Below are 114,023 nucleotides of genomic sequence, written 5' to 3'. Positions count from 1 at the left end.
ATTTTGCAAGCCCATACTCAAACCTAACTGGGTATAGGGTTGAATGGTCAAATTGGTGGAATCAAATAAGCGGGTGGCGGTGAAGTTGATGCCACTAGCTGGGGGGCCAATGCTGACTTTTTTACCCTCTAGATCTCTTAGGGTATTCACATTTTGATTTTTGCGGCCAACGATGTGGGCATATTCTTCAGTCAGAATGGCCACGGCAGCTACATCCCCTGCTTTCATGGCTTCGCTGGCCACGTCGAGTTGCACCATGGCAAAATCCACTTCCCCGTCCAATAGCCGTTGTAAATTTTGTTGGGAACCCTGGGAATCCTTGTTGTCCACCACAACAAGGTCAACGGTGGCCGCTGATTCCTGGATTTGTTGGCCAATGCGAACATAGGCGCTGAGCCCATTGCCAGTGGACAGGGTCACGGTGGCGGGTTTCCTGGTAGTGCAACCGACAAACACCAAGGGAAAAAGGGCAATCACAACCACAGCCCAGGGCAGTCGATTTTGGAGTAATTTCTGTAGGGAAAGATTATTTGCCAATGGGGACAGATTAAAAAAGTTCAAAACTGGATTGGGTATAAAAGCTATTGGCCCATGGGGGAAAGGGAAAATTCGGCTATCTCCAACCAGTCCTTAAAATTTATTGGAATTTAACTGATTATTTTAAGGATGGAATCCCTTGAAGATGGGCCGACCTCACCCCACTATGGTAATGGTTGCAAGAGGATTAGCCATTGTTCCAGGAATCAAGCTGATTTCCATGCCTTCTTTGGCGATCGCCGTGGCGGGAAATTGTTGTTTAGCTCGGTCCCATATGACATCCAACATTGAATCATCATGGCCAGGATCGTGGTGGAAGAGGATTAATTGTCTTACCCTGGCAGCCTGGGCCACCTTCACCGCTTCTTGCCAGGTGGAATGGCCCCAACCGACCTTGCTCATCTGGCGATCATAATATTCTTCGTCGGTATAGGTGGCATCAATGATCAACACATCTGCATTTTGGGCTAAAGCCAATACATTGTCATCCAGGCGATCGGGAAAATGTTCTGTATCAGTGATAAAAGCCACTGTAATGCCTTGCCAAGTTACCCGATAACCCATGGCTTCCCCTGGGTGATTTAAAGGCCGGGTCTGCAACTCAATGTTACCAATCACAACATCTTCCCCCACCTCCAAATCGTAAAAGGCCACAATGCCCTGCATCGTTTGCAACGGCACAGGAAAATTGGGGTGCAACATTTGCTCATGGAGCCGTTGTTCAATGGTTGTACCATCGGGGGTCGGTACACCATAAACTCGAAAAAAGTTACCGGGCCGGAAAGCAGGGGTAAAAAATGGAAATCCTTGGATATGGTCCCAGTGACTATGGGTAAAGAAAATATCGGCCGACACGCTCTCCTGGCTTGAGAGACTATCCCCCAACATCTTGATGCCGGTGCCTGCGTCAAAAATCAGTCGTTCCCTTCCGATCGCCATTTCCACGCAGGTGGTGTTGCCCCCATAGCGCACTGTGGTTGGCCCTGGACAAGGGATACTACCCCGTACTCCCCAAAATTTGATCTTGAATGTCATTGGATTGTCACTTCCTCTGGTTCCCCAGCAATGATGGCGGTAACTTCAACTAGACCCAGGCCAAGGGAGTGGCGAGGAAAGGCCTTCAGCGGGGATTGGTTAGCGATGTTCTTCTTGTACTTCCTTGATATTGTTTAATTCATTGACGTGGCCCAACTGGTCACGGACATCGTCGATAACCAAATTAAGTTGGGCAATTTTGTCTTCCAGGCGACGGCGAGCCAACTCAATATTTTCCTCACTATCGAGATTTCCTACCCCCTCAGTGTCTAATTTTTCCCGGTCGGGGCTTTGGGTAGCAGCTCGATTGGCCAGGACAGAACCCAAAATTCCCCCCACTACGCCACCAATGACCGTACCTAATAAAAATCCTCCGGCGAAGTTATCTTTTTGAGCCATGACTTTACTCCTGTTGTTAACGTTTGGGGGTGAATTTGTAATTATTTGATCACTAGTTTAATGGTGTTATCAAGTACCAAAGCAACGATCGCCTGCATCCCCTAGGCCGGGCACAATGTAACCCCGGTCATTGAGTTGTTCGTCAATCATGGCGGTGTAGATGGTCAAATTGGGATGGGCATTACTTAATTTTTGCAGGGCAGTGGGGGCGGCCACCACGGAGACCAAACGGATTAAATTGGCATCAATGTCCCGGGCCATCAGCAAATCCAAAGCAGCCATGATGGTATTACCCGTAGCCAACATGGGATCTAGCAACAAAAGATGGGTACCGGGGGCAAACCGCTCCGGCAACTTGTTCAGATACAGACTAGGTTCCAGGGTAGTTTCATTGCGCACTAAACCCAGATGGTAAATTTTTGCCAGGGGCAACAACCCCTGGGCCCCTTCCACCAGAGCCAACCCCGCCCGCAAAATGGGCACAATGACAAAGGGCGTTTGGGGGTCAATAAGACTGGCCTTGGCGATCGCCAGGGGAGTTTTCACTTCCGTATCCACCGTCGGCAACCAATAACGAGCGGCCTCATAGGTCAACCAACGTCCCAATTCCCCCATGGCAGTTTTAAACAAAACCGGCGGCGTGTTTTCATCCCTAGCTACCCCCAACCAATGCTTAATTAGAGGATGCTCCGGCACATAAACACGTAATTGAGAAGCCATGGGAAAACTTAAAAGTTAATATCTAAAATTTAATTTTGTTAATCTTGGCCGTTGGGGAACCGAAAAATGGGCTAAAAGTTAGGACGTGGTCTCACCGTCGGTAACAATTCACCGCGGAACTCCACTGTAGCTCAGATCGGGTTACCGGAAGTTGGGGCATTGGGAAGGGAAAGGTTTTCTGCCATACTTTGGGCAGGGATTTCCCCCAAGTTCAACGACAGACAGGCAAGCATTATGAGCAAACAACCATCCTTTGACGGCTGGCAGTCCATTGTGGGGGGGCTGATCGCCGCCTTGCTAGTCCTGCTGAGTTTTAACTCCTTTGTGGTGATTAACCCTGGTCAAGCCGGTGTGTTGAGTGTGTTGGGTAAAGCCCAGGACGGAGCCCTACTAGAAGGCATTCATTTCAAACCGCCCCTGGTATCGTCGGTGGATATTTACGATGTGACGGTGCAAAAATTTGAAGTGCCGGCCCAAAGCTCCACTAAGGATTTGCAAGATTTGTCTGCCAGCTTTGCCATTAATTTCCGCCTCGATCCCACCGAGGTCGTTACCATTCGCCGCACCCAAGGCACGTTACAAAATATTGTCGCCAAGATTATTGCTCCCCAAACCCAGGAATCTTTTAAAATTGCCGCCGCGCGACGCACAGTGGAAGAAGCCATCACCAAACGGAGCGAGTTGAAGGAAGACTTTGATAACGCCCTTAATTCCCGCCTGGAGAAATACGGCATCATTGTTCTGGACACCAGTGTGGTGGATTTAGCCTTCTCCCCCGAATTTGCCAAGGCGGTGGAGGAAAAACAAATTGCTGAGCAGAGAGCCCAGCGGGCAGTGTATGTGGCCCAGGAAGCGGAACAACAGGCCCAGGCGGACATCAACCGAGCCAAGGGGAAGGCAGAAGCCCAACGGTTACTGGCGGAAACTTTAAAAGCTCAGGGGGGGGAATTAGTCCTACAAAAAGAGGCGATCGAAGCTTGGCGGGAAGGGGGGGCTCCCATGCCCAAGGTTTTGGTGATGGGGGGAGAAGGCAAGGGGTCTGCGGTTCCCTTTATGTTTAACCTAACTGACCTGGCTAACTAGCGGCAGCGGGGAAGTTATAGGTCCCAGGGCTCCTGCCTGACCTTTAGGTCCATTCTTATAATCGGATTAATCGGATAACGCCATCTTTTCCACCGAGGTTCCCCATGGCAGGTAACGAGAATATTGCCGAACCCCAGCCGGTCTATACGGGCACCATTCTTTATCCTTCCCCCAGTCCCTATGCTTTGGCCATTACTCCTCTGGTCCAGCTCAAGAAAATTTTCCAATCCCTCTACACCAGTTTATTAAAAATGATGTGGCAGGAGTTGTGGGCGGGGGAGGTGCAAAACAATGAAGCTTTCAATCTCATCCTTTTTTTGATTTTTCTGCTTCTTTGTTGGTTAACGTTTAGCTTCCGTACCGCTAGCCAATGGTTGTTTACTTTATTCTTTCTTTTCTGGTTTATTGACAACTCCATTACCCATCGAAATTTTCAGGAAGGCCATTACATTCGTCGGGTTTACCTCCGTCGCCATGGGACAGAAAATTTACATTGGCAACTGCAACTATCCCACAGTGCTCCCCTCTCGATGGAGTTTAATCCAGGACAGGTAAGGGCCATTGGGGTGCGGCGACGGGAAATTAGGGGGGGAGCCTTTCAGGACAAATTGGCGACGGTGTGGCAGGGACAACTGCTTTTATACGATGGGTCTGATTGGATTTTTGAGGAAGATCAAAACCTCGACCCGGTGCTAGAGGCGATCGCCGTGATTCAAGAACTGCTCGGGGAACCGGTGCCGGTGGCTTTTGAAGCTAGCCATGGGTTGGGAGCCTATGCCCTTAATAGGATTACACCCCAGGAGGAAGCAAAGCTGTTACAACAAGGACAAGGGGTGGGGGTGAAAAGAACAGAGCGTAAATGGCAGATTTTTTCCCGTTGGCGCTGGGGGGATTCTTGGCTATTAATTCAACAGATTTTTCGAGAGTCGGGTTTCCTCTTATTTGTGATATTGATGATGGGATTTATGGTGCAATTGGGGGCTATTTTGGATGGTTTTAGACGGGCATTTGCTGGGGAGATGGTTTACGTTGAAATACCGGATAATTTCGGTTTAATGCTGCCCTGGCAGGATTGGCGCATTGGTCTGCCCCTATTGCTGGCGATCGCCATTATGATTTACCGGGGCTGGCGTCTGAGTCGGGTTAAGCACTGTGCTGTGGATCAACATTTTGTGCGGGCCAGTTTGGACCATCAACCCCTGGGTAAACTACCTACCGAGGCGGTGGAAACAGTATTGACAGTGGGACAGGACAAACCAGAAATTTTGGTCTTAACCGCCAGCCGTAGTCTAATCATTCCCTCTTTCCAACGGCTAGAAGAAGCCCTGGTGTACACCTGTGTCCTTACCAAGGCGATCGACGCATTCACCCTAGGCAAACACCAAGCAGAAGTTACTGAAACTACCACACATCCAAAGGAATTTGGGGGCGAACCTTGAGTCGCACCAGTACACCGGTCAAATTGTCATGGCCATTGTATTCATTGGCCGCCTCCATTAATTTTCTCAGGCCCCGGTCTACGTCTTGGCTGGAGCTAACATAGGGCAGCAGTAGTTCTTGCCAGTGTTCTTCGACAAAATCATTGTCGGAAATCCCATCAGAACAGAGCAGAATCAGACAATCTTCTTCAATTTCAAAAATTGCTACGTCCGGTTGGAGATAACTACTGCTATGGGGTCCCAAGGCCTGGGTCAACTGATAGGCATCGGGGCGAGCATAGGCCAATGTCGGATCCAGCCCGTTAAGAATGGCCTGTTGGCCCACCTCATGGTCCACCGTCAACTGCTCTAAACCATTTTTGCGGGTGACTCGGTAAATACGACTGTCCCCCACGTGGGCGATCGCCATGGTGGTGTCTTTAACTAGCATCATCACCAGCGTAGTACCCATGCGGCCACTGCCGGAACTAGCATTACTTTGATTAACTTCGTAAATTTTTTGGTTAGCTAGATTAATCCCTTCAGTGATGGTATTTTTGTCCGGCAACCTATTGGCCATGACAATTTGGAAATACTCCAGCAGGGTCTTGACCCCCATCTGACTGGCCACCTCCCCTGCCGCATGGCCCCCCATACCGTCACAGACCACATAAACCCCCTGGGCCTTGATGGTCTTGCCATGGTTATTACGATGGGTTTCCACACTTGTGGTGATACCGAAAAAATCTTCATTATGCTGTCGGTGCCCACCCCGGTCAGTGTAGCCCGCATCCACCAGGCTAATTAACTGCATAGGTAATACCGCTGTGGGGACATCGTCCACCTCTTCCGAGTCAAACACATTGACATCAGGCATGGTAACAGGATTAATGCTGGGAGCAACTTCCTCGCTTTTGAAAGCACTTTCTCCACTTTCTATCGCCGCAAAAACATCATCAGGAATTTGCTCAAAATCCACTTCATGGATAATGAAATTTTCCCCTTCCTCCTCCACCGTAATCACTAAATCTTCGATGTCCGCAAACAAATCATCTACATCTTGATACTCGCCCTGGGCCGCTCTTTGCAGTATGGCCAACAAGTCCTCCCCTGCCGAGGGTACCGGACTAAAATAACCATGTAACAGAGAGCCAAATTCCTCTAGGGAAACTGGCGTTCCGCCATTGGCATAAATTTGTTCTAGGGCGATGTTTTGGTCTTCATCAACTAGCAGATTTTGCCCCATCAACAGCCCTTTACCGCAGCCAGCCGAGGAAAGTTGCTGCCAGAGTTGGAAAAGTTGATTGATCCAAAAAACCATTTCCAATCCCGGCAGAGAGTCCCCTTCGTCCCGCAGCACATCTGCTAACACATCCCATTCGGAACGGTCCTCCATCAAGACAAAACCATAATCTCCGTCACACCAGGCATCGTAGACTTCGGGGATTTTGGGCATCAACACCGGAAAGCGAAAGTAGGGAATGATCGCCTTGGGTAAATTCAAGCTTGACCAAGTGTCATTGGCCATAATTTCCCCATCGGACATTTGGGGTAACCTGGTTAACAAGTCTCCCTGCTGGGACAACAACACTTTTAGTACAGAAGGCTGTAAAGGTTGGCAGTCCACCACCCTGCTTTTGAGCACGATTTGTTCCCCTTCCCCCACTTCATCCACCACAAATGGGTTTTCTTCCACGGGAGTGAGGAGTTGGTAGCGTTGACCCACATCAATGAAGTTTTCATAAAGCCTGATCCCTTGGGGATCAAAACTCTGTTCCGGTTTCCCATCCGGGCCCACCGCCACTGGCACCGTGACCAACACTGTTAATATCTGACCGGCGATCGCCCCGCAATGGGGACAATGGGCTTCTCCGTACTGCACCATTTCTCCGCACTGATTACAGGGATGCTCCTTCAGGGACGCCCCACACTTTTGGCAATCAGTGTTGCGATTAGGATTTTCGGCGGAGCACTGGAGACAGATCAGCATAATTTAGGCGAGACGCAATGGATTGAGATAACTGGGACAAACAACCACCAGTTTTTCCGGAAAAGATCCCACTTTGCCGCTAAAACAACAATTAAGCTGAGTTGGGGGAAAAACCGTGACTATGGGCGAGGAGGAGGAATTTTTAGGGAGACGCTAATTTTCCAACACCATCCCCTTCATGGTAAATACCTTAGCTTAAAAATTAGACACTACCTCAACTAACTCTACTTTTGTGGGTATTACCTCACTTTTAAAGGTTTAACCAGTTTTTTCTCCCCCCGCTGTTGGTGATACGGCTGGTTGAAATACAATCAAGAGAGTAGCGCTTTCTACAAAGCTTATATTGAAGGCACTTGAGACGTTTACATTGCACTATTTTTAGTCGAATTAGTCATATCGTTGCCCCAATGCCTTATCCAGGATAAGTACACCACTGTGCCCGTCTGATGCTCTAGTGACAATCCATTTAAGAACTAAAATATCGTCGTTCCGGAAATAGGGTTAAGAGTAACTGATTAATGTAAACCTGACCCACTACGGGAGGCTTTTCTTGTACTTCTTCTGAAACTAATGGCGCAGTGGTGACCACCGTCGGAGCAGTTGGCGTCGATTCCCCAGGGGATCGATTTGAGGAAATCTGTTCTGCGGCCTCGGCGGTTGATGGCCTTGATTGCCTGGCAATGGATTCTTTTGCTTGATCTGACGGGGAATCTGTCCCCTTTGCAGGGGGCTCGTTGTCCCAGGGGGAAGGAATAGGGGCAATGGGGTTTGCGGTTGAAGGGGATTTTTTTTCAGTAACGCTGTCAGTTGTTGGAGAACTAGCCCCTACCGTCTGGACATCGGCAACCCGATTCATTAATAAGGAGCCGGGAGGAATTAGGACCTGGGCATCAATATCCTGCTGAAAAACGGTACTCCGGGAACCGAGACAAGCTGTTGCCCCAATGGTCACTGGCCCGATTACTAGACAGCCAGGGGCGATCGCCGTCTGCTCCTGAATTTTCACGTCACCGGCATGGGCGCTAATCACACTGCCTAAACCAATGCAGACTCCGGCTTCAATGGTAATTTGACAATCCGGAGCCGCTTCTAAAATAACCCCCGGAGCAATGACCGCTGTTTCGTGAATGATCACGTTACCACTCACAAAATATTCAGAAAGACTAACACTGTGAACGGGCGGTAACTGCATGGCAAAATCCGGGGGGCTGGTCAACTAGTAATTACTAGGGACGCTGAATAATGGTTTCCAACACCCGCCGTTTAGCCGTGGGATCTATGCCTAGTAAGCGGACATATTCGCCGTTATGGTCTGCCAAACAACCTTCTAGGGCCCGCAACACTTCCGACTCGTGGGTACTGGTGATAGGGGCACAACTCTGCCAGGATTTGGCTTTAAAGCGACGTTTATCCGTGTGTTCGGTGCCAATTTTGTAACCCTGGGCCAGGAGGGAACGCACCTGGGTAACCACGCTGTTATCTAGGCGCACGGCAGAATTACTGTAACCACCACCATTGCCACTGCCAAAGCCATTGCTGGAGGCACTACTGGATGTACTAGCACTAGACGAAGACGGCGATCGCCCAGCAACAACGTTGTCCCCTGGACGTTGAATAATCTGTTCTAACACCCGTCGCTTACCAACCCGGTCAATACCAATAATCCGCACATACTCCCCGGCATGATCTGCTAGGCAAGCTTCCAATTTGGCTAAAACTTCAGCTTCCCGGCCACCATCAATGGTGGGACAAGTATCCCAGGATTTGGCCTTAAAGCGACGTTTATCTGTGTGTTCGGTACCAATGCTATGGCCGTTGGCGAGTAATCCCCGCACCGTTGCTATCACTTCTGGGGTTAAACCACCAGCACTAGAGCCCCCGGCGGAGCTCACAGGGGCAGACTTATAGCCAACGGAACTGCTGGAACTAGAAGGTTTACCATTGCCATTACCATTGGGACGGTGTACAACAATTTCTGCCACCCGCCGCTTACCGGCTGGATCAATACCGATAATGCGCACATACTCATTGGTGTGGTCGGCCAGGAAACGATTTAATTCCTGCAAAGCTTCCCCTTCCCGATGACTACCAATGGTGCCTCCAGTTAACCAAGAGCCGGTTTTGAAGCGACGGGCACTGGCATATTCCAAGCCGATTTTATAACCCTGATGCAACAGGGCCCGCAACTGGTTAGCACTATCCCCAGCTAAGTTACCTGTTTGGTGGGCCACCGCACTCCGGCCGCTACCGCCACTGCTTAGGGCTTTGGTGGTGGTGGTACCCCGACTAGGAGAACCGGGAACATCACCGGGGCGTTGAATAATCACTTCCACTACCCGGCGTTTAGCCCCCTGGTCAATGCCAATGAGGCGGACATATTCCCCCGCAAACTCCTGGAGCCAACCTTCCACCGTGGCAATAACCTGGTCGGGACGGAAACCATCGGCGGTGCCACAGCTCTGCCAAGATTTGGTTTTGAAACGTCGTTCGTTGGCGTGTTCCGCCCCGATACCATAGCCCTGGGCCAGGAGGGAGCGGATCTGGTTGGTAATGTCAGAATTAATACTCATGTTGTCTATGGAATTTATATAGGGGGTTTCAGTAACGGGGGTAACGGCGGGGAGGGACTCCGGCAACACACACACGGTTGGATCAGTTCCCTGGGTTGGAGAAGCACTTTGTCCGTGCATGGCCGCAATCTGCTGGACAAAATGGCGATCGCCAGCTTGCACATCCGGTAAACTATCCGCCTGGTGTTGCTGGGTAATCATGGCACCGGAGGGCACCAATTTGTTGGGGGGAATTTCCACATCCTGAACTAGGGAATGCATCATCACCACCGCCCCATCCCCCACCCGTGCATTGAGCACAGTGGAACGGAAACCAATGAAGCAATTAGCGCCGAGGTAAACTGGGCCGTGGACCAAAGCCAAATGGGCCACACAGGTGCCCGGCCCAATCCAAACAGAATATTCCTGGTCATCATCCCCCAGCACCCGACCAGTTTCTAAGCCATGGATCACCACTCCATGTTGGATCAGCACATTACCGCCAATCCAAAAGGGCGTGCCCTCGTCCGCTCGAATGGAGCTCCCAGGGGCAACACTGACCCCGGGCTGAATGCGCACATCCCCCACCACATTGGCAAACGAATGCACGTAGGCCGTCGGGTCAATCTGGGGGTCTGCTAAATGTTTGGACCAAGGCCTGGAAGCCAAGGCGGTGCGAGATCCCATGCAATAGTTCCTCCTAGATACAGCCAACAACCAGCCCAGGGACTTTGCCAGCACTGCATCGGGTTCAAATATGTCCCAAGCAAAATCCTAGTTCCTCCACTGGATAGGAAGGATAGGAAAAAAGGGGGGAGCGTTATCTCCCATCATCCCTCTTGTTGTAGAGGGAGCCACTAGCCACATTAACTGTGTCGATGATGCCCACCACCATGGCATCCAAAGGGCGATCGCCATTGCCCCGTTCCTTACGGGCGGCACTACCCCGGGCCACCAGCACCCATTCATTTAAGCCTGCACCTACCACATCCCCCGCCACTTCATAGCGTTCCAGGGGTTGACCTTTGGTGTCGAGGAACTGAACTAAAAGCAGCTTGACGCCGGTTAAGTTCGGTGTCTTCGATGTACTGACCACGGTCCCCAAAACTTTGGCAAGTTGCATGGCTTAATTGGGCTCAAAATTTATAGGGAAAATTAACGGCGGATGATGGAAGGATTAACGATTTCCCGGAACTGTTCCACCGCCTCGGTGTAGCGAATGGGTAGCACATACTCCAGGTTTTCGTGGGGACGGGCAATAATGTGGTTAGACAAAACTTCACCACCGTTTACCCGACGGATGTTTTCAATGCCAGCGGTCACTGAGGCCTGTACCTCGGACACGTCACCCCGCACAATCACGGTGACTCGGCCGCTACCAATTTTTTCGTAGCCCACCAGGGTAACCCGGGCGGCTTTAACCATGGAGTCGGCGGCCTCCACAACGGCGGGAAACCCAAGGGTTTCGATCATCCCAACTGCAATTGACATAGGTTTAAGTTACTCCCAGGGAATATCAAATCAAAAAATCAAAACTACGCTGATCAGCGTCCATTGCCCAGGCTCGGCAGTCCTGGCTATTCTGTGTAGTTGACTACCGATCGCCAAACAAAGGGGAATTAATATGTCCGAAATTGTTCAACTTCTTCGGTATAGCGAATGGGGAGGACGTATTCCAGGTTTTCGTGGGGACGGGCAATGATGTGGGTAGAAAGCACTTCGCCACCGTTGACTCGGTTAGCGGCTTCGATACCAGCGGAAACAGAAGCTTGTACTTCGGAAACATCCCCCCGCACAATCACCGTGACCCGACCGCTACCAATTTTTTCGTAGCCCACCAGGGTGACCCGAGCGGCTTTAACCATGGAGTCGGCTGCTTCTACAACAGCGGGGAAGCCACGGGTTTCGATCATTCCAACTGCAATGGACATGGGGGATAGTCTCCTAGAATCGTGAAAGTGCGGGTAAAAGTTAGCAGGCGAGTTCGACTGTGGTCAGGGGCAGAGCCGGATCTGGCCATTCCCACCAAGGGATCAAAACCCAGAACCCGATTGATTGCCTAACAGTCCACAGTAACAGCTTTGGTGAACGGAAAAATCAAGAGAATTCAGAATAGGTTTTAGCAACCCAAGATAAACCCCCGACACAAAAAGTATCGGCTCTTGACAGCTTTTCCTGCTGTTGAAGTTGAATTTAGGAGGATAAATAAAAAATTTACGGAAATTTGATTATCTACCCTATGAAAAGCATAGGAAACCTTGGGCCCTTTGACAACATAAGGGATTATGATAATTTTTAATTCGACTATTCAGCATTACTAATCAAAAATCAGGGGGCAATCGCCGCTTTTGATACACATTTGGATAGTTAATTAACCGATGGCTATGGCCACCTAGGGGAGGTCTGTTTCCCCCATTAAGTAAAGGTCACAGGCTTTGGCTGCCCCCCGACCTTCGTTGAAAGCCCAGACCACCAAACTTTGGCCCCGGCGACAGTCCCCCGCCGCAAATACCCCGGGAATACTGGTTTCATACTGACCGTATTCAGCTTTAATATTGCCCCGGGCATCTTTATCCAATTTCATTGCATCCAGCAGTTGACTTTCTGGTCCCACAAACCCCATGGCTAGCAAGACTAATTGAGCTGGTCTGACCTGTTCCGTGCCAGCCACTTGCTGGGGAATAAATCGTCCCTGCCCATCCTTTTCCCAACGGACATCGACGGTATGGACTGCTTTGACCCGCCCCTGGTCATCCCCTTCAATTTTGGTGGCAGTGGTGAGGTAACTGCGGGGATCATGGCCATAGACGGCGGCGGCTTCTTCCTGGCCGTAGTCCATTTTGTAAACCTTGGGCCATTCTGGCCAGGGGTTGTTGGCGGCCCGTTCCTCCGGGGGTTTGGGCATAATTTCCAATTGCACTAGGCTTCTGCAACCGTGGCGGAGGGAAGTACCCACACAGTCGGTGCCGGTGTCCCCTCCACCGATAATTACCACGTCTTTATCCTTGGCACTAATGAAATTCGGGCCGGGAGTTTTATCTAAAATTGCCTTAGTGTTGGCGGTCAAAAATTCCATGGCGAAGTGGATGCCTTCCAGTTCCCGACCGGCGATCGCCAAATCCCTGGGCTTAGTGGCACCGGTACAGAGCACCACCGCGTCGTAGTCCTTGAGTAGGGTTTCCGGGGGTAAATCCTTGCCAATTTCCGTATTGCAAACAAAGGTGACTCCCTCTGCTTCCAGCACGTTTAAGCGGCGTAGCACCACTTCTTCCTTATCCAGCTTCATATTGGGAATGCCGTACATAAGCAAACCGCCGGGGCGGTCTTCCCGTTCATAAACCGTTACCCAATGACCGGCTTTGTTTAACTGGGCGGCGGCGGCTAAACCAGCGGGGCCAGAACCAACTACGGCTACTTTTTTCCCCGTGCGTTTTGCGGGCGGTTCCGGCGTTACCCAACCTTCCTGCCAACCCTTTTCGATGATGGAATATTCAATATTTTTGATGGTCACCGGAGGATTATTGATGCCCAACACACAGGAGCCTTCGCAGGGAGCGGGACAAACCCGGCCAGTAAATTCAGGAAAGTTATTAGTCTTGTGAAGCCGATCTAAAGCTTCCCGCCACAGCCCCCGATAGACTAGGTCATTAAATTCCGGGATGAGGTTATTGATTGGGCAACCACTGGCCATGCCACTGATCAAACTACCGGTGTGACAAAAGGGCGTGCCGCAATCCATGCAACGGGCTCCCTGGGTTTCCACCTGCTTATCGGGCATGGTCACATGGAATTCGTCCCAATTCCTCAGGCGATCGCCGGGGCTTAACTCTTGGGGAATTTCGCGGGTATATTCCAGAAAACCAGTGGGTTTGCCCATGCTCGTAGTTACCTCTTGTGGTGGGGGCGATCGCCGTAAATAAGGGATGTAAGCCTAGTTTAAAGCAGTTCCCAACCAATGGAGGGTAACTTTTATTGAGATTTGCTGGCCATGTTGCTTTTTGTTACAAACTTCCCCTCTGCCATTGGTACAAGTTACCAACAAAAATCCCTGGTGGGGCCATGGCCAAGCCCCGAACAACAATGATATTTTGGAATATGGGGCATTCAGACGGTCAAAGGTCGAAGTATTTTTAGCAAAAAATCAGCAATCAAACCATGGTCAATCCCATTGTGGTGGCGGCTAAACAGGGTCAATGGCAACTAGTGCAAGAATATTTATTCGCTGCCGCTTCAGACCAGGTTAACCAAAGGGACGAAAGGGGGCTGACGGTTTTGATGTACGCAGTAGCATCCCTGGAAATGACCACCGTCAAACAATTGCTACAAGCGGGGGCTGACCCCAATCGCTCCCGGCCGCCCCATGGCATTACCCCCCTAATGTTGCTAGCGGGATTACAGTCCAACCCTAATAACCCTGAAAAAAATCCGGTTCAACAGGCGATCGCCGCAATGTTGATGGAATTTGGTGCCGAGGTGAATCAAGGTAATGATGACGGCACAACGGCGTTGATGATGGCGGCCTATCGCAATAATTTACCTCTGGTGGAAACTTTACTAGCTGGAGGAGCCAGAGCCAAAATCCAAGACCAGCAGGGGACAACCGCCCTGGAATGGGCCATTAAACAGCAAAATTTGTCCATGGTTCGGAAGCTAATAGAGCACCACGCTCCGTTGGACCTCAGCGATGGGGATGGTAATTTACCCTTGACCCTGGCAATAAAAACAGGCGATCGAGTAATTGTTGACTATTTACTCCAAGCCGGTGCTCCCTGGGATCAGAATGGTTGGTTCACAGCGGTGGAGGAAGGAAACGTTGATCAGGTGAAAGCTTTCATCCAGGGCGGTTATCCCCTTACCCAGGCTGGGGATGGCGGCGATACAGCCTTACACATTGCTTGTTTAGAAGGTTACCAATCCATGGTGACCATTCTGTTAGAAAAGGGCCCCAAAGATATGGTCAATGCCGTCAATCAAGCGGGGGACACGGCCTTACATTTGGCGATCGCCCAGGGACATGTGGAGATTGTGACCCAACTACTCAATGCCGGCGCCGACGGTAATTTTTCCAGCAATGGGGAACCGCCCCTCCTAACAGCCCTCACTGCCACCCATGGGAATGCCCAGACCCAAGCGGTCATGGTTAACGCCTTGGGCCGGGCAGGGGTTGACCTGGACCAAACCCTATGGGAAGGAAAAACCCCCTTAATGCTGGCAGCCATGGCAAATCTCGCTGCGGTGATTACCACCATCGCCAATTATTCTGTCCAAGTTAACCGTGGTGATCCCAACGGATCTACTGCCCTGATGTGGGCTTGCCATCGGGGCCACGGGGCGGCGGTAGAAGCCCTGCTGACTAATTTCCCCGCTTTAGACCTTAATCTCAAAAACCAGGGGGGCCAGACCGCCCTTGATTTAGCACGATTGAATCATCATGGGGCCATTGTGGCCTTGTTGGAATCCTATATTTCCCGCAGCGCTTGATTATTGGTTAGTAAATTTATTCGATCTTAATTTCTCTTTTCCCACCATGGTTAATTCCCTACCGTCTCCTCCCCAACCTTTGCCCGATCGCCTGCTGGGGGAAAGTTGGCAATTTGTCGCTCTCCCAGCCCAGGATATTTGGCCCTATTTTGGCGATCGCCCCATGCGTTATCAAGCCATGCCAGAGCATTTGTCCCCTCTCCGGCTTGGTTTAGCCGCAGATTTACCCATCCCCGGTGTGGTTATTTACGGTGGTCGCCAATGTCGTTTCATCGGTGAATGGTTGGCGGAACAACAACCCAAAAGCCTGGTTTACATTGCCGAAGATCCCCAACAATCGGGGGGATTGGTGCTTCATACCCAAAACGGCGATCGATGGGTCATGGTCACCTTTAAGGATGGGGAAATGGCCACCGCAGCGGGGGTGTTCAGTCAGCGACAACAAAAAGCCAAGGGTTTACATTTTCTCTGGCTCCAACCGGATAATTCGGGGGTGACTACCACGGGGGTCTGGTTATTGCAAAAGTAATAGAACATTAGCATTTCCATTTTCAATTAAGCTCAAAGAACCTAGAAACTAGACCATGAATTTCTGAGTTTGGGACATGGTCGGGGCGATCGCCCGATGGGCATCCCTTAAGATTGTGATGAACCCTAGACAGTTGACAAAGACAATGAATATTCAGTTTCTCGGTAACATTACAACGGCCATACTGCTAGCAGTAGTGCTACAGATTACCCTTTGGCCCTCAGCGGCCCAGGCCTGCACCAGAATTTTGTGGAATAACAATAAATTAGCTGTGGTGGTCGGCCGAACAATGGACTGGCCGGAATCCACCGAGCCCGAGTTGATGGTTTTTCCCCAGGGCATCAAAAGAAATGGAGGCATGTTGGGGGACATGTTAGTGGTTAAAGACAACCCAGCCCAATGGACTTCCAAATATGGCAGTGTAGTCACCACGGTTTATGGCATGGGTACGGTGGACGGCTTGAATGAAAAAGGACTGGGCATGCATATGCTTTACTTAACAGCGACGGATTTTGGCCCCCGCAATCCCAAGAAAGCCGGGGTACAGGCGGGACTGTGGGGACAATATTTACTGGACAATGCCGCCACTGTGAAGGAAGCCCTTGCGTTGATGAATGAGATTCAGCCGGTAATGGTTGCCCTGGATGATATGAAGGCAACGGTGCATTTAGCCATTGAAGATGCCAGTGGAGATTCGGCCATTCTGGAATACGTGGAGGGTAAGCTGGTTGTCCACCACGGCCCAGAGTATCGGGTGATGACGAACGATCCCACCTACGATCAACAATTGAAATTCTTGGAAACTTGGGATTTTACCAATGCCACCCGCCAAACTCCCTTGCCTGGCAATGTGGATCCCAAAGATCGTTTTGTTCGGGCTAGCTATTACCAGATGATGTTGCCGGAACCGAAAACTGAACAGGAAGCCATTGCTGGTATTTTGGCGATCGCCCGCAATACTTCTGTTCCTTTTGGTGCCCCCAATAATATTCCTGGTTCTCTGTATAACACGGAATATCGCACCGCCATTGACCTAACGAATCGTCGTTACTTTTTTGAGTTAACCACTAGCCCCAATGTCATTTGGGTCAACCTTGATCAACTTAATCTTGCCCCTGGTGCACCAGTGTTAAGTCTTGATCCTGATAATTTGGATCTGTCGGGAAATGTTACCGATAAATTTACTAAAGTGCTAAAAAGTCCATTTTAGAAATTTGCCTAAAAATGCCCAATAACCTCCCAAGTTTTGGGAGAAATGAGATCAAATTTTCCCAGTATTGCCCAACATCTGGTTGACTAATTAAGCCGGGCCAGCAAAAAATTTCGTTAACCAATCCTTTAAAATCCAGGTGGCTCGGCAATCATCTTCGTTATAGCGCAAAATTAATTCCAAAAATTGGCGATCGCCAGTGGTTAACCAATTGTCATACCAACAGACCGACTGATCACCGCTGGCCTGGGCATCCCGCCATTGAAAACCTAACCAACTCGCTAGGGACTTGAGGGAATAACTTTCCACCGGGCAGATCACATGGTTGACCACATAATGATGTAAATCAAAACATTGTTCGAGGATTTTTTCCCGTACTTTTGGGGGCGTTCCATAAAGTTTTCCTAATCTCTTGATTGTTTCCCTTTCATACTCAGAAAAGTGATAAATGGGAGCATTAGGATAGGTCTGGATTAACTGGACAAATTCCTGCCAAATTAAGCCTTCTTCTTCGGGATCTTTGGCCATAAAACCATAGAATTTTTCCGTTTTTTGCCCATGGTCAACCACCACTACCCCCAGCAGATAATCCAAATTTCGTTCCGGTTCCGCTTCAATGTCGAAATATAATTCCACTGGCGATCGGGGTAGGGGATAAACTTTTTTCTCCTTCGCCATGGCCCGTTTTTCCACTAAAGCCAAGGCCTGTTGTTGTAATTGTTCGGCGATCGCCGTGCCCATTAATTCGGCCACTTGCTGGGTTTGCAGTCGGGCGAGGGAATCAATGGTCAAAACCCCCACCATTTGTAATGATTCGTAGCGGCTGGGGGTAACACCGGGTACCAAGGAAAGATGTTGTTGCTCCTGGGCAATGGCGTAGCAATGGTCATACCAGTGGCAGAGATTACATCGTTGGCGAGAAATAAATACCTCTGGTTCCCGCTGATGAATTAGGGTTTGCACACAGTCGGCTAGGGTTTGGTGAAAACGGGGCAACCATTCCAACAAATCCACCGAGTAAGAATTACCCCGCCGCAAAATAATTTCTACCCAACGGGGCAATGGTCCTTGATGTACCGCCAACAACTGGGCATAGAAGGCGGCTAGAATTTTGTACTCCGGTTTTGGCCGACGACCCAATTGGATACTCACTGGCCGATATTGCCATGGCCCCCAACGGGATTCACCAGGAACTTTAACCAATAAATGGGGATGGCCCAACAGTTCCAGCATTGGTAAATGGCCGTTGTTGTCGGTGTGCAAATTGACCGGCAAACTGTGGTAAAGACAACCCCGATAGATGCAATCTACCCCCTGGGCCATTAGGGTTTTGGTTTCCTGGGCCCGTTCTTGGCCAAGATAGGTGGGGGTTTCCGGTTCCCGATAATGGGGAAATTGTTCCTCCAGAACTTCCTGGATATGTCTTTGACTTTCTTGACGCAGCTTAAGCAAAAAGTCCCGCTCCGGGCGGCGCTCCTCACTGGAGCCGTGGGTGTTGAGATAGGCCCGGCGTTGACAACGCTTATAATCCAGCAAAAGAGAGTCGGTGACTAACATATCGCCCCAACGACCACTAGCTGGCAATTATTTCGGTTTACTGTGCCCCCATGGTTACTATTCTGTCGGGGAAATTCGCTGAGATCATCCACAAAGTTCACAAATCAAAAATTTTGCCTTAGTCAACCCCCATTATTCTACGAAAATGATTAATTTATTGCCGACATGACGCCCTCTTACTGCCACCAATGGGGATGGGCTGACAGAAAAAGTACATAGCTCGGAATGGCAAATTAACTATATCCAGTTGGAACGGGGTTAATTCCAGGCAGAGATTTTGAACTGTCCATGGTCTGATATGTAGCTAATCCGGGTACAACACAATCAGGTAATTAGATCTATGGGAATCTCACTGTCGAGAAAGGTGGCGATCGCCCTTGGACTGTTTGCGAGCTGTGTCAAAAATTTTGTGTTAGTGAACGAACCCTACGTTAAGACTTGCAAGAAACTTTTGGTATTGGCTCAAAAGCCTATTTGCAGACCGACAAACTCCATAGAGCTAGACGATAATTAAACTTAGCTGCCCCGGGGCAAACCACCGTTACGGCGATCGCCTTCACAGATGTGTCAGGATTCAATCAACAGTTAACGGATCAAATGTCGGCATTTTGCCAAGTTGCTTCCCCGGTGAACGAAAAAGGGACAAAATTCGCTCCCAATCAACCAGCCCATCGGGATTACACAGCGGCAGCCATGGTCCGTACTCTTAATTGCTTAGCCGAAGGAGCTAAGTAAGAAAATTAACCTATCTAGAATTTTATGTTGAAAAATATTTTTGCCCTGACAATTTTTGGGGGAATTTTTGGGGCTTTTCCCGTCCTTTCCCAAACGCCAATTCCCCAAACCGAAGCTCCGGCGAGAACCACAGATCAGTTAGTTGATCAAGTTTGTGGTTTTATCCAGTCCCAAAAGACTTTTAGTGTAGATATGGCCATTACCTATGATGAATTATTGGAGATAGGTAGTAAAGTTCAATACAGCGCTAACCAAGCACTATTAGTGGCAAAACCGAACCGTTTACGCTCCGATTATGTCGGGGATGAACGGGTAACAAATTTTTACTACGATGGTAGGAATTTTACCCTCCAGGCTCCCAATTTAGGATTTTATAACACTAAACCGGCACCGGATACATTGGATGGTGTGTTAGATCAAATTGATAGCAAATACGGCATCACTCTGCCCATGTCTAACTTGTTTGCCAGTGATCCCTGTGAAGATTTAAAAGCAGAAACCGAAAGTAGTTTCTTTGTGGGTAATAATTTAGTGGGTAATGAAGAAACCTATCAAATTTTGCTTCAGGGGGAAAATAGGGACTTTCAGATATGGATTAGTCAGGGGGAGCAACCTGTGTTAAAAAAGGCAATCATCACCTATAAAGACTTGCCCGGAGAGCCCCAATATACAGTGGTATTTTCCAATTGGAATTTCCAGCCAGAATTACCTAGCAGTGCTTTTACTTTCACCCCAGCTAAAGACGATGTAATGGTGGAATTTATTCCCCTAGATAAACTGAATTTGCCGTCAGAAAATTAGTGATTTTAAGACTGGATCATTTCCGGTCATATCCTTTAAAACTATGGGCCCAACTATGAAATCTTTAGTGCGTCAAACTGCCTGTTTATTTTCCATTCTCATTTTAGGATTGACCCTTTTACCCATGGATTCGGCCTTGGCTAGGGGAGGCCGAGGGGGAGGTAGTCGAGGGGGCGGCGGCGGTGCTTCTCCCCGGATGAGTTCCGGTGGTGCCAATCGGAGCGGTGGGGGAATGCAAAATCGGGGCAGTTTTAACAGTAGCAGTCGTTCCCAAAGTCGGAGTTCAGGGCAGGCTAACCGCCAAAGTAACCGTCAAGCCGGCAGTCAAAGTCGTCAGGACAACCGGCAAGGAAATCAACAAAACCGTCAGAGTAACCGTCAAACGGGGAGCCAGAATCGTCAGGATAACCGTCAGGGGAACCAGCAAAATCGGCAAGATCAAAGAACTCAAAGGACGGATACCCGTCAGGGAGAACGCTCTAACCGCACTGATACCCGACAACAAGGAGCAACCGATCGCCAAAATAATCGCCAAAACTTTGTGGACAACAATAATAATTGGTACAACGGCGGTGGCTGGTATGGGGGCGGTTACGGAGTGCCACCGGGATGGGGCTGGGTCGGCTTCACCACTGGGCTCGTTTTAGGAACGGCGATCGCCACTCCTCCTCCCTATTACGACACCGTCTATGTCGGTTCTTCGTCCTATATGTATTCCGATGGGGTTTATCTCCAACCCAGTGGGGATGAATATGTGATAGTTGCACCACCAGTGGGAGCGACAGTTAATTATTTACCCGATGGTTGTACTTCTGTGAGCTTAAATGGGGGATATTATTTCGATTGCGGTGGTATTTACTATCAACCATTTTTTGAAAATGGCATAGCAGTTTATCAAGTCGTGCAACTCTAATTATTAATTAGCCTAGAAAGTATTACAAATTTTATTCCTGTTATGACTGTCCTGTGATTAAACAAATATTTCCCATTTTCCAGTGGTTACCAAATTATCATCCTAGTTGGCTGAAAGCTGATGTGGTGGCGGGTTTAACCCTTGCGGCCTATGCCATTCCCGTGGCCCTAGCCTATGGATCTTTAGCGGGATTGCCCTCTGAGGTGGGATTGTATTGTTATATGTTGGGGGCCGTTGGCTACGCTTTTTTCGGTACTTCCCGTCAATTAGCGTTGGGACCCACGTCTGCTATTTCCATTCTTGTCGGGGTGAGTTTAGCCCCCCTGGCTAACGACGATGCTGGGCGTTATTTGATTTTGGCATCTTCCACTGCGATTTTGGTAGCAATAATTTGCCTGCTAGCTTGGTTACTCAAGTTATCCCAGATTGTTAATTTTATTTCCGAACCAATCTTGACCGGTTTTAAAGCGGGGGCGGCATTACAAATTGCATCTACCCAATTACCCAAATTATTTGGTGTGCCGTCTGGGGGAAGTAACTTTTTTAGTCGTATTTGGGATTTATTCCACCATTGGCAGGAAATTCAGCCTGCAACTTTACTGGTGGGAGGTTTGGCTCTGGTTTTGCTCGTTATGGGCGATCGCCTTTGGCCATCCAAACCTATTTCCCTGATGGTAGTGATTTTGGCCATTGTTGTTATGGGAATCACAAATTTACTCGAACAGGGGGTGAAAGTGGTGGGGGAAATTCCCCAGGGTTTACCTAGTTTTGGGATGCCCCATTGGAGTTTTAGTGACCTTGATAGCCTATTGCCCCTCGCCCTAGCTTGTTTTTTACTGTCCTATATCGAAGGTATTTCCACCGCCCGTAGTTTTGCCATCAAACATCACTATCGCATTAATCCAGAACAGGAATTGTTGGCGATCGGGGCGGCTAATCTGGCGGCGGGTTTAGGGCAAGGTTATCCCATTGCCGGGGGACTTTCTCAATCGGCAGTAAATGAAAAAGCAGGGGCAAAAACACCCTTAGCAATCATTATTACTGCCTGTATTATTGCCATAGTCTTGCTGTTTTTTACCGGTCTTTTCAGCAATTTACCAGAGGCAATCCTGGGATCGGTAGTTTTAGTGGCGGTAAAAGGGTTAATTAATATTCCTGAGTTACAACATCTCAAAAAAATTGCCCCTCTGGAATTTAAGGTTTCCCTTATTGCTCTGTTCGGGGTACTTTGCTTTGGGGTGCTACAGGGGGTTTTATTAGCGGCGATCGCCTCCATTTTGTTCTTGATCCATATTATTTCTTATCCTAGTAGCGCAGTTTTAGGAAGAATTCCTGGCTCTGACCAATTTAGCGACCTTGAACGTCATCCGGAAAATTTAGTCATTTCTGGGGTATTGATTTATCGAATCAATGGACCAATTTTATATTTCAATATTAATAACATCGAAAGTGATTTATTTAACCACCTTGCTCAACAGCAAGAGCCAGTAGAGTTAGTGATTTTTGAAATGGGAACCTCCCCTGGTATTGATACTCCTGCTGCTCGTTGGTTTAAAACCTTATCGCAAAGCCTTAATCAACAGGGCATAACTTTAAAATTAGTAAATGCTAGCGGGTTCGTGCGGGATCGTTTGCGGGCAGAAGGGTTAGAAGGTGAAGTAGGAACTTTCCGACGTTTAGACACCGTTGATTCCCTGATTTCTGAGTTTAATTGCCAACGATATTCAGATTTACCCCATACCGAAAATGACTGAAGAGTGACATTTTATTTTTACTTGGTAAATATAATTTATTCACATTTGAAATTCACCAATTTATCTATCCTGTAAATACGAAGTGAGACAACTATTGTTGCATTTTCTCCAAAATAGCGACAGAGGTGGGGGACTGACGGGTAAAGTAATTAAAAATTAATAGCTTAAACAGTGAATCCAAAAATACAGGCACTGTGGCAATAAAAATATAAACGGCGTGGCGATTTTCCGGTAGTCCAAAATGGCTTGTCAAGTTTTCCAATACCACTTCCCAACCATGGGCCGAATGAAAGCCAACAAACATATCTGTTAATAAAATAAAAATGAATACCTTGGTAATATCATTTAAAGCTAAAAAAGACTGACTTAAATATTGCTGAGTGATAATGGATTTACCACGAAATACTATGATCAAAACCACAAAAGCTACTAATCCAGCAATATCAGCGAGGAGATTCACTATGCCCTGTTGACTGTTAGTGGCAGCCTGGCGGATTAATTCTTCAGCTTTCTTCTTTAGTTCTTGATGAATTTTTTCCTGGTTGAGAGGTTGATTTTCTGATAGAAGCTGTTTGATTTCTAAAGTTTCTTTATAGCGAGCAAATTCTTCAAAATAGTGTTCAATGGTCTCCTCTTGATAGTGAATTTTTTCCCAGGCAACTATATCTACTCGGAAGTGTTGTACCAAGGGGGCAAAAACTAAGTTTTTAGTCAGTATTTGAACTGTCAAAGGAATGAAAATAAGAACTATTAAAAAACGAGTGGCAATGCGTCTTTGAAGTCTGAGATTACGGAGATTTTGTAAAATTTTCTGTTCATCCTGTGCGGATAAATCCCGTTGAATATTAAAGAAGTTACTACGTTTTGGTGAGATATTGTTAATTTCAGCAGAAGATTGGGAGTCAACTTCTACTAAATCTTCAGAAAAACGATATTTGGCAATAATCTTTTCAATGGCATCCAGTTTGACAATAATTTCAGCTTCTGTTATTTGAAAATCCTCACTATTGTTCAATAAATTAGTTGCGTTAAAGCGAGCTAGATTAAACTTAATTTTTAATAATTCCCGCTCTAAAGTAGATTTGAAATAGTTGTAGGTATTAACGCCTCTTTGACTGTCAGGGGCGATTTTGCCCCCGTCAAAATAGGTTTTCTCAATGGATTCGATCGCCTGGGCACTAACTTGGGCGTTATCCAAAGCGGCGATCGCCTGGCGGACTAACCAGTGGTGGAATCGATGGTTGGGGGAACCGAGTTTTTTGTCAGGTAACATGGTGGTAGGCTCTGGGCAAAATCAAGGGGAAAGGGAGCTTACAAATCAACGGAAGGTCCACCTCAATATTCCATAACAATCCGAAAAAAGTTGCACAAGTCCAGGCCCACCGGGGATGATGTTAACTTGTTGCTCAAATCTGTTCCCCGTCGGTACTGTTAACTCTCCATGACCACCCTGACCCCCTTTATTCCCCTCAATTTCCCCATCACGGCGATCGTCGGCCAAGAGGCAATCAAGCTGGCTTTACTCCTAGGGGCGATCGATCCTGGCTTGGGGGGCATTGTTATTGCCGGACGGCGGGGCACAGCCAAATCGGTCATGGCTAGGGCAATTCACACTTTGCTCCCTCCCATTGAAATCATTAAGGGCAACCGTTACCAATGCGATCCAAAAAATCCCGGCAGTTGGGATGATGACACCCTAGAAAAATTTGCCGATGTTCCCCTGGATCAATTGGAAACCCAGGTAATTCCCGCTCCCTTTATTCAAATTCCCCTGGGGGTCACGGAGGATCGCCTGTTGGGATCGGTGGATGTGGAAAAATCCGTTAAGCAAGGGGAAGCGGTGTTTCAGCCGGGATTACTGGCCCAGGCCCATCGGGGGGTGCTGTACATTGACGAGTTGAATTTACTGGATGACCAGATTGCCAATCAGTTGCTAACGGTGTTAACGGAAGGCAAAAACCAGATTGAGCGGGAAGGCATGAGTTTTCAGCATCCCTGCCAGCCTTTATTAATTGCCACCTATAACCCCGAAGAAGGGCCGTTGCGTCGCCATTTATTGGACCGCATTGCGATCGCCTTGAGTGCGGACGGTATTTTGGGGCTGGATCAACGGGTAGCGGCGGTGGATCAGGTGCTAGCCTATGCCGATTCTCCCATTAGTTTTATTGACCAGTACGACGCCGAATTGGACGACCTAAAAACCACCATCATTCTGGCTCGGGAATGGCTCAAGGAAGTGAGTTTAACCCCGGAACAGGTGAGTTATCTGGTGGAAGAAGCAATCCGGGGCGGCCTCCAGGGCCATCGGGGAGAATTGTTTGCCATGCGGGTAGCGAAGGCGATCGCCGCTTTGGATGGCCGTAGTGATGTGCAGGCTGATGATCTGCGGCAAGCAGTGGAATTGGTGATTGTGCCCCGTAGCGTGTTGATGGACAATCCCCCGCCTCCGGAACAGGCTCCCCCCCCGCCGCCCCCTCCCCAAAATCAGGATGAAGGGAAAGACGAGCAAGAGGATCAACAGGATGACAAGGAAGACGACAAAGATAATGAACCGGAAGCGGAACAGGATCCCCCCAGCATTCCGGAAGAATTCATTTTTGATCCTGAAGGAGTAAGCCTTGATCCCTCGGTGCTGTATTTTGCCCAGATGGCCCAGAAACAAGGTAAATCCGGCAGTCGTTCCGTAATTTTTTCCGATGACCGGGGCCGTTACCTCAAACCGATTTTGCCCAAAGGAAAAGTCCGCCGCATTGCTGTGGATGCCACGTTGCGGGCCGCTTCCCCCTACCAAAAATCCCGTCGTTTACGCCATCCCGATCGCCAGGTAATTGTGGAGCAGGGAGATATTCGGGGTAAAAAGTTAGTGCGGAAAGCCGGGGCATTAATTGTGTTTTTGGTGGATGCGTCGGGTTCCATGGCGTTGAATCGTATGCAGGCCGCCAAAGGGGCGGTGATGCAATTGCTCACAGAAGCCTACGAAAATCGAGATCAGGTTTCCCTTATTCCCTTCCAGGGAGAAAATGCCGAGGTACTATTGCCCCCCACCCGTTCCATTGCCATGGCCAAAAAACGGCTGGAAACTTTGCCCTGTGGCGGTGGTTCTCCCCTTTCCCACGGCTTGATGCAAGCGGTCAATGTGGGTATGAATGCTAAACGATCCGGGGATATTGGGCAGGTAGTAATTGTGGCCATTACCGATGGTCGGGGTAATATTCCCTTGGCCCGTTCCCTGGGCGATGAAATTCCCGAAGGAGAAAAGCCTGATATCAAAGCGGAATTGTTAGAAATTGCCGCCAAGATTCGCGGTTTAGGGATGCAATTGTTGGTGATCAACACCGAGAAAAAATTTGTTTCCACTGGCTTCGGTAAAGAATTGGCCCAAAAAGCCGGGGGCAAATATTATCAACTCCCCAAAGCCACTGACCAAGGTATTGCCTCCATGGCCCGCCAGGCGATCGCCGACATGCAATAGAATAAACTGACAAAATGTGCATTAAGTAACATCCCCTTTAGCTCGAAGGTTCAAGGTTGCCTCCACACAACTCAATCATCGATGAAAGATGAAATTAAACAAGTTAATGATGTCGCCAAGCAATTTAAGATGTCAAAAGTCCAACGCAAGGAATTTGGCCGATTTTTGGAAAAAAAGAAACAGGAAGGAAAGGGAGGAACAAAAAATGGACGGGGAGATTTTACTTACCCAGAATTAGAACAACAAGCCAAAGAGTTTCTAAAATCATGAATATTTCTTTTATTTCTTCGACAAATACATCCCCTCAAAAACTTGATCAACGTTATTTAAATAAGCTAATTAATTTGCAGATAAATGGTAAAATTTGCTGGCAAGCTCATCTAGGTTATGGGCAAGAATTATGTCTAGAAATTGGTCAAAAAATTCCCTACTCTTCTCCTAGGCTTCAAGGCGAATCCAAAGGTGAATGGCAGTTTGGGACTAGAGCCTCAGACTGGTCTATTATAACTGCCGGCAAAAGGCCCTGTTTCTTTGTCAAATCATCAGAAGATGAATCAATAATTAGGAGTAAGATAGAAAAACTTAATAATCAGGTCGTTAAAGGCATTAGAATTATCAACTATTCCCCAGGTTATTGCTACTGTTTTAATTTAGGTCATTATGATCTTTTGATTCCCGACCAAAATAATGATGATGGTTTATCTTTATGGGAATTGTTTATACCCGAGCCCGATCGCCTTGTGTTGGAGGTATTTCCCCATCTGAGATTTCAACTACATTCCCAAGATGAAAGTGCCTGAAAGTTCGGTGATCGCCTACGTATGAAAATTTTAATCACAAATTATTTTCAACTTATTAATTTTGGTTTAATTCACCACAGCCAAATGGGTTAATTCCTCACTAGCTAAACCGCTGATGGTACCCCCTAAATTTAAAACTTCTGTCAAAAAGGCGATCGCCTCCGGGGTGATAATTTCTCCGGGAACAAGGACGGGAATACCGGGGGGATAGGGGCAAAGCAGACCAGCACTAATTTTCCCAATCGCTTCATTAACGGTTACCGATTTTTGGGCAGCATGGGCCGCTCGGCGGGGAGTCATAGCCAGAATAGTACCGGGTAAGACGGGTAAAGTTAGGTGAAAAGGTTGTTGAGGATTCGTAGGTGCTAACTGGGTTAAAGCTTCCAATAAATGTCCTAAATCCTGGGCTTGATTGCCAATACTAACGATAAAACTTAACTGCCTTAGGGTGGGCAATTCCGCTGTAATTTGAAACTTTTCCCGTAACAAATCATCTACCTCAAATCCTGACATTCCCCAGGCAGTGACATCGACGGTAATGCGGGTGGGATCGAGGATTAAAGCTCCGGGCAAAGGTTTGGTAATTTCTAATAAAGTTAACCCAGGAATTTGACTTAATTGTTGTCGATAATGGAGGGTAAAATTCAATAATTCCGCCATCTTTTCTCTGCCGCCATTGGCCATTTGGTGCCGCGCATCATCGAGGGAAGCCAATAAAACATAATTGGGACTAGTGGATTGAATTAATTGCAAACATTGACTAATTCTTGGGGGATTAATTAAGTTTCCTTGGCCATGGATCATGGCACATTGACTCAAAGCTCCCAGCATTTTATGGGTGGATTGGATGACAATATCCGCCCCTAATTCTAAAGCCGGTCTGGGTAAGGATGGATGGAAAGCAAAATGGGCACCGTGGGCTTCATCAACAATGACAGGTAGGTTAACTCTATGACTTAATTTAATTAATTTTTGTAAGTCCCCCACAACACCGTGGTAGGTAGGATTGAGCAAAAATACTGCTTTTGCATCGTCATGTTCTTGCAATGCTTTACTTAAAGTTTCCTCCGTCACCCCCAAAGCCAAATCCCAATCGGGGTTAACCTCCGGTTCCAAAAATATTGGCACTGCCCCAGCATGGATAATGCCGGCGATCGCCGCTTGGTGAACATTCCGAGGCAAGAGAATTTTATCCCCATCCCCACAGGTGGCCAAAATTGCGGCCACAATACCGGCGGTGGAACCGTTAACAGAAAACCAAGTGTGTTCTGCCCCCCATAAATCCGCGGCTAACTCCTGAGCTTTGGCGATCGCCCCGGTGGGAGCAAAGAGATTATCTAATTCCGGCAATTCCGGCAGATCAGCTTGGAAGAGGTTTGGCCCCAACCATTGTTTAAAACTAGGGGAAATACCCTGACCCCTTTTATGGCCCGGCGCATAAAAAGGCGTATCCGGTTGTTGAGCTAGGGCTTTTAACGCATTGACCAGGGGCAAATCTTGTTGATTGAGGTTGACCATTACAAATCAGGAAATACCGTTTTTACCGCCCCTTGCACCAATTTTCCGGCTTGAACATTGACTCCTTTCGCCAACGGCAAATCATTTTCCCAAGCCTGTTCCCCCAGATTGGCCAATTTCAACACATAGCGCAATGTACTATTATTCAACGCTTGGGTTGCTGTCCAGGGAGTGGCTCCTGGCATATTGGGAATGCCCACATGAACTACTTCTGCTTCGATGTAACTGGGTTGACTATGAGAAGTTACCCGCAAAGTCTCCACACAGCCCCCTTGGTCGATCGCCACATCCATAATCACCGCCCCTGGCAACATTTGCTCCACTTCCTGGCGGGAAACCAACACTGGGGCCCGCTTGCCTGTGATCAATACTGCGCCGATGAGCAAATCTGTATGGGGCAACAGGTCTTCGATTTGGCTGGCATTGCTGTAGCGCAGATCCACCCGGGAACCGAACAGTTCTCCCAATTGGTTTAAACGGTCTACATTGATGTCTAGGATGGTCACCATGGCCCCCAGTCCGATCGCCATTTTGGCCGCCTCTGTACCGACTACGCCACCGCCGAGGATAGTTACTTGTCCGGCCTTGACTCCGGGTACGCCTCCCAACAGAACTCCCCGGCCTCCCTGTTGTTTTTCCAAATAATGGGCACCCATCTGCACCGCCAATCGTCCGGCAATGCGGCTCATGGGGGCCAACAATGGCAATTGACCATCAGCCAATTCCACCGTTTCATAGGCGATCGCCGTAATGCCAGATTTAATTAGAGCTTCGGTGAGGGTACGTTCCGCTGCCAAATGGAGATAAGTGAACAACAACTTAGGCAAAGTTAAATATTCATACTCTTCAGGGAGAGGCTCTTTCACTTTCACCACCAATTCCCTGTTCCAAGCCTCTTTGGCAGTGGCAACTAACTCAGCTCCCGCCTTTGCGTAGGCTCCATCGGGGAAGCCAGACCCGACTCCGGCCCCTTCTTCCACAAATACTTGATGGCCCTGGCTCAGCAATGCCCGTACACTACTGGGGGTCAGCCCCACCCGAAATTCCTGGTCTTTAATTTCCTTGGGAACACCAATTTCCATACCAATCTCTGCAAGGGGGATACTATGCCGACACCCCTATTAAATCAAACATTTCCACCGATGCCATGGACTAGAACCCCAACTATGGATTGGTCATCAATTCCCTTAAAATAGTAAGTCCGCTTAGATCAACAAAATCCAAAATTATTGAGAGGTTTGCCTTGCTAACATTGGGGGTCAACATCGATCACGTAGCCACCATTCGCCAAGCCCGCCAAACGGTGGAGCCAGACCCGATCGCCGCCGCTGTGTTGGCCGAACTGGCCGGGGCGGATGGTATTACAGCCCATTTACGGGAAGACCGTCGCCACATTCAAGAGCGGGACGTGGAAATATTGCGAAAAACGGTGCGCACCCACTTAAACCTGGAGATGGCCGCCACCAAGGAAATGGTGGAAATTGCCCTCAACCTTAAACCGGATTACGTCACCCTGGTACCGGAACGGCGGGAAGAAGTGACCACGGAAGGGGGTTTGGATGTGGCTGGGAACTTGAACTATTTGCTGGGAGTAGTTGAGCAGTTACAATCCCGACATATTCCCGTTAGTCTTTTCATCGACCCGGATGTGGCCCAACTGAAAGCCTCTGCCCAAACCGGAGCAAAATTCATTGAATTACATACGGGCAAATATGCCAATGCCCCCACCGCTGACGACCAAGCTAGGGAATTGGGGTCCCTGGCGATCGCCTGTGACATTGCTCTAGAACTGGGGCTAAGGATCAACGCTGGCCATGGGTTGACCTATTGGAATGTGCGCCCAGTGGCGGAATTACCGGGCATGGAAGAGTTAAACATCGGCCACAGCATCATGAGCCGGGCCATTCTGGTGGGCATGGAAAGGGCCGTGCGGGAAATGAAATTAGCCATGTTGGGGCTGCCATTTTAGCGCCGAGCCCATGGTAGGGTGGAAAGTTGGGCATTGACGACCCCACCCATCGACATAGTCAATCAGTATTTATTTTTTATAAAACGTAAAACAAACTATATGGCTACCTATTATTATGCTTTGGCAAGTCAAAAATTTCTCTTGGAAGAGGAACCCTTTGAAGAGGTGCTGAAAGAACGGCGACGGGATTATGGTGAAAAAAATAAGGAAATTGACTTTTGGCAGGTGATCCAACCGGCCTTTCTTAATGCCCCAGAATTAGCCGAAGCTAAAGCTAAAGCTCCCGAAAAAAATGTAGCCATTGTTTCCACCAATAAGTCTTTTATTGTTTGGGTAAAACTCCGGTTGGAATATGTCTTAACTGGAGAATTTGAAGCTCCCTCCGATGCCATTCCTGACCCCCTTGCATCCCTGGATTAGGTTCAATAACCATGGCGATCGGGCAAAACTTTTCTCCCCATAGCTAAGGTCAATCGCCCTACTCGTATTCCAGTAAACTCCAAAACTGATTACTGCCGGGGAACTGGGCCGCTACGGTCACATTGTCAAAGCGGATAATTTCTGAGCCGGTGAAAACGTCCCCTGTGCGGTCTAGGGGAATTAACTCTTGCCGTTGCTCATCAACTAAGACCACTTTTTCCGCCCCCGGCACTTGAAGTTGGAAATAGCTGGCTTGATTTTGGGGCAAATTTCTTCCCAATGGGGAAATTAACCGCACCTGCTTTTCGCTGAAGGTACCATAGGTGCTGGGAAATGCTTGTCCTGCTCCCTGGGCCTTCACATCGTAGGCGATCGCCTGGTAATAGGTATCTTCCTGGGAATTTTTACTGAGAATTAATAACTGATATTCTCCCGGTTGGGGAAAGGCGGCATTGACTGTCACCTGGCTCTGCTGACTTTGGCTGAGGGTATATTGCTTATCTAAGGGTTGACCGTTGTTATCCATTAACTGGGCCACCACCTGCACATCGTTACCCGTGCGGAGAATCACTTCTAAATCCCCACCAGCGACGATGTCATTTTTGGGATGACTAACCAACGCTATTTGATCCCGGAAAAATCTGGGGGTCAACGCGGGTAACTGATCAAACGTTTGGCGATCGTAGGGTTGGGGCAATAACTGCCATTGGCTTTCCCTAGGAAAATGGCTGACAATTAGCTGTTCCGGCGCTGTAGCAAAATAGGTAGGGTTAAATTTAGCCTCGAACTTGCCATCACTGACAATGCCTGCTCCCCAGGTGGTATCGAGTAAATACCATTGACCGTCTATTTTTACCCCGTTCCAAGCGTGGTTAACGTCCGGATCATCCCCCACAATCACGTCTCCCCCTTTGGCAAAACCTTCAATAATGACCACATCTAGCCCCAATTCCTTCGCTAAAGCCTGATACAAATTGGAGTAGCCAGAGCAGATGGTTTCCCCCCGAGCAAGCACTGTTTCCGGCCGGAGATCATCTATGTTGCGGGTTTCCGCCATGGGCACGTCATAGGCAATATTTTGGGTAATCCAGCTATAGGCTAAACGGGCTTCTTCCCAGTCATTACTGGCCAAGGGGCGGATTAAATCCGCTAATTCCTTAACCGAGGTACCCTGGTAGTTGATAGTACGAGCCAAATTATCTAATCTTTCCCCTCCATCCACAGAAAAGCTTTTAGTGTTACCGGCAATGGGATTATCCACCCGTTGAGTTACCACAAGGGTTTTGGGGTTAATGCCCTGGGGCAAATTGTCGGCGATCGCCCCTAGGTTAACGGGTGGCAAATTTTTGGAACCACCACTGGGGCTGAAATACCAAATCCCTGCCCCGATCAAACCCACCAGCATCAGGGCGGGGAAAAAGCCGCCGTTAGCTTTCGGTGACTTTTTAGTCATCCTTCGTCGGGTTGACCGAGGTTGGGGACGGTAAGAACTCACGGTGTAATGAGCGTTGATTAACGCTGAAAAATTGAAGTTGACAAAACCAAGAAAAAACCTAAGCGCCGACAAACTTGAGGGAAACACCGTTCATGCAATAGCGTTTACCGGTGGGCTGGGGACCATCATCAAAAACGTGACCTAAATGGCCGCCACAACGGGCGCAATGAACTTCAGTGCGAGTCATGAAAAAGGATTTATCGACAGTGTAAGCCACAGCATTTTCCAAGGGAGCATAGAAACTAGGCCAGCCGGTGCCGGAATTAAACTTGGTTTCGGAAGAAAATAAGGGAAGCTCGCAACCAGCACATTCGTAAGTACCTAAATCATAGTTTTTGTCCAGGGGGCTAGTACCAGCTCTTTCCGTGCCATGTTTGCGGAGTACTTTATAGGCCTCTGGACTTAGTTGCTGTTGCCATTCTGCATCGGTTTTGGTGACTTCAAAAACTTCGTTTGTTTTAGGCATGATTTGAGGTTCTAGTTCGGATTTAAGTTGGGGTTGGGATTGGTTGGTTGAATTTACATATTGAGCCAGCCAGAAAGCTCCCAAGGAGGCGGTGCCCACTTCTAAAAGGTAACGTCTTTTCATGGTTAAAGTTTGGATGGGTGAGGTACGGGAAACTTAACTGGTGGGATTACGAAGTTGGGCCGTTTGTACGGTTAGGCTTAAACGGCGATCGCCCCGGAGTAGGTCGAGTTTGAGAGCTTTGTTCAAACCGGCTTGTTCTACTATGCGCTGTAGGCGGGCACCATCGCTAATGGGAGTACCGTCCACCGCCACAATGACATCTCCCCGACGGATACCGGCCCTTTCAGCGGGGGTTCCGGGCAAGACCCGCATCACCAAAATGCCATCCACTTCAGGAATGATAAAGGGAGAATTGGGATTGCGATTATTCTGCTGGGCTTGGTCCACCGTGATATTCATCATTTGCACCCCAATGTAGGGATGGGGCACTGTTCCCCCCGCAGCGAGGGTATTTTGAATTGCCTTGGCCTGATCTATCGGAATGGCAAAACCAATGCCAGTGGCATCGGCTCGGATGGCGGTGTTAATGCCAATCACTTCTCCCCGGGCATTGAGCAACGGGCCACCGGAATTGCCGGGGTTAATGGCGGCATCGGTTTGAATAAATTCCACCCGCTTATCGGGGATACCGGCCTGGGCGGCGGATCTTCCCAATGTGCTAATAATTCCTAGGGTAACTGTATTATCTAACCCCACCGGATTACCCACGGCGATCGCCCAATCTCCCACCTGCAGATTACTGGAAGTGCCAAGGGGAGCCACTGGTAGGGCAGAACCCTGGGGCTCAATTTTCACCACAGCCAAATCTGTCACTTCATCGGTGCCCCGCACCTGGCCGTCGAAAGTACGGCCATCCCGGAGAGTCACCACCACTTTACTGGCACCATCTACCACATGGGCGTTGGTGAGAATAATGCCACTGTTGTCGATAATGAAGCCACTACCCTGGCCGGCAATGCGTCTTTCCCGGGGAGGTACGGGGAAGGATCTACCAAAAAATTCCTGGAAGAATGGGTCGTCCAAAATGGGGTCAGTGCGACGGGTTACCACTGTCTCCGTATCGATGCGCACCACCGCTGGCCCAGAACGGGATACGGCCGCCGCCACAAAGCTTTCTGAGGTCAAGGGTACCGATGCCTGGGCGGTAATCACAGGAGCCGGGGGCAAATCGTCCGCCGCCGCCACTGCATGGGGTAAATTGGCGATACCAAAAGCCGTGCCCACTGCAAAAGCCAATAAGTAACCGCCGATGCGGCGTAACCAAGTGGGATATTTCATCGTCTCCAAATACGCATTAGCAAGGATTTACAGAAATTTTCACTTTTGCCATTCTAACAGGGACGATTTTACCTAAGAATCCGTTTTCAAAGCTTTTCCACGCCACTGACTTGTGGGCAATAGACTAGCCCAAGCAAACTTGGGGGCCGGAGTGGGAGTTGCCGAACGGTTTCTTGGGATGGATTGACTCAACCCCGGGTGGGCTTGAGTTTGCTGCGCCCCAGGCTAGTTTTTCTTGAGTTTATCCCCCGTGATAGGCTGATGGGGGGAGGAATCAGCCAGTCTGGCAACCTGCTACGATCGCCTCCTACTAAACCGCCCTATTTACCTTTGCACGACTGCATTACCGCCATGGCAGAACCCATTTCCCTATTGTTAGTTGATGATGAACCCGGTGTACGGGAATCCGTGCAGGCGTTCCTAGAAGATAGTGGTGATTTTAAGGTGGATTTAGCGGCCAATGCCACGGAAGCTTGGGATTATCTTCAGCACCATTTGCCGGCTTTGGTCATTTCCGACATTATGATGCCCCAGGTGGACGGTTATCAGTTTTTGCAAAAGCTCCGGGAGGATGCCCGCTTCCAGTCGTTGCCGGTGGTGTTTCTCACGGCCCGGGGGATGACTGGCGATCGCATTCAAGGTTATCAAACTGGCTGTGACGCTTTTTTATCCAAGCCCTTTGACCCCGATGAATTGGAGGCGATCGTCCGTAATTTATTAGCTCGTCAACAGGCCAGTAGCGATGCGGGCAGTGAATCGGCTAAGTTACAGGAAATTTACCAGGAAATCCGGGCTTTAAAGGAGCAAATTGGCCAACCCAGCGGTATCCACACCACTCCGTCGCCGATCAAGCTGGATTTTACCCCCAGGGAACAGAGCGTTTTAGATTTGGTTTCCCAGGGCTTAATGAACAAAGAAATTGCGGCCCAGTTGAAGACCAGTGTCCGCAACGTGGAAAAGTATGTCAGTCGTTTATTTACCAAAACTGGGACTAATAGCCGCACTGAATTAGTTCGTTTTGCCCTGCAACACGGCTTAACAGAATAACTATGACAAGTTCGCAGCAATTATTTGGTTGAGCCAGTCTTTTTTGATTTTTCCCAAGGTACTATGTCTGAAAATTTTGCAGTTGCTACGCCGGTGCGGGTCGGAATTGTCGGTACTGGTTATGCGGCCCAACGTCGGGCGGAAGTTTTCCGGGGCGATCGCCGTAGTCAATTGGTTAGTTTTTGGGGCAATAGTGAAGCCAATACAGCTAAATTTGCCGATACTTTTGGAGTTAGACCCCAGCAATCTTGGCAGGCATTAATTAATGATCCAGAGATAGATTTAGTGCTCATTGCCACCATTAACCAACTCCATGGGGCGATCGCCGAGGCGGCATTGCAAGCCGGTAAACATGTGGTGTTGGAATATCCTTTAGCGTTAACCTATGCCATGGGCAAAAAACTACAACAGTTAGCCCGGGAAAAAGGTAAATTACTGCATGTGGAACATATTGAACTATTGGGGGGAGTACACCAAGCCATTCGCCAGAACCTAGGCAAAATTGGTGAGGTTTTTTACGCCCGCTATAGCACCATCATGGGACAAAATCCCGCTCCCCAACGTTGGACCTATCACCATCAGCAATTTGGCTTTCCTTTAGTGGCGGCCTTGTCCCGCATCAGTCGGTTTACGGATTTATTCGGTACAGTACAGCAGGTGGATGCCCAATGTCGTTTTTGGGATCAGCCTAATCCGGAATATTTTCGGGCTTGTTTAGCCACCGCCTATCTCCAGTTTAATAATGGTCTTAAAGCGGAGGTTATCTATGGCAAAGGGGAAGTTTTTCACCAGAATGAACGGATTTTTACCCTCCATGGCGATCGAGGCACCTTAATTTTTGTCGGGGAAACAGGTAGGTTAATTCAGGGACAAACGGAAACTGAAATTACCGTTGGTAGTCGTCGAGGACTGTTCAGACAAGACACGGAAGCAGTGTTGGATTATCTAACCACTGGTAAGCCCCTTTATGTGGATTTAGAAGCTAGTTTATATGCTTTAGAAGTGGCGGATCTCTGTGCCCAAGCTTGTGGATATAAGGTTGAAAATTAGCGGAAATATCGGCAGTTAGCCAAACAAAAATTGGCAGATATAAACTGCTGAAAAAATCCCCACTACATCGGCCGTCAGCCCGGCCAGAAGGGCATAGCGAATTTTTTTAATGCCCACTGAACCAAAATAAACCGCCAGTACGTAAAATGTGGTTTCCGTAGAACCAAACATGGTGGCCGCAGTTTTCGCAATCAAGGAATCGGGGCCATGTTGTTCTACCAAGTCAGCAAACAAACCAAAGGAACCACTGCCGGAAAGGGGACGCATTAGGGCCAACAGTAAGTTCTCCGGCGGAAAATTGACCAAACTCAACACTGGGCTAAGCACCGTCAGCAATAAATCCAGCATGCCAGAAGCCCGAAACATGGCGATCGCCACTAGCATAGCCACTAGGAAAGGAATAATCCTCACGGCAATGGTGAAACCTTCCTGGGCTCCGTCCACAAAAACTTCGTAAACTTTAACTTTTTTGACCACCAGGCCATAAAAGGGAATGCCACAGAGCAAAAAGGGAATAACATATTTTGCTCCAGCATTAAAAATATCAGCGACGGATTCGAGCATTATTTTTCTATATCCTGGGGGAAGTAAAAAGCACTAACAATTAGTTCTTATAGTTTTTATATTTATCAAACAAGTTAATTAAATTCTTCTTCTGGTTCCACCGTAGCAGGCAAAGCAAATATCTTAAGTCGGGCTAAAAGTTTAGCTGCAATAATGGCTGTTGCCGTGGAACAAGTAGTAGCCAAAATTGTTGAGAAAAAAATGTCATTGGCCGCCGTCCCCATTAAACCCACCACCGTAGCAGGCAAAATTAATTGCACACTGGAAGTATTAATAGCTAAAAACATACACATGGCATCGGTGGCGATACTTTTATTGGGATTGATTTCCTCCAACTCCTGCATCGCTTTTAAGCCCAAAGGGGTGGCCGCATTACCTAGTCCCAAAATATTGGCGGACATATTCAACACAATGGAACCGATCGCCGGATGCTCTGGGGGCACATCGGGAAAGAGTTTGATAGTGATGGGTTTAACCAGCTTGGCAATTAATTCCACCAAGCCGGCCGCTTCAGCAATTTTCATCATGCCCAACCACAGGGCCATAATGCCAATCAAACCAATGGAAAGTTCCACCGCTGTCCCGGCACTTTCAATGGCGGCCTCCGTCACTGCTTCAATTTTGCCCGTCACCGTCCCGGCTATCACCGATAGCAAAATAATTGCAAACCAAATGTAGTTGAGCATAACCCCTAGGGTAAACTTCCCCATCCCAGACGGGGAAAGCACGAGCCTTGTTTCAATCGGGGTTACGCCAAGGCACTCCCAAATGCCCCAAACCTATGGGCTTGTCCCTAGTCTGTGTGGTAAATGCGCCGTCCGTAAAGCTCCGTAATGAAACTCAAATGCCCCGATAGCCAATCGTTGAGTTGGTCGGGATGGTAACGCCAACCCCAGTTGCCCGCCGCAGTGCCCGGTAAGTTCATGCGACAGTCACTACCCAAACCGAGGATGTCCTGGAGGGGAAAAATTGCTAGGGCCGCCACCGAACTGGACGCTAGGCGAATTAAGCTCCAATGGATACCTTCGTTGCACACACAGCCGAGGTAATTGATCACCTTTTGCTGATCATCCTCTGACCGTTCCTGAAACCAGCCCACGGTGGTGTCGTTGTCGTGGGTGCCGGTATAAACCACCGCGTTGCCATTGCTGTAGTTGAAGGGCAGAAAGGGATTACCCCGGTCGGAGTCAAAGGCGAAATGGAGCACTTTCATGCCGGGAAAGTTAAATTCATCCCGTAGCGCTTCCACTTCCGGAGTAATTACCCCCAAATCTTCGGCCACAATGGGTAAATTATCACCCAGGGCTTTCCCTAGGGCTTGGAAAAATTCCTTGCCGGGGGCTGGATACCATTCGCCATTTTCAGCAGTTTTTTCCCCTTGGGGCACTCCCCAATAGGACTCGAAGCCCCGGAAATGGTCAATGCGGACAATGTCTAGATATTGCAGATTGGCTTTAAAACGCTTAATCCACCAGGCAAAGCCCGTAGCTTTGAGGGTTTCCCAGTCGTACACAGGATTACCCCAGAGTTGCCCTGTGGCACTGAAATAGTCCGGTGGTACCCCGGCCATCATGGCCGCTTCTCCGGTTTCCGGATCAAGGCAAAAGTTCTCTGGATTGGCCCAAACGTCAGCGCTATCGTGGGCAACGTAGATGGGTAGGTCCCCAAAAATGGCTATGTGCCGTTGGTTAGCGTAGGCTTTGACTTCCTGCCATTGGCGAAAACCAAGAAATTGCAAAAATTGATGGTATAAAACTTCCGTTTTCAGGCGATCGCCCCAGATTTTCAGGGCTTCCGGTTCCCGCCAGGCAATGTCCTTGTCCCATTGATGCCAACCGGCTCCATTGTGGGCTTCTTTGATGGCCATGAACAGGGCGTAATCTGCTAGCCAATCACTTTGGGCTTGGCAAAATTCTGCAAATTCCTGCTCAATTGCTAGCTCTATGTTGGTACGGAACTGGGCAAAGGCCTGTTTTAAAACTTGGGATTTGTAGGCGATCGCCTGGTCATAATCCACCCTGGGGTTAGTAAATGGGGGGGCTTGGTCTAATAAACTCGGTGGCAAAAATCCTTCTTCAGCTAGGCGATCAAGGCTAATCAACCAAGGATTAATTGCTAGGGCAGAATAGCAAAGGTAAGGGGAATTGCCGAATCCGGTGGGGCCCAACGGCAATATTTGCCATACACTCTGGTCTGCGTCCGCCAAAAAATCGATGAACTGAAAAGCACCGTCCCCCAAGTCCCCAATGCCGAAACGACTGGGCAAGGAGGTGGGATGGAGCAGAATACCGCTACAGCGTTTATCTAACATGCAAGCCTAGGAAGGAAAATCTCTTTCCAGATTTAACATATCCAACGGGCCAAGAAATGACTTTACTGGTTTTGGCGGCGCTACTGTCAAGATGTGCCTATAAACCCATGGGATCACAGCGAATTTCCACCTGAAAGCCATCCGGGTCATAAAAATAAATTCCCCGGCCCGTCGGCCTGGTCACGGGGCCCGATGCAATGGTCACTCCATGGGCTTCCAACACGGCGATCGCCTGGTCAAACTGTTCCGGGGCAATGTCAAACGCCAAATGATCGGTGCGAGTGAAGGATTGGTGGGGATCTACTGCCGGGGGAGATAAATTCGGTGTGGCAAACAGATCAATTACGGTGCCATCGGGGGTGATGAAATTGCTGACCTTTCCCTCTTCCACCATGGTTTTGAGGGTAAGGGGAATTTCTTCTCCCGCCAATGGTTTCAACCCCAAAATATGGCCGTAAAAGTGGCAGGATTTTTCCATATCTTTAACGTTCAAAGCAATGTGGTGCACACGCCGTAAACTACCCATAGGTAAACCAGAAGAAAGGGTCATGGTGAGAGAAAGGGCTCAACGATCAACACTGTCCCTGTTTTAATGGTTGATGGGCGGTTCTGCCAAATTTTTGTCGCCAACTTCCACTTCTCTTCTGCCTTTGTCTCAATCATTTCCACCCAATTTATCTACTCCGTCCCAGCCTGACCAAACCATTGGGGAGTTAGGAGAACAAGCTCTGTTGGCCCAACTACAAAAATTTTCCCCGGCGGAGATAACGGGGGACGATGCCGCTGTGTTCGATTTACCCAACTCGGACTCCCTGGTAATCAGCACGGATATGTTGGTGGAAAATGTCCATTTTAGTGACCAAACCACCTCCGCTTTTGACGTGGGTTGGCGGGGAGCAGCGGCCAATTTATCGGATTTAGCAGCCATGGGGGCCACACCGACGGGTATTACTGTGGCTTTGGCTTTGCCTCCCTCCACTCCGTTGGCTTGGATTTTAGACGTTTACAAAGGTTTGACGGCTTGTTTAGAGCCTTGGCGGACTCCAATTCTGGGGGGGGATGTTTCCCGATCGCCGCTTAAAACTATTAGCATTACGGTTTTGGGTCAAGTGCCCCAGGGTAAAGCCTTGTATCGTCACCAAGCCAAAGTGGGGGATTGGATTATTGCCACCGGCGACCATGGAACGTCTAGAGCTGGCCTGGAATGTTTACTTCATCCGCACAAGACTGAGCATTTACCACCAGAACAAAAACTAATTTGGCAACGGGCCCATCAACGGCCCCAACCCCGCTTAGATTTAGTGCCCTCCCTTCTTAGCTTGGAAACGAGCATTGGCGCCATGGACAGCAGTGACGGCCTCGCTGATGCTGTATTGCAAATTTGTCGGGCTAGTCAGATGGGAGCGGAGTTATGGGCGGAAAAACTCCCCATCCCCCAGGGGTTGACCGATTGGGTCGGTCTGGAAACTGCCAGGGAATGGACTCTCTATGGCGGTGAAGATTTTGAATTAATCCTCGCGATTCCCCCTTTGGAAGCACAAAAATGGCTCATGGCGATCGCCTCTTTGGATTTATCCCCCAACCGTTCTCCTCGAGTCATTGGTCAAATCACCAATGGGACTGAGGTGTTATTAGTGCTGGAGGAGGAAAGGGTAGAAAAATTATCTCTACAGCGGGGATTTCAGCATTTTTAGTTTTGATAACATCTTTCGCTGCTAGATGCAAAAAAAGTTTAGTAAATTTCTACGAATCAGAGAAACTGATCTTGAAGAAGTGGTATTTTTTCAGACTTAGGCCAAAAAGTGTGAAGATAAATTACAATACTTATGGTATTTAAGTATTATTAAAAGCTTTTATGGATCAGCGTTATAACCGCTTTACACGTATCAGGTTGATTCGGAATGGGTTCTAGCCCGATAGAGAGATAAATATTAGCCCCCAGACTTGTTTTACTAAGTATTATTTAAATATCTACCAAAGGGATGATGGCAGAAGAATTTTGGTATATAATGCCGCCATGATCCAATTACCAAAATCCTCCCATGGTTAGAGCTATACGTCCTCCCATTGTGCCTACCCTAAAAAAGACTTGGTGGCAAAAAGGGGTTTTTAGTGCGGAAAATGGATTCGGTCGTTGGTTTCAACGGGTTTTCGGTCGTTACTTCCAGGGAAAAGAGTTAGTTTCGGAGAGTTCTTTGTTTCTCCATCAGCGGGCCATGGAGGAGGCGGGGATTTTGGGTCGGAATGCGGAAGCCCTCGACAACGAAAAATTTGGCAAGAAAGAATTCTTAGTATTAGTTCGACTCCGTTACATCCTGGCCAAAAATATCGGTGAATATAAGGGACTTAATAATAGTGTAGAACTACTTCAGGCGGCGATCGACGCCAAGGACAGCTTCATTACCATAGACCAAGCAGAACATCGTTTCCGGGGAAGCAAGCAACAGGAACTGTATCGTTTTACCGACGATCTGCTTAAACGTTTTGAAAACACCAAGCAATTTCGCCAAGAGGTTAATGAGCGCTTCTCCGAGGCAATCCCTAATATCCAAACAGAGGAAGGACGGGTGGCAATGGAGAGCTATGCTACCCATTTGAATCGACTATCAGAGAAACCTTTGGGTCTGAAACTTCTGTCTCTGTTCAAAGCTTATCATTTGGGAGATTATTCGATTCTTCGTCAAATTTCTGATTTAGTGCAGGGTCTGAACAAAAGTGATTTGCATGAATATGAAACTCTTGTGCCGCTGGTGAAAAAAAATTATTCAGTTTTTGAAAAATTGGGACAAATCATTAGCTTGCCCAGTGAAAAAAGTGAACCGGATACCTTTGCCAAAATGACTCAAATATTAGCCCTGAATTATAAATATCGCCTTTCCTTTGGACAATTTGAAGACTTGTTGGGCATGATGAAACGTTGGTATCGACCCTATCAAACCATTATCAACATCCGTGAAACCCATCCACCTCAGCAGTATCGACAACCAGACCAATTTCAGGATTTGATTGCTGGTGAAAAAGTTTATTTAAAGTATAGAAACTGGCTAACGGATAAAAAATCTGGCATGGTATTTTTAGATTTTGAAGACGAAGATTGATTGATTTTTTCGTTTTTTAATTATTCCCTTGCTAATATTATTATGAACTTTTATATTGCTCAAGCTAAGCCTTCGCCTTCTCCCGAAACTGAGACAGATGAATCATTTTGGGACAGAATCAAGTCTTTACTCAACTTTGCCCAAAACAAGCCTGCAGATAAGATTAATCAACAGTTACAAGACCGCTACCATGGCATTATTCCCCCAGAAGAATTACAAGATAAAATCACTGCTGGAGAAAGGGAGGCATTGGCACAACAACTAAGTGAAGGCGGGGAAATGAATTTGGATGCCATCCGAACCGAAGGGTCAGGGGCAGAACTAGATGCTAAACTTAACCAGATTGTCGCCATTGGTGGGGAAAATTTAGACGGAAGTGGTAGTGGTACTTTAAATTTCAGTAGTCCCTATGTTTTTGGCGGTGGATTAGTCGGCTTGCTGGTGTTGGTATGGTGCCTGCAATCTCTGAATACTTGGTCAAATTTACGGGAAAAATTGATGGGGGAAGAGGGAGTCTATTATCAAATTTTAGAAAAGTTTGGCAAAGCTAAACCTAAGGTTTCTGAAAGTGATTTATTTCTCTATAACAAAGCTTTGGTGGAGTTAGAAAAGCAGGCTAAAAAAGCTATCAGTATTGACAACGACAAATTTAGCAGTAATGAATTTCTTGTTTTTGCTAAAATCCGCTATTCATTCAACAATGATGTAGGGGATTACCAAGGCTTAAAAACTTACTTACAAACTTTACAATCCGCTATTAAAGCTCAGGCTAGCTATTTAATTTTGGGGCAGGTGGAAAGCAGTTGTAGGGGAACGAAACAGCAACAGTTTTATGATTTTTGCCATCAATTACTCCATGATGATCTATCTGGGCAAGAACTGCGGCTTCAAGTCAAAGAAAAGCTTGAAGAAGTACTCAGTGTTGCTAAAACTGATGTAGGAAAAGCTAACTTAGAAAAGTATGCAGATGAAATTGGGAGGCTAGCAGATGATCCCCAGGCGATCGCCATTATGAATCGGTTTAAGGGAGAGCAAGAGGACGATTACGCCACAATGAAAAAGGTGGTAGATATTATCGGTTGTTTCAATCAGGAAGAAGTTAGTGATCGTCGTATTGTTATGCACACGACCATGGAACATTACGACGATTTTGAACACCTAGCAGACATTATTGACTTGCCAGAAGGAAAGCGGAGTCCTGATACCTATTCTCGTCTGTTACAGTATCTAGCCCTAGAACAGCGTCACCAATGGTCTTTTCTGCAATTTCAAAATTTGGTGGAGGTTTTACGACAATGGCACAAGCCCTTCCGGGCAATTGTCAATATTCGTCAAAAATACCCTGGGACAGAATTCCGTCGACCAGCAATTTTTAAGGAACCCATTGCCGGTTTAACTTTGTACGAAAAGCATCGCAATGCCTTGATGGATAATAAGACCGGCCACAGTTTTATTGCTTTTGAAGATGAAGGGGATGACTCAGAAGATTTGACCGCAATCCCCATAGCGCCAATTCCTTCTTAGAATGTGTTTGGAAAGTTTTATTCTGCCCCCTAAATTCCCCAATAATGGGGGACTTGCACTCAGTTTCCCCCCAAATTTGGGGGCCAGGGGGGCTTTTCAAACAGGCTCTTAGGCCATTAGGCGATCGCCCGGTTGCGTCCTTGGGATTTAGCACTGTATAAAGCCTGATCTGCTTCACTAATAATTCTTTCAATGGTGTCTTCCGGCATGGGAATTATACTACTAACACCAATGCTAATAGTCACATATTTACTGACTGAAGAACCTTCATGGGGAATGGCCAAAGCGGCGATCGCCTGGAGCATATTTTCCGCCATGGCTAAAGCATCTTGCCGATTTGTATTAGGTAAAACTATGACAAATTCCTCGCCGCCGTAACGGGCTACTAAATCAGTAATGCGTTTAGCAATATCCACCAAAGTATTGGCTACTTTTTGCAAACAATCATCCCCCTTTTGGTGACCATAGAGATCATTATAAGCTTTGAAATAATCAATATCGACCAAAATCAAAGACAATGGTTTTTGTTCCCGGCAATGTCTTTGCCATTCCTGGGCTAAATACTCATCAAAGCGACGGCGGTTAGCAATGTGAGTTAAACCATCAATATTGGCTAATAGTTGCAACTGCTGATTTGCCGCTTGTAATTCCAATTCCATCCTTTTTCGATCAGTAATATCTCGCACCGTGACAGCAAAACCATCCCCTAATTTAACTGCTACAAAATGATACCAATCAGAATTAGCAATGGGAAAATAAATATCTTGGGTTAAAAAAGTACCCGTCTCGACCAAATTAACAAACTGGTCAAAAAGTTGGGGATCTAGGCGTTGTAAAAAACGCTTCAGTAATACCCGACCAATTAAATCTTCCCGACTCCGATTAAAAGCTTTGGAAAGAATGGGATTAATTACTAAACAACGAAAATCTTCAATATCTCCCGTTTGGGGATTACGCACCGCTTGCATGGCCGCAATGCCATCTAAAGCAGAATTTAAAACACTGGAAAGTAGGGCCCTCGATTGGTAGAGGACTTCTTCTGCTTCCCGGCGTTTTCTTACTTCTCTTTTGAGGGCAATCCGTTGCCTTTGAATGGTAAACTGACCCTCTATGCGAGCCACCACTTCTTCAATTTGAAAAGGTTTGGTGATGTAGTCTACTCCACCACATTCAAAAGCTTTAACCTTATCAAAAGTATCCCCTAGGGCACTAATAAAAATGATGGGGATATCCTGTAATTCTTCTTCTTTTTTAATCATTTCACAGACTTGATACCCGTCCATATCTGGCATTTTAATATCAAGTAAAATCAAGTCTGGACGTTTGACTTGTAAGGTTCTAAGGGCCATTTTGCCACTGGTAACACTCCGCACCGTGTAGCCCAAATTTATTAGTAAATCACTCAACAATTGTAGGTTGTTGGGTAGGTCATCTACCAACAGGATATTTCCTTTTTTTTCATCGGTATTTTCCATAATAATTACTATGATAGCGGCTCAATTAAATCAAGAATTTTTTCAAATTCAAATCTACGTACTAATTTAGTTAGATTTTGCTCCAATTCTGACTCTGAAGCTGGAATTTCTGCTATCAATTTCATTACCTGCTCAGTGTCAGCTTCTAAAAGATAATGGGATAACTGAGTCAACCAATCCTGGGACATAATTAGAAAACTTTCTGGCTTCAGTGCGGTGTCTTCATGATTATCGTTCTTGTTTGGGGCTGACTCATAAACATATGTTACTCCTAAATGTTTGGTCAAGGAGTCAAAAATGGTGTTCTCCCGGAATGGCTTACGGAGAAAATCATCGCATCCCGCCGACAGTACGATCGCCTTTTCTTCCTCTAGCACACTGGCCGTTAGGGCCACCACCGCCGTTGCATTGCCTTTGACCTGACCCTTAATGTATTTAGTTGCTTCATAGCCGTCCATCACGGGCATTCTCATGTCCATAAAGATTAAATGGGGCTCCCAGCTTTCCCACAGGGCGATCGCCTCCTGGCCGTTACTAGCTTCTTCGATCTCAAAACCAAAGGGAGCGAGGAGTTTAATTAGTAATTGACGATTCACACTTTTATCATCCACCACCAGAATTTTATAGACAGGTTGTCCTGGGGTGAGGGCAAGAACTTTTTTCGCAGAGTTGGGTTCCCGACTCAAAGTTATTTCCCCCAAATCAACTAAAATCGAAAAGCTAAAGGTGGTCCCCTGGTCAACCACACTACTAACGTTAATATCTCCCCCCATTAACTTAATAAACTGACGGGTAATTGCGAGGCCTAATCCGGTGCCTTCCTGGGCATTACGACCAGATTCTGTTTGGGAAAAAGCTTCAAATAAGTGACTCAACTCCACTTCACTAATTCCTTTACCCGTATCTTTAATTGTGAAGTCTAACCAATATTTATTTTTAGGCTCCGTTGATGTTTCTGGGTTAATCACTTCCTGTTGTTCTGCATTTCTAAAGTTGCTAGTTAGGACTACTTCTCCCTCCGTTGTAAATTTAATCGCGTTACTGAGAAGATTTAGCAAAATTTGTCTGAGCTTAATTTCATCGCCGTAAACGTATCTCGGTAAATCATGATCTCGAATAAAAATCAGCTCGATACCTTCATTGGCCGCCTTGAGATGCAACATATCTTCTAAATCATCCAGAAGAAGATAAAGATCAAAATTATGGCGATTTAAATGGGTTTTACCAGCTTCAATCTTAGAAAAATCAAGAATATTATTGATTAAATTTAATAAATATTCCCCGCTACGTTGAATAATGCCAGCATTTTCATACTGCTCCATTGGTAGATTTTTGGTACGCAGCATCAGCTGGGAAAAACCAATAATAGCATTGAGAGGAGAGCGCAGTTCATGGCTCATATTAGCCACAAATGTGCTTTTAGCCTTAGCCTCACTTTCAGCTATTTCTTTTGCCCTCACTAGGTCAACCTGTTTTTGTAAGGATTCATTGTATTCTATGAGAATTTTTTCCCTTTGAGCTCTTTCTAATTCCCTTTGTTGATAGAGTTCCTGGAGCTTTTGATTTTGTTCTATTAATATCTGATTGGTCGTAAACAATTGATTTTTCGATCTTTCATTTTCACTGAGGACGGCATTTAAAACTAGGGTTGTCATACTGATGCAAGCTAAAATTGATTGCAATAATAAAAGTTGATCTTTGATAGCTGCTTTTTCTTGGTCTAGGGCAAGAATTAACACCAACAGGGCAGAAACTACAATTGTCAACAGAGAAGATCCAACTTCAGTGAAGCGAAAGGCTGACCAAAGTAAAAAAGGAATCAGTAGATACTCAATGGGATAACCGTTGGCAATAATTTTAACAATTAATAAAATAAAAAAAATAATGCTAGCCGCTTCGAGCCATTGTTCTTGTAGTAGTTTAATAAATACTTTAAAATTATGATTACAAGCAATGATAAAGGGAGTAACAATCAAGAGGGCAAAAGCATCACTCAACAACCAAGTATAGGCAATTTCAGAATATAAGCCGAAAGAAATTTTCTCAAATAAATATAATAAAAATGGACAAATGATTGCAGCGGGAAGACGACTACCAAAGCAAACAAAAACAATAAATCTAATAATATTCTTAATTTTAGAAAATAGATAATTATTGGCTGTAAGAATGTCACTAAGATAGACTGAAAAAAGATTGACTAAACTGACTACCCCAGTGATCGCCACCGTTAGTATGAAATTAGCAGCACTTTCCAAACCGTGGAGAGCCATAATTTCTCCCAGTAATAATCCCCCAACCATACCCGGCCAGACTTGGTAACCCCAAATAGATAAAAAGCCTACAGCCATACCCGTAGGAATCCAAATGGGCGATGAAGCGGTGCCCGCATAGGTAATAAATAATTGGGAAATATAGATAGTTCCATAGATGGCGATCGCCACTATAATTTGCCTTTGCCAAGACACTGATCGAAAATCAGCCAAACCTTTGAAAACATGGTTATTGATTTGCATTTTATCTTCTATTTTTTATAGAAAAAATACTTAAATCACGGTCTGAGATGACAATAAATTATCCTAATTTTCCAGAGAGACTCTAAACAATTTAAATAAACTTAAGCTTAGTTTTGATTTCAATTTGACAACAGAAGGAGATTGTAAACCCCTCTTTTTGCCCAGAAGCGGGCTTTGGCATTGGCTCCCCACCCTAATGAGTTGGTTCAATGGTTTTACCCATGGCAAATCGACGTAAATTTTCTCCCCCTATGGTAACGGTTTCTTCCGCTATGACCACAAAGCCCCTGGACTCGAAAAAGGGCCGGGCTACCATACTTGCTTTAGTCTCAAGTTCCCTTACCCCGTCAGCGATGGCCAACTGCTCTACTGCTTGCATCAATATGGTGGCAATGCCCAGGCGGGTAAAGGCTGGATGGACAAAAAGCAGGTCCACCAATCCAGCGCCATTGTAGCCAATAAAGCCAATGATGGTTTCTCCTTGCTCAGCCACCAACACCACCATGGATTCCAGGCGATCGCCCCACCGCTGTAAGTCTGGTTCGGATGGGGCCCAAGCACTTAGTTGGGCTGGGGAATAATATTTAATACCTAACTGATGGACAGCTTCAGTGAAAATTTGAATGATATTGTTTAAATCCGAGGGACGATATGGGCGTAGATGGATGGTGTTCACTTTGGCTACCTTGGGACGAAAGTTGCCAATCTTTGGCTGAGAAATATTTTGCAATGTAAAGTTAAAAAGCAGAGGGGGTCAGCACCATGGTTAAAATTTCCGATATCTTGGTCGTTTTAATTGCTTTCCTTGGAACTTGCTTGTAATGTAACCAGTTTTAATACACTCCCTTGGTTTTCACCATTGCCAATGCAGAGATTTGGAGGGTTAAACCAAGTCCCCTAGGGTCTGGGAACAGGACTTTGCATTTGAATCGGACAGTGCAAAATGATTTGGGACTGGGCAAGGCGATATAATGGCCCCCTTGGGTATGAGCTGATGACCCACCCTGTTCCTGGGAAATGCCCAAGCGCGAGTATTTCTCCCTCCCTTGTCCACTGTCAACGTTTACCATGGCCTACTACTGGTTTAAAGCCTTCCACTTGATTGGCATTGTTGTTTGGTTTGCTGGATTATTTTATTTAGTGCGTCTTTTTGTCTATCACGCCGAGGCAGACCAGGAGCCGGAACCAGCTAAAACTATCCTCAAAAAACAGTATGAGTTGATGGAAAAGCGGCTTTACAACATCATCACTACCCCCGGCATGGTAGTTACGGTGGCTATGGCGATCGGTCTCATTTTCACAGAACCCGAAATTCTCAAATCCGGCTGGCTCCACATCAAACTCACCTTTGTGGCGTTACTGTTGCTTTACCATTTCTATTGTGGTCGGGTGATGAAAAAGCTAGCCCAGGGGGAATCCCAATGGAGTGGGCAACAGTTCCGGGCTTTAAATGAGGCACCGACTATTTTGCTCGTGGTGATTGTCCTACTGGCGGTGTTTAAGAATAATTTGCCCCTGGATGCGACCACTTGGTTAATTGTAGCTTTGGTTATTGCCATGGCTGCTTCGATTCAACTCTACGCTAAAAAACGTCGCCGGGACCAAGCACTATTAACGGAACAGCAAAAAGCGGCTTCTGCTCAGAATTAGCTGCTAACGTTGCTGACATGGTGACTGCAACTACCTACAACCAAGAGAAGTTGAGTTTAAGCTAGGCTTCATGCTTACTCCCTAACTCTGTCGCCACTTTAATCTGTTACCTATACTCTTACATAAATATTTTCCATCACCCACTGATGTCCCATACTCTGACTAAGCTCGATCTACCCACCTTACAAACGGAGCTGGAAAATGCCACCGCCCAACAGATCATTACCTGGGCGGCCCAAACCTTTGGCCCTGGCTTGGTGATGAGTACTAGTTTTGGCATTCAGGCGGCGGTGATGCTCCATTTAGTGACTAGCATTGTGCCCAATATTCCTGTTATCTGGATTGACACGGGCTATTTACCGCTGGAAACCTATCAATTTGCGGATCAGTTGACCGGACGGCTACAGCTAAATTTAAAGGTTTACCAATCTCCCCTCAGCCCAGCTCGCATGGAAGCTCTGTACGGCAAGCTCTGGCAACAAAAAGACGTGGAATCCCTCAACCGTTATGATCAAATCCGCAAAGTTGAACCGATGCAGAGGGCATTAAAAGAACTAGAGGCGATCGCCTGGTTGACGGGGTTAAGGAGGGATCAAACTCGGCACCGCCAGAATTTGAAACCAGTGGATCTCCAGGGTAATCAGTATAAAGTTCTCCCCATTTTGGACTGGAATTCTAAGATGGTTTACGAATATCTCACCGCCCACGATTTACCCTACCATCCGTTTTTTGACCAGGGTTACGTCTCTGTGGGGGATTGGCATTCTAGCCGGCCCCTGATGGCCCACGATGAAGATGAAAGGGATACCCGTTTCCACGGCCTCAAACAGGAATGTGGTTTACATTTACCCCTGTCCCCGGAAGCTGGCCAGAGTTTGGATTCCAGTGCTTTGTAGGGCAGTCAATGGCACTCGAAAGCTCTACTAACCTGTTGCCTGGAGAGAGGCTTAATTTTTGCTCAATGCTTCCGATAAACATTCAGCGGCCTGTTCTACCAAGGGAATGGTTTGTTGATACACCATGCGGGTAGGTCCCAAAATGCTCACACTTCCCATGGGAATCTCTTGTTGGCGATAAATGGCGGACACCAACGTGCAAGGATGCATGGATTCCAGCGGGTTTTCTGCGCCAATGCGGATGGTCACCACTGGGCGGGTTTTAGGCATAGTTTCCCCGGTTAGCAAATTCATTTCCTGACCCAAGTTAGCCAGATTATCTCCATAGTTATCGGGGTCGAACAGCAGGGAAAATAATTTATCCTGTTCCTGTTCTAACAAAGACAACAGCATTTGTACCTGTTCCAACTGGGAAAACTCTGGTTGTTGGATTACCTTAGAAACCCCATGAACCACTAAGGGGCCCGCCATGCGCCGTTGCAGGAGGGGCTTGATTTGTTGTTGTAAGCCTTTGAGAAAATCGGCATAGATACTAAATTTTTGGTCTAGCTCTTGCCAATTTAAATGGCTCAACTCAGAAAGGTTTTTTCCCCGCAATTGGGCATTGAGAAAGTTGGAGAAAATTGCCAATTCCTGTTCCAATTCTCCCTCTTCCTTTGCTTCCATGGCAGCGGGTAAATCTAGGGTAGCGGAATGGGTGTGATAGCTGTCGGTCACCAGAATAATTAATATCTGATGGGACGGTAACAGCATTAACTGTAAATGCCGCAATTGCACCGTTTCCGTTTGGGGAAAAGTAATCAGGGCGATATAACCGCTCAAGCCTGCCAAAATTTGCCCCATTCTCTGGATCAGGGCTTCAAAATGCCAATTATCACCATTAATTTCGTTTTCCAGTCGTTGTTTAACCGTGCGGCTCTGGCGATCGCTCCAGGTCAAAAGATTATCAACATAAATGCGGTAACCGGAATCGGAGGGAACCCGCCCGGCGGAGACATGGGGTTGGTAGAGTAAACCCGCTTTTTCTAGTTGGCCGAGGGCATTGCGAATGGTGGCGGAACTGACAGCAAATTGATATTCCTGGGCCAGGGTATGGGAGCCCACAGGCTCGGCGGTGGCGATGTAGTGCTGGACGGTGGCGCGGAGAATTTGCTGATGGCGATCGTTTAAGCGGAGGGGCTTCACCATTGTTTCCTAAATTGCGGGCTAAAGACTAGATGTTAAAACGGTTGTTGTCGGGATAGATAAATTGGGTTCAGAGTTAAAAGTCTATAAAGGATTCTTAAAAAAATTAGATTATAAAATAATTACCCAGGATTTGCTTGGGCCGTTGCTGGTGTGCCCTGGATTATATCCCATCAATTAAAAGTGAAAGTTAAGCAAGCGGAGAGGGTGGGATTCGAACCCACGTTGAGTTTCCCCAAACCCGATTTCAAGTCGGGCGCATTCGACCACTCTGCCACCTCTCCAGGGGGTCAAAGATTAGTTAATCATCTTACCATGGCCGTCCTAGGGACATTGCCCGGTCAATTTTGTTCGGCACTGCATTGGGGTTTAAGCAGTCCTGGAATAGTGGCCAGTAATTCTCCGGCGATCGCCAGAGGATCTTGGTCTGCCTGCAGGGGAAACCGGAGATCCGCCTGGGCGTAGAGGGGTTGCCGTTGGGCCAATAAATTTCCTAACCGTTCTTCCAGATTTTCCACCTGGAGCAGGGGTCTTGCTTCATCTCCCTGGAGCCTGGCCAAAAGTAATTCCAGGGAACCATCAAGCCAAATGACCAGGCCATGGTGTAGATAACTCCAATTTTGTCGTCGGAGCACCACTCCGCCCCCGGTGGCAATGACGCTTCTGGTTTGGGCCGCCAGATGTCCCAACACTTCCGTCTCCAAATCCCGAAAAGTATCTTCCCCATCCTCCGCAAAAATGTCGGCGATCGCCTTGCCAGCCACCCGCTCAATCAACACATCCGCATCGAAAAAACGGTACCCCAACTGTTCTGCCAACAACGGCCCGACGGTGGATTTACCACTGCCCATCATGCCGATCAGAAACAGGTTAACGCCTTGTAATTGTTCTTTGATTAGATCCTGGGCCATGGCAAAAGTTACAGAGGTTGAAAAATAGTGAACAGTAATTGGATGTCAGTCCGAAGCCAATTTGCCCCCTAGGGTTCGGCAACGCATCGGCGTTCCCTAGCTTAAATTATCTTGATGTCCAAAGAAGGCTCGCTTTCGGGAATCACCATTACCATTGGAGGGAAAGACGTTGAACTTGTTTAATCGCCATTATGGGTAAGAATCTCCTCGAACAACTGCGCCAATTTACAGTGGTGGTGGCCGACACCGGCGACATCCAAGCCATTGAAACCTTTACCCCCAGGGATTCCACCACTAATCCTTCTTTGATTACGGCGGCGGCCCAGATGCCCCAGTACCAGGAAATTGTGGACAGCACCCTGCTCAAAGCTAAGGACGAAGCTGGGGAAAATGCATCTATTAAAGACATTGTCCGATTGGCCTTTGACCGTTTGGCGGTGGCTTTTGGCCTCAAAATTCTGCAAATTATCCCCGGCCGGGTTTCTACGGAAGTTGATGCCCGCCTTTCCTACGACACGGAAGCCACCATTGCCAAAGCTCGCTACCTAATTGGGGAATATGCCAAAGCTGGCATTGATAAAAAACGCATTCTGATCAAAATTGCTTCCACTTGGGAGGGTATTAAGGCTGCAGAAGTATTGGAACAAGAAGGTATTCACTGTAACCTTACTCTACTATTCGGTCTCCACCAGGCGATCGCCTGTGCCGAAGCCAAAGTCACCCTAATTTCCCCCTTTGTGGGACGCATTTTGGATTGGTACAAAAAAAGTACTGGCAAGGAATATGACAGCCACGAAGACCCAGGGGTACAGTCTGTTACAACCATTTACAACTACTACAAACGCTTTGGTTACAAAACTGAAGTGATGGGAGCCAGCTTCCGTAACATTGGCGAAATCATCGAACTGGCCGGCTGTGACCTGTTGACCATTTCCCCCCAACTGTTGGATCAACTGCGGAACACCGAAGGGGATTTACCTCGCAAACTCGACCCCGCCACGGTGCCCCAGGACATTGAAAAAATTGTTATGGACAAGGCCACCTTCGACAAAATGCATGCCGAAGATCCGATGGCCTCGGAAAAACTGGCCGAAGGCATTGCCGGTTTCACCAAGGCTCTGGAGGTGTTGGAACATTTATTGGAAGAAAGGTTAAAAGTTCTCGATGGCCAAGAGCACATCAAACATGGGGCAGAGGAAATTTTCCATGCCTATGATCTAGATGGGGACGGTTTTATTACCAGGGAGGAATGGGCCGGCACCGATGTGGTTTTTGATGCCCTAGACCGGGACCATGATGGCAAAATCACCGCCGCTGAAATGTCCGCTGGGTTGGGAGCCGCTTTCCGTTTAGCCTCTGTTGGTTAGGTGTTCTCAGGGCCCAGCCCTTAAAAGTATTGGGGAAAACCATCCCCTCTTTTGCTGTCCTCAACGGGGCTTTTTGCCATGGCCGCCGTTGTAGTTTCTCCCCAGTTAATCACAGCACCATTATTTTGCTGAGTTGCCCTCAGTTTGGGGGCGAGGGAGGGCACAGATTCCGCTAAACTGGGGGGGATTGCAATGTTTCTTTACTTAACCACTATTTAAGCAATATGACGATTGAAATAGGTCAAAAAGTTAAGGTTTACCGTCTGCGGGACCGGGTTTCCCCCGATGTGGTGGGTAAACTAGGTAAAGTCGGTGTTGTTAAGGATTTTAAAATGACCGATGGCAGTGGCATTGGAGCGGTGGTTTCCTTTGATGACCGCACCGCCACCTGGTTTTTTGAGGATGAGCTCAAAGCGATTTAATAACTGGTTTTGCTCTCCCCCATTGGTTTTGACTACTTTTCCCGATCGCCGTTGAAGTGTTTTTACGGTTTGATTCGGGAATCTTTATTATTTTTGCTGGATTCTAGGAAATTGCTGTGGCGTTAGTTCTGACTTTTTTAGGGAAAGGCGGTGTTGGCCGCACCACGGTGGCGATCGCCGCGGCTAAAAAACTGGCCCAAGCGGGTCAGAGGGTACTGGTGCTGGGGCAGGATCCTAGTTTGGCCTGGCAATGGGGCATAACTCTGTCGGAAACGGCCCAGGGGGTGGAGGCGAACGTTGATGGTTTACTACTTAGTTCCACCCATCTGCTGGAAAGAGGCTGGGAAAAGCTCAAGGAAGTGGAAGCCCAGTATCTGCGATCGCCGGCGCTGAAAAATATCTATGGGGAAGAATTAGGAGTTCTGCCGGGCATGGACGAAGTGTTGGTGCTCAATGCCCTGCGGGAATACGAACTCAGTGGTCGCTATGACGTGCTGATTTACGACGGCCCCGGTAACCTCTCCACTCTGAGAATGTTGGGCATTCCCGAAATTGCCAGTTGGTATTGGCGGCGTTTCCAGAAAGTATTGGCGGATTCGGAAGTGGTGCAGACCCTTTCCCCCTTTGTGCAACCCGTGGCCAGTGCGGTGCTGAGTGTGAACTGGAGTCCAGACCAAATGCTCAACCATCCCGATGGCCCCCAAAATTTATTGCAACAAGGTAAAGCGGCGATCGCCGACCCCAATCGGTTTGCCGCCTATTTGGTTACTAGCACTGATTCCCTGGCGCAAAAAGCAGCCCAGAGCTATTGGGGTGGGGCCCAGCAAGTCGGAGTAACAGTAAAGGGCGTGATTCAAACTCCCTTGGGTAATGGCAGTTTAGATGCAAATTTATTTGATCCGTTGCTCATTGCGGCTCTACCAAGTTACAACCAAGGTAACTGGCAACCCCTGATGGATGCGCTCCCTAATCCCCAGGCCATGGGGTCGGCTCCCCGACCATTGGAAATTGACGTTAACGCCCGCCAGGTGAAGGTATTTTTGCCCGGTTTTGATAAACGTCAGGTGAAATTAACCCAGTCCGGGCCGGAGTTAACCATTGAAGCGGGGGATCAGCGGCGCAACATTGACTTACCGGGGAATCTACGGGGTAAGGGAGTGACGGGAGCCAAATTCCAAGGAGGATATTTAATTGTTAGTTTTTAGTGTTAACTTGACCCAATCCCTGCGTCGGCGTGGTTTTTGGTTCACCCTGGCCCTGGTGGGGTTGGCGATCGCCGTGGGTAGCTTTCTCATCAGTCCTTTTTCCAAGGTTATTCCCGACCCAGTGGTGGACATTAACCCGGTCTCTACAACGGCAAGGGGCACCGAAAAAGCCGTTTTTGCCGGGGGCTGTTTTTGGGGACTGGAGGCCATGTTTGAGGAAGTGCGGGGTGTTAAGGATGTGCAAACCGGCTACAGCGGCGGCACTGAAGCCACGGCCAACTATGCCAGGGTGAGTGGTGGCGGCACGGACCATGCGGAATCCATTGAAATTGTTTATGACCCCGCCCAGGTAAGTTACGGCGAACTGCTGAAAATTTTCTTTTCCGTCGGCCATGACCCCACCCAAGTTAACCGCCAGGGCGTAGACCAGGGTCGTCAATATCGTTCGGCCATTTTTGCCACCACTCCTGAGCAAAAGCAGGTGGCCCAAGCTTACATTGACCAACTAGAGGAAAGTCAGGCCTTTGACCAGGCGATCGCCACGGAGGTGAATGACTTTGATGCCTTTTATCCAGCGGAGGATTATCACCAGGATTTTGTCCAACGGAATCCGGCCCATCCCTATGTGTTGGTCCATGATTTGCCCAAACTCCGAAAATTTCGTCAGCAGTATAGCGATAAATTAAAAGCCCAAAGTTAGGGGTTAGTAAACCTTGTTTAAATCAAGACTTACTTTTGTCTAGTTATAAGCAGTCTAGGACGATCACCATGGTCGTCCAGCAAGGGCTTAACAAGGCCCTAAATGACTGTCAATCCACTCTCAGCCCCTCCTTTAATAGGCAAGAAAATTGGCAAAAGCGACCTTCAGAAGGACAAAAATAGTGGGCTTTGGCTAACTACCAGAGAAATTACTGAACAAAATCAATGACCGATATTCAAAAACAGTTACAAGAAGAACTAGCCCCCATGGATTGGGGCACCATTATTCCCCACGCCAAACGGGATGCGGTGATTGTGGTGGATAGTAGTTTAGATTTGCTCTCCGTTGGTCTGGCGATCGCCAAGGATGAAGTTAACCAAGTCAACCATTGGATTAGCGAATTATTGATCCATAAGCCCACGGAGAAGGAATTGACCGATTGGAACGATGATCCAGAACGGGAATTTCAAACCCTGATTGTGCAACCCTATGTGTTAGTACAACCCGGTTGAATTGAGGGTCTTTAACTACAGGTCTTAAAAAGTACAGCCTAAGCATCAATGGCCCGGATTTGGGTCAGGATAGCTTCCGCTTTTTGGGCCATGTCCTTTTTCTCTTGGGCGTTGAATAATTCGGCGGCCTTGGTTAAATCGGCGATCGCCTTGGGTTCATCTCCCAGACGATATTGGGTTAACCCTCGATTGAAATAGGCTTCAGCGGAGTCGGGATCCAACTGAATGCTTTGGTTATAATCCGCTAAGGCTTGTTGGTCTTGCTTGAGACGATTATGGGTCAACGCCCGGTTGTAATAGGCATTGGCATGTTGGGCATTAATGCGAATGGCATCGTTATAGTCGGCGATCGCCGTAGTTTCATTGCCTAATTGGGACTGGGAGTTACCCCGATAAACATAAAAGTCCGCATAGTTGGGATTAATTTCGATGGCATTGCTGCAATCTTGAATGGCTTTGTCGTACTGACTCAGTAAAAAATAAGCATAACAACGGTTACCCAGGGCATAGGCAAATTCAGGATTTAAACTAATGGCCTGGTTGTAGTCCGTAATGGCCGCCTGGTATTGCCCCAAAACGTGCTTGGCATAGCCCCGGTTGTAATAGGCATCGGCGTCCTGGTCATTGAGTTTGATGGATTCGGTAAAATCGGCGATCGCCCCGGAGAAATTTTGCGCCGCTAGTTTGTCCACCCCATCGTTGTACCATTGCACCGCTGACTTAGTTTGGGCCAACACGGGCAAGCTCAAGCCCCAGGCAAAGGTTAAAGCCATGACGGTGAAGCGTTGGGGCCAGGGAAAAGGATGGGGGGATGCCATAGAATTTTTCAAAATTAACATCAGGTCAATGGGCGGAGGTGGGTAGTTGGCCTAGATTAGGGCAATCTACTTGCCATGGGCAATGGAATTCGTTTGGAATGAATGAAATTAAACTCCCTTAGTTGATGAACCATGGTAACAAGCTGGGAATTACCAATGGATCCCCCCTCAGCCAGGCAATTAACAGGGCCAAGGCCAAACAGCCCCCCAGGGTTAAACCCAACAGAGCCAGCGCAAAAAACTCCCCCGCCGACAAAGGGCGATCACTAGCATCCAAATAGGCGGAATTTCTTCCCAAGCTTGTTGATGCGGCCGAATTTTGCCCTTGGAGGGGATCCGGCGGTACCTGAATCACATTCCAACGGGAATAGCCAATTTGCAAGTCGTACACAGAACGGCGATCAGGATTGCTCAATACAGCATAAGCCTCATTCAAGCGCTGAAATTTGACCGTGGCAATGTCTGGGGTTAATAGGGTAGTGTCTGGATGGTAGCGCTTGCTTAATTCCCGGTAGGCTCGACGGATGGCCACCGGGGAAGCGGCGGGGTGTAGTTCCAAAACACCGTAATAACTGTCGGCAAAAGGAGAAGGGGCCACTCCCGGTCGGGGTCGAGATTGGGTGGAATGGGGATTAGAAGACACGGGAAAGTTTACATTGGGAAAGACTTTGCCCTATTTTAGACTGAGTTTTTTCCACGATGATTATGTCTGTGTGTTTGCCATGGCTGGCCCGTTGTCGCCGCTTTCTCATAGTTTCCCTTGCTTTTGCTATGTTACTGCTGGGAATCTGGGGCACTCTGCCCTTTTCCCTGTCCGATCACGGTACGGCGATCGCCGCTTTGGAAGATGACCGTTACGATGGCAATATTTTTGTTGTATATGCCGGCAATGGTTCCCTGGTGCCGCCCCGCTTAAACCTAAGAGAATCCTTTGAACGCAAATTGCCGGTTATTTTGGTTTATTACCTCGATGACAGTAAAGATTGCAAACAGTATGCTTTCATCGTTTCCCGTATGCAGGAATTTTACGGTCGGGTTGCTAGCATTATTCCCGTTTCCGTTGACAGCATTCCCGACCAAAAGCGTTTCCGTCGCGATGAGCCTGGCTATTACTACAGCGGTGGGGTACCCCAGACGGTAATTCTAGACAAAAGCGGCAAAAAAATCTTCGACGCCCAGGGAGCACTTAAGTTTGAAGTAGTGGATGATGTTCTCCGGGATTTATTTGATTTATTGCCCCGTTCCGAGTCCATGGAACTGAAACAGCGTACCTATAACGAATTCAATAGTGAATTAGTCGATTAACTCATTCTTTCCGACAACAAAAAAACGGATAAGCCCAGTAAAGTTAGTTGGGTTTATCCGCTTTAAGGTCAATTTGTTACCGGAAATTTAGGGGAAAAAGTCTAGGGGTCATGGTCGTCCGGGCCGAAGTCAAAATCGTCTAGGGAAGTTGAGATTACAGCATCGGCACCGGGGGAGCTGGTGTCACTCAACAAGGCATCCAAGTCATCTAACTCGCCACTTCCACTGGAGGGGGCTTCTCCGAGCATGTCCGCTAAACCGGGAAAAAGATCATCATCCTCGTGTAACTCAGCTTGGTTTGCATTGCCTTCATCGGTTTGCAGTAGGGCCAGCAAATCGTTGTCAGAGGAATTGGGATCTTCATCTAAAATATTGATGAAAGGATCTCCCCCATGGGTTTCCGGGTTGAGCTCCAGCAGGTCAGGAAAATCACCACTGCCCTCCCCTAATGTCTCCATGCCGACAAAACCGGCGCTGATGGGTTCTTCATTGGAAAACTCCGGTAGGAACTCATCCTCATTCTGTCCGGGAAAAAGCTCCGTCTCTTCTGTTTGCAATTCCAAAAGAAAGTCGAGGTCATCGGCTTCAGCGTCCCCATCCCCCGGCAAAATCTCTTCAGTGGTTAGCTCAGGGGCTGGAGTATCTGTGCCCAGACTTGCCAGTAGATCTTCAGACAGATTCAAGTCATCACCGGAGTCGGATGTGAAGGAAAGATCGTCACCAAGGTCTTCCAATTCTCCCAGAGTCTCAGTTTCCGCCGGGGTTTCGCTGAATAAAGGGAGTTCAGGGGCTGACTGTTCTTCGGTTAACTCGGCTAAAAATTGATCACTACTTTGTTCCGTTTCCGCCGCTTCTGGTGTTTCCACACTGGATAGCTCTGCTAGTTGTTGTCCTGGGTTGGTGATGCCCTCATCATTGATATCAGGCAATTCCGTTGCCAAGTCCATGGGCTCAAAATTTTCTTCCCCACCACCAAAGTCCATATCTGGTAGGGAGGCTTCTGGGGGGGCATCAACCCAGTTTTCCAAATCAGCTTCCGCCTCTACCTCGGTGGTTTCAGTGGGGGGAGCATCAAAGGGGGAAAACGTTTCTTCCTCCACCATGGGTTCCCCTACTGGCCCCTGGTAGTCTAAAGGTTCGGTTTCCAGTTCTGCTGTGGGAGGAGCATCAACCCAATTCTCTTCCTGTTCTGGAGTAATTTCCGCTATTTCAGGCGTTTCTTCCGTGACAGTGGCCTCCATGAATTCTGCTACGGGTTCGGCCGCCGGAATAAATTCTTCCCCTGGGACTTCGGTAAATTCGGCGATCGCCGGAGGAGCAACATCGGCATCAAAGGATTCCTCCTCGGCTAACGGTTCTTCCTGCTCTTCTACCGAGGGTTGGGCTTGCTGAAGCGATTCAATTTCAGCCTGGTATTGGTTCTGGAGGGCTTGGACTCTGGCTTGGTGTTCCTGCTCCATGGCCAACAACTGAGCTTGCAGGGCGGCAACTTCATCACTCTGGTCGAGGGGCCGTTGTTCTTCTGCCGGCCCACTTTCCCTGAGGGACTGGAGCTCATCTTCCAAAGCTGTTTTTTCTGCCGTCAACTGGGCCAGGGCCGCCGCTTGGGCTGTTTGAAGCTCGTCTAACTGGTTACGATGGCTGGACTCCAGAGATTCCAATCTAGCTTGGAGGGCTTGGGTTTCGGCTTTTTGGGCTTCCAACTGAAATTGGAGAGTTTCGGTATCTTCACTGGCACTTTTGGCACGGCCCAGTTTGCTTTTGGTGCTATCCAACTTTTTCTGAAGTTTGGTAACCAGGGTGAAATAGGTGCCGGCAAAACCAACGACTAGCCCAATGATTACCGCCAACACCAAAGATAAAGTTTCCATGTAATGTCTCCAAAGTGACAGTTAAGTTAGAAAATACCCATTCCGACCAAGGAGCTCAGCAGTAACGGGTTGTTAGTCTGGTTGACCAACGGGAAAAATCAGTCTTTGTTGAGCTGAGCTAAAAGACTCAATTCACTGTAACAGTGTGTAACTAAATTGAATGAGCAAGATTAGCTTAAATGATAGGGAATTTTGGGAAAGCGATGCTCCTAAGTCAAAATTTCTTAAGAATTACCGCCGCAAGCCACGAAAAATTTGTCGGTATTTTACCCACAAACGTTGCCAAACCTATTAGATTTGCATTACTTCAACTTGCTTTAATGGGAGCTTTGACTTTCTGCAAAGGCGGCATATACCCCTTGAACGTTATACCAATTGAGGAAAATTCGGGCAATTTCTAGGGCTAGTTGGGGGCGATCATGGTCAATGAGCCATTGGAGGAGTGGGGCCATTGTTTTTTCATTCAAGCGTCCCCCTAAGGAGAGTAATCCCCATAGAAACCAATGGAGCCGAGTCATTTGAATCATCAGCCGCACTTCCCAGGTGGGATGTTTTTGGTAAAATAAAACCCCCATACGCCCCCGTTGTATTTCCTGGTCGATTAATTTGGGGATTTGTTGCAAACTGAAGGGAGGATGCCAATGATAGCCCACTGCCCGGGGGCATTTAACGAGTTTTAGACCTAAATTTTTCAGTCTGACTCCCAATTCCAAATCTTCCCAGCCATACAGTTGAAAGCCAGTGTCAAATAAGCCTGCTTCTAGTAACCATTGCTTGGCGATCGCCACGTTGCCAGTGGCAAAGAAGGCGGCGGAATAATCAGTGAGTTTGTAGGGTTCCGATTGGGGAGAGTCAAAGTTACAGGTATTGACCACGGCCCCATAGGTAAAAACCCGGTCTGAATTGTATTGTTTTTGGCCCCGTTGTAAACCTTCGGCATGGGCTTGGAGAAAAATGTCCGTCACCACCAAATCACTGTCAATAAAAATGATGGTGTCCCCGGCGGCTTCCTTAACCCCAAGATTCCGGGCGGCAGCGGGCCCCTGGTGGTCCTGTTCCCAGGTTCGGACATGGGGAAATCCCTGGCAATGTCCATCTAGCCAGGCTAGGGTGCCATCGGTGGAGCCGTCATCCACCACCACAATTTCGTAGCCTGAAATTAAGGTTTCGTCAAAGGTTTGTTGTTCCAGGGCCCGTAGGCATTTTTCCAGGATCGGCAGACGATTATAGGTGGGAATGACAACACTGAAAAACATAAATAAACCCAGGCATTTTCAAGGGACCTTCCAGCTTAACTTAGCCTAGGCGGTCAATAATTCCTGAGCTGTGTTGGCCACCTGTTCCACCTGATCCTGAGCCAACTGTTGCAGTAGGCTTTGGCGATCGGGATGTTCTAGATGACCCACCGCCAGGGCTAAACGATAGCGCACTTGCCAGTCTTCGTCTTGTACTAAGGAGGCAAGCAGAGGTAGGGCTTCCGGGTTGCCCAATTCTCCCAACGCACTGATGGCCGCCGTTCTAATCAAGCTATTCTCAGAATCAAGGGCGATTTTCAGCAGGTCGAAGCCCCGGCGATCGCCCATTTCCCCCAGGGTGGCCACAATGCTCATCTGCAAGAGCCATTCAGGAGTTTCTTCGTAGGCTTTTTGCAAGTCAGGGTAGGCGGCGGTTAATTTTAGCCCCCCAATCACGTCGGCGGCCACCGATTGCACATCAATTTCCGGATCGTTAAACAGCCGATCGCGCAGGAGTTGCAATGATTGTTCCAAATCGGCTTTACCCACCGGATCCAGTTGACTAACAGCGGCATAGCGGATGCGGGGATTGGCATCGTTAACCAAAGGTTTCAGCAGGGGAAAAGCTTCGGCCGGCTCCAGGGCCCGCAATTGATTCAAGCCCCGGACTTTATCACTAAAATTATCCGAACCCAGTAATGCTTTGATGGCGGTGAGGGAATCACTCATAACAAGATTGGAAAAATCAACTAAGGGCTAGGGTTAGGAATTAAGACGGGCTGGACCAGCCTGGTGGATGGAAATGCTGGAGGTCTGCCAATTGTAGGACTTTTGTGGGGTAGCTGCCAAAAATTTTAAGCACTTCTGTGTATTGTTTGAGCTTTTCTAGGGCTTCCTGGAGTCTGGGTTCCGTTTGGCTGGCTTCTAAATCCATAAAAAAAACATATTCCCCCAAAGACCTTTTGGTGGGGCGGGATTCAATGCGACTCAGGTTAATATTCCTCTGGGCCAGGAGTTGCAGGGGAGCTACTAGGGCTCCGGGCACATTGCGGGGAACACTAAAGGCAAGGGTGGTATGGCTTCCAGCAAGATAACCCTCTGAACTGATCGCCCAGAAGCGAGTGCAATTGTCAGGATAATCTTGAATGTCCGTTTGTAGTACAGAAAGATCGAATAGGGTGGCGGCCCTAGGAGAGGCGATCGCCGCCGCTGTGGGGTCATCACCAATAATCTGAATCGCTTCAGTGGTGGAATTGGCCGGCACCAAACTTACCTGGGGAAGATGAGCCCCCAACCATTTCTGGCATTGCCCCAGGGCTTGGGGATGGGACACAACCTTGGTTAAATCCGCCAAAAGTTTTCCCCGGCTGAGCAAAACATGGGTAATGGGCAGCACTAATTCCTGTTGTATTTTTAAATTTTCCGCCGCCCAAAGGCAGTCCAGGGTAATGGCAATGCCTCCTTCCGTCGAATTCTCCACCGGCACGATCGCCACATCCACCAAGCGTTGGGCCGCCGCCTCCAGGGTTTTGCCAATGCTGGGACAGGGAAAAAACTCCACCGCCTGCCCAGTGCGCTCCTGATGCTGTTCCCCATAAACCAGGGCGACGGTTTCCGTGTTGGTTCCCCTTGGCCCCAAATGTGCAACGACCAATGGCGGCATAAATTCTCCCCAGGAAAGCTGGTACAGAAAATGTTATCATTTTGCAGTGGAATTAGGTTGCGCCGAAGTAGCTCAGTGGTAGAGTAGCTGATTCGTAATCAGTTGGCCGTGGGTTCAAATCCCATCTTCGGCTTTGTTTTTTCAGTCCGCCTACACAATTTTCCCTAAATTTGCTCCAGTCTTTTTAGAACAGATAAAAAGTCTAAGCAATTAGGCCTATACTTACTCTAATGTCGGGTGCTATACCACAAGGCCCTCGACGAATTGACACACTGAAGCGTCGGGAAATTTTAGGCTGTGGGGGCAGTGCAATTATGGCCAGACAGGATTACTGGGCTCCGATTCATCGTCATGAACTGGTTCGCTGGATTAAGGGCAGTGGCAGTGCGAGTTTTTGGCAGAATCCCCTCCTACATAATATTCTTTTAAATCTTCTGGTAGCTCTGTTTTATGTTGTAGGAATTAGGCTGAGCGACCAGTTAGTTAGCACTCTATTGCCGGGAAGAATTTCCCCTGTTTGGTTTCCTTCTGCCCTCACCTTTGGTGTGTTTTTTCACTTTGGTCATTGGGTTACCCCCGGCATTATTCTTGGCTCAGTGTTGGGTTTAGTTTCAGTACTTTCTACCTTTGATCCGCCCCCTAGTATTGCTCAATTTCTGGTCTTGGAAACAGCTTTTGCCTTTGCCAATACTCTTCAGCCCTTTATAGGGGATCTCTGGCTAAAAAATAAACTGATATCAGTTGCCCAAAAGGAATCTGTGACCATTATCAAAGACAGTGACAGCATACAAGAACCGTTGGCTATCCTCAATCCATTCCAAAGGGTTTCCACCACCCTTGCGTTTGTTCAGGGGGCCATAATTGGTCCGTTTTTGTCTGCGGTTATTGGTGTTACCACTTTACTTTTAATGGGCATTATTGCTCGGGAAAACTTTTTCTATTCCTGGATAACTTGGTGGTCCAATAGTGTGCTGGCAATTATTGTCTTCACACCAGTGTTAATTAATATTCGATTTTATCATTTTCGTCGTCATCATTTTTTCAACACTAAGCTAGTTATCTCCCTTGTTTTAACTTTTTTGGTTTGGTTTCTATCGTTTTATCATTCCTTCCCCGTCGCCTACATGTTTTTGCCACTAATTCTATTTGTGGTCTTTCATTTTGGTGACTTCTTTGCCAGTATTTTTGTTGCTTTCTTTGCTTTTTTTGCTATTTTTGCCACTGCCCAAGGCCAAGGTTTATTCAACCAAGATTCCGGCAATAACTCGATTATATTTCTCCAACTGTTTACGGCGGTCATTTCCATGACAGCATTGTTTTTCTCCGCTATTATTCAAGAAAAGAAAATTGCCCAACAATCCCTCTCCCGGGCAGTAAAAAATTTAGAAAATGAAGTGCAGAAAAGAACTGACAAGTTGGCTGCTGCTAACAAATCCTTGGAATTGGCCAATATTGAACTTAATAAATTAGCCCACATTGACGGTCTAACCCGTATCCCTAACCGTCGTTATTTTGAGCAACAATTTGCTGAAGAATGGCAGATTTTCCTGGGGAGGGGCAAGAGTCTAACGGTGATGATGGTGGATGTGGACCATTTCAAGCTCTATAACGACCATTATGGCCACAGTCAGGGAGACATTTGCCTCGCGGAGATTGCCCAAATATTGCAATGCTGTATCCGTCAACCAGGATCTGATTTTGTCGCCCGTTACGGAGGGGAAGAGTTTGTCTTAGTCTTGCCGGAGGTAGACCAGTTCGGGGCGATCGCCATTGCCCAAAGAATTAAAACTGCCCTACAAACCAGAAATATTTCCCACCACGCAGTTGATCTGGCCGGCAATGTCACCTGTAGCATTGGCATCGCTGTAGCCCATTCTAGATTTGCCAGTAGCAAGGAAACCTTGCTCAAACAAGCAGACCAAGCTTTGTATTGTGCAAAGCAGGCAGGCAGGAATCAATATTTTCTTTTCGACCATGCTGAGGAGTGAACCAACATCATTCACCGCCCCAGTTAGGCATTGGGCGGATTACCTATTTTGTTTGGGAAAGACACTTCAAGAACCACACATCCTTCCTCTGTTTTAAAAGGCCCATGAATTTCGCCGGGGGGTCTGCTAGCATAGTGGCCGGTTTCTAACCACATCTCAAAGGCTTAATCATATAGGCGACCGCTCACGATAAATACCTCTTCGGGATAGTCATGACTTTTGCTTCCCAACGGTGTTGTGTCGGCCTTGGGAAAAAAGCGGGTTAAACGGGTATATTCACCTGTTTCACCATCGATACTCAGTGTTATTTCTTTGGCCATGCCTTCAAGACCTTCGATGGGATGCCACTCGTTTTGATTGTTTGAAGTTAACGGGTTCCAGTAAGTGACGGTTGATTTAGCCATTTTCATGATTCTTTATCTACAATACTTTTGCTAAAAATCATCACAATTTGCCATAGCGCCAGCCGTCGATGATATCAATCAACTCATTGGACCAAGCATTGGGGTTACGGTCTTGGTAAATGCTCCAGATGGATTGATAGTACCAAAGAATGCCGGATTTACCCCGATTAAACTTTTGCCAAATTTCATCTCCATGGCGACGTAAATCAATGGCGATGGTGCGGGCATTGTGGAGGTTATCTGCCAAGGAAATTTTCAGCACCGCTAGGGAAGCCTGACGCATTTTTTCCAAATGTTCTTGCTTTCGTTGTTCCCAGGGAGGCTTGGGTGTGGTGGTACTGTCTGAACAGTCTCGGACTAAAGCCGCCACCGTTCGGCCAAATTGATTTTCGATCATGGCCAGGGTTTCCATGCCCCCTTGGTCTTCCACTGCATCATGGAGCAAAGCGGCGATCGCCTCATCTTCACTGCCTCCCATTTCCAATACCAGGGCTGTCACCCCCAACAAATGACTGATGTAGGGCACCCGGGAACCTTTGCGGCATTGTTCGGCGTGTAGTTGGTTGGCCAATACCAGAGCATCACCAAAGCGGGCAGTGAGAGGAGTAGGATTTGATCGATTCATGGAAATTACTAATGCCAATCTTGCTAATCCAGGTAAAGATCCGCTGTAGCTAACTCAAACAAAGGGAAGAGGAAGGTGGAAATTAGGTAATTACCTGCTTAAACTTCCTCAGGATTTATTTTAGTCCAATTTTATTTAAATTCGCGTTGAGATGTTCATAGAGGGTAGTGCGTTGTTGATAGGGGCGACCAGTGGAGATGATGGCATTCTGCAGTTGGGTGGCGGTCAGACAGGTTCCCCCTTTAGCCCCGGCCATGGTGGTGATGTGTTCTTCCATCAGGGTTCCGCCCAAATCATTACAGCCCCATTCCAAAGCGGTGGTGGCTCCCGTCAGCCCCAGTTTGACCCAGCTTGGTTGGTGATTGACAATCCATTTTCCTAGATACAAACGGGCAATCGCCATAATTTGTAGGGCTTGATCTAAATCCGGCTGGTCTCTGCCGACCCTTTTCCTCAGGCTAGGGGGCGCTTTTTCCCCCACAAAGGGCAGGAGGATAAATTCAGTAATACTGGCGGCATAACCTTGGGCTAGACTTGTTTGTTGCCTTTGGCGTAGGCGATCGAGGTGGGTAATAATCTCCTCTGGGGTTTCAACGTGCCCTGCCATGAGGGTACTGGTGGTGGGTAAACCGTGGCGATGGGCTAAACCGATGATCTCCAACCAAGTCTGACTATCGATTTTTTCCGGGCAAATAATACGCCTTACCCGGTCCACCAATACTTCTGCTGCCGTGCCGGGTAAGGAATCCAACCCAGAGAATTTGAGGGCCATTAACACTTCTCCATAGGTCAAACCATCCTGGCGGGCGATAAATTGAATTTCCTGGGGAGAAAAGCCGTGGAGATGGAGCTGGGGAAATTGTCCCTTGATGGTTTCGACTAAGTTGACGTAATAGGCCAAGCTGGAACCATTAATTTTTGCCTGGGGATTTAACCCCCCCTGGAGACAAATTTCCGTTGCTCCCTGGGCCACTGCGCCCTTAGTTTTGTTGAAAATTTCCGAGTCGGTTAACCAGTAGGCTCCCGTTTGTCCGTCATCCCGACGAAAAGCGCAAAAATTACAATGTTGCTCGCAAATATTGGTGAAATTAATGTTGCGATTGACCACATAGGTGACCGTTTCCCCTACCAATTTCCGCCGTAGGCGATCGCCGTATTGCCGGATCACCTCCCAACCTCCGGGATCATCACATTGCAAGAGTAGCAAACCCTGCTCAGGAGTCAAATCTTCCAGGGCCAGGGCTTGGGCGGCCAGTTCTTCAATCAGGGTAAGGTTGACGGTAGATAGCACCATTGGCCTGGGTTAGGGAAGGAAAGATGGGCGGTCTTCCACAGTGTAACCTCAGTTTTGCCCGATGCCTTTTTTCAAATTGGCGATCGCCTGGTTGGGCTCAACTTCAAGCCATTTTCTAAACAAGCCCTAACAATTTTCGTGGAGAATGAGACGATTTCCCGCTGGATCATAAAGATAAATTTCTCGCCCGTGGCTGGCATAGGTAATGTTGTTTTCAGCGATAGGGAGATGGAACTTACCAATGCTGGCGATCGCCGTGGGTAAATCAGCCACTTCTAAACAAAGGCTAAAGCCACTACGGTCAGAACAGGAAAATTCCTGGGCATGGTCTGGGTGGGGGGAAAAAATTGCCAATACCATCCCTGGCAACTGAAATTCACCATAACGTCCGGGGGAGTAGGGCTGGGGTTCTTGTTCCAGAAGAGATTGATAAAAAGCCACCACTTCAGCAAAATTAACAGCACCAATGGTGAGAAAAGCTTTTTTGCAGAAAACCATGGCGCTGTGCCCCATTGCTAACTTTAGGAGTACGGTTAACTTTGACCGGGTTGCCTCCTCAGAAAATGGCCGGGGCAAAGCAGTCTGACCCCAGCCTAGCGCCATCTCTGGGTTAAAATCCTCTCAGGTCAAGTAATGTTAAGATTGGCCAGAAAAAATGTGGTGCCAATTAGTAACTCGGTTTTGTTTGACCCTAGCTGGCGATCGCCTAGGTGGCCGTAGCTGACTAGTTTTTCCCCTGTAATTGCAGATGAATAAGACCTTTAACCTCCCTATTGCCCGCTATTTCCAGTCTGGTCTGCCACTGCAACGGTTGCCCCTTCAGTTTTGGGCGATTTTTCTGATTTTGATGTCGGGGGGAATCGGTCTGGCTTCCACCAATTGGTTGTTGGTTTTGCCCAAAAGTCCCCAATGTAACCGGGTGTTTTGGCCGGTGGCTTCGGCGTCCATGCGGCTTTACTGTGCCCAGTTATCGGCGGAAGAAAAAACCGTTGATGGGCTGTTGCGGGCCATTAATCTTTTGGCAGCCTTGCCCAAGGATCATCCCCTGGCGGTGGAGGTGAACCGTAATATTGAAGCCTGGGCCACGGATTTATTGGATTTGGCCGAGGATTTTTTCCAAAAAGGACTACTGGAAGAGGCGATCGCCGCAGCGGAGAAAATTCCCGACCATGTGCAGGCCTACGACTTGGTGGAGGAAAGGATTGCCGCTTGGCGGGGCCTTTGGCAGGAAGGGGAAACCATCTATGGCGAAGTGGAAAATGATCTACGCAATTCCCGTTGGAATAGTGCCTTTCGCAATGCGGTGCGTTTGTTGAATCTGGATAACACCTTTTGGGCTACCACCAAATACGACCAAGCTATCCGCAATATTCAAATTGCCCAGGAGGAAAGTAGTAAATTAGACAATGCCTATCGCATTCTGCGCCGGGGAGGTACGGATAATTGGCTCAAGGCGATCGAAGATGCGGCCAAAATTCCCAAAGATAGCTACGCCTACCAAGAAGCGCAGAAATTAATCGCCCAAGCGGTGGATAAATTAACCGGCTCCATTGAAACCATGATTGAGGGTCAAGATTGGCAAACTTTGAACAGTACCCTGAGTCGTTTGCCGGAATCTTACTTTCCCGCCCAAGATTTAAATGATTGGCAAATTCTCGCCACAGCCGGTTTGGAAGCTCAAATGGGCACAGTGGAAGGTTTAGGATTGGCCATTACCACCGCAGAAAAGTTGACGGATAGTAGTCGCCCCTACTATGCCCTCGCCCAGGAACTGGTTAAGGATTGGCGTCAGGAAGAAACTGCTCTACAACAGTTGGCCCAGGCCCGCAACACCGCTGAAATTGGGACCGTCAGCGCCCTCAACCAGGCGATCGCCCAAGCCAAATTAATTACCCCGGATAACCCCCGTCATCAAGAAGCGGCCCGGGACATTGCCAACTGGACAGAGCGCATCCAAATTGATGAAGACCGGCCGATTTTGCGGCAGGCAAGGGAATTGGCTAATGGGGGCAATCTAGAACAGGCTATTCAGCAAGCGGAACGGATTGGCAGGGGCCGAGCTTTATATTCCGAAGCCCGCCAAAGCATTAATCAATGGCAGGCCACCATCCAGCGTCGCATTGACCAACCCATCCTCGACCAGGCGATCGCCTTGGCCAATGCCCAAAATTATGAAGCGGCCATTAGTACCGCCCGTCAAATAGAAGGAAACCGGGCCCTGTCCGGGGAAGCCCGTCTGCAAATTAGCCGTTGGCAAGCAGAAATTAACGCCCAAAACAACCTGAGGAGGGCCCAGGAATTGGCATCTTCCCGAACCGTGGATTCCCTTGGCCAGGCGGTGCAACTGATTCGCCAAGTCCCCCGTAGTAGCGATGTTGGTGGTCAAAGGTTGCAGTTGGTCAACAATTGGAGCTATCAAATTTTATCCCTAGCCCAGGAACAAGCCCAGTCTGGTAACTACCAGCAGGCTATCCGTGCCCTCCAGCAAATTCCGGCTGAAAGCGCCGCCTATAACAGTGCCCAAAGCTTTTTGCAGGAATGGCGCAGTTTTAACCAACCTTCCCCGGTTCCCCTTACCCCCGTCGCTCCCCCTGCCCCTAGGGTTGAGTCTCCTTTGTCGACGGAATCAGAATTGCCTCCCCTGGAGAGTCCGCAAAATTAACCCCTGATAGGACTGTCTTAGCCCTATTTTGGGACGACCGACCAGGAAGATCTCCCCCTTGTGATAGCTTGGTAAGGCTTTGGCAATCATTGCTTTCCCTAAGCAGTTGCTCTGCTGTCCCCAAACATTAACCAGATTAAAGATTAGCCCTATGGTTGAGCTTGCGCCTTCCCCTGAAGCCATTACCGCCGCGCTGGAAATTCCCGCTGACATTAACTTTGCACTGCCCGATCCTGCGGACGAAGAGATCCAAGAGCACGAGTTTCAGCAACAGTTGGAGGATTTTTGGCAACTGTGTGAGCGCTTTGATCTGCAAACGGAAATCTGGCGGGGTCGCATTCTCCGGGCGGTGCGGGACCGAGAAAAAATTGGTGGTGAAGGTCGGGGCACTGGCTTTTTAAATTGGCTCAAGCAACGGGAAATTTCCAAAGCCCAGGCCTATGCCCTCATTCAGCTGGCCAATAGTGCCGATACTTTAATCACTGAAGGACAATTAGACCCCAATTCCATCAACAATTTCAGCAAACGGGCCTTTGTGGAAACCGCTAAGGCTGATCCGGAGGTGCAAAAGTTAGTCAGTGATGCGGCCCATAACGGCGATCGCATTACCCGACGGGAAGTGAAGCAGTTGGCCGATGAGTGGACTGCCATGAGCTCGGAACTCTTGCCCGATGTGCTCAAGGAAAAAGCCACCGATGGCACCGTCTCCCCCCGACACTTAGCCCCCCTGGTGAAGGAACTAGAAAAAGTACCAGAAACCCATTTGCAAGCCCTCCAGGAAGAGGCGATCGCCTCCCCCGATGTGGACACGGTTAAATATCTCACCACTTCCGCCCGTAATTTGTCTAAATATTTGGATGCGGCGGCCAAGGTGCAAACCCTGAAAGCTTTTCCGCTGGATATGGAACTGGCTTTACAGGAAGCCCTACGGTTGGATTGCCTCAACACTGCGGCGGATTTGCTCAAACAGGCCACCCAACTAGAACAATCCGTAGGTAAACTGTTCACCACCTGGAAGCGTTTAGCGACTTTGTCCGATCGCCTCTATGTGGACACCGGAGCTAGTACCCCCAACCTGCGTTCCCTGTTGACGGCTATTGAAAGTCTCACCCAGGAAGTGATTGAAGTGCCCCTGGATGAGGATGGCAACAACACAGTGCGTTTAAAAATTACTTGTTCAGACGGTCTAGCAACCACAGGGACGACAACAAACCAGTGAAGTGGGCAATGATGGTGTTGATGTTGGCCTGAATAGCGAGGAGATCCGTAGACTGAACAAAGCGGTTGGGGTCAGCGGCGGAGGCAAAGGTTCCCGGTGGTACACTGAGGGCTTTCCCCAACACAATGCCACTCATGGCCGCTCCCCCAATGATGGCGGTACCCATGCCCACTAAGTTGATGATTAAGCCAATACGAATCAGTTTGAGAATATCGGCCCGGCGGGGATGCTTAGTGGCCTCCGAGTCCTTGAGGTTACGCCCTAAGCGACGGTAGCGAGTGGAAAAGAAAATGCCAAACCCCAACAGGACAATGGAAATAAAGGCTGAAAGGATGCCCGCTTCAATACCTGTAGTGCGGTTGGGGCCACTTAGACTAAAACCAGCAAACAAAAACGTGACTACGGAAAAGGCTCCCAAAACAATCTGCACCCAAAAGCCGATATTGCCCCAGGTGGTCAAGTCTACGGAGGCCCGCAAGGCGGCCTGGGGAATGGGATTGGCCAATTCGGTGTTGCGTCGGTTCATGGTGGGGGCATAGGCGTTGACTTGTAAGTATTTTAGCCGTTATCCGGCGTGATCGTAGTCCAGACTGACGGTGCCGGGGAGGATTATTTCCCGTCGTTGACCAATCAGCACCACCAATTCTCCCTGGGCGGTGACGGATTCAATTATGCCAACTCCCTGGGTTAGGCTAATTTCCCGGCCCCGATGGGCAAATAATTGGAGATAATCTACCAAAATGCCTGCAATGCCTTCTCTTTGGTAACGATGCCAACCAAGGGTGAGCCCCGCCAGGGTAATTTCAGCTAAATCCGTCAGACTGTTGATACTCTGGATTGATTCCGCTTCACAAAAGGGCCCTAGGGCAATGCCAGTGGCTGGTACTGGGTTAGTCCAGTTAATGCCCACCCCAATGATGGCGGCGGTGATTCTGTTCCCATTGATTTTGCTTTCGGTTTTAATGCCAGCTAATTTTTTCCCCTTCAATAACAGGTCATTGGGCCATTTAACTTGCACTGGAATACCGTGCTGAATCAGCGCGTGGGCAATGCCCCAGGCACTCCATAGAACTAGATGGGGACCATAACTGATTGGTAAATCAGTGGCTAACCACAGAGATAGGTACAATCCCCCCGGAGGAGACTGCCAAGTCCGACCCCATTGCCCCCGGCCAGCGGTTTGTTCCCTGGCGATCGCCACTAGGGGCGGGTGATAACCCTGATGTCGTAAATCCCAGAGTATTTGGTTGGTGGAGTCGGTACAGGCAGGGGCAATGACCTTTAACCCAGAGAGGATATCCGGGCGGGCCAGGGATATAGGTTGGCCATGGTCTTCCTGCCAAGCTTGATCGAGCCAATCCCCGTTCCCAGGGTCACTGATTTCCGCCATGGGAATTTTGCCCTGACCCTAGGGCACCACCAGCACTGGGCAGGGGGAAAGATTAATTACCCTAGCAGTGACACTTTCCGCCACTCCTTCGGTGGTGAGACCCAAACCCCGACAGCCCATCACGATTAGGTCAGCATTCACCTCATCGGCCACGTCACAGATGGTGAAAGAAGCCATGCCTTCCCGTTCAATGGTTTTGGTGGCAATGCCCTGTTGGGAAAAAACCGCCTGGGCCGCCTCCAGTAATTTAGCCACCGCTTCCGGGGAATCCATGCCATGGGCTTCGTGGTCTTGGCCGGGGGGATTTTTTTCCACCACTGACAGCAGAATTAACTGGCTTTGGTGGATTTTGACTAAATCCGCCACCATCTGGGCCGCATCCCTTGCTTCTCGGCTCCGGTCTAGGGGAAATAAAATGGTTTTGAACATAATGACACCTCCGCTACTCTTACCAATAGCGCGATTAGGCGATCGCCAGCAATTGATCGACATCAAATTTTACAGGCATTGTTTGATCGGTTCACCAACTTTTGGCAAATCAAACTAATTCTGTACCTATTTTTCCGCCACTAAAACCCCCATTAAACCAGCGGCGATGGGATAGTGGACAGCTTTGGCAAACCCGACTTCTAGGGCAAATTGTACTTGTTTAGGGCCAGTGGGAAAGCGGTCCAAACTGGGTTGCAGATAGGCGTACTCTTCAGTTAACCGCCATTGTTTGGCCATGGGCACCACCACATTAGCCAGGTACCAACGCTGAAAGTTGGCCGCCAGAGCATTACCTGGCTGGTGAAAATCCAGGATGGCCACTTTCTTACCCGGTTTGAGCACCCGTTGCAACTCCGTCAGCGCTTGGGGAATATTGCCCACATTCCGGAGGCCGTAACCCATAGTAGCTCCGTCAAATTCATTGTCAGAGAAGGGTAATGCCAGGGCATCTCCTTGCAGCCATTGCATGGGCAAATGGGCATATTTACTTTTATGTTTCCCAGCGGCGATCGCCAATAATTCTGCACAAAAATCTAGTCCAACAACTTTTCCCCTAGTGCCCACCACTTTTGCCCCCTGGAAAGCCAAATCCCCACTGCCACAACACACGTCCAACAGGCGATCGCCAGGTGATACGCCGCTCCACTTCACCGCCATGGCCTTCCAAATATGGTGCTGGCCAAAACTCAAAAATGTGTTGAGGTCATCATACTGGGGCGCAATGCGGGCAAAAATTTGCTGTACGCTCTCCTGAGTCGGTTGGGTTAATAGGGAATTACTCATCCAATTTCCAGATTGGTCAAGTTTCTTTTTAACTCGCCATGGTACTGATGTAAAGTTGGGGCTAATTTAAGGGCGAAGTACCGATTGTTCCAAAACCTCCCTGATGTACTTTTGGTAATTCATTCCTTGAGCGCTAGCGGTATTTTTAACCGCAGTCAAAAGCTCCGATGACAAGCGCAGGGTAATACTTTTGTCCTTAGGGGCAAACTCAAAAGTTGTCTTGGTAAAGTTCTCTGGGACTAAATAGTCTGTCAAATCCTGCTCCAAAAGATCTTCTGCTTCTTGATCACTGTTCATTTTTGGTAAAGGCTTGTTCATATTTTTGTACTTCTCCTTGATGCATATAACGGGCACTGATAGGGCGCAATAGAGTGTTTTCATCCTGAATACGTAAGGTAAAGACGACAAACATGGGCCTGCCAGAATCAGAATAACCAACAGCGAGAAACCTTTCTTCTTGGAGAGAGTGTTTAACATCTGGCGCAATCCAAACTTGATTTTTGAAAAACGCTTCAATGTCAGCTTTGGTCAATCCGTGTTTCTGGCATTTTTGTTCGTTGCCTTCATCCCACTCAAACCCATCAATTTTTGGATTCATGCCCCCAGTTTAACAAATGTATGTACAATTGGCAATACTTTATTGATTTTCTCTCCACTCATGCAAGCATGAAGATAACCAAATAGAAGAACCTAGGGTCTGTTATAGAAATTCTCCTTACTAGTGGAGTGATTTTCAGTTCCGCAATGGGATAAAAATTTCGTAACAGCCAATGCAATCAGAGCCTCCAGAAAGGATTATGATCTGCTCCGTGCCGTTTTTTCAATGACAATTTGCTATGTACGAAAAACTTCAGCCCCCCAGCGTTGGGTCAAAAATCACCTTTGTTGCAGGTAAGCCCGTAGTACCCAACGATCCGATTATTCCCTACATCCGGGGGGACGGCACCGGGGTTGATATTTGGCCCGCTACGGAATTAGTCATCAATGCAGCGATCGCCAAGGCCTATGGCGGCGAGAGGAAAATCAACTGGTTCAAAGTCTATGCCGGGGACGAAGCCTGTGAATTGTACGGCACTTATCAGTATTTACCGGAAGACACTTTAACAGCGATTAAGGAGTATGGGGTAGCCATCAAAGGGCCTCTCACAACCCCGGTGGGCGGTGGTATCCGTTCCCTAAACGTGGCCCTGAGACAAATTTTTGACCTCTACACCTGTGTGCGGCCCTGTCGTTACTATCCCGGTACTCCGTCTCCCCACAAAACCCCGGAAAAATTAGACATTATCGTTTATCGGGAAAATACGGAAGATATTTACCTAGGCATTGAATGGGCGGAAGGTACGGAAGGGGCGAAAAAGTTAATCGCTTACCTTAACGATGAACTGATTCCCACAACTCCAGCTTTGGGCAAAAAACAAATTCGCCTCGACTCTGGCATTGGTATTAAACCGATTAGTAAGACTGGTTCCCAACGGTTGGTGCGGCGGGCTATTCTCCATGCATTGCGCTTGCCGAAAGCAAAACAGATGGTGACGTTGGTCCATAAGGGCAACATTATGAAGTTCACCGAAGGGGCGTTTCGGGATTGGGGTTACGAGTTGGCTACGACGGAATTTCGGGCGGAATGCGTTACGGAACGGGAATCTTGGATTTTGGGCAATAAGGAAAGTAATCCGGACTTAACCATTGAGGCCAACGCCCACATGATTGACCCCGGTTATGACACTTTGACCGAAGAAAAACAAGCGGTCATTAAACAAGAAGTGGAGCAGGTTTTAAATTCCATTTGGGAATCCCATGGTAATGGCCAGTGGAAAGAAAAAGTCATGGTCAATGACCGCATTGCCGATAGTATTTTCCAACAGATCCAAACCCGCCCCGATGAGTATTCCATTCTGGCGACCATGAATTTGAACGGGGATTACCTTTCCGATGCCGCCGCCGCTGTGGTGGGAGGTTTGGGCATGGGCCCCGGAGCTAACATTGGGGATAGTGCAGCCATTTTTGAAGCCACCCACGGCACTGCCCCCAAACATGCTGGTTTAGACCGGATCAACCCCGGCTCTGTGATCCTTTCCGGCGTAATGATGCTGGAATTTATGGGCTGGCAGGAGGCCGCTGATCTGATTAAAAAAGGTATCGGAGCGGCGATCGCCAATCGGGAAGTTACCTACGATTTAGCCCGGTTAATGGAACCGAAGGTGGATAAACCCCTAAAATGCTCCGAGTTTGCCCAGGCGATCGTCAGTCATTTCGATGATTAATTTTCAATCAATAACCCACCATGATTGCTCACTCCCCATCTGCCCCATTTCCCAAACTTAGCCCAGAGGAATATTTGCAATGGGAAGAACGGCAGAGGGAGAAGCACGAATATTTTGATGGGCAGATCTATGCCATGGGGGGCGGCAGTAAAAACCACAGTGTCATTAGTGTCCGCCTATCGACTTTATTTTGTAATCATCTTGATGGCGGTGATTGCGAAATAGGTAATTCAGATTTAAAAATTCAGATTGTCAACACCCAAAACTACACCTGTCCCGATGTCAGCGTCACCTGTGATCCAAGGGATCGGAAGTCAACACAATTTATTACCTATCCCTGCCTGGTTGTGGAGGTTTTATCCCCCAGTACCGAAGCCTATGACCGGGGTGGCAAATTTCGGCTCTATGCCCATAATCCCATGTTGCAGGACTATCTTTTGGTCAGCTCCACCAGTGTGGAAATTGATCTCTATCACAAAAATGATGACGGTGATTGGTTAATCCTCAATTATCAGGCCAGTGATCGCCTGGAACTGAAAAGCATTGGTTTGAGCTTTGCCGTAGATGTCATTTACCGCGGTTTAGCCTTTTAAAATCCTAAAGGCGATCGCCATAGATCCACCAAAGGACGTGCTAACCGATAACCGTATCAAATTTTAGTTGTTTTGGTTAGCAACAAACCGATTAACCAGTTCAACATCAATATCTAACTCCTTGGCAATTTCGGCGATTGTCAACCCCAATTTTTTCAACAAAGGTATAGTTTCTAGTTTTGCCTCCAGCCTTCCTTCTAATTTGCCTTTAAGTAAGCCTCTTTGTTCCCCTTCCTGTAGAATTTCCTGATAAACAGCGGATTCCTTCATAATTTCACTCCTTAGAATTGTCTTGATCAGCTCAGGGGTCAGCAGAATTCCTCCAAAAACAGAGGTTGCCGCCATGAGATTTGCCTTAACTCGATTATCTTCAATCTGTTCCAATGCAGTCGCCACTTCCCTCAATTTTAATGTAGGGTCAGAGGTCTGCGTCAATACCGCTAGGGGCAATAGCCCTGGGCTTTGGAGGAATATCTCCGAGGGGTGCTCCCAGAGCCGGATCGCTTGGTAACGGTGCACAGTCTCTCCCAACTGAAAACTATCCTGATAAACCAAGTCATTGTTACTACGTTTCAGGTAGATGACAAATTGGTGCATCGTCTTCTGGGGGAAACGGCGATAAACCCTTACCCGATAGTCCAACATCCGAAAGCCCATGGTGGGGTCAGGCTCCGTTTGGAATTCCAGATGCAACACCAAGTCTTCCGATTGCTCCAAAATCAGAGAGTCAGCCCGAATTGGCTCCAAAGATAGTTCCGTCGGACTCAGCTTAGTCAATTTAATGGGTCGTCCCAGTAACCAGGCGGCATAGTCTTCGGAAAAGGATTCAGCGAGGAATTTGCAGAGATTGTCAAACATAGCCGAATTCTACTGGTAATCTCCTAGAGATCCGCCAGGCGATCGCCAGAAAATTGGCAAAAATTTAACAAGGTTAGGCGAGGAAAAACCTAGGTCAAAGAACTTATTCACATGGATAGAGCCCATTCTCTGACTTCTATAGGGAAAATCTCAAAAAAAATTCTCAAAAGTTTACAAAGTTTAATATAATCGGAGGAAGATCACTAGGTATTTATTCTTATTACCATGTTGGAACACTTCCCCTGGCTGACAACGATGATTGCCCTGCCGTTAGTCGCCGCCCTCTTCATTCCGTTAATTCCCGACAAAGACGGGAAACAAGTCCGCTGGTATGCCCTTGGTGTGGGTCTAGCGGATTTTGTTTTGATGAGCTACGTTTTTTGGACTAACTACGACATCAGCAGTACCGGTTTTCAGCTCCAGGAAAAATTTAGCTGGATTCCCCAATTTGGGCTCAGTTGGAGTGTTTCCGTGGATGGCATCTCCATGCCCCTAGTGTTACTAGCCGGACTGGTTACCACCCTTTCCATCTTTGCCGCCTGGCAGGTGGACCATAAGCCCCGCCTCTTCTACTTCCTAATGTTGGTGCTTTATGCGGCCCAGATTGGCGTGTTCGTGGCCCAGGACATGCTCCTACTGTTCATCATGTGGGAACTGGAATTGGTACCGGTTTACCTCCTAGTTTGTATCTGGGGTGGCCAAAAACGGCAGTATGCCGCCATGAAGTTTTTGCTCTACACCGCCGCCGCCTCCGTATTCATTTTGGTTGCCGCCCTGGGCTTAGCTTTCTACGGTGATGTAACTACCTTTGACATTGCGGAATTGGGTCTGAAAGATTACCCGATCGCCTTAGAACTGTTTTTATACGCCGGTTTACTTATTGCCTTTGGCGTTAAATTAGCCATTTTCCCTTTCCATACCTGGTTACCCGATGCCCACGGTGAGGCCTCTGCCCCTGTATCCATGATTTTGGCTGGGGTGCTGCTGAAAATGGGCGGTTACGGCCTAATTCGCTTGAACCTTGGTCTGTTGGAAGATGCCCACGTTTACTTTGCCCCTATTTTGGTCATCCTTGGGGTAGTTAACATTATCTACGGTGGTTTCTCCTCCTTTGCCCAGGACAACATGAAGCGCCGCTTGGCCTACTCCTCCGTTTCCCACATGGGCTTTGTGCTCCTCGGTATTGCTTCCTTCACCGATTTGGGCATCAGTGGAGCCATGTTGCAAATGCTTTCCCACGGTTTAATCGCCGCTGTGCTCTTCTTCCTGGCTGGGGTTACCTACGACCGTACCCACACCCTTTCCTTGGCCCAGATGGGTAACATTGGCAAAGTAATGCCCACGGTTTTTGCCCTCTTCACCATGGGTGCTATGGCTTCTTTAGCCTTACCTGGCATGAGCGGTTTTGTGAGTGAATTGGCAGTATTTGTCGGCGTAAGTTCCAGCGACATTTACAGCACTCCTTTTAAAACGGTGACCGTGTTCCTGGCAGCTGTGGGCTTAGTACTCACCCCGATTTACCTGTTGTCCATGTTGCGCCAACTTTTCTACGGCAACAACATTCCCCCTTCTTGCAATCTGGAGCAGGACAATCTGTCTGCTAATTCTGACCAAGAAGCGGTTTGTTTTGGCACCAGTTGTGTGCTCCCCGGCAATGCCATCTATGATGATGCCCGGCCCCGGGAAGTATTCATTGCCGCTTGCTTCCTGTTACCCATCATCGCTGTGGGACTCTATCCCAAGTTGGCCACCCAAACCTACGATGCCACCACGGTAGCGGTGAACAGCCAAGTGCGCCAATCCTACGTGCAAATTGCGGAAACCAATCCCCGGGTCTATGCCGAAGCATTAACTGCTCCCCACATTCCCACCACGGACTTTGCCACCGTCAAAGTTCAACCCTAGTGATCTAGTCTTTTGAGTTAATCAGACTACTTGAGACTACTGTGTGATTTTCTTAAATAAATTAAATAAAGGGGAGTGGGGGAATTTAATCTCCTGCTCCTTTTTTGTTTGGGACTCTGAATCCTTGCCAATATCGGGCACAAAGCAAGGTAGACATTACCAACATTGCCAGTCCCAACCCCCCGTGCATCTGGCTGGACTGAGTTGACCAATAACGGGTAAAAACGTCCCCCGCTAGACCCACACAGCCAAAATATAAACCGATGCCCACACCGGTCTGATTACCCTGGAGAATTTCCAGTAGCAAAGGAATTAAACCATTGTTTAAAATGCTGGAACCCAATAACCAGGAGAAGGCGATCGCCGGTAACCAAAATCCGTTTAACAAACAGAACAAAGTCAGCACTAAAAGTCCCAAAGCTGTGGTGAGGGATGCCACTGGATGACCTGTTTTACGGATTAACCACCCTGCAGGTAGGGCCATTAATGCCAACAGAAATTGCAAACCCATTAAGCCATTACTAATTCCCTCCAATTGTTTGGTTAAAACTAGCATTAACACCCTAGTGCCCCAGGTGGTGCCAATGGCAAATAGAGCAATATTGACCATGGCAATCCAAGGAAAAGCTCTCACCGTTGCCGGACTTATTGCCTCTTTCTTTTCAATTGGTGGTAAAACTCGACTTAAAAATAGGCTGGCCCCCAATAGCACTACTGAACCGAGTAAAAAAGCTGGTAAACTCCCCAAACTTAATAACCACTTACCCATCGGTTGCCGAAATGTAGCAACTATCCCTCCCACCAAACTCAAAACTCCCATGGCTAAAGGCAGTTGGTTGGTTGGCGCACATTGACCAATCAGCACCATGGTGGGACTACGAAATAAGGTCATAGCTATGGCCCAGGCGATCGCCAGGCTGGGGAGTAAGAACCGAGCTACGTTGGCAATGGGCAGGAAAAATACTAAGGGAATTAAGAGGAAAAAACCGGCGGCGAGAATCACCCCCAAGGAAATTAATGGGAATCGAGTGCCTAAATTTTGCTGTTGGCGATCGCTCAGGGCCCCAAAGAGAGGTTCCATCACCACCCCCAAAACCATTTCAAAGGTTAGCAATCCCACCACAAACTCCGGCGAGAATCCCCAGCCCTTGAGCAAGTCCCCCAGGTAAAGGCGGTAAGTTATCCACATCAAAGTTACTGAGCCCTGAACCAAGGCAATGCCCCAAACCCGCCGCCACAGAACCGCAGAATACTGACCCATGGGTAATTCCAAATCCTATTCAAGGGGGATTTAAGTTGCTGTTGTTAACGTTGAAAACTATTTACCAATGCTTGCCACTGTTGGAGCCGAGCCTATCGCATTTACTCCACCAAATCAATTGACTATTGACAGAATCTTGAACAATGCCTGGGCCAGGAACCGTTGCAACCAGTTACATTAAGAAATGTAAAGAAAATTTCCCCACTGTCCTTTTCCCATGGTCCCTAGCAATGCTGAATCTCAATCCGTAGTTGTAATTGGTGCTGGCATTGGTGGTCTGACAACGGCGGCCCTGTTAGCCCAACAGGGTTATCGAGTCAAAGTTTATGAACAGGCGGCCATAGTGGGGGGTTGTGCATCCACCTTTCGGCGACGGGGTTTTATTTTCGATGTGGGGGCCACCCAGGTGGCGGGCCTAGAGCCAGGGGGAATTCACCACCGCATTTTCCGCCAGTTGCAAGTGGATTTGCCGGAAGCAACCCTGTGCGATCCCGCCTGTGCAGTTTTTTTGCCAGGGGAAAAGCAACCGATTAACGTTTGGCATGATCCTGAGCGATGGCAAAGGGAAAGGGAACAGCAATTTCCAGGGAGTGGCAGATTTTGGCAGTTGCTACAAACGTTGTTCCAAATTAGTTGGCGTTTCCAGGGGCGAGATCCTGTATTGCCCCCCCGCAGTATGTGGGATTTGGGCCAGTTGTTGGGGGCATTGCGGCCGGATACCCTACTCACGGCTCCCTTTGTGCCTCTCACGGTGGGGGATACCCTCCGATTATTGGGTTTGGGGTCAGACCAAAGGTTAAAAACTTTTCTTGATTTACAGTTAAAACTCTATTCCCAGGTGGGGGCTGATGAGACAGCTTTGTTATACGCCGCTACGGCCTTGAGCGTTTCCCAAGGGCCCCAGGGTCTATGGCATCTCCAGGGCAGTATGCAAACCCTAGGCGATCGCCTGGTGGAAGCGCTGAAAAACCATGGAGGGGAATTATTTTGCAGTCAGCGAGTAGAGCAGATCCATTGTGGCCAAGGCTATGTAGAGGGGGTGACGGTGCGGGACGTAAGGAGCGGAGAAGTACGTCAAGAAAAAGCCCAGCAGGTGGTGGCCAATTTAACGGTGCAGAATTTACTCCAAGCACTAGATCAACCATTACCCGGTTATCAAAAAAGAGTGACTAATTTACCCTCGGGCTCGGGTGCTTTTGTCATCTATTTAGGCGTCAAGGAAGATGCCATTCCCCCAGACTGTGCTCCCCATCTACAGTTTTTGTACGATCACCAAGGCCCCATTGGCGAAAATAATTCTCTCTTTGTCAGTGTTAGTAAACCAGGGGATGGCCGGGCTCCCCGGGGCTGTAGAACTGTAATTGCTTCTTCCTTCACCGACGTGGCCCCCTGGTGGAATGCTTCCCGGGAACAATATCAGGCTCTCAAGGAAAGTTACACAACCACGGCGATCTCCAGATTGGGAGAATATTTCAATTTGGATGAATCCACCATTGTTCACCAAGAAAGTGCCACTCCCCGCACATTTGACCGTTACACTGCCCGGGACCAAGGCATCGTCGGCGGAGTAGGCCAGCGTTTGACCACCTTTGGGCCCTTTGGCTTTGCTCCCCGTACCCCCATTCGTAACCTTTGGCTAGTGGGGGATTCCGTGCATCCGGGGGAAGGCACCGCTGGGGTAAGTTACAGCGCCCTCACCATTGCCCGGCAAATTTGTGCCAGTGGAGCAACAAACTCCTAGGGTCGGGTTAAGATGGGGAGAAATTGTTCATTGCTATCGATATCACCATTGCCACTATGGACCTACTCCTTTCTACCCTCGTCAGCTTCATCAACATTTACCTGGTGTTGTTATTTGTCCGTATTTTGCTGTCCTGGTTTCAAACTGCGGAGTGGGCTGGCAACATCATGGGCTTTCTCAGCCCCGTGACCGATCCCTATTTAAATATTTTCCGCTCCTTTATCCCGCCCCTGGGAGGCATTGATTTTTCCCCCATTCTGGCCATTTTTGCGTTGCAGTTTCTCCAACAGGCCCTCAGCAGTGTGGCGGGTCCCTACGCTGGCTTCTAATTGACATAATTCCGGTGGCTAAAAATCTGATTGGTGGTTAGAGGCCCCAACCTCCAGTTCCACTGACCATGGTTCACAAATCTTCCCTCTGTTACGCCAGGGGGATTTTATTTGTCCAGGTTACTATTAATAATAAATTTTGTTAGTGAGTAGAGATTTCCATCAGCTAGAGCTATGACAACCCAGGGTAAAGGGGAGTATTACCAAAGTTGAGACTCGGCTAAATTTTTCTTCCTAATCCTTGAAAGTCAAGCAGTATAAACTTTTAAGATCCTTTGCGCCCAATCAGAAAGATTTTTTCCTCAGGTTTTACGAGCAAAATAATAAGATTTATTTATGTCGTTTGGTTGAAGACCTAATTAAATAATCAGAAAATTACTCATTATATCTCCACTGCTGATAAAATTATTGAGAATTACTTTTATTAGAGGAGTGAAAAAGTTCAGCCACCATGGTCCAAAAGTTATCCCGTCGCCTATTTTTGTCCATTGGAACCGCCTTCACCGTTGTGGTGGGTTCCCAGTTGCTCAGTAGCTGTGGCCAATCCCCTGATGCCCCGATCGCCGACACACCAGGGGAACAGCAGGAGATCAATTTATATTCATCCCGGCACTACAACACCGACAACGAACTGTACGCCAAATTCACCGCAGAAACGGGCATCAAAGTTAACCTGATTGAAGGTAAGGCAGACGAACTGCTGGAACGGATTAAGTCTGAAGGGGCCAACAGTCCGGCGGATGTGCTCCTCACAGTGGATTTGGCTCGTTTATGGCGGGCCGAAGAGGACGGCATTTTTCAGCCGGTGCAAAGCGAGATTTTAGAGACTAATGTCCCGGAATATCTCCGCTCCCCGGACGGGATGTGGTTTGGTTTCACTAAGCGGGCCCGGGTGATTATGTATAACAAGGGGAAAGTTAAACCGGAGGAGTTGTCCACCTACGAAGAACTAGCCGATCCCAAATGGAAAGGTCGGGTGATTATCCGTTCCTCCAGCAATGAATATAATCAATCCCTGGTGGCTTCCTTGGTGGTAGCTGATGGGGAAGAGTCCACCTTGGCATGGGCTAAGGGCTTCGTCAGCAATTTTGCTAGGGAACCCCAGGGCAATGACACAGCCCAAATTGAAGCAGTGTCTTCCGGCGAAGCGGATTTGACCTTAGCCAATACCTATTACATGGGGCGGCTCCTGGAAAGTGAAGATCCGGCCCAAAAGGCGATCGCCGAAAATGTGGGGGTATTTTTTCCCAACCAGGAAGGGCGGGGTACCCACGTCAATGTCAGTGGTGTGGGCGTAGTCAAAACTGCCCCTAATCGGGAGGGAGCGGTCAAGTTTATTGAATTTCTGGTCAGCGAACCGGCCCAGGCATTTTTAGCACAAAATAACTACGAATACCCGGTTTTGGCTGGGGTTCCCCTGAATAAATCTGTGGCTTCCTTTGGGGAATTTAAGTCTGACACCACCAGTTTGGACAAGTTGGGCCCTGCCCTAGCCCCTGCTACCAAAATCATGAACGAAGCAGGCTGGAAGTAGGATTCCAAGGTCCATTGGCAATGGTTGAGGAAAGCATTCGCTCTAATTCTTAGCCATTGTCATCGGGCTACCGATTAGCCCTCATGGGGAAGGCTGTCGATCTTGCCATTTTTGCCACAAATCCGGCCGCCTCTGTTGGGTTCGTTCCTCCTGCTGTTCCAATCGCCATTGGGCGATCGCCTGGTGGTTGCCGGAAAGTAACACTGGGGGCACGGCCAAGCCCCGGAACACTGGCGGCCTGGTGTAGTGGGGATAATCCAACAGATCGGTGCTAAAACTCTCAGCGATTAAAGATGCTTCTTTGCCCACGGTGCCGGGTAGTAAACGGATGACACCATTAATTAAAGTTAAAGCGGGAATTTCGCCACAGGTGAGCACAAAATCCCCCAGGGAAACCTCCCTTGTCACCAGTTGGCAGACTCTTTCGTCCACCCCTTCGTAATGGCCACAGATCAACACCAATTGGTCATAGTTCGTCAATTCCCGAAACAAAGCCTGGTCCATGGGCTGTCCCTGGGGAGTCATTAAAATCACTTCCCGTTTGGACAGTACTGGCAACGATTCCACCGCCGCAAAAATAGGCTCTGGTTTGATCACCATACCCACCCCACCGCCGTAGGGTTCATCATCCACCCGGCGATGTTTATCCGTGGTGAAATCCCTGGGGTTAATCAAATTAACGCTGGCGATCGCCTTTTCGAGGGCTTTACCTAGAAGGCCAGATTGCAGGGGAGAAGTAAAAAAATCAGGAAACAGGGTGAGAACGTCAAACTGCACAGAGGGCAAATCAAATTAGATCAAACTGGTGACACACCATACCACAAACACTGGCGATCGCCGTGATCATCAAAGCAACAAAGGGGTCTTGCCCCTGATTAACGGCAAAGGAAGTCACAATGCCTGCCCCCAGGGCGGAAACCAAACCAGCGCTGATTAAATCTTTGTTGGAACGATCAAACATGATTTTTAACCCCCACCCCTTAGTTATTGATCCGATTAATTAAAGTTATGGAAAAATTTCGTTTTACAACGTATCACTCCCCCGGGGGAAAAGGGAGAGAAAGGGCGGTTTTTGCAACTAAGCTTTAACATCCGCCACATTTCTTTACAATTGCGCTGCTTTATCGGGGAAATATGGCCCAGATCGCCAGTTAGGAACTGCTAGGAACTTAATCGTTACCAAGGCAAATGCCCAATCCCCGCGCAGTTTTCACCAAGGTGCCGTCCAACTGCACCGTTTGATAGGTTTGGATGGCTTCCTCAATGGGCACACTAATGGTTTGACGATTGCGCCAGGCCACCATGTGGTCGAATTTGCCTTCCGCAATCAAGTCCACCGCCGCGACCCCAAACACACTCCCCAACAGGCGATCGAAAGGTGAAGGAATGCCCCCCCGTTGGATGTGGCCCAGCACAGTGACTCTGGTTTCTGCTCCAGTGCGTTGGGCAATTTGTTCCGCAATGTATTTACCAATGCCGCCGTAGCGGTCTTCGCCAAACTGTTGGATTTGCTTGACCTGATCGCCCAATTCTGTCCGCACCGCTTCCGACACCATAACCAGGCAAAAGTTTTTCCCCTCGGCCTGCCGTTGACGAATTTTATTGCACACACTTTGGATGCGGTAGGGAATTTCAGGAATGAGAATAATGTCCGCCCCTCCCCCAATGCCGGCGGCCAGGGCAATGTGGCCCGCATCCCTACCCATCACTTCTAGCACCATGACCCGGTTATGGCTAGCGGCGGTGAAATGCAAACGATCCAAGGCTTCGGTGGCAATGTTGGTGGCGGTGTCGAAACCAATGGAAATTTCCGTTGCCCCCACATCATTGTCAATGGTTTTGGGAATGCCCACTAAGTTGATGCCCCCCTGTTGGGCTATGCGGCGCAAAATGGCTAAACTACCGTCTCCGCCAATGCCAATGAGAGCGTCAAGCCCCAACTGACGATAACCGGCAATAATATCTTCGGTGCGGTCCCGCACAGTGCCGTCGGCCATGGGAAAAGCGAACGGATTACCCTTATTGGTGGTGCCTAAAAAGGTACCTCCCATCATTAACAAATGGTCAATGTTATCCCGGTGCAGGGCGATCGCCTTGGAGGGATTTTCCATTAGTCCCTGGGTGGCTTCTTGAATGCCAATTACTTCCCAACCGTAGGTGCCAATGGCATGGTGTACCACGGAGCGAATTACGGCGTTTAGTCCGGCACAGTCTCCTCCACTGGTTAAAATACCAATGCGTTTAATTTCCCCCATGGTTTTCCTTGCCGATATAGTTCTGTTTTATTTGTAGAAGCAAATCGAATCAGCAAAACTTCTTTGTGAGAATTCTTAAAATTGTCCTCAATCCTTAACCTACTTTTAACTGATGCTGGCTAAGCTCCGCCAACGCCTTGCTTTTTTAACCCGTACCAATGGGACTATTGATTGGGGTAGGGGCATTCGTACTTTTTGCGGCATGGCAGTCCCCTATCTGGGGGGCATGGCCCTGGGAAATCCCCAACTAGGTTTGGGCGTTGGTTTAGCTTCCCAATTAATTTTATTAGCGGACATGGGGGGACTATATTCCGTCCGTTTGAAGACTATTTTCGGGGCCTGGGTCGGGGCGGCGATCGCCATGGCAGTGGGAACTATAGTGCCCGATGGTTGGGGTTTAGGGCTAGCAATAACGGGCTTCGTTTTATTTGCTAGCGGTTATCTAGCGGTTTATGGGGAGCAGGGAGCCATGGTGGGCATTGTCACCACCTTTGCTTTTCTCCTCGGTGCCCAAAATGTCAGTACCGATTCCTTTGAATTTACCTCCCTGGCGATCGGGGGAATGTGGAGCTTGATATTAGCTATTTTCATTTGGCCCTTCCGTCCCAATCAACCTTTGCGGCAAATGGTTGCCAACAATTACAGCATTTTAGGCAATTATCTCCGGGCCATGGCCGCCGCTAACTTTAGTCCCGATGACCCCCAAGCTCAGCAATTGGTGGTCAAACTGCGTCAAAACTTGCTTAAATCTCGGCAAACTCTGGTGGCCAGCCAGCGAGGATTATGGGGACAAAGTAAATTAAGGGAATTATTATTAGTTTTAATCGAGCATACGGAAAGATTAAATAAATGCCTAATGTTGCTCAATGAAATTGTTAATTTCCACAATCTACCCCAATTACAAACAGTGGAAATCCTAATGGAAGATGCGTTTAATGCTCTGGGGGAAGTTTGCTTAGATTTAGGACAAATGGTGCTAGGCAAAAGACGCATTCCTAACACTAACCGTTTGCAACTATTAGTGCAAGCATTGCAACAGCAAAAAAAATTACAACGGCAGGCTCTCACAGAGGATTTTAACGACTACAACAGTTTAACCACCGTAACCCAATTGGTTAACCATTTAGAAAACCTGATCAAACAATTAGAGCAAACCATTCAAACCGCGGAACTTTTACAAAATCCCCAACTTTTTTCCGATAATAATTCCAATGATCAAGGAAAACTAAATAAAGTTAGGCTTATGCCTTGGTGGGACCCCCTAGGGAGTAATTTTCACCTTAACTCGCCTTTGTTACGCCATGGTTTGCGCATGGCATTGGGGGGTATGGTGGGGGCAACAATTGCCCATCTAACTCAAATTCCCTACGGTTTTTGGATTGTTATAACGCTAATTTTTGTGCTCAAGCCGGATTTTAGTTTAACTTTTCAAAGGTTATCCAATCGTCTTTTAGGCACTTTTTTAGGGGTATTAGTAATGTCCATTGCCCTCAAGCTCATTCAAGACCCCCAATTGCTCAGTTGGCTGGGAATTTTGGCGATCGCCATGGGGATGGCCCTGTTGAGATTTCACTACAGTGTGGCGGTCTTTTTTATCACAGCTTTTGCTTTAATTCTTAAGGCCATTGATCCGTCGGTGCCCACGGAATATGCCCTCCTTTCCCGCCTGGTTTGTACCCTCATTGGCAGCGCCATTGCCCTAGGTTTAGCCTTTAGTTTTCTGCGGCAATCGGAAAATTTACGCTTCACCCAGGCCAGTGTCAGAATGCTAACTAATCTGGAGCAATATTTTCAGCAATTAATCCCCGCCCTACTGGGAAAAGAGTCAATTAACAAAAAAGAAGCAGAAAGGGTACGCAATGAAACTCGGTTAGCAGCCACCGCCATGCAGATTGCCCTGGATCGCTTACTCAGTGACCCCAGCACTCCCCTGGAAAAACAAGAGCCAGCCTTGACCATGACCAATTATCTAGCCCGCTTAAGTAGGGGTTTTCGGGTTTTGATCAGTCATTTGGAAAATAGCTCCGGCAGTAATCCCCCGCCCCCCATTAAGTTATTTACCGAGCAAGTACAACAAAGTTTGGAAAATTTACGCTTTTCCCTGGAGCACCAATCATCACCAGCGGCTTTGCCCCCCATGGCCACCACCATTAAAGAAATCCGGGAATATCACCAGAGTTATCAAGCCCAAAGAATTACGGAAATTAATCAAAAACAAGACTTTACTCCCACCCGCCGTTATTTGGACGATTTTAATTTGGTGGTGGAGGAATGCCAACAAATTTACCAACGCCTGGAAACTATCCACTCGGCGATCGCCAGATTTACCGATAGCCCCCAACTGGCCAATGGAATCAAACTCAAAAGTCAGCCCAGTTGAGCAATGTAAATGAGGAAATGAGGCAACAACAAAAAACCACCCCAAACAAGGCAAAGTTCAGAGCGGTGTGGATATTTATGGAATTGGGGAAGTCAATAATTGCCCTATCTAGACAATGAATAATGGCTAGACCGCAATCAGTGGGAGTTTTAGTAAACTCCTGGATTAATACGGTCATCGCCAGAAGTTAGCTCAATGCTTGGTTCGGTGACGGTGAAGCTACCCAAATTGGCTTCCAAGCGGCTTTTTTGGGTTTCACTCAAACCAGGAATGTCCAAAACTTCCTCTACGGTGTCGTAGGGGGCATTTTTAATGATTTCACTGGCCAAATTGGGATAAAAGCCCCGCAGACCACGAAAATCCCGAATATCACTATTATTTAAATCAATCTTTTGACCAAAATCCGTGGTCAATTTAGCATCCACAGCGTTTAGTTCAGCCAATATAGGATTGGGAGTGAGAGCTTGGGCCAAATCCGCTCCCAGAAAACCCATCAGTCCGATCAATAAGCTACACGCAACCAGTAGGCGGGAAATAAATTTCATGAATTGTCTCCTATAACCAAGGCAATGAATTGTTACTATCTAAGAAAATTATGCCGACTGCGCCGATTTTGGGAGGTCAAACCAGCGCTAATTACAATAGATTGTATATTCTTGGGGCACGGCTGACCATCTTCCCTGGATTGACTGAGTAATTATACTTATTAGGTTTGCGGTTGGTTTAACCGTTGGAGAGATTAAATACCAATTACATATTTTCGCCATTCATGGTTGCGGTCATTGCGAGTATGTTTAATAATTTCAAACAGCAAACTGCTGTAGGGACGCCGGGGGGTATAATTTAGGGACATTTGTGCTTCCCTAGGGGTACGATTACCCTTCTTGATGTTGCAACGCACACAGGCAGTGACCAGATTTTCCCAACTGTCTCCCCCACCCCGGGAACGGGGAATAACGTGGTCTAGGGTGAGTTGTTCACCTTTGTAATTGCAATACTGACAGGTGTGGCGATCGCGCTCCAGTACGTTGCGGCGAGTAAGGGGGATTTCCTTGTAAGGAACCTTGATATACTGCCGCAGGCGAATCACCGACGGGAGGGGAAAATTGGCGTAGATCAGCTTGCCATTATTTTCCAAAGCTTCGGCCTTATCTTTCAGCAGTAACACCACCGCCCGTTGCCAATGGGTAATGTTTAAAGGTTCATAGGAAGCGTTGAGGACTAAAACCTTAGCCATGGTCTGCCATCGCTGAATTTTTTTCCCTAGATGCTAGCACAATCAGCTTTTGGGATTCAGAGGGCTGTTGCTCAGTTAGAACTTTTTTCGATTCTGCTACTAACTCCCTGGAAAAATAGGCGAGTGTCCCTGGCGGTTGGTTTTGCCATAATCCACCATAGGTGAACCCCCCAACAGCATTGAGTCAGGGGGGACAAAATAGCCAGAGCTAGGCATTAGGGAATATGGACGGAGGAAACCATCGACTATTCTTCAGTACTGTTTACTAAAATCTCACCGTCAAAGGGTTGAACACCAACAGCGGGATATTCATCATCCGAAGGGCCAAAAACCCTGGCAAATGCTTCGGTGAAATATTGCATAAGGTCCTGTAGCATCTCAAGTAATTTCATCATAACCTCCGTCCCAATGGGGGAAACTCAACAGTTGTCTTTTGGGCAAGTTTGAGAAAACGGGGAGGTTTTCTGCCTCTGGTTTTATCAACCAGGACTAGGTATTAGGTAATTTATTTTCCTGCCCCCTGATCTTTCCTCTTGTTTTAATTATCCAATGAAAAACAGGTTAGATGAGGATTTCTTAATATATTGTCAAATTGGGCAAATTTTTTAGACCAGACTCCAGGGCAACTTTTTACTGCTCAATTTATTTTTTGCCCACTGGGCATATCTCCTCAGGCATTTACCACAGTTCCCTTATGGTTTTCTGACAAACACAATTTTGTTTGACCTAGGTTGAAATTTTTGTCTTAACTGCCCGGATTTTTAGATCATGTATTCACTACTAACTAGATTGAGAAATGTTGAGACTGGCCAAGCTAAAGTCTGGCAAAGTCGATTGACAGGGGGGAGAGGTATCCCCTAGGCTTAGGCTTATTTTCCGGCCTCCGGTCGACCAGCTCAGCTTGGGCAATTGATCAACAATTCATTCCATAGAACTAATCAATGCGTGTTTGTGTTATCGGAACGGGATATGTGGGTTTAGTCACTGGCGTTTGCCTGGCCCATATTGGCCATCAAGTAATTTGTGTTGATAACAACGAGGAAAAAGTCAAGCTCATGCGGGCAGGGCAATCCCCCATCTATGAACCCGGGCTGTCGGAGTTGATGGTGGCCAATATGGAAAGCGGTCGTCTAGTATTCACTACGGATTTGGGCAAGGGAGTCCAGGAGAGTGCAATTCTTTTCATTGCAGTGGGTACTCCCGCCTTGGAGGATGGTTCCAGTGATACCCGTTATGTGGAGGCGGTGGCCCGCAGTATTGGTGAGCATCTCGATGAACAGTATCGGGTGATTGTCAATAAATCAACTGTGCCCATTGGTTCCGGGGATTGGGTGCGGATGATTGTCACCGAAGGCAATGAAGCCCATCAACAACAAACGGGTCAGGCGATCGCCGTTAACTTTGACGTGGTTAGTAACCCAGAATTTTTGCGAGAAGGGTCGGCGGTTTACGATACGTTTAACCCGGACAGAATTGTGTTGGGGGGCAATAATCCCCAGGCCTTGGCTTTAATGCGGGAACTTTACACGCCCTTAATTGAAAGGCGGGTGGGGGAAAATCCTGAGCTGCCGCCGGTGCCGGTGGTGATGACGGACCTTAGTTCGGCGGAAATGATTAAGTATGCGGCCAATGCTTTTTTGGCTACCAAAATTAGTTTTATTAACGAGGTGGCCAATATCTGTGACCGGGTAGGGGCGGATGTGACCCAGGTGGCCCAGGGCATTGGCTTGGATTCCCGTATCGGTAGTAAATTTCTTAATGCGGGCATTGGTTGGGGAGGTTCCTGTTTTCCGAAGGATGTGTCTGCGTTGATCCACACTGCGAAGGACTATGGTTACACCACTTCAATTTTGAATGCCGTAGTGGAGGTAAACCAGGTACAACGGCTGATTGTGGTGGAAAAACTACAGCAGGAGTTAAAAATCCTTAAAGGTAAGGTGATTGGCCTGTTGGGATTGACTTTTAAGCCGGATACGGATGATATGCGGGATGCTCCAGCCCTGAACATAATTCAACAACTAAATCGTTTGGGAGCCAAGGTGAAAGCCTATGATCCGATTGTTTCCCAGTCTGGGGTAAGCCATGGTTTATCGGGGGTAAAAATTGAGTCGACCCCGGCTATGTTGGCGGACCAGTGTGATGCGTTAATTTTGGTGACGGAATGGCAGGAATTTTTAAAGCTAGATTTTCCTGTCCTGGCCAGCCGTATGCATCAGGCTGTGATCATTGATGGTCGTAATTTCCTCGACAAGGAAAAATTGCAAGGGGCAGGATTCCGTTACCTAGGGGTTGGTCGTAGTTAGGGCCATATTCAGCTCAAAAGTTGATGGGGAATTAAACACCGCCAGATAAGTCCTAGTGACAATCTTGCCCAACTTCAATTCCCCCCCTATCTCCCACGGACAGTAGAAATAAACAACGTTACAATTAGATACAATCATCGTTGTCAACCATAGGGATAAATGCCTTACCCTGGGCGTGTTTCACCATCACTGACGACGGCATAAAAATTGTCCCATTGTTTTTCCTATGACCTTTGTAGCCGCTTCCATAACTGATAACCAATTCGATGTGGCGATCGCCGGGGGAGGCGTTGTGGGGCTGGTACTAGCGGCGGGTTTGCGTCATACGGGGCTGAAAATTGCCATTATCGAAGCTTTACCGAAGGAACAGGCCCTAACTAAGCCCCAGGCCTATGCCATTTCCCTGCTGTCGGGCAAAATCTTAGCGGGACTGGGGGTCTGGGAAAATATTAAGGACTCCATCGGTCATTTCGAACGCATCCAAATTTCCGATAATGACTATCGGGGTACCGTTCCCTTTGCCAAGGAAGATGTGGACGAACTGGCCCTGGGCCATGTGGCGGAGCATCCAGTCATTCTGCAGGCGCTGGAAAATTGTGTAGAGCAATGTCCCCGCATTGCCTGGTTTCGTCCCGCTGAGTTGATCAGTTTTACGGCGGGAGAGAACCACAAACAGGTCACCCTACAACAGGAAGGCAGAGAAATTACCCTACAAACCAAATTGTTGGTGGCGGCGGATGGAGCCCGTTCCCACACCCGTTCCCTGGCGGGGATTCAAACCAAGGGGTGGAAATATTGGCAATCCTGTGTGGCTTTCACCATCCAGCATCAAGCCCCTGACAATACCACTGCCTTTGAGCGTTTTTGTGACACTGGTCCCATGGGGATTTTGCCCCTACCCGGCGATCGAGCCCAGATTGTCTGGACCATGCCCCACCATAAGGCCCATACCCTAGTGAATCTACCGGAAGCGGATTTTATTACAGAACTGCGCCAACGCATTGGCGATCGCCTAGGGGAATTTCATTTAATTAATGCCCGCCGTTTATTTCCGGTGCAACTAATGCAGAGCGATTGTTATGTGCAACCCCGCTTGGCATTAGTGGGGGATGCGGCCCACTGTTGCCATCCGGTGGGGGGTCAGGGTTTAAATTTGGGCATTCGGGACGGAGCCGCCCTGGCCCAGGTTATTGCCACGGCCCACAGCCAAGGGGAAGATTGGGGTTCCCTAGCAGTGCTGAAACGTTATGAACATTGGCGTAAACCAGAAAATTGGCTCATTTTGGGCTTCACTGACCTGCTAGATCGTTTCTTTTCCAGTCATTGGCTGCCGGCGATCGCCTTGAGAAGGTTTGGCCTAGAGGTATTGCGCCTAGTGCCTCCAGCGAAAAAGCTGGCCCTCCGTTTGATGACCGGTTTGCTCGGTCGGAAACCCCAATTGGCCACAGGGCAATCCTTAGTGAGTCAGTAGCTCTAGGTATTCCTAGATAGTGAGGCGACGGGCAATCAAACTCCCCAGCAATACACCGATCGTCCCGATTCCTAAACTCCCTAAACCGTAGAGCACTCCCTGGCCCAACTGTCCCATACGCCAGAGGGAAGTCACTTCCAAGGCATAGGTGGAAAAGGTGGTGTAAGAACCCAAAAATCCCACTGCTAAAAGCAACCTTAAATCCGGAGACATCAAGGCCGGTTGGGTCGCCAATGTCACCACCAGACCCATACCCACACAACCGGAAAAATTAATTAAAAAAGTGGCATAGGGTAAATCGTTACCAAAAAGCCCGGCCAGAAAAATAGTGGCATAGTAGCGGGCCAACGCCCCCGGTATGGCTCCTAAAATAATTGCCAATGGCGACCTGAGAGAAGCTGGCATGGCCCCCAACCATTGCAATAAAGGATTCATACAAGATCGTCAAAATCGAATTCCCGGTCTAATTGTTGTTGGGAAGGGACTCCCCGCCGACGATTACCACCGGGTAACGGGGCCAACAAACTACCTACCACCAGTCCCCCGGCCAAGGAAAATACCAACAGCAGACCCACCGGCATCTCAATAGACTGCAATGTCAAAAAACTCAGGGCCACAGGGGTGACATTTTGGATAGTCAATAATGCCAGGGATATTAACCCCAAAGCTAAAACCATGGCGATCGCCAATTGACTCATGCGACGTAGCATCCAACGAAAACTCCCCTCTGCGGTCGGCTCCACTCCCCAAGGATAGCTCAAAAGCCAGCCCAAGCCGTTCCCATTACCCCCAAGCTGAAACCACCAACCCTTGCCACTGCAGAAAAAATCGAGCATTCTGGATTATGAGGATTACGGTTAAAATAGTTGGCCGTCAGCCACGGCGACAACGGTGGCAGCAAGAGTAATAAAAAACAACACCAGTGGACTTGCCCTATTCCACTTTTTTCCATGTTCATCCCCCCAAAGATGGGACTGACATGCCCTGAAGAGAGCCCTATGGTGGTAGTAGAGCAGTCAAAGCTCTAATTTGGTCTCGGTGTGTTAGGACGTGTCAAGGAGAGAAGCTGATGAAATTACAGCATCCCAAACCCCACAATTCTGTCCGTCGGGCGCTGCGCTCTTGGGCCGGCCCCTTGGCGATCGCCCTAGTGATGATCATTGGCCTGGAAACGGCGGCCACAGCGGCTTTTTCTAGTCTCGAGGAACATACCGTTGTTTATAACGGCAAATGCCCCGGTGACAGGGACGATGACTGTAGGGACTAAGCAGACAATTGTCCGTTGGTTAAGGACACTGGTTGACTAATAAACCGGTAATTAATCCTAGCTAGCGGACCATTAGCTTAGTCTTCTACCACTTATTACTAAGGGCAGGCGAGGGAAAATCTCCTTCACCTCCTTTTTTTTTGACAATTTTTGCCAGTGTGGAGGCAAAATAGAAGCAGTTTGGTCAGATTTTCCTCTAATTACTCCAGGGGTAAGCTAAAAAAATTCCCGCGGTCCTGCCCATCGGCGGGCTTAAGATTAAAATAAAGCGAGAACTTTCCCGACAAAATCGTCTCCACTGCTCAGGACAACGACTTGTGCTCTATCTGGCTGAAATTAAGAAACAAACCAAAAACTTTTTAGGCGGTTACAAAACCGAGTTAAAACTTCTGGCCTGTCAGCACAGTGATCAGACCTGGAGTGCCCTGCCTAACGAAGAAAACTTCCAAACCGACGACATGGGAGAAGCCAGGGAGGGAACCCTATGGATCCTAAACCTGAGTAATAGTCGCTCCCTACAAGGGACTCCAGAAGTAGCGGCGCCAGAGTTAGTGCGGCAGTTGCAAAAACTGTCCCGCCTCTCGGAAAAACTCAAGGAACAACAGAGCGAAATTGAACGTTGGCGAGAATCCCTCACTTTTCAGTTCCAAGAACTGAGCCAGCGAGAAATGGAAATTGAAGCGAAGGAGTCGGAGGTTGAAGACCGAGCCAATCAGCTTGCCCAGGTGGAACAGCAAAGATATGAGGTGGAGCAGGCCCGACAAAGGTTAGAAGGGGAAAGAGAACAATTGACCGAACTCCAACAGCAGTTTGGCAGTTTGCTGGAAAATAGTGCTGAAAATCGGGAAGTGTTACAGGGCATACTCCACCGGTTAGGAGCTTACCCGGAAGCTATCCCCGCCCTATTTACGGCCGCAGCCAATGCCCAGCAAAGCACCGACCAACAACAACAGATCTTTAATGACCATTGGCAGATGGTTACCAGTGCAGAACAGGAGTTGGGACGGAACCAAGCATTAATTCAGCAAAAACAGGAATTATTGGTCATCCATGGGCAGGAATTGGATGCCATCGCCCAAGAATTAGCTAAAGCGAAAGTTCAACTAACAGTGGAACAGGAGGGGGTGGTTAATGGCCAAAAGCTCCTGACCCAATTGAAAGCTGAAATTGCGGCCGCTGAAAGCTTACAAACCAATCTCTATCGATTGGCCACCGGCGCAATGAGTGTCGATAAAGACCATCAAATTGATGTGCAACATCTGGAACAATTGCCCCTGGGGGAACTGGAGGAAACCGTTAAAGCATTGCAAACTGATATGCAAAAATTAGCCCGCTTTGTTAACGATCAAGAGGAAGAGTTAACTCTGCAATGCGAAGAAGTGGAAGCTATCCAAGCCCGCCTAGAAGCCGCCGATGAGTATAGTCGTCTCACCATTGAGGAGGAGTTAAACGAAGAGCAGGAAAGGAAGCGCATGCTGGACGAAACCCTGATTGGGCAGCGCCGCAACCTCAAGGAGCGCCAGGAAGTGTTGTTGCAACATCTCAAAATTCTTCGTCGTCGCCAGGGCATTGTGGAAATTGACGACAGTATTCCCAACATTGATTTGGATCCGGTTATCCAACAATTGGAGGGGCGCAAGCATAAACTCCAGGAGGAAAAAAATAAGCTGGAACAAAATTTGCAGTCCACTAGGCAGGGTTTGGCAGAAATTGAAACCATGATTGCTAGTCTCGACCAGCAGTACCAGGCGAAAAAGACTAATTTTGAGCAAAACCGTCGGGAAGTGGAAGATTTACAGAAACAGACAGCGGCGCTAGAAGCCCAGGGTCGTTTGTTGAGGGCAGCTTTGCAACCTCTGCAGGATCAGTTGGATGTAATGAAACCCCGGTTGCAGGAAATGCAGACCCTATTGTTTGGCGGTTAGTTGGGTTGGTTGCCGACTTCCATCGATTGGGGCTGAAGAAATTTCCTTGTGCCCTGGCATTCTGGCCTGGATTGCTGGGATAATGGCCTCTATTATGGGCTTTTGTATCGAAACCATAGTTCTGAAGTTATGACCCAAACCTCCCTCGCCCCGTCCCGTCATCCCCTCAGAGGATATATTCAAAATCTAGAGGCGGGGCAGGCCCTGTTGGTGGATTCCCCGGCTAACACGCTGGAAGTGGTGGGCATCCTCAAAAGCTATGGTGTGATCCTCGATGCCTATTCCATCAATCTGCAACACATTGCCCATACCCAGTATCTGAAGTTATTTCCCTTTTTTAAATATTTCAACGGTAATGTCAATGGCGATCGCCTATTGAAACATTGGTGGCACAATCGCATTAACTACGAGTATGCAGAATATTGCATGAAGGCAATGATGTGGCATGGAGGGGGAAAATTGGATGAATATCTAGACAGTGCCGAGTTTAAAGCCAATGTTAAAAAGTTAATTAAAGCGAAAATCAAAGGCAATCCTTTTTTGCAATTACTTAACCAGATTTTTCCCGAATTTTTGCCGGAACAAATGCGAATGATGGCCTATTATTCCGCCTTGGGTCAATTCTGGCGGGTGATGGCGGATATGTTTTTGAATTTATCTGACCGCCATGACCGGGGAGAAATCAAAACCATTCCTGATGTGGTGCAACATATCCAAGACGGCCTAGTGGCCGATGCCGCCCGCCCCATTATTTACCGGGTGGAGTTGGGGGGAACTACCTACGATGTTTTGCCCCCCAGTGCCAATTTAGCTTTTTTGATGGAAACCGCAGTGCCCTACGTGGAGGCGGTGTTTTTCCGGGGTACTCCTTTCCCTGGCACCATTTCCTACAATGCCCAAGCGGGACAGATTCCCCCTGACCAAAGCCTGTTTACCTATGGGGCCCTCTATGCCGATCCCCTCCCCGTTGGTGGAGCTGGCATTCCCCCCACCTTGCTAATGCAGGATATGCGCCACTTTTTGCCGGACTATCTCCGACGGGTTTATCAGGCATCCCTACGGCAGGAAGGGGATTTACTGGTGCAAATTTGTGAAAGTTTTCAAAAATCAATGTTTTGTGTCACCACCGCGGCCATTCGTGGTTTAGCACCCTATCCCCTGGAGACCGATAATCCCCAGGAACAGGAGACTAACCGAGCTTACCTGGAAAGTTGGATGAATCGTTTTCTCACTTCCCGGGTGGAGATTATTAACCAACCCTCAACCATGGCCGATTAGCCGGCTCTCCATCAGCACTGTGGTTGAAAATCTTGAAACTATTGACCAAGCAATGGAGCGGTGTCGCACAGAAACTCTCCGCCTGTTGCACCGCATTCCCCCAACCCTAGGCGATCGCCAATGGCACCCAGATTTCAGCCCCATTGATTGGCACTTTGGTCACATTGCCTTTACCGAAGCCCTTTGGCTATTGCCGGAGCAGGAGCGGAAAAAATTTCATACCCCGTCTTACCAAAAATTGTTCCGAGCCGATGGTTTATCGAAATCGGAACGCTGTGCATTACCTAGCCGTGGAGTTATTGAGCAATATTTAGGGGAAGTTAGGGCCTCTGTGAAGCAGGTCTGGGGATCGACTGATCGATCCTGGGACCGAGCCCAAGCAAGGTTAAGGTGGTGGCTCCTACAACACGAAGTCCAACATAGTGAAACCATTAGTTTTTTAAGTCATTTAGCCGGAATTGATTTAGGGGTTAATAGCCAAATCCCTGGGGACGAATGCCCAGAACCAGTGCTGGAGGCAACCATGGTGCCTATTCCCGCTGGAGGTTTTTACCAAGGCAGTGAGCAAATATGGGCCCAGGACAACGAACGCCCCGTCCATTGGGTCGAAGTAGAACAGTTCTGGCTAGATAAATACCCAGTTACCCAGGCCCAATACCAACAATTTATCGATGCTGGTGGTTATCAACAAAGTAAATACTGGACAGAAGCCGGTTGGCAATGGCGATCGATGGCGAACGTCACAGCACCGCTTTATTGGCACCCCGAAAGTAATACCCAGAACCATCCCGTCTACGGAGTCAGTGCCTACGAAGCGGAAGCTTATGCCAATTTTGTGGGTAAACGTTTACCCACAGAGCAGGAATGGGAAAGGGCCGCCCGTTGGTCTGGTCAGCATAACTCCAGCACCTATCCCTGGGAGGAAACTTTGCCAACCAAAGAGCAATGTAACTTTAATAATCACCGTGGGCGCACAACCCCTGTCCATTATTATGACCAGGGTCGTAATCAAGGGGGCTGTTATGACCTGTTGGGCAACGTATGGGAATGGACAGCTTCTACTTTCGAGCCCTACGACAATTTTCAACCCTATCCCTATCGGGGTTACTCCCAAGCCTATTTTGATGGGGAACATCGGGTGATGCGGGGCGGCAGTTGGGCCACCCGTAGTTGGGGCTTAAGGGCCAGCTTTCGCAATTGGTACCATCCTTGGACTAGACAAGTTTTGGTCGGTTTTCGTTGTGCCAGTTAAGCTTCAGCAGAAATGTCATCAAACTATTTTTTTACTGCTAAAAACCACCTACAAAGCGCCCAGGACTAAAAGTATTGTGGGGGTCGAACTGATTTTTTAGACGGCCCATCATAGCCAAACCATGGCCACTCTGGCCCCAAACGTCCCAGTGTTTTTTACATTCCGGAGACGCTTCTAACACCGTTACATAACCACCATAATTCTGACAAATTTGCCTTTGCTGGTTCAACTTTTCCCGGTCCAGTTGGCCAAAACGTACCCAACCAATGCCATTGCCCAATTGTACATGTCCCAACCCTGGTAACTGTTGCAGAAAATCCGCTGCCTTAGCGGGTAAAAGACCAAACTTACAGAGTATGGTTTCCGTAGTACCCTGCCCGGCCATGGCATTTTCCCACCGTTGCCAAAGTTCGCTCTCTGCTTGATTGTCAAAGGACTGGCTGGCCAAGGTCAAAGTTTGGGCGAGTTTTTTTACCTCATCAATCTGGGCCTGCACCACCGGCTCTAGGTTTTGGAAACGGACGAGTAAGCCCAATTCTTCCCCAAGGTTTAATGCTTGAACTAGAGCCGGGGAACAGATTAGGGCCGCGGTGGGTGCCAGTCCCGATCGCCGCAGGGCTTGGCTGAGTTTGGCTAGTTGGTTGGTATCACCAGTTAAAAAAACTGTTTGGGAATGGGAAGGTAGAGGGTAAAGACGGAAGGTAATTTGGGAAATAAAACCTAACGTGCCGTAGGAACCAACGAAAAGTTTCATCAGGTCATAACCTGCCACATTTTTGACCACCCTACCGCCGGCTTTGGCCAGTTGCCCATCCCAGCGGACAAAGGAGAACCCCAAAACTAGGTCTCGCACCCCACCGTAACGCTGTTGCCACGGCCCCGCACAACCTGTGGCCATAATGCCTCCCACCGTTGCCTGGTCATGGTAGAGGGGATTAAGGGGCAGAAATTGCTGATGGGGTTGCAAAATAGCCTGTAAATCCTTGAGTTTGACCCCCGCTTCCACCGTCACGGTCAAATCTGCCACCGCATGGTCAACAATCCTATTCAGGCCAGCACTGCTAACCAGTAACTGCACCGGCTTAGCTAATCCACCCCAAGCCAATTTACTTTGGTTGCCACAGGGGATGACTGGCCAATTATTTCGATCGCACTCACTTAGCAAACATTGCAACTCTTGCTGACTTTCTGGGGCCACCCAATGACTGGGGGCATGTTCCGGCTCAGCTAAAGCCTGGGCGATCGCCATTTGTTGGTGGGGAGGCAAATCTTGGACGGAACAGCTAGAGCTGTGGGGAAAGTTTTGGGGTGAAAAAGGTAGGGAAACAACAGCCATGGGCATTGATAAAGACAAATAGCAACCCCCAAAATCTCCAATTACAACGTCGATTTTGACGCAGTTTTGTGGTTAATTTAAAACAAATTAAGGCAAGACTGAGGGTCCCATATTCTTGGACAATAGCATAATGCTTGACGGTAGTTGCTAGAATTTGTCTAGGGGTAAGGGAGACTCCTTTACCACCGTCCTTCCGTTGAACAGGTCAAACTTTTTATCCCGTCCCTGAGAGGTCAATGTCATCCCCCCAAGTCCCCACAGTTTTTGCCATTGACGATAGCCCTTTGAATCTTAAAATTCTCCAGCGTTTTCTGGAAAAACAAGGCTGGAAAGTGTTCATAGCGGAGGATGGATTAACAGCCATTACTGAGATCAACCAAGTGCAACCGGACATAATTGTTTTGGATATTATGATGCCCGGTATAGATGGCTTTGAAGTTTGTCGTCGTCTCAAAGCGGCTCCAGCCACAGCGGAAATTCCGATCATTTTTCTTTCTGCCCTCACCGATCAAAAAAGCATTGTCAAAGGATTAGAATTGGGGGCAGTGGACTACATCCACAAACCATTTCAGCAAGAGGAAATTATCACCCGTTTACAACTACAACTCAAGTTACATCAAACAAACCAAGCTCTGCTGCAAAAGAATCAACAATTAGAAGAACAAATTGAAAAAACAGCCCGGACCCAAGCGGCATTAATGCAGTCGGAAATCAACTTTGCCGTTGCCTTTAACCAAAGTCCTGACCCCATTTTTATTTACGGCCGTAATAGCGGCTGTATTATGGATGTTAATCAGCCATTTTGTCAATTTTTTGGCTTGACCAAACAGGAATTGGTGGGAGTGAGTCGTCAGCAGTTTTACTTTTGGGTAGATGAACAACAAAGACAAAGTTTTTTAAGGGATTTATTGCTATGGCAAAAAGATGGCCTGGTTAAGTTTGAAAATCGGGAAATTGAAGTCTATGACCAGGAAAAACAAGTCCGGACAATGTTGCTATCCGGGGAGCCGATGGAATTTAATCGGGTAGATTGTTTACTGTTTGTCATGCGCGATATTACCGAACGCAGAAAAGCCGAAAAACAACTCAAAATTCTCTCCCAAGCCTGCGAACAAAGTCCTGCTTCCATTGTTATTACCGATGTTCAGGGCAATATTACCTATGTCAATCCTAAGTTTGAAGAAATTTCTGGTTATAAATCAGCAGAAGTGCTGGGCAGAAATCCCAGAATTTTAAAATCCGGCAATAAAACCCAAGAAGATTATGAATTAATGTGGAAAACCTTGGCCTCCGGTCGTAATTGGCACGGGGAATTTCATAACCGTAGAAAAAATGGGGAATTATATTGGGAAAGGGCGTCCATTTCCCCCATTTCTAATCAGCAGGGTATTGTCACCCATTATGTAGCAGTCAAAGAAGATATTACCAAGGAAAAACAACAAGCGGAGGCTCTTTTTCACCAAGCCCATTATGACCATTTAACCGGTTTACCCAACCGCATTTTAGCCAAGGATCGGCTCCAACAAGCCATCGAGTCGGCCCTACGCCAGAAACATATATTTGGTTTAATGTTTTTGGATTTGGATAATTTTAAAAAAGTGAATGATACCCTCGGCCACGATGCGGGGGATCAACTTCTAGTGGAAGTTTCGGAACGATTACAACGGGCTTTGCGACAGACAGATACCGTTGCTCGCTTGGGGGGGGATGAATTTTTAATCATTTTAGATCAGGTTTCCCATAGCCGTAAGTTAATGGCGATCGCCCAACGGTTATTAAGGGTGATGCGGCAGCCGGTCAATTTGCAAGGTCTGGAATTTTTTGTCCATGGCAGCATTGGCATTACCGTTTTTCCCGACGATGGTTTCCATGCTGATGTCTTGCTGCGGAATGCGGATACGGCCATGTATGCGGCCAAGCTAGCGGGGCGGAATATGTTTCGTTTTTTCACCCCCCATATGAACCAGGCAGCCCAACAGAGAATGGCAATAGAGTCGGAATTGCGCCAGGGTTTATCCCGCCAGGAATTCCAAATTTTATATCAGCCCATTGTCAGTTTGGAGTCGGGGCAAATTGTCGGGGCGGAAGCGTTGATGCGTTGGCATAATCGACTGCTGGGTACAGTGCCGCCGGATCAGTTTATTCCCATTGCAGAGGAGGTGGGTTTGATTGTGGAGTTGGGGGAATGGTTACTAGATAATGTCTGTTGCCAGGCAGCCCATTGGCATAGCGCCTTGGGGGAGCAAACTTTTTGGGTGTCGGTGAATGTTTCCCCCCGGCAGTTAAAAGATAGTTATTTTGTTGCTATTTTGCAGGGATTCTTACAACGGTATCAGGTGCGACCGGAATGGTTAGAGCTGGAAATTACAGAAAATTTAATCCTGGAAGAAAATGGCGACCTACTGAAAAATTTAAGTGATTTAGAAGAAGAAAATATTGCCCTTTCCCTGGATGATTTTGGTACTGGTTACAGTTCGTTAAACTATCTGCGTAAATTTAACTTTAATTCCCTCAAAATTGATCGCTCCTTTGTAGAATTGTTGCCCCATGATAATAATACTGTGGGGTTGGTGCGGGCCATTATTGCCATGGCCCACCATCTAGAGCTAAAAGTGATTGCTGAGGGCATTGAAACCCCAGAACAGTGGAATTTTCTTCGTCTCCAAGGCTGTGATTATGGCCAAGGTTATCTATTCAGTCCGGCGATCGCCGTGGAGGAATGGGAAAGCCTGGGGCAGAAGCCACCGTTCTTCCCCTGATTCCGGTAGGATGGGATTAGCCAAAATCCAGGTTAGTTTTCTGGGTTATTCGGCCTAGTTGGATTAGCTTGAAGGGAAGGGATGCAATGGGGCAACCAGGTCTAACAATGGGGTTTAAGACTGTGTTTAAAAAGCCCCTCGTGATGGGGGGAATTGGCCTGTCAGTCCTACTGGGGCTTTGGTCCACCACCCACAGTGCCGAACAACCATGGGACCAATGGGGTTTATGGGCTTTATCCGGTCTGGGATTGGTTATCTGGCGGTGGCGGCGGCGTCATCATGCTCCTCCTGAGCAGAAACAGATGTTAACTCCAGAGGTTCTGCAAAAGGTGATCGCCCAGGGGGAAAAGTTATTGGCCCGCCGTCAGGCCCAGGCACCGGATTTGGTTCTGGAAGATTTGGCCCAGGAACTGCAAGCATTACAAAAACCAGCCCCCCCACCCCAAGCATTAAACGGTATTGTCCTAGGGGAAAAACGCAGTGGCAAAACCAGCTTATTGGACCTATTGCCGTCCCGGTTGACCCCAGGGGAAGGAGAAAAACCATTAATTTTGAATTGGCAAGTGGTGGCAGCGGAAACTCCCCCGGAAACCATGGCCCAGTCAATGACGGAAGCCCATTGGGTCCTAGTCCTAGCCACCGGAGATTTGACCAGCTCCCAGTGGCAGGTGTTGGAGTTTTTGCAAACCCACCATCACCATTGGCAATTGTTATTTAATAAGCAGGATATTTACCCGATCGGCGATCGCCAAATCCTCTGGGATCAATTGCAGCATCAGGTGAATCAATTGGGTAACGCCAACCCGGTTATTCCCATTAGCGCCGCCCCCCAACCGATCCAAATCCGTCGTTATTTGGCCGATGGAGAATGGGAAATCGACCAGGAAACTCCTCCCCCCGACCTGGGGAATTTGCTGTCCCAACTGCAACAACAGGCCACAGAGCAGTGGGAATCCCTGGTTTTGGGTCAACAATGGCGTCGATGCCAGGCCATTAACCAACAGGTGGAGCAACGGTGGCGAGAAAATCGCCGCACCCTAGCCATTCCCCTAGTGGAACAGGCCCAATGGTTAGCCGCTGGCACCGCCTTGTTTAATCCCGTGGCTAATTTAGATCTGCTGACGGCGATCGCCATCAATGGTCAACTGGTCTGGGACTTGGGGGAACTGTACCATCAAAAAATTTCCCTGGCCCAGGCCCAAACAGTCGCCAAAGAGATGGGAACAATCCTGATCAAATTAGGTATGGTGGAACTATCTACCCAAGCTCTGGGAGCATTGCTAAAAAGTCAGCCCCTCACTTACTTGGCCGGTGGTGCCCTCCAAGGATTAAGCGCCGCTTACTTGACTCGCATTGCTGGTTTGAGTTTAATCACTTTCCTGGAAAGTCAAGATCCCGACCTCAGTGAACCCCAATGGGATTGGCAAAAATTGACCGCAGTGGTCAAACAGACCTTTGAGCAAAATCAGCGTCGGGCCGTATTGCAAGGATTTTTCCAGCGAGCCCGACAACAATTAAGTCCAGCCTCCCCAACTATTGCCTAGTTAACTGGTTAATAATCTCGGCGGAGCGGGGGTAGAGCTTGAGCAAATCTTCCCGATTGGCCAACTCAAAATCCTGAAAATCGAATCCAGGGGCAACGGTGCAACCCACTAGGGCATAATCTCCGCCGTTTTTAACCCGAGAAGCAAACCAACCATCCTTGAGAACCACCGCTTGGGGCACTTCTCCTTTTTCCAAATCCAAGCCCAGGCTGATCACCTCCAGCTCTCCCTGGGGAGAAAACCAGTAAATTTCCAAGCTATCACCGGCATAGAAATGCCACATTTCATCGGATTTAATCCTGTGGAAAGCGGAAAAGTTGTCCTTGGTCATCAAAAAATAAATTCCGGTAACTACATTTCTACTGCCGTCAAATCCTGCAAAATTTGCCTCTACTGGCGATCGATAGGTTTCCTTATAAAATCCCCCTTCAGGATGGGGGAGTAGCTCCAACTTTTCTACCCAATAATTAATTTCTTTTTTCATAAAATTTCTCCTAGATTAGAGTATTTAATTAAGCCTGTTAATTTGCCGAATTAAGTTAATTTTTTACCAATTTTCGCTCCGACCAGTCCGGTAAATTTTTCTGCAGAAGATATAACCAGACAATTCCCGCTGTTCCCAATAAAACTAGGGTGATGCTAACAACCTGAGCTATTCTCAGAGGACCAAGCATCAAACTATCTAATCTTAAACCTTCAATCCACACTCGACCGAGGCTATAACCAATCAAATAAACACAGGTTATGGTCCCAGTTTTGATTTTTTCTGGATTTCTTAGTCCATAAAAAAATAGGGCTATCAAGATTGCAAAAATTCCTAGGTTCCAGACTGATTCGTATAAAAAAGTAGGATGGAAATAGGCATAGCTGGTCAGATTTAGCGGACGATTAGCAAAGGGAATATAGAGCTTCCAAGGCAAATTAGTGGGGGCACCAAAAGCTTCGGAGTTAAAAAAGTTGCCCCACCGACCGATCGCCTGGCCGAGAATAACCGCCGGGGTGAGTACATCCAGCAAATTCCAGAAAGATAACTGATGGTAGCGACTGAAAACAAGAATGGCGATCGTTCCCCCAATCAAGGCCCCATGGATAGCAATGCCCCCTTGCCAAATGGCAAAAATATTTAACCAATGCTGGGCATAGCGGGGCCACTCAAAGGCGACGTAATATAGGCGAGCAGAAGGGATGGCCGCCACCACTAACCAAATGACTAAATCGTTGAATAAATCCGGGTTAATGCCCCGTTTTTGCCCCAACCATTGACAGAGATTCAAACCAATAATGACAGCACTGGCAATCAAAAATCCGTACCAACGCAGGGCAAAACCCCCTATCTGGAACATCACCGGCCCGGGGGACTGAAATTGTCCGAAAAATATTTGCTCAATCATTAATCTTCCTTCGGCGATCGCCAACCTCTAATTCTTAGCATCAATGTGGGATTTTACCCAAATGCGAAAAGCCTTGATGGTTTTGTTGCGGCCTTCCTGGTCAATGCGTTGTAGATAGGCGGGAATAATTTCCCTGAGATCAAAATCAGGAAAAATCGAGCTAACTTCCCTTTGGCGGTATTCCCCTTGTTCTAGGCAGTGAATTTCCAATTGTCTGCGTTTAAAACGCCACACTTCCGGCACCCCTAATTGGGCATAAATATCTAAATGGGTACGGGAAGTTAGATCCACTTCGAGAGCTAAATCCGGTGGAGGATCAATGGTGGTATCCCAACGTTTTAAACCCCGCACTTTCGCTTCATTTTGAATATAAAAACAGCTATCTGGCTCTAAACCCAGACCGAGAAACTTATTTTTAAAAGTTGTTGAACCCAAGGGGGAAAATTCAATGTCTAGCTCCTCTAACAAAGCTTTGACTAAGTCGCCCACTAGTTCTTTATCAATTTCGTGTTCAGGCAGGGGAGCCATAATTTCTAGTTGTTGACCATAGTAAGCAATGCGGGAACTGCGATGTTCACCGAGTTCTTCCAGCAAAGCTTCAAATTCGTCCCAATCCACATCCCGCAAAACCAAGGTCTGGCCGGGAAGCACACTGATGCGGTCTAGGGCTAGCAACATGGCTCTTCTTCCTCGCAATATGGCTAGTTTCCATTATGGCCCCTCTACCAAAGAGCAGGATTAATCCCCAGCCTAAGGCAGAAGTGAATAGAGAGAACTAACTATTAACCCAGTCCTGGGGAACTAAGAATTTTTCCGTTAATTCCGCCTCGGGACTACCGGCTTCGGGACTGTAGCAATATTGCCAACGTACTAAGGGAGGTAAAGACATCAAAATGGACTCAGTGCGGCCATTGGTTTGCAAACCGAAAATGGTGCCCCGGTCATAGACCAAGTTAAATTCCACATACCGACCCCGGCGATATAACTGGAACTGCCGTTGGCGATCGCCATATTCAGTATTGCGACGTTTTTCCACAATGGGACTGTAAGCAGGTAAAAAGGCCCGACCACAGCGTTGGGCAAAACTAAATAAATCCTCCCAACCCAGGGGTTCAATGGGGGCTAATTGGTTGCTGTACTGGGCCGCCGGGCCATTGGGGTCAGGGCCACGGTACAGGGGAGCATTGCCATCTTGGTAATCAAAAAAGATGCCGCCAATACCCCGCATTTCCTGGCGATGTTTGAGGTAAAAATACTCGTCGCACCAGCGTTTAAATACCGGATAAAATTCCCCATGGGTTTGGTCACAGGCATTTTTTAACGTGTGATGGAAATGGGCCGCATCTTCAGCAAAGGGATAGTAGGGAGTTAAATCGGCTCCACCTCCGAACCACCACACCGGGCCTGCTTCAAAGTAGCGGTAATTAAGATGCACCGTGGGAATGTAGGGATTTTTTGGGTGCAACACCATGGAAGTGCCCGTGGCATAAAATTCGTGGCCTTCCGCTTCGGGGCGTTGCTTCAAAATTGAAGGAGGTAGGGATTTGCCCCAGACTTCGGAAAAATTGACTCCGCCCTGTTCCAAAAAATCTCCGTCCGCCAACACCCGGGAACGGCCACCGCCCCCTTCTTCCCGTTGCCAACTATCTTCCTGGAATTTGCCCTTGCCATCCAAGGCCTCTAGACCCTGACAAATTTCGTCTTGAAGAGTTTGCATAAATTGGCTGACCCGCTGTTTAGCGTCCGCCGGGGGCAAGGAATGATTAGTTTGGGGCTGGGTTGTGGGAGAGACGGTCATGGTGGAGATTGTTAAAAAAAGATGAATGAAAAATCTGAAATTATCCTAGAGTCCGCCAATCAATCTTGGGGAATTTTGGGTCTGATCCATCCCAATAATTGCGAGACTAGGAGATCGGCTTAAATAAGCTCTAAACAGACGGAGAAAAACTGGCAACTCTAGGTTGATTCGATTCCCTAAAATCACCAGTTTTTCCTGGATAAGTTGTCACGCTAGGTAAATCTAGCCTTCGGAGGTGGCGAGGCCAACTTCGGTGCTGCCTTGACTGCGGCGACGGGTGAGGCTGTTGAACACCATAATGCCGATCGCCTTGATCAGGTTGCCTTCAAGTTCGTTGAACATTTTCATGTTCATGGCAAAGGCGTCATTGGCTTCATCCACAATCCGTTCGGCGGTGGCTTGGTCAATGGGCAGATCATTCATAGCTTGACGGTAGGTATTTTTAAAAGCCTTTTCGTCATCAATGTCGGCAAATTCATAGAAAGCTGTGCCACCATCGTGGAGATTCATGGCATTTTGGGCAATTTTCTTGAGAATTTGACCGCCGGAAAGATCCCCCAGGTAACGGGTGTAGGAATGGGCCACCAACAATTCAGGGGCCGTAGCGGCCACTTGCCGGACTCGGTCCACATAGGCTTGGCCAGCGGCAGAAATTTTCACTTCTTGCCGCCAGTTGGAGCCGTAATAGAATTGCAGGTCTTGCTCTAGGCTTTGTTTGCGGTTGAGTTCGGGGAAGTAAATGTGGCTGAGGATGGGATGGTCCTTAAATTTTGCCATTTCCTCTTCCATGGCACTGTAGACAAAGTAGAGATTGCCAACCAGCTTACGGTAGGAATTTTTCTCGACAACGCCCTTGAGGAAGCATTTGACAAAGCCGACGTTCTCCGCCATGGAGTGGGATTTTTTCGTCCCTTCCCGCAACTGGGAAGCTAAGTTGACACTCATGCTAAAAATACCTGTATATCTTGGGTTGAATGAAAAATTGGCTTTTAACGAAGATAAAAATACGCCTAGTTTATTAGCCTAAACGGATTCGTTGAGTCGTACCATTAAGTTTTTTTAACGTCCTCCCTTTGGCCATGACCTACACAACCCAGCAATTGCTAGAAATTTTGGAGCAGGAGCTAAGGGCAACTTGTCAGGGTAAACGAGTGCTCCTCTCCCCTGGCGATCGCCTGGACAATCCGATCATGGCTAAGGCTATCAACCTCGACCAAGTGGGGAAGGTGTTTGCCTATCAAGATTTTCGTGGGCAGATCCATGAATATCAAAGGCAACATAACGTTTCGGGGCTGGTGTGGCGGCAATGCCATTTCCGGGGGGAATCCATTCAGTTTCCCGAGTTGCACAACCAATTAATTGCCGTGGAAGGGGATAAGGAAAAATTAATGGCTGTTAAACAGGAAATATTGGCATTTTGGCAACGGCACACCCAGCAGTTAAATTATTGGCTTATTGCCCATCAGCACCGACCTCTACGGCGGGAATCTTTGGCGGAATTGTGGGAACAGGGGGAATGGGCTGAGTTAGACTCCACCCAACAGGAGCTTTTTCTCGGTATTTGCTGGGGTAATCCAGTGGAGTATCAATATCAATGGGCTAAGCCCAATTCCGGTTGCCATCGCATTGTGGCCACCCCTGATCAGCCCAGCGGCATTAAGTTTTAAACGATTTAGCCAGAGAATGGCGATCGCCCGCCCATAATCCTCTGATATAGTGTTAGATCGGACTTTATCTGATCATAAGGAGATCTGCCATGGCCCGTCGCTGTCAACTGACCGGGAAAAAAGCTAATAACGGTTTTGCCGTATCTCACTCCCACCGTCGCACCAAGAAATTACAACAGGCAAATTTGCAATGGAAACGGGTTTGGTGGCCCGAAGGCAATCGCTTTGTCCGTCTGCGTCTTTCCACCACTGCCATTAAAACTTTGGAATCCAAAGGCATCAACGCCATGGCCAAGGAAGCGGGCATCAACTTGAATAAATTCTAGAGCGATCGGCTGTAGTTTTTGTTGGTATCCCAGACAGCTTCCCATGGACAAATCCACAGAGGAGCAGAATCTTCGATATGGTTCCTGCTCCTTGCCATTGGGGGGTAAAACCACTGGGTTAACAGGGGACGATAATTTAACAGGAAGGTCAAGATAACGCAGAATGGAAAGGTGAACTTCTCGATGGAGTAACTTCCGATGTTGGCGTTGATGCTATCCGGTGCAGTGGCCTTAGCCAGTCTAGCTTTTTTCTTTTCGGCATTTTTTGCCCCAAAATTGCATCGCAAGGACGATTTCCTTTGGAGTGGCGTGGGCTTTTTCTACGGCCTAGTGCTCTGGAACTGTGCCCAACGTTTCACTGGAGCCATTCTCCTTGGCCAAGCAGCCGTGGTGGTGTTGGTGCTGGCCTTTGCTTGGCAAACTCTGCGACTCCGGGCGGCGATCGCCAGCAATGCCATTGTGGAAGTTCCTAGTTTCTCCCTGCTGGATTGGTTCGCTGGTGGTTTGCAACGTAAACCTAAAGTTAAAACTCCAGTCGCCGTTGACGATAAAAAGGCTGCAACAAAGGATCAAGACAACACTGAAGTTGAATCCGTAACCGGGGCCGTTAAACGAGATTTGCCAGAAACAGGGGAGCAACTGAAATCTGTTGATGATTCCGCCCCAGCATCAGTTACAGAAACGGTTACAAGCACTGTTGAACAAGTTAGTGAGAGTATTCCAACAGAAGCAGAAAGTGCAATAGAAACAGCAGAAGAAGTAGTGGTGGAATTGAATCAAGCCGCCGAAACCCTGGCCGAAGAAGTCGTAGAAAAAGCTGAAGAAGCGGTGGAAAAGGTCGCTGAAATGGTTGGCCAAAAGGAAGAAAAGCCAGTTAATCCTGCTCCAGAGAAAGAGGAGGAGGTTCTGCTCAAAAAACCTAAATCGAAACTGTTTCAACGCTTATTTGGTCGTAAAAAGGCGGCAGTTCCCCCAGTACAGCCCAAAGCATCCCAGCCAGAAACGGTGGAGCAGAAAGTAGCCATTGAGCCGGAGAGTTCCACCGCTCAAACCGATGATTGGGATGACGGGGAAGATTGGGGCGAGGATCTACCATCGACGGAAGATTCTAGTCCTGGTGGGGAAATTTCCGATGAAGTCAGCGAGGATAACCCAGAAAATGATCAGACCAAGGTAATTGCTGTGGTGGAAACGGTGCAAATTGAACAGCAAATCACCTTAATCGAAGTGCCCGATTCAGAAAATATAACTGCAGAGGAAGCGCCTGCAGCTCCTTTAATCGAGGAGGAGCAAATAGCCCAGGAGGAAATAGTAGTAGATGAAGTTATTGCTCCAATGTCTGGAACAACGGCGGCGGTAATTGAGGTAACCATGCCAGAACTTGTCGACCCTGAAACCAACATTGAGCAAGGGCCAGATTCCAGCGGCGTTGATGAAGTTTATGAAAGGGAAACAGAGACAGAAGAAATTGGAGAAATTACCGAGGCGATCGCCAGTGACCTAGAAGAGGTTCCAGAGCCAAGGACTGATGTCAACGAAACTACGGTCAATACAGACATTGCAGAGGAAGAAGAGACCCAAAATGAAGGGGAAGAGCCCACCGAGGAAAAACAAAATTGGGCCGATGGCTAAACAGTTAACTCTGAAAGGAGATGTCCTATGTTAGGATCGTAAAGCTTCATTGCGGGATGTAGCGCAGCTTGGTAGCGCACTTCGTTCGGGACGAAGGGGCCGCAGGTTCGAATCCTGTCATCCCGATTGTTGTACGATGACACACTCTTTGTTGTTATTTTATCAACCTCTAACAATTACAGTCATCTACGGTTTCCATAGGAATTTTTCCACAATACCCACCTTCAGATCCAAATTAGTATGGCAAGGGTTAGGCTAGCGAAAATTTCCCGTGTCATAAATGCGCTGATTAGTATAAGGCCAAAGGAAAACGTTAAAATTTTTGCCGCCAATTTGTTCTCGATATTTAAATGTGTCTTTTTCGTAGAGACTCACCACTGCATTGAGTTGGTTCGCTAAGTTAAGGCATTGCTTAAATGTGGGGGAAGTATAACATTGCACATCAATTTGGTTACAGCCGTAGCGGGGCACCAGGTTCTTTTGGAATGGCTGAATGGAGCAAAAAATAAACTTACGATACTGGTTAGCTAAATACTCAAAATCCCTGGAGGAGTAGTTGGCAAAAAAATGGTCATCCACCTGTAAACCGTCCGTGTGGCGGGCTTCATTAATAATTTGTTCAATGGTGAGGCGGCGGTATTGGGGAGATTGGACCCAGGCAATGGGAATTAAGTTATGGTTGCGGGCTTGTTGACTAATTTGTTCCTGCACATCGTCCGCTACTCCCCGAAAATCCAAAAATACAAGGCGGTAGCCCTGACTTTGAATATCCTTCATCACTTGGTCTAGGGCGTTTTGGGAAGCATAGAAACGGATTTGGGGTTGGGATAACCAAGTGCCGTTGGGCACCCCGGCCAGGGCCATACTGGGGCAAAGTGTGAGAACACCGATGAGTAATTTTTGCAGAATTTTTAACATTGGAGGAGGAGGAGGCGATAAATGGTAGCACCAAAGCTAGGAAGGACCCATGGAGCTGATTATGGTCAATGTTAGGCTAAGGGAAGGAAATTAACCCTGTTTTACCGCTGACAAGGGCCAAAGTATAAACAGATTTGGCGATCGCCGCTTGACCGGGGGAATGGTATCTCTCGCCCACTATTAAAGTTAAAATAGGGTTTTCTGTGGATTAACCACGGACGATTTTCCCGTCGATTACATAGAGAGAGTTAATGGTAACCACCCCCACCGCTGCCCCCCGTAAACCGTCCAAGGTAGAAGGCATCAAGGAAAGAAGCAATTATTTACGGGAACCCCTGGCCACCGAACTGTTGAATGATGCTAACTATTTTACGGACGATGCCGTCCAAATTCTGAAATTCCACGGTTCCTACCAACAGGACAATCGGGAC

At 48.1% G+C, this 114,023-nt stretch carries 110 protein-coding genes and 3 tRNA genes (2 of these 113 cut by a window edge); 51 read left to right on the top strand and 62 right to left on the bottom strand.

Annotated features, from left to right (window positions below):
• The 4 genes from H6G46_RS07145 to upp all read right to left on the bottom strand — a co-directional run.
• A protein-coding gene (locus tag H6G46_RS07145) for a TAXI family TRAP transporter solute-binding subunit (RefSeq protein ID WP_231848043.1) crosses the window boundary here: on the bottom strand, positions 1 to 561 show its start. It extends 993 nt beyond the left edge of the window; the window shows 561 of its 1,554 coding nt (coding positions 1–561); the start codon lies at positions 559 to 561; its stop codon lies beyond the left edge, outside the window.
• 132 nt (positions 562 to 693) lie between these two features.
• A complete protein-coding gene (locus H6G46_RS07140; protein WP_010871396.1) occupies positions 694 to 1,572 on the bottom strand; it encodes an MBL fold metallo-hydrolase in 879 nt (292 codons plus the stop codon).
• Positions 1,573 to 1,671: 99 nt separating this feature from the next.
• Entirely contained in the window at positions 1,672 to 1,971 is a 300-nt protein-coding gene (locus H6G46_RS07135; RefSeq protein WP_010871397.1) for a thylakoid membrane protein, read from the bottom strand.
• Between the two features lie 69 nt (positions 1,972 to 2,040).
• Positions 2,041 to 2,691: a uracil phosphoribosyltransferase gene (gene upp / locus H6G46_RS07130; protein ID WP_010871398.1), complete on the bottom strand. Its 651-nt coding sequence runs from the start codon at positions 2,689 to 2,691 to the stop codon at positions 2,041 to 2,043.
• A gap of 234 nt (positions 2,692 to 2,925) precedes the next feature.
• Between upp and H6G46_RS07125 the strand changes: the two genes are divergently transcribed.
• Both H6G46_RS07125 and H6G46_RS07120 read left to right on the top strand, forming a co-directional pair.
• Positions 2,926 to 3,774 carry an SPFH domain-containing protein gene (locus H6G46_RS07125; protein WP_010871399.1) on the top strand — a complete coding sequence of 283 codons (849 nt, stop codon included), beginning with the start codon at positions 2,926 to 2,928 and terminating at the stop codon, positions 3,772 to 3,774.
• Between the two features lie 104 nt (positions 3,775 to 3,878).
• Entirely contained in the window at positions 3,879 to 5,213 is a 1,335-nt protein-coding gene (locus tag H6G46_RS07120) for a hypothetical protein (protein WP_010871400.1), read from the top strand.
• Here the strand turns inward: H6G46_RS07120 and H6G46_RS07115 are convergent.
• From H6G46_RS07115 to gltD, 7 genes are all read right to left on the bottom strand, one after another.
• Positions 5,176 to 7,182 (bottom strand): serine/threonine phosphatase, encoded by a 2,007-nt coding sequence (locus tag H6G46_RS07115; protein ID WP_010871401.1) that lies wholly within the window; start codon positions 7,180 to 7,182, stop codon positions 5,176 to 5,178. The two genes, H6G46_RS07120 and H6G46_RS07115, sit on opposite strands and share 38 nt — an antisense overlap.
• Before the next feature lie 466 nt (positions 7,183 to 7,648).
• Positions 7,649 to 8,374: a hypothetical protein gene (locus H6G46_RS07110; RefSeq protein WP_010871402.1), complete on the bottom strand. Its 726-nt coding sequence runs from the start codon at positions 8,372 to 8,374 to the stop codon at positions 7,649 to 7,651.
• Positions 8,375 to 8,408: 34 nt separating this feature from the next.
• Positions 8,409 to 10,418 (bottom strand): ribulose bisphosphate carboxylase small subunit, encoded by a 2,010-nt coding sequence (locus tag H6G46_RS07105; RefSeq protein ID WP_014407066.1) that lies wholly within the window; start codon positions 10,416 to 10,418, stop codon positions 8,409 to 8,411.
• A gap of 133 nt (positions 10,419 to 10,551) precedes the next feature.
• Complete coding sequence (locus tag H6G46_RS07100; RefSeq protein ID WP_010871404.1) at positions 10,552 to 10,854, bottom strand: EutN/CcmL family microcompartment protein; 303 nt, start codon at positions 10,852 to 10,854, stop codon at positions 10,552 to 10,554.
• A gap of 32 nt (positions 10,855 to 10,886) precedes the next feature.
• Positions 10,887 to 11,222, bottom strand: a complete 336-nt coding sequence (locus H6G46_RS07095; RefSeq protein WP_010871405.1) for a BMC domain-containing protein — start codon at positions 11,220 to 11,222, stop codon at positions 10,887 to 10,889.
• 128 nt (positions 11,223 to 11,350) lie between these two features.
• The gene (locus H6G46_RS07090; RefSeq protein ID WP_010871406.1) at positions 11,351 to 11,662 is read right to left on the bottom strand and encodes a BMC domain-containing protein; all 312 of its coding nucleotides are present in this window, start codon (positions 11,660 to 11,662) and stop codon (positions 11,351 to 11,353) included.
• Between the two features lie 461 nt (positions 11,663 to 12,123).
• Entirely contained in the window at positions 12,124 to 13,608 is a 1,485-nt protein-coding gene (gltD, locus tag H6G46_RS07085) for a glutamate synthase small subunit (RefSeq protein WP_010871407.1), read from the bottom strand.
• Between the two features lie 278 nt (positions 13,609 to 13,886).
• Here gltD and H6G46_RS07080 point away from each other — a divergent pair, with 278 nt between their 5' ends.
• The 3 genes from H6G46_RS07080 to H6G46_RS07070 all read left to right on the top strand — a co-directional run bounded on the left by H6G46_RS07080 (position 13,887) and on the right by H6G46_RS07070 (position 16,951).
• On the top strand, positions 13,887 to 15,212 hold the full coding sequence (locus H6G46_RS07080) for an ankyrin repeat domain-containing protein (protein ID WP_010871408.1): 1,326 nt from the start codon (positions 13,887 to 13,889) through the stop codon (positions 15,210 to 15,212).
• A 46-nt stretch (positions 15,213 to 15,258) separates the two neighbouring features.
• Positions 15,259 to 15,741, top strand: coding sequence for a Tab2 family RNA-binding protein (locus tag H6G46_RS07075; RefSeq protein ID WP_020861386.1), 483 nt, complete (start codon positions 15,259 to 15,261; stop codon positions 15,739 to 15,741).
• A 145-nt stretch (positions 15,742 to 15,886) separates the two neighbouring features.
• Positions 15,887 to 16,951 (top strand): linear amide C-N hydrolase, encoded by a 1,065-nt coding sequence (locus H6G46_RS07070; RefSeq protein WP_223211323.1) that lies wholly within the window; start codon positions 15,887 to 15,889, stop codon positions 16,949 to 16,951.
• Between the two features lie 90 nt (positions 16,952 to 17,041).
• Here the strand turns inward: H6G46_RS07070 and H6G46_RS07065 are convergent, their stop codons facing one another.
• The gene (locus tag H6G46_RS07065; protein ID WP_010871411.1) at positions 17,042 to 18,508 is read right to left on the bottom strand and encodes a TM0106 family RecB-like putative nuclease; all 1,467 of its coding nucleotides are present in this window, start codon (positions 18,506 to 18,508) and stop codon (positions 17,042 to 17,044) included.
• 564 nt (positions 18,509 to 19,072) lie between these two features.
• Between H6G46_RS07065 and H6G46_RS07060 the strand changes: the two genes are divergently transcribed.
• From H6G46_RS07060 to H6G46_RS07045, 4 genes are read left to right on the top strand one after another with little or no spacing between them, the layout of a single operon-like run.
• Positions 19,073 to 19,243, top strand: a complete 171-nt coding sequence (locus tag H6G46_RS07060) for a hypothetical protein (RefSeq protein WP_010871412.1) — start codon at positions 19,073 to 19,075, stop codon at positions 19,241 to 19,243.
• A gap of 24 nt (positions 19,244 to 19,267) precedes the next feature.
• A complete protein-coding gene (locus H6G46_RS07055) occupies positions 19,268 to 20,044 on the top strand; it encodes a DUF2092 domain-containing protein (RefSeq protein ID WP_010871413.1) in 777 nt (258 codons plus the stop codon).
• A gap of 43 nt (positions 20,045 to 20,087) precedes the next feature.
• Positions 20,088 to 20,957, top strand: a complete 870-nt coding sequence (locus H6G46_RS07050; protein ID WP_010871414.1) for a DUF6515 family protein — start codon at positions 20,088 to 20,090, stop codon at positions 20,955 to 20,957.
• Positions 20,958 to 21,010: 53 nt separating this feature from the next.
• Entirely contained in the window at positions 21,011 to 22,711 is a 1,701-nt protein-coding gene (locus H6G46_RS07045; RefSeq protein ID WP_010871415.1) for a SulP family inorganic anion transporter, read from the top strand.
• Between the two features lie 91 nt (positions 22,712 to 22,802).
• Here H6G46_RS07045 and H6G46_RS07040 read toward each other — a convergent pair whose 3' ends face one another.
• Positions 22,803 to 23,984: a proton extrusion protein PcxA gene (locus H6G46_RS07040; RefSeq protein WP_010871416.1), complete on the bottom strand. Its 1,182-nt coding sequence runs from the start codon at positions 23,982 to 23,984 to the stop codon at positions 22,803 to 22,805.
• 168 nt (positions 23,985 to 24,152) lie between these two features.
• On the opposite strand from H6G46_RS07040, the gene bchD reads away from it, so the two are divergent.
• From bchD to H6G46_RS07025, 3 genes are all read left to right on the top strand, one after another.
• The gene (bchD, locus tag H6G46_RS07035) at positions 24,153 to 26,183 is read left to right on the top strand and encodes a magnesium chelatase ATPase subunit D (protein WP_010871417.1); all 2,031 of its coding nucleotides are present in this window, start codon (positions 24,153 to 24,155) and stop codon (positions 26,181 to 26,183) included.
• Positions 26,184 to 26,264: 81 nt separating this feature from the next.
• Entirely contained in the window at positions 26,265 to 26,453 is a 189-nt protein-coding gene (locus tag H6G46_RS07030; protein ID WP_020861387.1) for a hypothetical protein, read from the top strand.
• Complete coding sequence (locus H6G46_RS07025) at positions 26,450 to 26,983, top strand: hypothetical protein (RefSeq protein ID WP_010871418.1); 534 nt, start codon at positions 26,450 to 26,452, stop codon at positions 26,981 to 26,983. Before H6G46_RS07030 ends, H6G46_RS07025 begins: the two co-directional genes overlap by 4 nt.
• A 66-nt stretch (positions 26,984 to 27,049) precedes the next feature.
• Here the strand turns inward: H6G46_RS07025 and H6G46_RS07020 are convergent, their stop codons facing one another.
• On the bottom strand, positions 27,050 to 28,501 hold the full coding sequence (locus tag H6G46_RS07020; RefSeq protein ID WP_010871419.1) for an aminotransferase class I/II-fold pyridoxal phosphate-dependent enzyme: 1,452 nt from the start codon (positions 28,499 to 28,501) through the stop codon (positions 27,050 to 27,052).
• Positions 28,501 to 29,583, bottom strand: coding sequence for an alanine dehydrogenase (gene ald / locus H6G46_RS07015; RefSeq protein WP_010871420.1), 1,083 nt, complete (start codon positions 29,581 to 29,583; stop codon positions 28,501 to 28,503). Before ald ends, H6G46_RS07020 begins: the two co-directional genes overlap by 1 nt.
• Before the next feature lie 161 nt (positions 29,584 to 29,744).
• Between ald and H6G46_RS07010 the strand changes: the two genes are divergently transcribed.
• Both H6G46_RS07010 and H6G46_RS07005 read left to right on the top strand, forming a co-directional pair.
• On the top strand, positions 29,745 to 30,470 hold the full coding sequence (locus H6G46_RS07010; protein WP_010871421.1) for a pyridoxine 5'-phosphate synthase: 726 nt from the start codon (positions 29,745 to 29,747) through the stop codon (positions 30,468 to 30,470).
• 18 nt (positions 30,471 to 30,488) lie between these two features.
• Complete coding sequence (locus tag H6G46_RS07005; protein WP_010871422.1) at positions 30,489 to 30,890, top strand: MgPME-cyclase complex family protein; 402 nt, start codon at positions 30,489 to 30,491, stop codon at positions 30,888 to 30,890.
• Between the two features lie 58 nt (positions 30,891 to 30,948).
• Here the strand turns inward: H6G46_RS07005 and H6G46_RS07000 are convergent, their stop codons facing one another.
• The 3 genes from H6G46_RS07000 to H6G46_RS06990 all read right to left on the bottom strand — a co-directional run bounded on the left by H6G46_RS07000 (position 30,949) and on the right by H6G46_RS06990 (position 34,192).
• A complete protein-coding gene (locus tag H6G46_RS07000) occupies positions 30,949 to 32,343 on the bottom strand; it encodes a transglutaminase domain-containing protein (protein ID WP_020861389.1) in 1,395 nt (464 codons plus the stop codon).
• A 100-nt stretch (positions 32,344 to 32,443) separates the two neighbouring features.
• The gene (gene msrB, locus H6G46_RS06995; RefSeq protein WP_010871424.1) at positions 32,444 to 32,974 is read right to left on the bottom strand and encodes a peptide-methionine (R)-S-oxide reductase MsrB; all 531 of its coding nucleotides are present in this window, start codon (positions 32,972 to 32,974) and stop codon (positions 32,444 to 32,446) included.
• Between the two features lie 33 nt (positions 32,975 to 33,007).
• Positions 33,008 to 34,192: an HhoA/HhoB/HtrA family serine endopeptidase gene (locus H6G46_RS06990; protein WP_010871425.1), complete on the bottom strand. Its 1,185-nt coding sequence runs from the start codon at positions 34,190 to 34,192 to the stop codon at positions 33,008 to 33,010.
• A 351-nt stretch (positions 34,193 to 34,543) separates the two neighbouring features.
• Between H6G46_RS06990 and rre1 the strand changes: the two genes are divergently transcribed.
• Positions 34,544 to 35,239: a two-component system response regulator Rre1 gene (gene rre1 / locus H6G46_RS06985; protein ID WP_014407067.1), complete on the top strand. Its 696-nt coding sequence runs from the start codon at positions 34,544 to 34,546 to the stop codon at positions 35,237 to 35,239.
• Positions 35,240 to 35,302: 63 nt separating this feature from the next.
• Positions 35,303 to 36,289, top strand: a complete 987-nt coding sequence (locus tag H6G46_RS06980; protein ID WP_010871427.1) for a Gfo/Idh/MocA family oxidoreductase — start codon at positions 35,303 to 35,305, stop codon at positions 36,287 to 36,289.
• A gap of 15 nt (positions 36,290 to 36,304) precedes the next feature.
• Here H6G46_RS06980 and H6G46_RS06975 read toward each other — a convergent pair whose 3' ends face one another.
• The 4 genes from H6G46_RS06975 to H6G46_RS06960 all read right to left on the bottom strand — a co-directional run bounded on the left by H6G46_RS06975 (position 36,305) and on the right by H6G46_RS06960 (position 39,714).
• Positions 36,305 to 36,853 (bottom strand): spore maturation protein, encoded by a 549-nt coding sequence (locus H6G46_RS06975; RefSeq protein WP_010871428.1) that lies wholly within the window; start codon positions 36,851 to 36,853, stop codon positions 36,305 to 36,307.
• Between the two features lie 74 nt (positions 36,854 to 36,927).
• Positions 36,928 to 37,539, bottom strand: coding sequence for a nucleoside recognition domain-containing protein (locus H6G46_RS06970; RefSeq protein ID WP_020861390.1), 612 nt, complete (start codon positions 37,537 to 37,539; stop codon positions 36,928 to 36,930).
• Positions 37,540 to 37,646: 107 nt separating this feature from the next.
• Complete coding sequence (gene malQ / locus H6G46_RS06965) at positions 37,647 to 39,164, bottom strand: 4-alpha-glucanotransferase (protein ID WP_010871430.1); 1,518 nt, start codon at positions 39,162 to 39,164, stop codon at positions 37,647 to 37,649.
• A gap of 97 nt (positions 39,165 to 39,261) precedes the next feature.
• The gene (locus tag H6G46_RS06960) at positions 39,262 to 39,714 is read right to left on the bottom strand and encodes a VOC family protein (protein WP_010871431.1); all 453 of its coding nucleotides are present in this window, start codon (positions 39,712 to 39,714) and stop codon (positions 39,262 to 39,264) included.
• A 49-nt stretch (positions 39,715 to 39,763) separates the two neighbouring features.
• Here H6G46_RS06960 and thiL point away from each other — a divergent pair, with 49 nt between their 5' ends.
• The 3 genes from thiL (at position 39,764) to H6G46_RS06945 (ending at position 43,786) form a co-directional block, all read left to right on the top strand.
• Positions 39,764 to 40,858 (top strand): thiamine-phosphate kinase, encoded by a 1,095-nt coding sequence (thiL, locus tag H6G46_RS06955; RefSeq protein WP_010871432.1) that lies wholly within the window; start codon positions 39,764 to 39,766, stop codon positions 40,856 to 40,858.
• A 348-nt stretch (positions 40,859 to 41,206) separates the two neighbouring features.
• Positions 41,207 to 42,262, top strand: a complete 1,056-nt coding sequence (locus H6G46_RS06950; RefSeq protein WP_010871433.1) for a hypothetical protein — start codon at positions 41,207 to 41,209, stop codon at positions 42,260 to 42,262.
• Positions 42,263 to 42,304: 42 nt separating this feature from the next.
• Positions 42,305 to 43,786 carry a hypothetical protein gene (locus tag H6G46_RS06945; RefSeq protein ID WP_190595401.1) on the top strand — a complete coding sequence of 494 codons (1,482 nt, stop codon included), beginning with the start codon at positions 42,305 to 42,307 and terminating at the stop codon, positions 43,784 to 43,786.
• A gap of 116 nt (positions 43,787 to 43,902) precedes the next feature.
• Here H6G46_RS06945 and rre2 read toward each other — a convergent pair whose 3' ends face one another.
• From rre2 to H6G46_RS06930, 3 genes are all read right to left on the bottom strand, one after another.
• Positions 43,903 to 45,261, bottom strand: a complete 1,359-nt coding sequence (rre2, locus tag H6G46_RS06940; protein WP_010871435.1) for a high salinity-induced biofilm formation responseregulaton Rre2 — start codon at positions 45,259 to 45,261, stop codon at positions 43,903 to 43,905.
• Positions 45,262 to 45,269: 8 nt separating this feature from the next.
• Positions 45,270 to 47,774 (bottom strand): high salinity-induced biofilm formation sensor histidine kinase Hik12, encoded by a 2,505-nt coding sequence (hik12, locus tag H6G46_RS06935; protein ID WP_010871436.1) that lies wholly within the window; start codon positions 47,772 to 47,774, stop codon positions 45,270 to 45,272.
• Between the two features lie 193 nt (positions 47,775 to 47,967).
• Entirely contained in the window at positions 47,968 to 48,504 is a 537-nt protein-coding gene (locus H6G46_RS06930) for a GNAT family N-acetyltransferase (RefSeq protein ID WP_020861393.1), read from the bottom strand.
• A gap of 287 nt (positions 48,505 to 48,791) precedes the next feature.
• Between H6G46_RS06930 and hemJ the strand changes: the two genes are divergently transcribed.
• On the top strand, positions 48,792 to 49,424 hold the full coding sequence (gene hemJ / locus H6G46_RS06925; RefSeq protein WP_010871438.1) for a protoporphyrinogen oxidase HemJ: 633 nt from the start codon (positions 48,792 to 48,794) through the stop codon (positions 49,422 to 49,424).
• 146 nt (positions 49,425 to 49,570) lie between these two features.
• Entirely contained in the window at positions 49,571 to 50,320 is a 750-nt protein-coding gene (cysH, locus tag H6G46_RS06920) for a phosphoadenosine phosphosulfate reductase (protein WP_010871439.1), read from the top strand.
• A 51-nt stretch (positions 50,321 to 50,371) separates the two neighbouring features.
• Here cysH and hrcA read toward each other — a convergent pair whose 3' ends face one another.
• The 3 genes from hrcA to H6G46_RS06905 form a co-directional block, all read right to left on the bottom strand.
• Positions 50,372 to 51,508: a heat-inducible transcriptional repressor HrcA gene (gene hrcA / locus H6G46_RS06915; RefSeq protein WP_010871440.1), complete on the bottom strand. Its 1,137-nt coding sequence runs from the start codon at positions 51,506 to 51,508 to the stop codon at positions 50,372 to 50,374.
• 196 nt (positions 51,509 to 51,704) lie between these two features.
• A tRNA-Ser gene (locus H6G46_RS06910) sits at positions 51,705 to 51,789 on the bottom strand.
• 57 nt (positions 51,790 to 51,846) lie between these two features.
• Positions 51,847 to 52,416 carry a shikimate kinase gene (locus tag H6G46_RS06905; protein WP_010871441.1) on the bottom strand — a complete coding sequence of 190 codons (570 nt, stop codon included), beginning with the start codon at positions 52,414 to 52,416 and terminating at the stop codon, positions 51,847 to 51,849.
• Positions 52,417 to 52,607: 191 nt separating this feature from the next.
• On the opposite strand from H6G46_RS06905, the gene H6G46_RS06900 reads away from it, so the two are divergent.
• Positions 52,608 to 53,783, top strand: coding sequence for a transaldolase (locus H6G46_RS06900; RefSeq protein ID WP_010871442.1), 1,176 nt, complete (start codon positions 52,608 to 52,610; stop codon positions 53,781 to 53,783).
• A 20-nt stretch (positions 53,784 to 53,803) separates the two neighbouring features.
• Here the strand turns inward: H6G46_RS06900 and H6G46_RS06895 are convergent, their stop codons facing one another.
• Positions 53,804 to 53,947 (bottom strand): hypothetical protein, encoded by a 144-nt coding sequence (locus H6G46_RS06895; protein ID WP_158299066.1) that lies wholly within the window; start codon positions 53,945 to 53,947, stop codon positions 53,804 to 53,806.
• A 60-nt stretch (positions 53,948 to 54,007) separates the two neighbouring features.
• Between H6G46_RS06895 and H6G46_RS06890 the strand changes: the two genes are divergently transcribed.
• From H6G46_RS06890 to H6G46_RS06875, 4 genes are all read left to right on the top strand, one after another.
• Positions 54,008 to 54,205: a DUF2862 domain-containing protein gene (locus H6G46_RS06890; protein ID WP_010871443.1), complete on the top strand. Its 198-nt coding sequence runs from the start codon at positions 54,008 to 54,010 to the stop codon at positions 54,203 to 54,205.
• Between the two features lie 116 nt (positions 54,206 to 54,321).
• Complete coding sequence (locus H6G46_RS06885; protein WP_010871444.1) at positions 54,322 to 55,410, top strand: ArsA family ATPase; 1,089 nt, start codon at positions 54,322 to 54,324, stop codon at positions 55,408 to 55,410.
• A gap of 55 nt (positions 55,411 to 55,465) precedes the next feature.
• A complete protein-coding gene (gene msrA, locus H6G46_RS06880) occupies positions 55,466 to 56,110 on the top strand; it encodes a peptide-methionine (S)-S-oxide reductase MsrA (RefSeq protein WP_010871445.1) in 645 nt (214 codons plus the stop codon).
• 224 nt (positions 56,111 to 56,334) lie between these two features.
• Positions 56,335 to 56,622: a DUF2288 domain-containing protein gene (locus tag H6G46_RS06875; protein ID WP_010871446.1), complete on the top strand. Its 288-nt coding sequence runs from the start codon at positions 56,335 to 56,337 to the stop codon at positions 56,620 to 56,622.
• 38 nt (positions 56,623 to 56,660) lie between these two features.
• On the opposite strand, the gene H6G46_RS06870 is transcribed toward H6G46_RS06875, so the two are convergent.
• Together H6G46_RS06870 and H6G46_RS06865 are read right to left on the bottom strand one after the other, a co-directional pair.
• On the bottom strand, positions 56,661 to 57,440 hold the full coding sequence (locus tag H6G46_RS06870; protein WP_223211324.1) for a tetratricopeptide repeat protein: 780 nt from the start codon (positions 57,438 to 57,440) through the stop codon (positions 56,661 to 56,663).
• Between the two features lie 118 nt (positions 57,441 to 57,558).
• Complete coding sequence (locus H6G46_RS06865; RefSeq protein WP_010871448.1) at positions 57,559 to 58,083, bottom strand: J domain-containing protein; 525 nt, start codon at positions 58,081 to 58,083, stop codon at positions 57,559 to 57,561.
• A gap of 56 nt (positions 58,084 to 58,139) precedes the next feature.
• Between H6G46_RS06865 and H6G46_RS06860 the strand changes: the two genes are divergently transcribed.
• On the top strand, positions 58,140 to 58,745 hold the full coding sequence (locus H6G46_RS06860) for a thylakoid membrane photosystem I accumulation factor (RefSeq protein ID WP_010871449.1): 606 nt from the start codon (positions 58,140 to 58,142) through the stop codon (positions 58,743 to 58,745).
• A 101-nt stretch (positions 58,746 to 58,846) separates the two neighbouring features.
• On the opposite strand, the gene H6G46_RS06855 is transcribed toward H6G46_RS06860, so the two are convergent.
• The 4 genes from H6G46_RS06855 to pheA form a co-directional block, all read right to left on the bottom strand.
• On the bottom strand, positions 58,847 to 60,616 hold the full coding sequence (locus H6G46_RS06855; protein ID WP_010871450.1) for a hypothetical protein: 1,770 nt from the start codon (positions 60,614 to 60,616) through the stop codon (positions 58,847 to 58,849).
• 317 nt (positions 60,617 to 60,933) lie between these two features.
• Complete coding sequence (locus tag H6G46_RS06850) at positions 60,934 to 61,872, bottom strand: glycosyltransferase (protein ID WP_010871451.1); 939 nt, start codon at positions 61,870 to 61,872, stop codon at positions 60,934 to 60,936.
• 45 nt (positions 61,873 to 61,917) lie between these two features.
• Positions 61,918 to 62,580, bottom strand: a complete 663-nt coding sequence (nblB, locus tag H6G46_RS06845) for a phycobilisome degradation protein NblB (protein WP_010871452.1) — start codon at positions 62,578 to 62,580, stop codon at positions 61,918 to 61,920.
• Positions 62,581 to 62,620: 40 nt separating this feature from the next.
• Positions 62,621 to 63,514, bottom strand: coding sequence for a prephenate dehydratase (pheA, locus tag H6G46_RS06840; protein WP_010871453.1), 894 nt, complete (start codon positions 63,512 to 63,514; stop codon positions 62,621 to 62,623).
• A 61-nt stretch (positions 63,515 to 63,575) separates the two neighbouring features.
• Between pheA and H6G46_RS06835 the strand changes: the two genes are divergently transcribed.
• Together H6G46_RS06835 and H6G46_RS06830 are read left to right on the top strand one after the other, a co-directional pair.
• Positions 63,576 to 63,647 (top strand) — tRNA-Thr (locus H6G46_RS06835).
• A 181-nt stretch (positions 63,648 to 63,828) separates the two neighbouring features.
• Positions 63,829 to 65,502, top strand: a complete 1,674-nt coding sequence (locus H6G46_RS06830; RefSeq protein ID WP_020861399.1) for an MASE1 domain-containing protein — start codon at positions 63,829 to 63,831, stop codon at positions 65,500 to 65,502.
• A 164-nt stretch (positions 65,503 to 65,666) separates the two neighbouring features.
• Here the strand turns inward: H6G46_RS06830 and H6G46_RS18460 are convergent, their stop codons facing one another.
• The 4 genes from H6G46_RS18460 to H6G46_RS06810 all read right to left on the bottom strand — a co-directional run bounded on the left by H6G46_RS18460 (position 65,667) and on the right by H6G46_RS06810 (position 68,338).
• Positions 65,667 to 65,906: a hypothetical protein gene (locus H6G46_RS18460; protein ID WP_223211325.1), complete on the bottom strand. Its 240-nt coding sequence runs from the start codon at positions 65,904 to 65,906 to the stop codon at positions 65,667 to 65,669.
• Positions 65,907 to 65,946: 40 nt separating this feature from the next.
• On the bottom strand, positions 65,947 to 66,531 hold the full coding sequence (locus tag H6G46_RS06820) for an HD domain-containing protein (RefSeq protein ID WP_010871455.1): 585 nt from the start codon (positions 66,529 to 66,531) through the stop codon (positions 65,947 to 65,949).
• A gap of 115 nt (positions 66,532 to 66,646) precedes the next feature.
• Positions 66,647 to 67,825: a 7,8-didemethyl-8-hydroxy-5-deazariboflavin synthase subunit CofH gene (gene cofH / locus H6G46_RS06815; RefSeq protein WP_010871456.1), complete on the bottom strand. Its 1,179-nt coding sequence runs from the start codon at positions 67,823 to 67,825 to the stop codon at positions 66,647 to 66,649.
• A gap of 126 nt (positions 67,826 to 67,951) precedes the next feature.
• Positions 67,952 to 68,338 carry a VOC family protein gene (locus H6G46_RS06810; protein ID WP_223211326.1) on the bottom strand — a complete coding sequence of 129 codons (387 nt, stop codon included), beginning with the start codon at positions 68,336 to 68,338 and terminating at the stop codon, positions 67,952 to 67,954.
• Positions 68,339 to 68,573: 235 nt separating this feature from the next.
• On the opposite strand from H6G46_RS06810, the gene H6G46_RS06805 reads away from it, so the two are divergent.
• On the top strand, positions 68,574 to 70,487 hold the full coding sequence (locus H6G46_RS06805; protein ID WP_010871458.1) for a hypothetical protein: 1,914 nt from the start codon (positions 68,574 to 68,576) through the stop codon (positions 70,485 to 70,487).
• Between the two features lie 151 nt (positions 70,488 to 70,638).
• Complete coding sequence (locus tag H6G46_RS06800) at positions 70,639 to 71,706, top strand: hypothetical protein (protein WP_010871459.1); 1,068 nt, start codon at positions 70,639 to 70,641, stop codon at positions 71,704 to 71,706.
• Here the strand turns inward: H6G46_RS06800 and H6G46_RS06795 are convergent.
• The 6 genes from H6G46_RS06795 to H6G46_RS18450 form a co-directional block, all read right to left on the bottom strand.
• Positions 71,657 to 72,232, bottom strand: a complete 576-nt coding sequence (locus H6G46_RS06795; protein ID WP_010871460.1) for a DUF3611 family protein — start codon at positions 72,230 to 72,232, stop codon at positions 71,657 to 71,659. The genes H6G46_RS06800 and H6G46_RS06795 overlap by 50 nt on opposite strands.
• Before the next feature lie 39 nt (positions 72,233 to 72,271).
• A complete protein-coding gene (locus tag H6G46_RS06790; RefSeq protein WP_010871461.1) occupies positions 72,272 to 73,096 on the bottom strand; it encodes a biotin--[acetyl-CoA-carboxylase] ligase in 825 nt (274 codons plus the stop codon).
• 18 nt (positions 73,097 to 73,114) lie between these two features.
• A complete protein-coding gene (locus H6G46_RS06785; protein WP_010871462.1) occupies positions 73,115 to 73,588 on the bottom strand; it encodes a universal stress protein in 474 nt (157 codons plus the stop codon).
• Between the two features lie 63 nt (positions 73,589 to 73,651).
• The gene (gene ubiE / locus H6G46_RS06780; protein WP_010871463.1) at positions 73,652 to 74,368 is read right to left on the bottom strand and encodes a bifunctional demethylmenaquinone methyltransferase/2-methoxy-6-polyprenyl-1,4-benzoquinol methylase UbiE; all 717 of its coding nucleotides are present in this window, start codon (positions 74,366 to 74,368) and stop codon (positions 73,652 to 73,654) included.
• 66 nt (positions 74,369 to 74,434) lie between these two features.
• Positions 74,435 to 74,665, bottom strand: a complete 231-nt coding sequence (locus H6G46_RS18455) for a CopG family antitoxin (RefSeq protein ID WP_242018584.1) — start codon at positions 74,663 to 74,665, stop codon at positions 74,435 to 74,437.
• The gene (locus tag H6G46_RS18450) at positions 74,655 to 74,966 is read right to left on the bottom strand and encodes a BrnT family toxin (protein ID WP_041425764.1); all 312 of its coding nucleotides are present in this window, start codon (positions 74,964 to 74,966) and stop codon (positions 74,655 to 74,657) included. The genes H6G46_RS18455 and H6G46_RS18450 overlap by 11 nt, the downstream gene beginning before the upstream one ends.
• Before the next feature lie 238 nt (positions 74,967 to 75,204).
• Between H6G46_RS18450 and H6G46_RS06770 the strand changes: the two genes are divergently transcribed.
• A complete protein-coding gene (locus tag H6G46_RS06770; protein WP_010871465.1) occupies positions 75,205 to 76,632 on the top strand; it encodes an NADP-dependent isocitrate dehydrogenase in 1,428 nt (475 codons plus the stop codon).
• A gap of 20 nt (positions 76,633 to 76,652) precedes the next feature.
• Positions 76,653 to 77,225, top strand: coding sequence for a Uma2 family endonuclease (locus H6G46_RS06765; RefSeq protein ID WP_010871466.1), 573 nt, complete (start codon positions 76,653 to 76,655; stop codon positions 77,223 to 77,225).
• Between the two features lie 63 nt (positions 77,226 to 77,288).
• Here H6G46_RS06765 and H6G46_RS06760 read toward each other — a convergent pair whose 3' ends face one another.
• On the bottom strand, positions 77,289 to 78,083 hold the full coding sequence (locus H6G46_RS06760; RefSeq protein WP_010871467.1) for an Rpn family recombination-promoting nuclease/putative transposase: 795 nt from the start codon (positions 78,081 to 78,083) through the stop codon (positions 77,289 to 77,291).
• Between the two features lie 225 nt (positions 78,084 to 78,308).
• On the opposite strand from H6G46_RS06760, the gene H6G46_RS06755 reads away from it, so the two are divergent.
• Entirely contained in the window at positions 78,309 to 79,988 is a 1,680-nt protein-coding gene (locus tag H6G46_RS06755; protein ID WP_010871468.1) for an NAD(P)H-quinone oxidoreductase subunit 4, read from the top strand.
• A gap of 85 nt (positions 79,989 to 80,073) precedes the next feature.
• Here H6G46_RS06755 and H6G46_RS06750 read toward each other — a convergent pair whose 3' ends face one another.
• Positions 80,074 to 81,249: an MFS transporter gene (locus tag H6G46_RS06750; RefSeq protein ID WP_010871469.1), complete on the bottom strand. Its 1,176-nt coding sequence runs from the start codon at positions 81,247 to 81,249 to the stop codon at positions 80,074 to 80,076.
• A gap of 217 nt (positions 81,250 to 81,466) precedes the next feature.
• On the opposite strand from H6G46_RS06750, the gene crtD reads away from it, so the two are divergent.
• The 3 genes from crtD (at position 81,467) to H6G46_RS06735 (ending at position 84,853) form a co-directional block, all read left to right on the top strand.
• Entirely contained in the window at positions 81,467 to 82,990 is a 1,524-nt protein-coding gene (gene crtD, locus H6G46_RS06745; protein ID WP_010871470.1) for a C-3',4' desaturase CrtD, read from the top strand.
• A gap of 56 nt (positions 82,991 to 83,046) precedes the next feature.
• Positions 83,047 to 83,319, top strand: a complete 273-nt coding sequence (locus H6G46_RS06740; protein WP_010871471.1) for a YggT family protein — start codon at positions 83,047 to 83,049, stop codon at positions 83,317 to 83,319.
• A 451-nt stretch (positions 83,320 to 83,770) separates the two neighbouring features.
• Positions 83,771 to 84,853, top strand: coding sequence for a Fe(3+) ABC transporter substrate-binding protein (locus H6G46_RS06735; RefSeq protein WP_010871472.1), 1,083 nt, complete (start codon positions 83,771 to 83,773; stop codon positions 84,851 to 84,853).
• A gap of 81 nt (positions 84,854 to 84,934) precedes the next feature.
• Here H6G46_RS06735 and trmD read toward each other — a convergent pair whose 3' ends face one another.
• The 3 genes from trmD to H6G46_RS06720 form a co-directional block, all read right to left on the bottom strand.
• On the bottom strand, positions 84,935 to 85,630 hold the full coding sequence (gene trmD, locus H6G46_RS06730; RefSeq protein WP_010871473.1) for a tRNA (guanosine(37)-N1)-methyltransferase TrmD: 696 nt from the start codon (positions 85,628 to 85,630) through the stop codon (positions 84,935 to 84,937).
• 10 nt (positions 85,631 to 85,640) lie between these two features.
• Entirely contained in the window at positions 85,641 to 85,814 is a 174-nt protein-coding gene (locus H6G46_RS06725; RefSeq protein WP_010871474.1) for a hypothetical protein, read from the bottom strand.
• Between the two features lie 208 nt (positions 85,815 to 86,022).
• Complete coding sequence (locus H6G46_RS06720; protein ID WP_010871475.1) at positions 86,023 to 87,108, bottom strand: ATP-dependent 6-phosphofructokinase; 1,086 nt, start codon at positions 87,106 to 87,108, stop codon at positions 86,023 to 86,025.
• A gap of 112 nt (positions 87,109 to 87,220) precedes the next feature.
• Between H6G46_RS06720 and H6G46_RS06715 the strand changes: the two genes are divergently transcribed.
• Positions 87,221 to 89,488, top strand: coding sequence for an FUSC family protein (locus H6G46_RS06715; RefSeq protein ID WP_010871476.1), 2,268 nt, complete (start codon positions 87,221 to 87,223; stop codon positions 89,486 to 89,488).
• 149 nt (positions 89,489 to 89,637) lie between these two features.
• Here H6G46_RS06715 and psbU read toward each other — a convergent pair whose 3' ends face one another.
• The 3 genes from psbU to H6G46_RS18635 form a co-directional block, all read right to left on the bottom strand.
• Complete coding sequence (psbU, locus tag H6G46_RS06710; RefSeq protein WP_010871477.1) at positions 89,638 to 90,033, bottom strand: photosystem II complex extrinsic protein PsbU; 396 nt, start codon at positions 90,031 to 90,033, stop codon at positions 89,638 to 89,640.
• A 194-nt stretch (positions 90,034 to 90,227) separates the two neighbouring features.
• Positions 90,228 to 90,725: an HNH endonuclease gene (locus H6G46_RS06705; protein ID WP_010871478.1), complete on the bottom strand. Its 498-nt coding sequence runs from the start codon at positions 90,723 to 90,725 to the stop codon at positions 90,228 to 90,230.
• A gap of 245 nt (positions 90,726 to 90,970) precedes the next feature.
• On the bottom strand, positions 90,971 to 91,102 hold the full coding sequence (locus H6G46_RS18635; protein ID WP_255345266.1) for a hypothetical protein: 132 nt from the start codon (positions 91,100 to 91,102) through the stop codon (positions 90,971 to 90,973).
• 564 nt (positions 91,103 to 91,666) lie between these two features.
• On the opposite strand from H6G46_RS18635, the gene H6G46_RS06700 reads away from it, so the two are divergent.
• Entirely contained in the window at positions 91,667 to 93,028 is a 1,362-nt protein-coding gene (locus H6G46_RS06700; RefSeq protein ID WP_010871479.1) for a UDP-glucose/GDP-mannose dehydrogenase family protein, read from the top strand.
• A 226-nt stretch (positions 93,029 to 93,254) separates the two neighbouring features.
• The gene (locus tag H6G46_RS06695; protein ID WP_010871480.1) at positions 93,255 to 94,499 is read left to right on the top strand and encodes an FAD-dependent hydroxylase; all 1,245 of its coding nucleotides are present in this window, start codon (positions 93,255 to 93,257) and stop codon (positions 94,497 to 94,499) included.
• Positions 94,500 to 94,511: 12 nt separating this feature from the next.
• On the opposite strand, the gene crcB is transcribed toward H6G46_RS06695, so the two are convergent.
• Together crcB and H6G46_RS06685 are read right to left on the bottom strand one after the other, a co-directional pair.
• On the bottom strand, positions 94,512 to 94,934 hold the full coding sequence (gene crcB / locus H6G46_RS06690) for a fluoride efflux transporter CrcB (RefSeq protein WP_010871481.1): 423 nt from the start codon (positions 94,932 to 94,934) through the stop codon (positions 94,512 to 94,514).
• Positions 94,931 to 95,335, bottom strand: coding sequence for a LapA family protein (locus H6G46_RS06685; protein WP_010871482.1), 405 nt, complete (start codon positions 95,333 to 95,335; stop codon positions 94,931 to 94,933). Before H6G46_RS06685 ends, crcB begins: the two co-directional genes overlap by 4 nt.
• A gap of 233 nt (positions 95,336 to 95,568) precedes the next feature.
• Between H6G46_RS06685 and H6G46_RS06680 the strand changes: the two genes are divergently transcribed.
• The 4 genes from H6G46_RS06680 to H6G46_RS06665 all read left to right on the top strand — a co-directional run bounded on the left by H6G46_RS06680 (position 95,569) and on the right by H6G46_RS06665 (position 100,221).
• Positions 95,569 to 95,766, top strand: a complete 198-nt coding sequence (locus H6G46_RS06680; protein ID WP_010871483.1) for a hypothetical protein — start codon at positions 95,569 to 95,571, stop codon at positions 95,764 to 95,766.
• A 317-nt stretch (positions 95,767 to 96,083) separates the two neighbouring features.
• Complete coding sequence (gene hmpF / locus H6G46_RS06675) at positions 96,084 to 97,691, top strand: pilus motility taxis protein HmpF (RefSeq protein WP_010871484.1); 1,608 nt, start codon at positions 96,084 to 96,086, stop codon at positions 97,689 to 97,691.
• A 48-nt stretch (positions 97,692 to 97,739) separates the two neighbouring features.
• Positions 97,740 to 98,969 carry a CO2 hydration protein gene (locus H6G46_RS06670; RefSeq protein ID WP_010871485.1) on the top strand — a complete coding sequence of 410 codons (1,230 nt, stop codon included), beginning with the start codon at positions 97,740 to 97,742 and terminating at the stop codon, positions 98,967 to 98,969.
• 19 nt (positions 98,970 to 98,988) lie between these two features.
• Positions 98,989 to 100,221, top strand: a complete 1,233-nt coding sequence (locus H6G46_RS06665) for an SUMF1/EgtB/PvdO family nonheme iron enzyme (RefSeq protein WP_010871486.1) — start codon at positions 98,989 to 98,991, stop codon at positions 100,219 to 100,221.
• Positions 100,222 to 100,258: 37 nt separating this feature from the next.
• On the opposite strand, the gene H6G46_RS06660 is transcribed toward H6G46_RS06665, so the two are convergent.
• Complete coding sequence (locus tag H6G46_RS06660; RefSeq protein ID WP_223211327.1) at positions 100,259 to 101,557, bottom strand: FAD-binding oxidoreductase; 1,299 nt, start codon at positions 101,555 to 101,557, stop codon at positions 100,259 to 100,261.
• 236 nt (positions 101,558 to 101,793) lie between these two features.
• On the opposite strand from H6G46_RS06660, the gene H6G46_RS06655 reads away from it, so the two are divergent.
• Positions 101,794 to 104,316, top strand: a complete 2,523-nt coding sequence (locus H6G46_RS06655; protein ID WP_010871488.1) for an EAL domain-containing protein — start codon at positions 101,794 to 101,796, stop codon at positions 104,314 to 104,316.
• A gap of 122 nt (positions 104,317 to 104,438) precedes the next feature.
• Positions 104,439 to 105,860, top strand: a complete 1,422-nt coding sequence (locus tag H6G46_RS06650; RefSeq protein WP_223211328.1) for a DUF697 domain-containing protein — start codon at positions 104,439 to 104,441, stop codon at positions 105,858 to 105,860.
• Here the strand turns inward: H6G46_RS06650 and H6G46_RS06645 are convergent.
• The 5 genes from H6G46_RS06645 to H6G46_RS06625 form a co-directional block, all read right to left on the bottom strand.
• On the bottom strand, positions 105,850 to 106,344 hold the full coding sequence (locus tag H6G46_RS06645; RefSeq protein ID WP_010871490.1) for a cupin domain-containing protein: 495 nt from the start codon (positions 106,342 to 106,344) through the stop codon (positions 105,850 to 105,852). The genes H6G46_RS06650 and H6G46_RS06645 overlap by 11 nt on opposite strands.
• Before the next feature lie 55 nt (positions 106,345 to 106,399).
• Positions 106,400 to 107,251, bottom strand: a complete 852-nt coding sequence (gene lgt, locus H6G46_RS06640; protein WP_010871491.1) for a prolipoprotein diacylglyceryl transferase — start codon at positions 107,249 to 107,251, stop codon at positions 106,400 to 106,402.
• A 27-nt stretch (positions 107,252 to 107,278) separates the two neighbouring features.
• Positions 107,279 to 107,929, bottom strand: coding sequence for a Uma2 family endonuclease (locus H6G46_RS06635; RefSeq protein ID WP_010871492.1), 651 nt, complete (start codon positions 107,927 to 107,929; stop codon positions 107,279 to 107,281).
• 97 nt (positions 107,930 to 108,026) lie between these two features.
• Complete coding sequence (hemF, locus tag H6G46_RS06630) at positions 108,027 to 109,049, bottom strand: oxygen-dependent coproporphyrinogen oxidase (RefSeq protein ID WP_010871493.1); 1,023 nt, start codon at positions 109,047 to 109,049, stop codon at positions 108,027 to 108,029.
• A gap of 222 nt (positions 109,050 to 109,271) precedes the next feature.
• Positions 109,272 to 109,994, bottom strand: coding sequence for a heme oxygenase (biliverdin-producing) (locus H6G46_RS06625; RefSeq protein WP_010871494.1), 723 nt, complete (start codon positions 109,992 to 109,994; stop codon positions 109,272 to 109,274).
• 134 nt (positions 109,995 to 110,128) lie between these two features.
• Between H6G46_RS06625 and H6G46_RS06620 the strand changes: the two genes are divergently transcribed.
• The 4 genes from H6G46_RS06620 (at position 110,129) to H6G46_RS06605 (ending at position 112,800) form a co-directional block, all read left to right on the top strand.
• Positions 110,129 to 110,716, top strand: coding sequence for a hypothetical protein (locus tag H6G46_RS06620; RefSeq protein WP_010871495.1), 588 nt, complete (start codon positions 110,129 to 110,131; stop codon positions 110,714 to 110,716).
• 89 nt (positions 110,717 to 110,805) lie between these two features.
• Positions 110,806 to 111,042: a 50S ribosomal protein L28 gene (rpmB, locus tag H6G46_RS06615; RefSeq protein ID WP_010871496.1), complete on the top strand. Its 237-nt coding sequence runs from the start codon at positions 110,806 to 110,808 to the stop codon at positions 111,040 to 111,042.
• 198 nt (positions 111,043 to 111,240) lie between these two features.
• Positions 111,241 to 112,674, top strand: a complete 1,434-nt coding sequence (locus tag H6G46_RS06610; RefSeq protein ID WP_010871497.1) for a Ycf66 family protein — start codon at positions 111,241 to 111,243, stop codon at positions 112,672 to 112,674.
• Between the two features lie 52 nt (positions 112,675 to 112,726).
• Positions 112,727 to 112,800, top strand: a tRNA-Pro gene (locus H6G46_RS06605).
• A 129-nt stretch (positions 112,801 to 112,929) separates the two neighbouring features.
• Here H6G46_RS06605 and H6G46_RS06600 read toward each other — a convergent pair.
• Positions 112,930 to 113,592, bottom strand: coding sequence for a hypothetical protein (locus H6G46_RS06600; protein ID WP_010871498.1), 663 nt, complete (start codon positions 113,590 to 113,592; stop codon positions 112,930 to 112,932).
• Positions 113,593 to 113,843: 251 nt separating this feature from the next.
• Between H6G46_RS06600 and sir the strand changes: the two genes are divergently transcribed.
• Positions 113,844 to 114,023, top strand: partial view of a sulfite reductase, ferredoxin dependent gene (sir, locus tag H6G46_RS06595; protein ID WP_010871499.1) — the beginning only. Its footprint extends 1,728 nt past the window's final position; only the first 180 of its 1,908 coding nucleotides appear in the window; the start codon lies at positions 113,844 to 113,846; its stop codon lies off the right edge, out of view.

Source organism: Synechocystis sp. FACHB-908 (assembly GCF_014698595.1).
Classification (GTDB): domain Bacteria; phylum Cyanobacteriota; class Cyanobacteriia; order Cyanobacteriales; family Microcystaceae; genus Synechocystis.
This window is presented reverse-complemented; position numbering and strand designations above follow the sequence as displayed.

What these genes read in the sequence shown, in the direction of transcription:
- H6G46_RS07140 (WP_010871396.1), bottom strand. Translation starts at nt 1,572, where the DNA reads ATGACATTCAAGATCAAATTTTGGGGAGTACGGGGTAGTATCCCTTGT.
- H6G46_RS07135 (WP_010871397.1), bottom strand. Translation starts at nt 1,971, where the DNA reads ATGGCTCAAAAAGATAACTTCGCCGGAGGATTTTTATTAGGTACGGTC.
- upp (WP_010871398.1), bottom strand. Translation starts at nt 2,691, where the DNA reads ATGGCTTCTCAATTACGTGTTTATGTGCCGGAGCATCCTCTAATTAAG.
- H6G46_RS07125 (WP_010871399.1), top strand. Translation starts at nt 2,926, where the DNA reads ATGAGCAAACAACCATCCTTTGACGGCTGGCAGTCCATTGTGGGGGGG.
- H6G46_RS07120 (WP_010871400.1), top strand. Translation starts at nt 3,879, where the DNA reads ATGGCAGGTAACGAGAATATTGCCGAACCCCAGCCGGTCTATACGGGC.
- H6G46_RS07115 (WP_010871401.1), bottom strand. Translation starts at nt 7,182, where the DNA reads ATGCTGATCTGTCTCCAGTGCTCCGCCGAAAATCCTAATCGCAACACT.
- H6G46_RS07110 (WP_010871402.1), bottom strand. Translation starts at nt 8,374, where the DNA reads ATGCAGTTACCGCCCGTTCACAGTGTTAGTCTTTCTGAATATTTTGTG.
- H6G46_RS07105 (WP_014407066.1), bottom strand. Translation starts at nt 10,418, where the DNA reads ATGGGATCTCGCACCGCCTTGGCTTCCAGGCCTTGGTCCAAACATTTA.
- H6G46_RS07100 (WP_010871404.1), bottom strand. Translation starts at nt 10,854, where the DNA reads ATGCAACTTGCCAAAGTTTTGGGGACCGTGGTCAGTACATCGAAGACA.
- H6G46_RS07095 (WP_010871405.1), bottom strand. Translation starts at nt 11,222, where the DNA reads ATGTCAATTGCAGTTGGGATGATCGAAACCCTTGGGTTTCCCGCCGTT.
- H6G46_RS07090 (WP_010871406.1), bottom strand. Translation starts at nt 11,662, where the DNA reads ATGTCCATTGCAGTTGGAATGATCGAAACCCGTGGCTTCCCCGCTGTT.
- gltD (WP_010871407.1), bottom strand. Translation starts at nt 13,608, where the DNA reads ATGGGCAAACCCACTGGTTTTCTGGAATATACCCGCGAAATTCCCCAA.
- H6G46_RS07080 (WP_010871408.1), top strand. Translation starts at nt 13,887, where the DNA reads ATGGTCAATCCCATTGTGGTGGCGGCTAAACAGGGTCAATGGCAACTA.
- H6G46_RS07075 (WP_020861386.1), top strand. Translation starts at nt 15,259, where the DNA reads ATGGTTAATTCCCTACCGTCTCCTCCCCAACCTTTGCCCGATCGCCTG.
- H6G46_RS07070 (WP_223211323.1), top strand. Translation starts at nt 15,887, where the DNA reads ATGAATATTCAGTTTCTCGGTAACATTACAACGGCCATACTGCTAGCA.
- H6G46_RS07065 (WP_010871411.1), bottom strand. Translation starts at nt 18,508, where the DNA reads ATGTTAGTCACCGACTCTCTTTTGCTGGATTATAAGCGTTGTCAACGC.
- H6G46_RS07055 (WP_010871413.1), top strand. Translation starts at nt 19,268, where the DNA reads ATGTTGAAAAATATTTTTGCCCTGACAATTTTTGGGGGAATTTTTGGG.
- H6G46_RS07050 (WP_010871414.1), top strand. Translation starts at nt 20,088, where the DNA reads ATGGGCCCAACTATGAAATCTTTAGTGCGTCAAACTGCCTGTTTATTT.
- H6G46_RS07040 (WP_010871416.1), bottom strand. Translation starts at nt 23,984, where the DNA reads ATGTTACCTGACAAAAAACTCGGTTCCCCCAACCATCGATTCCACCAC.
- bchD (WP_010871417.1), top strand. Translation starts at nt 24,153, where the DNA reads ATGACCACCCTGACCCCCTTTATTCCCCTCAATTTCCCCATCACGGCG.
- H6G46_RS07030 (WP_020861387.1), top strand. Translation starts at nt 26,265, where the DNA reads ATGAAAGATGAAATTAAACAAGTTAATGATGTCGCCAAGCAATTTAAG.
- H6G46_RS07025 (WP_010871418.1), top strand. Translation starts at nt 26,450, where the DNA reads ATGAATATTTCTTTTATTTCTTCGACAAATACATCCCCTCAAAAACTT.
- H6G46_RS07020 (WP_010871419.1), bottom strand. Translation starts at nt 28,501, where the DNA reads ATGGTCAACCTCAATCAACAAGATTTGCCCCTGGTCAATGCGTTAAAA.
- ald (WP_010871420.1), bottom strand. Translation starts at nt 29,583, where the DNA reads ATGGAAATTGGTGTTCCCAAGGAAATTAAAGACCAGGAATTTCGGGTG.
- H6G46_RS07000 (WP_020861389.1), bottom strand. Translation starts at nt 32,343, where the DNA reads ATGACTAAAAAGTCACCGAAAGCTAACGGCGGCTTTTTCCCCGCCCTG.
- msrB (WP_010871424.1), bottom strand. Translation starts at nt 32,974, where the DNA reads ATGAAAAGACGTTACCTTTTAGAAGTGGGCACCGCCTCCTTGGGAGCT.
- H6G46_RS06990 (WP_010871425.1), bottom strand. Translation starts at nt 34,192, where the DNA reads ATGAAATATCCCACTTGGTTACGCCGCATCGGCGGTTACTTATTGGCT.
- rre1 (WP_014407067.1), top strand. Translation starts at nt 34,544, where the DNA reads ATGGCAGAACCCATTTCCCTATTGTTAGTTGATGATGAACCCGGTGTA.
- H6G46_RS06980 (WP_010871427.1), top strand. Translation starts at nt 35,303, where the DNA reads ATGTCTGAAAATTTTGCAGTTGCTACGCCGGTGCGGGTCGGAATTGTC.
- H6G46_RS06975 (WP_010871428.1), bottom strand. Translation starts at nt 36,853, where the DNA reads ATGCTCGAATCCGTCGCTGATATTTTTAATGCTGGAGCAAAATATGTT.
- H6G46_RS06970 (WP_020861390.1), bottom strand. Translation starts at nt 37,539, where the DNA reads ATGCTCAACTACATTTGGTTTGCAATTATTTTGCTATCGGTGATAGCC.
- malQ (WP_010871430.1), bottom strand. Translation starts at nt 39,164, where the DNA reads ATGTTAGATAAACGCTGTAGCGGTATTCTGCTCCATCCCACCTCCTTG.
- H6G46_RS06960 (WP_010871431.1), bottom strand. Translation starts at nt 39,714, where the DNA reads ATGACCCTTTCTTCTGGTTTACCTATGGGTAGTTTACGGCGTGTGCAC.
- thiL (WP_010871432.1), top strand. Translation starts at nt 39,764, where the DNA reads ATGGGCGGTTCTGCCAAATTTTTGTCGCCAACTTCCACTTCTCTTCTG.
- H6G46_RS06950 (WP_010871433.1), top strand. Translation starts at nt 41,207, where the DNA reads ATGGTTAGAGCTATACGTCCTCCCATTGTGCCTACCCTAAAAAAGACT.
- H6G46_RS06945 (WP_190595401.1), top strand. Translation starts at nt 42,305, where the DNA reads ATGAACTTTTATATTGCTCAAGCTAAGCCTTCGCCTTCTCCCGAAACT.
- rre2 (WP_010871435.1), bottom strand. Translation starts at nt 45,261, where the DNA reads ATGGAAAATACCGATGAAAAAAAAGGAAATATCCTGTTGGTAGATGAC.
- hik12 (WP_010871436.1), bottom strand. Translation starts at nt 47,774, where the DNA reads ATGCAAATCAATAACCATGTTTTCAAAGGTTTGGCTGATTTTCGATCA.
- hemJ (WP_010871438.1), top strand. Translation starts at nt 48,792, where the DNA reads ATGCCCAAGCGCGAGTATTTCTCCCTCCCTTGTCCACTGTCAACGTTT.
- cysH (WP_010871439.1), top strand. Translation starts at nt 49,571, where the DNA reads ATGTCCCATACTCTGACTAAGCTCGATCTACCCACCTTACAAACGGAG.
- hrcA (WP_010871440.1), bottom strand. Translation starts at nt 51,508, where the DNA reads ATGGTGAAGCCCCTCCGCTTAAACGATCGCCATCAGCAAATTCTCCGC.
- H6G46_RS06905 (WP_010871441.1), bottom strand. Translation starts at nt 52,416, where the DNA reads ATGGCCCAGGATCTAATCAAAGAACAATTACAAGGCGTTAACCTGTTT.
- H6G46_RS06900 (WP_010871442.1), top strand. Translation starts at nt 52,608, where the DNA reads ATGGGTAAGAATCTCCTCGAACAACTGCGCCAATTTACAGTGGTGGTG.
- H6G46_RS06890 (WP_010871443.1), top strand. Translation starts at nt 54,008, where the DNA reads ATGACGATTGAAATAGGTCAAAAAGTTAAGGTTTACCGTCTGCGGGAC.
- H6G46_RS06875 (WP_010871446.1), top strand. Translation starts at nt 56,335, where the DNA reads ATGACCGATATTCAAAAACAGTTACAAGAAGAACTAGCCCCCATGGAT.
- H6G46_RS06870 (WP_223211324.1), bottom strand. Translation starts at nt 57,440, where the DNA reads ATGGCATCCCCCCATCCTTTTCCCTGGCCCCAACGCTTCACCGTCATG.
- H6G46_RS06860 (WP_010871449.1), top strand. Translation starts at nt 58,140, where the DNA reads ATGATTATGTCTGTGTGTTTGCCATGGCTGGCCCGTTGTCGCCGCTTT.
- H6G46_RS06855 (WP_010871450.1), bottom strand. Translation starts at nt 60,616, where the DNA reads ATGGAAACTTTATCTTTGGTGTTGGCGGTAATCATTGGGCTAGTCGTT.
- H6G46_RS06850 (WP_010871451.1), bottom strand. Translation starts at nt 61,872, where the DNA reads ATGTTTTTCAGTGTTGTCATTCCCACCTATAATCGTCTGCCGATCCTG.
- nblB (WP_010871452.1), bottom strand. Translation starts at nt 62,580, where the DNA reads ATGAGTGATTCCCTCACCGCCATCAAAGCATTACTGGGTTCGGATAAT.
- pheA (WP_010871453.1), bottom strand. Translation starts at nt 63,514, where the DNA reads ATGCCGCCATTGGTCGTTGCACATTTGGGGCCAAGGGGAACCAACACG.
- H6G46_RS06830 (WP_020861399.1), top strand. Translation starts at nt 63,829, where the DNA reads ATGGCCAGACAGGATTACTGGGCTCCGATTCATCGTCATGAACTGGTT.
- H6G46_RS18460 (WP_223211325.1), bottom strand. Translation starts at nt 65,906, where the DNA reads ATGGCTAAATCAACCGTCACTTACTGGAACCCGTTAACTTCAAACAAT.
- H6G46_RS06820 (WP_010871455.1), bottom strand. Translation starts at nt 66,531, where the DNA reads ATGAATCGATCAAATCCTACTCCTCTCACTGCCCGCTTTGGTGATGCT.
- cofH (WP_010871456.1), bottom strand. Translation starts at nt 67,825, where the DNA reads ATGGTGCTATCTACCGTCAACCTTACCCTGATTGAAGAACTGGCCGCC.
- H6G46_RS06810 (WP_223211326.1), bottom strand. Translation starts at nt 68,338, where the DNA reads ATGGGGCACAGCGCCATGGTTTTCTGCAAAAAAGCTTTTCTCACCATT.
- H6G46_RS06805 (WP_010871458.1), top strand. Translation starts at nt 68,574, where the DNA reads ATGAATAAGACCTTTAACCTCCCTATTGCCCGCTATTTCCAGTCTGGT.
- H6G46_RS06800 (WP_010871459.1), top strand. Translation starts at nt 70,639, where the DNA reads ATGGTTGAGCTTGCGCCTTCCCCTGAAGCCATTACCGCCGCGCTGGAA.
- H6G46_RS06795 (WP_010871460.1), bottom strand. Translation starts at nt 72,232, where the DNA reads ATGAACCGACGCAACACCGAATTGGCCAATCCCATTCCCCAGGCCGCC.
- H6G46_RS06790 (WP_010871461.1), bottom strand. Translation starts at nt 73,096, where the DNA reads ATGGCGGAAATCAGTGACCCTGGGAACGGGGATTGGCTCGATCAAGCT.
- H6G46_RS06785 (WP_010871462.1), bottom strand. Translation starts at nt 73,588, where the DNA reads ATGTCGATCAATTGCTGGCGATCGCCTAATCGCGCTATTGGTAAGAGT.
- ubiE (WP_010871463.1), bottom strand. Translation starts at nt 74,368, where the DNA reads ATGAGTAATTCCCTATTAACCCAACCGACTCAGGAGAGCGTACAGCAA.
- H6G46_RS18455 (WP_242018584.1), bottom strand. Translation starts at nt 74,665, where the DNA reads ATGAACAGTGATCAAGAAGCAGAAGATCTTTTGGAGCAGGATTTGACA.
- H6G46_RS18450 (WP_041425764.1), bottom strand. Translation starts at nt 74,966, where the DNA reads ATGAATCCAAAAATTGATGGGTTTGAGTGGGATGAAGGCAACGAACAA.
- H6G46_RS06770 (WP_010871465.1), top strand. Translation starts at nt 75,205, where the DNA reads ATGTACGAAAAACTTCAGCCCCCCAGCGTTGGGTCAAAAATCACCTTT.
- H6G46_RS06765 (WP_010871466.1), top strand. Translation starts at nt 76,653, where the DNA reads ATGATTGCTCACTCCCCATCTGCCCCATTTCCCAAACTTAGCCCAGAG.
- H6G46_RS06760 (WP_010871467.1), bottom strand. Translation starts at nt 78,083, where the DNA reads ATGTTTGACAATCTCTGCAAATTCCTCGCTGAATCCTTTTCCGAAGAC.
- H6G46_RS06755 (WP_010871468.1), top strand. Translation starts at nt 78,309, where the DNA reads ATGTTGGAACACTTCCCCTGGCTGACAACGATGATTGCCCTGCCGTTA.
- H6G46_RS06750 (WP_010871469.1), bottom strand. Translation starts at nt 81,249, where the DNA reads ATGGGTCAGTATTCTGCGGTTCTGTGGCGGCGGGTTTGGGGCATTGCC.
- crtD (WP_010871470.1), top strand. Translation starts at nt 81,467, where the DNA reads ATGGTCCCTAGCAATGCTGAATCTCAATCCGTAGTTGTAATTGGTGCT.
- H6G46_RS06740 (WP_010871471.1), top strand. Translation starts at nt 83,047, where the DNA reads ATGGACCTACTCCTTTCTACCCTCGTCAGCTTCATCAACATTTACCTG.
- H6G46_RS06735 (WP_010871472.1), top strand. Translation starts at nt 83,771, where the DNA reads ATGGTCCAAAAGTTATCCCGTCGCCTATTTTTGTCCATTGGAACCGCC.
- H6G46_RS06725 (WP_010871474.1), bottom strand. Translation starts at nt 85,814, where the DNA reads ATGTTTGATCGTTCCAACAAAGATTTAATCAGCGCTGGTTTGGTTTCC.
- H6G46_RS06720 (WP_010871475.1), bottom strand. Translation starts at nt 87,108, where the DNA reads ATGGGGGAAATTAAACGCATTGGTATTTTAACCAGTGGAGGAGACTGT.
- H6G46_RS06715 (WP_010871476.1), top strand. Translation starts at nt 87,221, where the DNA reads ATGCTGGCTAAGCTCCGCCAACGCCTTGCTTTTTTAACCCGTACCAAT.
- psbU (WP_010871477.1), bottom strand. Translation starts at nt 90,033, where the DNA reads ATGAAATTTATTTCCCGCCTACTGGTTGCGTGTAGCTTATTGATCGGA.
- H6G46_RS06705 (WP_010871478.1), bottom strand. Translation starts at nt 90,725, where the DNA reads ATGGCTAAGGTTTTAGTCCTCAACGCTTCCTATGAACCTTTAAACATT.
- H6G46_RS18635 (WP_255345266.1), bottom strand. Translation starts at nt 91,102, where the DNA reads ATGCTACAGGACCTTATGCAATATTTCACCGAAGCATTTGCCAGGGTT.
- H6G46_RS06700 (WP_010871479.1), top strand. Translation starts at nt 91,667, where the DNA reads ATGCGTGTTTGTGTTATCGGAACGGGATATGTGGGTTTAGTCACTGGC.
- H6G46_RS06695 (WP_010871480.1), top strand. Translation starts at nt 93,255, where the DNA reads ATGACCTTTGTAGCCGCTTCCATAACTGATAACCAATTCGATGTGGCG.
- crcB (WP_010871481.1), bottom strand. Translation starts at nt 94,934, where the DNA reads ATGAATCCTTTATTGCAATGGTTGGGGGCCATGCCAGCTTCTCTCAGG.
- H6G46_RS06685 (WP_010871482.1), bottom strand. Translation starts at nt 95,335, where the DNA reads ATGCTCGATTTTTTCTGCAGTGGCAAGGGTTGGTGGTTTCAGCTTGGG.
- H6G46_RS06680 (WP_010871483.1), top strand. Translation starts at nt 95,569, where the DNA reads ATGAAATTACAGCATCCCAAACCCCACAATTCTGTCCGTCGGGCGCTG.
- H6G46_RS06660 (WP_223211327.1), bottom strand. Translation starts at nt 101,557, where the DNA reads ATGGCTGTTGTTTCCCTACCTTTTTCACCCCAAAACTTTCCCCACAGC.
- H6G46_RS06655 (WP_010871488.1), top strand. Translation starts at nt 101,794, where the DNA reads ATGTCATCCCCCCAAGTCCCCACAGTTTTTGCCATTGACGATAGCCCT.
- H6G46_RS06645 (WP_010871490.1), bottom strand. Translation starts at nt 106,344, where the DNA reads ATGAAAAAAGAAATTAATTATTGGGTAGAAAAGTTGGAGCTACTCCCC.
- lgt (WP_010871491.1), bottom strand. Translation starts at nt 107,251, where the DNA reads ATGATTGAGCAAATATTTTTCGGACAATTTCAGTCCCCCGGGCCGGTG.
- H6G46_RS06635 (WP_010871492.1), bottom strand. Translation starts at nt 107,929, where the DNA reads ATGTTGCTAGCCCTAGACCGCATCAGTGTGCTTCCCGGCCAGACCTTG.
- hemF (WP_010871493.1), bottom strand. Translation starts at nt 109,049, where the DNA reads ATGACCGTCTCTCCCACAACCCAGCCCCAAACTAATCATTCCTTGCCC.
- H6G46_RS06625 (WP_010871494.1), bottom strand. Translation starts at nt 109,994, where the DNA reads ATGAGTGTCAACTTAGCTTCCCAGTTGCGGGAAGGGACGAAAAAATCC.
- H6G46_RS06620 (WP_010871495.1), top strand. Translation starts at nt 110,129, where the DNA reads ATGACCTACACAACCCAGCAATTGCTAGAAATTTTGGAGCAGGAGCTA.
- rpmB (WP_010871496.1), top strand. Translation starts at nt 110,806, where the DNA reads ATGGCCCGTCGCTGTCAACTGACCGGGAAAAAAGCTAATAACGGTTTT.
- H6G46_RS06610 (WP_010871497.1), top strand. Translation starts at nt 111,241, where the DNA reads ATGTTGGCGTTGATGCTATCCGGTGCAGTGGCCTTAGCCAGTCTAGCT.
- H6G46_RS06600 (WP_010871498.1), bottom strand. Translation starts at nt 113,592, where the DNA reads ATGTTAAAAATTCTGCAAAAATTACTCATCGGTGTTCTCACACTTTGC.